The 94,298-nt window shown below is 66.9% G+C and carries 79 protein-coding genes, 7 tRNA genes and 2 pseudogenes; 45 read left to right on the top strand and 43 right to left on the bottom strand.

What is annotated here, in order from left to right:
• From AC5P67_RS17760 to AC5P67_RS17750, 3 genes are all read left to right on the top strand, one after another.
• On the top strand, positions 1 to 274 hold a 274-nt coding region (locus AC5P67_RS17760; RefSeq protein WP_495215027.1), incomplete at its 5' end, for an autotransporter outer membrane beta-barrel domain-containing protein.
• Between the two features lie 260 nt (positions 275 to 534).
• The gene (locus tag AC5P67_RS17755; protein ID WP_044570396.1) at positions 535 to 2,694 is read left to right on the top strand and encodes a TonB-dependent receptor plug domain-containing protein; all 2,160 of its coding nucleotides are present in this window, start codon (positions 535 to 537) and stop codon (positions 2,692 to 2,694) included.
• Positions 2,684 to 3,232, top strand: a complete 549-nt coding sequence (locus tag AC5P67_RS17750; protein ID WP_049396543.1) for a thioredoxin-like domain-containing protein — start codon at positions 2,684 to 2,686, stop codon at positions 3,230 to 3,232. Before AC5P67_RS17755 ends, AC5P67_RS17750 begins: the two co-directional genes overlap by 11 nt.
• Before the next feature lie 40 nt (positions 3,233 to 3,272).
• Here the strand turns inward: AC5P67_RS17750 and mntR are convergent, their stop codons facing one another.
• A complete protein-coding gene (gene mntR, locus AC5P67_RS17745) occupies positions 3,273 to 3,743 on the bottom strand; it encodes a manganese-binding transcriptional regulator MntR (RefSeq protein WP_005413716.1) in 471 nt (156 codons plus the stop codon).
• A 117-nt stretch (positions 3,744 to 3,860) separates the two neighbouring features.
• Here mntR and AC5P67_RS17740 point away from each other — a divergent pair, with 117 nt between their 5' ends.
• Entirely contained in the window at positions 3,861 to 5,192 is a 1,332-nt protein-coding gene (locus tag AC5P67_RS17740) for an Nramp family divalent metal transporter (protein WP_043035263.1), read from the top strand.
• Between the two features lie 113 nt (positions 5,193 to 5,305).
• On the opposite strand, the gene AC5P67_RS17735 is transcribed toward AC5P67_RS17740, so the two are convergent.
• The 4 genes from AC5P67_RS17735 to AC5P67_RS17720 form a co-directional block, all read right to left on the bottom strand.
• Positions 5,306 to 5,632, bottom strand: coding sequence for a thioredoxin family protein (locus tag AC5P67_RS17735; RefSeq protein ID WP_005409967.1), 327 nt, complete (start codon positions 5,630 to 5,632; stop codon positions 5,306 to 5,308).
• The gene (locus tag AC5P67_RS17730; protein ID WP_012480523.1) at positions 5,604 to 6,071 is read right to left on the bottom strand and encodes a flavodoxin; all 468 of its coding nucleotides are present in this window, start codon (positions 6,069 to 6,071) and stop codon (positions 5,604 to 5,606) included. The genes AC5P67_RS17735 and AC5P67_RS17730 overlap by 29 nt, the downstream gene beginning before the upstream one ends.
• Before the next feature lie 25 nt (positions 6,072 to 6,096).
• Positions 6,097 to 7,137 carry a ribonucleotide-diphosphate reductase subunit beta gene (locus AC5P67_RS17725; RefSeq protein WP_024957408.1) on the bottom strand — a complete coding sequence of 347 codons (1,041 nt, stop codon included), beginning with the start codon at positions 7,135 to 7,137 and terminating at the stop codon, positions 6,097 to 6,099.
• A gap of 147 nt (positions 7,138 to 7,284) precedes the next feature.
• Positions 7,285 to 9,648 (bottom strand): ribonucleoside-diphosphate reductase subunit alpha, encoded by a 2,364-nt coding sequence (locus AC5P67_RS17720; protein WP_099527633.1) that lies wholly within the window; start codon positions 9,646 to 9,648, stop codon positions 7,285 to 7,287.
• Between the two features lie 430 nt (positions 9,649 to 10,078).
• On the opposite strand from AC5P67_RS17720, the gene AC5P67_RS17715 reads away from it, so the two are divergent.
• Complete coding sequence (locus AC5P67_RS17715) at positions 10,079 to 11,056, top strand: zinc-binding dehydrogenase (protein ID WP_165710527.1); 978 nt, start codon at positions 10,079 to 10,081, stop codon at positions 11,054 to 11,056.
• A 316-nt stretch (positions 11,057 to 11,372) separates the two neighbouring features.
• Positions 11,373 to 14,000, top strand: coding sequence for a TonB-dependent receptor (locus tag AC5P67_RS17710; protein WP_060380292.1), 2,628 nt, complete (start codon positions 11,373 to 11,375; stop codon positions 13,998 to 14,000).
• A gap of 66 nt (positions 14,001 to 14,066) precedes the next feature.
• Here AC5P67_RS17710 and betT read toward each other — a convergent pair whose 3' ends face one another.
• Positions 14,067 to 16,046 (bottom strand): choline BCCT transporter BetT, encoded by a 1,980-nt coding sequence (gene betT, locus AC5P67_RS17705; protein WP_099561879.1) that lies wholly within the window; start codon positions 16,044 to 16,046, stop codon positions 14,067 to 14,069.
• Between the two features lie 195 nt (positions 16,047 to 16,241).
• Positions 16,242 to 16,631, bottom strand: a complete 390-nt coding sequence (locus AC5P67_RS17700) for a VOC family protein (RefSeq protein ID WP_005413725.1) — start codon at positions 16,629 to 16,631, stop codon at positions 16,242 to 16,244.
• Between the two features lie 150 nt (positions 16,632 to 16,781).
• On the opposite strand from AC5P67_RS17700, the gene AC5P67_RS17695 reads away from it, so the two are divergent.
• The 3 genes from AC5P67_RS17695 (at position 16,782) to AC5P67_RS17685 (ending at position 21,259) form a co-directional block, all read left to right on the top strand.
• Positions 16,782 to 17,300 (top strand): sigma-70 family RNA polymerase sigma factor, encoded by a 519-nt coding sequence (locus tag AC5P67_RS17695; protein WP_005409975.1) that lies wholly within the window; start codon positions 16,782 to 16,784, stop codon positions 17,298 to 17,300.
• Positions 17,297 to 18,241, top strand: coding sequence for a FecR family protein (locus AC5P67_RS17690; protein WP_065183530.1), 945 nt, complete (start codon positions 17,297 to 17,299; stop codon positions 18,239 to 18,241). Before AC5P67_RS17695 ends, AC5P67_RS17690 begins: the two co-directional genes overlap by 4 nt.
• Before the next feature lie 69 nt (positions 18,242 to 18,310).
• Positions 18,311 to 21,259 (top strand): TonB-dependent receptor, encoded by a 2,949-nt coding sequence (locus AC5P67_RS17685; protein ID WP_495215023.1) that lies wholly within the window; start codon positions 18,311 to 18,313, stop codon positions 21,257 to 21,259.
• A gap of 140 nt (positions 21,260 to 21,399) precedes the next feature.
• Here AC5P67_RS17685 and AC5P67_RS17680 read toward each other — a convergent pair whose 3' ends face one another.
• From AC5P67_RS17680 to AC5P67_RS17670, 3 genes and pseudogenes are all read right to left on the bottom strand, one after another.
• Positions 21,400 to 21,723 (bottom strand): DMT family transporter, encoded by a 324-nt coding sequence (locus AC5P67_RS17680; protein ID WP_005409978.1) that lies wholly within the window; start codon positions 21,721 to 21,723, stop codon positions 21,400 to 21,402.
• On the bottom strand, positions 21,723 to 22,076 hold the full coding sequence (locus AC5P67_RS17675; RefSeq protein WP_005409979.1) for an SMR family transporter: 354 nt from the start codon (positions 22,074 to 22,076) through the stop codon (positions 21,723 to 21,725). Before AC5P67_RS17675 ends, AC5P67_RS17680 begins: the two co-directional genes overlap by 1 nt.
• 287 nt (positions 22,077 to 22,363) lie before the next feature.
• Positions 22,364 to 23,485, bottom strand: a pseudogene (locus tag AC5P67_RS17670) (amidohydrolase family protein); the annotation flags it as partial.
• Positions 23,486 to 23,667: 182 nt separating this feature from the next.
• Here AC5P67_RS17670 and AC5P67_RS17665 point away from each other — a divergent pair.
• Positions 23,668 to 24,309: a hypothetical protein gene (locus tag AC5P67_RS17665; RefSeq protein ID WP_012480569.1), complete on the top strand. Its 642-nt coding sequence runs from the start codon at positions 23,668 to 23,670 to the stop codon at positions 24,307 to 24,309.
• A 29-nt stretch (positions 24,310 to 24,338) separates the two neighbouring features.
• On the opposite strand, the gene AC5P67_RS17660 is transcribed toward AC5P67_RS17665, so the two are convergent.
• Both AC5P67_RS17660 and AC5P67_RS17655 read right to left on the bottom strand, forming a co-directional pair.
• Positions 24,339 to 24,734 carry a hypothetical protein gene (locus tag AC5P67_RS17660; RefSeq protein ID WP_227860284.1) on the bottom strand — a complete coding sequence of 132 codons (396 nt, stop codon included), beginning with the start codon at positions 24,732 to 24,734 and terminating at the stop codon, positions 24,339 to 24,341.
• Positions 24,735 to 25,075: 341 nt separating this feature from the next.
• On the bottom strand, positions 25,076 to 27,802 hold the full coding sequence (locus tag AC5P67_RS17655; RefSeq protein WP_062606256.1) for a TonB-dependent receptor plug domain-containing protein: 2,727 nt from the start codon (positions 27,800 to 27,802) through the stop codon (positions 25,076 to 25,078).
• 217 nt (positions 27,803 to 28,019) lie between these two features.
• Here AC5P67_RS17655 and AC5P67_RS17650 point away from each other — a divergent pair, with 217 nt between their 5' ends.
• A complete protein-coding gene (locus AC5P67_RS17650) occupies positions 28,020 to 28,619 on the top strand; it encodes a GNAT family N-acetyltransferase (protein ID WP_049403499.1) in 600 nt (199 codons plus the stop codon).
• Here AC5P67_RS17650 and AC5P67_RS17645 read toward each other — a convergent pair.
• Positions 28,616 to 29,392 carry a CDP-diacylglycerol diphosphatase gene (locus AC5P67_RS17645; RefSeq protein ID WP_150359929.1) on the bottom strand — a complete coding sequence of 259 codons (777 nt, stop codon included), beginning with the start codon at positions 29,390 to 29,392 and terminating at the stop codon, positions 28,616 to 28,618. The two genes, AC5P67_RS17650 and AC5P67_RS17645, sit on opposite strands and share 4 nt — an antisense overlap.
• Before the next feature lie 68 nt (positions 29,393 to 29,460).
• Positions 29,461 to 30,135, bottom strand: a complete 675-nt coding sequence (locus tag AC5P67_RS17640; protein WP_111108302.1) for a decarboxylase — start codon at positions 30,133 to 30,135, stop codon at positions 29,461 to 29,463.
• Positions 30,136 to 30,313: 178 nt separating this feature from the next.
• Here AC5P67_RS17640 and AC5P67_RS17635 point away from each other — a divergent pair, with 178 nt between their 5' ends.
• Positions 30,314 to 30,610 (top strand): hypothetical protein, encoded by a 297-nt coding sequence (locus AC5P67_RS17635; protein ID WP_005410030.1) that lies wholly within the window; start codon positions 30,314 to 30,316, stop codon positions 30,608 to 30,610.
• Between the two features lie 94 nt (positions 30,611 to 30,704).
• Here AC5P67_RS17635 and AC5P67_RS17630 read toward each other — a convergent pair whose 3' ends face one another.
• The 7 genes from AC5P67_RS17630 to AC5P67_RS17600 all read right to left on the bottom strand — a co-directional run bounded on the left by AC5P67_RS17630 (position 30,705) and on the right by AC5P67_RS17600 (position 38,579).
• Positions 30,705 to 31,589 carry a hypothetical protein gene (locus AC5P67_RS17630; RefSeq protein WP_099529726.1) on the bottom strand — a complete coding sequence of 295 codons (885 nt, stop codon included), beginning with the start codon at positions 31,587 to 31,589 and terminating at the stop codon, positions 30,705 to 30,707.
• Between the two features lie 111 nt (positions 31,590 to 31,700).
• The gene (dld, locus tag AC5P67_RS17625) at positions 31,701 to 33,401 is read right to left on the bottom strand and encodes a D-lactate dehydrogenase (protein WP_150359930.1); all 1,701 of its coding nucleotides are present in this window, start codon (positions 33,399 to 33,401) and stop codon (positions 31,701 to 31,703) included.
• Positions 33,398 to 34,537, bottom strand: a complete 1,140-nt coding sequence (lldD, locus tag AC5P67_RS17620; protein WP_150359931.1) for an FMN-dependent L-lactate dehydrogenase LldD — start codon at positions 34,535 to 34,537, stop codon at positions 33,398 to 33,400. The genes dld and lldD overlap by 4 nt, the downstream gene beginning before the upstream one ends.
• Before the next feature lie 4 nt (positions 34,538 to 34,541).
• A complete protein-coding gene (gene lldR / locus AC5P67_RS17615) occupies positions 34,542 to 35,306 on the bottom strand; it encodes a transcriptional regulator LldR (protein ID WP_012480578.1) in 765 nt (254 codons plus the stop codon).
• 53 nt (positions 35,307 to 35,359) lie between these two features.
• Positions 35,360 to 37,018 (bottom strand): L-lactate permease, encoded by a 1,659-nt coding sequence (lldP, locus tag AC5P67_RS17610; protein WP_114619061.1) that lies wholly within the window; start codon positions 37,016 to 37,018, stop codon positions 35,360 to 35,362.
• A 223-nt stretch (positions 37,019 to 37,241) separates the two neighbouring features.
• The gene (locus tag AC5P67_RS17605) at positions 37,242 to 37,694 is read right to left on the bottom strand and encodes an MgtC/SapB family protein (RefSeq protein WP_005413774.1); all 453 of its coding nucleotides are present in this window, start codon (positions 37,692 to 37,694) and stop codon (positions 37,242 to 37,244) included.
• Positions 37,695 to 37,820: 126 nt separating this feature from the next.
• Positions 37,821 to 38,579, bottom strand: coding sequence for an SDR family NAD(P)-dependent oxidoreductase (locus AC5P67_RS17600; protein ID WP_012480580.1), 759 nt, complete (start codon positions 38,577 to 38,579; stop codon positions 37,821 to 37,823).
• A gap of 447 nt (positions 38,580 to 39,026) precedes the next feature.
• On the opposite strand from AC5P67_RS17600, the gene AC5P67_RS17595 reads away from it, so the two are divergent.
• Positions 39,027 to 39,980: a helix-turn-helix transcriptional regulator gene (locus AC5P67_RS17595; protein ID WP_005413776.1), complete on the top strand. Its 954-nt coding sequence runs from the start codon at positions 39,027 to 39,029 to the stop codon at positions 39,978 to 39,980.
• Between the two features lie 224 nt (positions 39,981 to 40,204).
• Here AC5P67_RS17595 and AC5P67_RS17590 read toward each other — a convergent pair whose 3' ends face one another.
• The 3 genes from AC5P67_RS17590 to AC5P67_RS17580 form a co-directional block, all read right to left on the bottom strand.
• A complete protein-coding gene (locus tag AC5P67_RS17590; protein WP_180874397.1) occupies positions 40,205 to 42,115 on the bottom strand; it encodes a CocE/NonD family hydrolase in 1,911 nt (636 codons plus the stop codon).
• Positions 42,116 to 42,336: 221 nt separating this feature from the next.
• Complete coding sequence (locus AC5P67_RS17585; protein WP_060380261.1) at positions 42,337 to 42,723, bottom strand: DUF4440 domain-containing protein; 387 nt, start codon at positions 42,721 to 42,723, stop codon at positions 42,337 to 42,339.
• Positions 42,723 to 44,081, bottom strand: coding sequence for an MFS transporter (locus AC5P67_RS17580; protein WP_099524390.1), 1,359 nt, complete (start codon positions 44,079 to 44,081; stop codon positions 42,723 to 42,725). Before AC5P67_RS17580 ends, AC5P67_RS17585 begins: the two co-directional genes overlap by 1 nt.
• Positions 44,082 to 44,186: 105 nt before the next feature.
• On the opposite strand from AC5P67_RS17580, the gene AC5P67_RS17575 reads away from it, so the two are divergent.
• Positions 44,187 to 45,083 carry a LysR family transcriptional regulator gene (locus AC5P67_RS17575; protein WP_005410042.1) on the top strand — a complete coding sequence of 299 codons (897 nt, stop codon included), beginning with the start codon at positions 44,187 to 44,189 and terminating at the stop codon, positions 45,081 to 45,083.
• 101 nt (positions 45,084 to 45,184) lie between these two features.
• On the opposite strand, the gene AC5P67_RS17570 is transcribed toward AC5P67_RS17575, so the two are convergent.
• The gene (locus tag AC5P67_RS17570; RefSeq protein WP_495215017.1) at positions 45,185 to 47,980 is read right to left on the bottom strand and encodes a beta-glucosidase; all 2,796 of its coding nucleotides are present in this window, start codon (positions 47,978 to 47,980) and stop codon (positions 45,185 to 45,187) included.
• A 337-nt stretch (positions 47,981 to 48,317) separates the two neighbouring features.
• Between AC5P67_RS17570 and AC5P67_RS17565 the strand changes: the two genes are divergently transcribed.
• Positions 48,318 to 48,752 (top strand): VOC family protein, encoded by a 435-nt coding sequence (locus tag AC5P67_RS17565; protein ID WP_005410044.1) that lies wholly within the window; start codon positions 48,318 to 48,320, stop codon positions 48,750 to 48,752.
• Between the two features lie 287 nt (positions 48,753 to 49,039).
• Positions 49,040 to 49,744 (top strand): helix-turn-helix domain-containing protein, encoded by a 705-nt coding sequence (locus AC5P67_RS17560; RefSeq protein ID WP_495215015.1) that lies wholly within the window; start codon positions 49,040 to 49,042, stop codon positions 49,742 to 49,744.
• Positions 49,745 to 49,753: 9 nt separating this feature from the next.
• Here the strand turns inward: AC5P67_RS17560 and AC5P67_RS17555 are convergent, their stop codons facing one another.
• Positions 49,754 to 50,632: a sterol desaturase family protein gene (locus AC5P67_RS17555; RefSeq protein ID WP_012480586.1), complete on the bottom strand. Its 879-nt coding sequence runs from the start codon at positions 50,630 to 50,632 to the stop codon at positions 49,754 to 49,756.
• 142 nt (positions 50,633 to 50,774) lie between these two features.
• Between AC5P67_RS17555 and AC5P67_RS17550 the strand changes: the two genes are divergently transcribed.
• From AC5P67_RS17550 to AC5P67_RS17520, 7 genes are all read left to right on the top strand, one after another.
• Positions 50,775 to 51,725, top strand: a complete 951-nt coding sequence (locus tag AC5P67_RS17550; protein ID WP_220084112.1) for a LysR family transcriptional regulator — start codon at positions 50,775 to 50,777, stop codon at positions 51,723 to 51,725.
• Between the two features lie 92 nt (positions 51,726 to 51,817).
• Positions 51,818 to 52,468 carry a DsbA family oxidoreductase gene (locus tag AC5P67_RS17545; protein WP_012480588.1) on the top strand — a complete coding sequence of 217 codons (651 nt, stop codon included), beginning with the start codon at positions 51,818 to 51,820 and terminating at the stop codon, positions 52,466 to 52,468.
• A 35-nt stretch (positions 52,469 to 52,503) separates the two neighbouring features.
• Entirely contained in the window at positions 52,504 to 53,511 is a 1,008-nt protein-coding gene (locus AC5P67_RS17540; protein ID WP_005410050.1) for a cyclase family protein, read from the top strand.
• A gap of 219 nt (positions 53,512 to 53,730) precedes the next feature.
• The gene (gene imuA / locus AC5P67_RS17535; RefSeq protein WP_005413787.1) at positions 53,731 to 54,345 is read left to right on the top strand and encodes a translesion DNA synthesis-associated protein ImuA; all 615 of its coding nucleotides are present in this window, start codon (positions 53,731 to 53,733) and stop codon (positions 54,343 to 54,345) included.
• 9 nt (positions 54,346 to 54,354) lie between these two features.
• Positions 54,355 to 55,764, top strand: a complete 1,410-nt coding sequence (locus AC5P67_RS17530) for a Y-family DNA polymerase (RefSeq protein ID WP_005413788.1) — start codon at positions 54,355 to 54,357, stop codon at positions 55,762 to 55,764.
• A gap of 6 nt (positions 55,765 to 55,770) precedes the next feature.
• On the top strand, positions 55,771 to 58,881 hold the full coding sequence (locus AC5P67_RS17525) for an error-prone DNA polymerase (protein ID WP_111117605.1): 3,111 nt from the start codon (positions 55,771 to 55,773) through the stop codon (positions 58,879 to 58,881).
• A gap of 191 nt (positions 58,882 to 59,072) precedes the next feature.
• The gene (locus AC5P67_RS17520; protein ID WP_005410054.1) at positions 59,073 to 59,579 is read left to right on the top strand and encodes a hypothetical protein; all 507 of its coding nucleotides are present in this window, start codon (positions 59,073 to 59,075) and stop codon (positions 59,577 to 59,579) included.
• A gap of 32 nt (positions 59,580 to 59,611) precedes the next feature.
• Here the strand turns inward: AC5P67_RS17520 and ptsJ are convergent, their stop codons facing one another.
• Positions 59,612 to 60,898, bottom strand: coding sequence for a MocR-like B6 salvage transcription factor PtsJ (ptsJ, locus tag AC5P67_RS17515; RefSeq protein ID WP_005413790.1), 1,287 nt, complete (start codon positions 60,896 to 60,898; stop codon positions 59,612 to 59,614).
• A 76-nt stretch (positions 60,899 to 60,974) separates the two neighbouring features.
• Here ptsJ and AC5P67_RS17510 point away from each other — a divergent pair, with 76 nt between their 5' ends.
• From AC5P67_RS17510 to AC5P67_RS17470, 9 genes are all read left to right on the top strand, one after another.
• On the top strand, positions 60,975 to 61,748 hold the full coding sequence (locus tag AC5P67_RS17510; protein WP_005413791.1) for a YggS family pyridoxal phosphate-dependent enzyme: 774 nt from the start codon (positions 60,975 to 60,977) through the stop codon (positions 61,746 to 61,748).
• Entirely contained in the window at positions 61,745 to 62,446 is a 702-nt protein-coding gene (locus AC5P67_RS17505; protein WP_111117606.1) for a glutamine amidotransferase, read from the top strand. Before AC5P67_RS17510 ends, AC5P67_RS17505 begins: the two co-directional genes overlap by 4 nt.
• Positions 62,443 to 62,667, top strand: coding sequence for a hypothetical protein (locus tag AC5P67_RS17500; RefSeq protein WP_005410058.1), 225 nt, complete (start codon positions 62,443 to 62,445; stop codon positions 62,665 to 62,667). Before AC5P67_RS17505 ends, AC5P67_RS17500 begins: the two co-directional genes overlap by 4 nt.
• 94 nt (positions 62,668 to 62,761) lie before the next feature.
• Entirely contained in the window at positions 62,762 to 63,268 is a 507-nt protein-coding gene (locus tag AC5P67_RS17495) for a hypothetical protein (protein ID WP_059034713.1), read from the top strand.
• 124 nt (positions 63,269 to 63,392) lie between these two features.
• Positions 63,393 to 63,902, top strand: coding sequence for an RNA polymerase sigma factor (locus AC5P67_RS17490; protein ID WP_005413794.1), 510 nt, complete (start codon positions 63,393 to 63,395; stop codon positions 63,900 to 63,902).
• The gene (locus tag AC5P67_RS17485; protein ID WP_043034680.1) at positions 63,899 to 64,825 is read left to right on the top strand and encodes a FecR family protein; all 927 of its coding nucleotides are present in this window, start codon (positions 63,899 to 63,901) and stop codon (positions 64,823 to 64,825) included. The genes AC5P67_RS17490 and AC5P67_RS17485 overlap by 4 nt, the downstream gene beginning before the upstream one ends.
• 64 nt (positions 64,826 to 64,889) lie before the next feature.
• The gene (locus AC5P67_RS17480) at positions 64,890 to 67,361 is read left to right on the top strand and encodes a TonB-dependent receptor (RefSeq protein ID WP_329754566.1); all 2,472 of its coding nucleotides are present in this window, start codon (positions 64,890 to 64,892) and stop codon (positions 67,359 to 67,361) included.
• Complete coding sequence (locus tag AC5P67_RS17475; protein ID WP_329754567.1) at positions 67,348 to 68,148, top strand: ChaN family lipoprotein; 801 nt, start codon at positions 67,348 to 67,350, stop codon at positions 68,146 to 68,148. Before AC5P67_RS17480 ends, AC5P67_RS17475 begins: the two co-directional genes overlap by 14 nt.
• Positions 68,141 to 68,854: an energy transducer TonB family protein gene (locus AC5P67_RS17470; protein WP_049395905.1), complete on the top strand. Its 714-nt coding sequence runs from the start codon at positions 68,141 to 68,143 to the stop codon at positions 68,852 to 68,854. The genes AC5P67_RS17475 and AC5P67_RS17470 overlap by 8 nt, the downstream gene beginning before the upstream one ends.
• Here the strand turns inward: AC5P67_RS17470 and AC5P67_RS17465 are convergent.
• The 8 genes from AC5P67_RS17465 to AC5P67_RS17430 form a co-directional block, all read right to left on the bottom strand.
• Complete coding sequence (locus AC5P67_RS17465; protein WP_005410065.1) at positions 68,851 to 69,285, bottom strand: RidA family protein; 435 nt, start codon at positions 69,283 to 69,285, stop codon at positions 68,851 to 68,853. The two genes, AC5P67_RS17470 and AC5P67_RS17465, sit on opposite strands and share 4 nt — an antisense overlap.
• Positions 69,286 to 69,465: 180 nt before the next feature.
• Positions 69,466 to 70,368 (bottom strand): cation diffusion facilitator family transporter, encoded by a 903-nt coding sequence (locus AC5P67_RS17460; protein WP_005410066.1) that lies wholly within the window; start codon positions 70,366 to 70,368, stop codon positions 69,466 to 69,468.
• Positions 70,369 to 70,396: 28 nt separating this feature from the next.
• The gene (locus AC5P67_RS17455; RefSeq protein ID WP_005410067.1) at positions 70,397 to 72,685 is read right to left on the bottom strand and encodes an Orn/Lys/Arg family decarboxylase; all 2,289 of its coding nucleotides are present in this window, start codon (positions 72,683 to 72,685) and stop codon (positions 70,397 to 70,399) included.
• A gap of 20 nt (positions 72,686 to 72,705) precedes the next feature.
• Positions 72,706 to 74,058 (bottom strand): arginine/agmatine antiporter, encoded by a 1,353-nt coding sequence (adiC, locus tag AC5P67_RS17450; RefSeq protein ID WP_005410068.1) that lies wholly within the window; start codon positions 74,056 to 74,058, stop codon positions 72,706 to 72,708.
• Positions 74,059 to 74,134: 76 nt separating this feature from the next.
• Positions 74,135 to 75,568: a DcaP family trimeric outer membrane transporter gene (locus AC5P67_RS17445; RefSeq protein ID WP_111193613.1), complete on the bottom strand. Its 1,434-nt coding sequence runs from the start codon at positions 75,566 to 75,568 to the stop codon at positions 74,135 to 74,137.
• 512 nt (positions 75,569 to 76,080) lie between these two features.
• Positions 76,081 to 76,923 carry a thiol:disulfide interchange protein DsbG gene (dsbG, locus tag AC5P67_RS17440; protein WP_005410070.1) on the bottom strand — a complete coding sequence of 281 codons (843 nt, stop codon included), beginning with the start codon at positions 76,921 to 76,923 and terminating at the stop codon, positions 76,081 to 76,083.
• A 30-nt stretch (positions 76,924 to 76,953) separates the two neighbouring features.
• On the bottom strand, positions 76,954 to 77,757 hold the full coding sequence (locus AC5P67_RS17435) for a TlpA disulfide reductase family protein (protein WP_043034672.1): 804 nt from the start codon (positions 77,755 to 77,757) through the stop codon (positions 76,954 to 76,956).
• A gap of 80 nt (positions 77,758 to 77,837) precedes the next feature.
• Positions 77,838 to 78,905 (bottom strand): GlxA family transcriptional regulator, encoded by a 1,068-nt coding sequence (locus AC5P67_RS17430; RefSeq protein WP_005410072.1) that lies wholly within the window; start codon positions 78,903 to 78,905, stop codon positions 77,838 to 77,840.
• Positions 78,906 to 79,092: 187 nt separating this feature from the next.
• On the opposite strand from AC5P67_RS17430, the gene AC5P67_RS17425 reads away from it, so the two are divergent.
• The 7 genes from AC5P67_RS17425 to AC5P67_RS17395 all read left to right on the top strand — a co-directional run bounded on the left by AC5P67_RS17425 (position 79,093) and on the right by AC5P67_RS17395 (position 80,427).
• Complete coding sequence (locus tag AC5P67_RS17425; protein ID WP_005410073.1) at positions 79,093 to 79,503, top strand: heavy metal-responsive transcriptional regulator; 411 nt, start codon at positions 79,093 to 79,095, stop codon at positions 79,501 to 79,503.
• A gap of 89 nt (positions 79,504 to 79,592) precedes the next feature.
• Positions 79,593 to 79,668, top strand: a tRNA-Ala gene (locus tag AC5P67_RS17420).
• 54 nt (positions 79,669 to 79,722) lie between these two features.
• Positions 79,723 to 79,798: transfer RNA gene (locus tag AC5P67_RS17415), tRNA-Glu, on the top strand.
• 184 nt (positions 79,799 to 79,982) lie between these two features.
• A tRNA-Ala gene (locus AC5P67_RS17410) sits at positions 79,983 to 80,058 on the top strand.
• Between the two features lie 49 nt (positions 80,059 to 80,107).
• Positions 80,108 to 80,183: transfer RNA gene (locus AC5P67_RS17405), tRNA-Glu, on the top strand.
• Positions 80,184 to 80,228: 45 nt separating this feature from the next.
• A tRNA-Ala gene (locus AC5P67_RS17400) sits at positions 80,229 to 80,304 on the top strand.
• A gap of 47 nt (positions 80,305 to 80,351) precedes the next feature.
• Positions 80,352 to 80,427 (top strand) — tRNA-Glu (locus AC5P67_RS17395).
• Positions 80,428 to 80,592: 165 nt separating this feature from the next.
• Here the strand turns inward: AC5P67_RS17395 and AC5P67_RS17390 are convergent.
• Positions 80,593 to 81,009: a GNAT family N-acetyltransferase gene (locus AC5P67_RS17390; protein ID WP_005410074.1), complete on the bottom strand. Its 417-nt coding sequence runs from the start codon at positions 81,007 to 81,009 to the stop codon at positions 80,593 to 80,595.
• A gap of 77 nt (positions 81,010 to 81,086) precedes the next feature.
• On the opposite strand from AC5P67_RS17390, the gene AC5P67_RS17385 reads away from it, so the two are divergent.
• Positions 81,087 to 82,043, top strand: coding sequence for an SOS response-associated peptidase family protein (locus AC5P67_RS17385; protein WP_329754568.1), 957 nt, complete (start codon positions 81,087 to 81,089; stop codon positions 82,041 to 82,043).
• Between the two features lie 10 nt (positions 82,044 to 82,053).
• Here the strand turns inward: AC5P67_RS17385 and AC5P67_RS17380 are convergent, their stop codons facing one another.
• A complete protein-coding gene (locus tag AC5P67_RS17380) occupies positions 82,054 to 82,434 on the bottom strand; it encodes a response regulator (RefSeq protein ID WP_005410076.1) in 381 nt (126 codons plus the stop codon).
• A 132-nt stretch (positions 82,435 to 82,566) separates the two neighbouring features.
• On the opposite strand from AC5P67_RS17380, the gene AC5P67_RS17375 reads away from it, so the two are divergent.
• Positions 82,567 to 82,652: transfer RNA gene (locus AC5P67_RS17375), tRNA-Leu, on the top strand.
• A gap of 199 nt (positions 82,653 to 82,851) precedes the next feature.
• Positions 82,852 to 84,293 (top strand): annotated as a pseudogene (locus AC5P67_RS17370) (GGDEF domain-containing protein).
• On the opposite strand, the gene AC5P67_RS17365 reads toward AC5P67_RS17370, so the two are convergent.
• The gene (locus AC5P67_RS17365) at positions 84,290 to 86,116 is read right to left on the bottom strand and encodes a methyl-accepting chemotaxis protein (protein ID WP_049397487.1); all 1,827 of its coding nucleotides are present in this window, start codon (positions 86,114 to 86,116) and stop codon (positions 84,290 to 84,292) included. The pseudogene AC5P67_RS17370 and the gene AC5P67_RS17365 sit on opposite strands and share 4 nt — an antisense overlap.
• 63 nt (positions 86,117 to 86,179) lie before the next feature.
• Complete coding sequence (locus AC5P67_RS17360; protein WP_495215029.1) at positions 86,180 to 86,620, bottom strand: GNAT family N-acetyltransferase; 441 nt, start codon at positions 86,618 to 86,620, stop codon at positions 86,180 to 86,182.
• Between the two features lie 273 nt (positions 86,621 to 86,893).
• Between AC5P67_RS17360 and AC5P67_RS17355 the strand changes: the two genes are divergently transcribed.
• Positions 86,894 to 87,982 (top strand): DUF5694 domain-containing protein, encoded by a 1,089-nt coding sequence (locus AC5P67_RS17355; protein WP_329754627.1) that lies wholly within the window; start codon positions 86,894 to 86,896, stop codon positions 87,980 to 87,982.
• 61 nt (positions 87,983 to 88,043) lie between these two features.
• Positions 88,044 to 88,334, top strand: coding sequence for a putative quinol monooxygenase (locus tag AC5P67_RS17350; RefSeq protein ID WP_012480608.1), 291 nt, complete (start codon positions 88,044 to 88,046; stop codon positions 88,332 to 88,334).
• Here the strand turns inward: AC5P67_RS17350 and AC5P67_RS17345 are convergent.
• The 4 genes from AC5P67_RS17345 to AC5P67_RS17330 form a co-directional block, all read right to left on the bottom strand.
• Positions 88,276 to 88,578, bottom strand: a complete 303-nt coding sequence (locus AC5P67_RS17345) for a hypothetical protein (RefSeq protein ID WP_012480609.1) — start codon at positions 88,576 to 88,578, stop codon at positions 88,276 to 88,278. The genes AC5P67_RS17350 and AC5P67_RS17345 overlap by 59 nt on opposite strands.
• A gap of 62 nt (positions 88,579 to 88,640) precedes the next feature.
• Positions 88,641 to 90,830 (bottom strand): PAS domain S-box protein, encoded by a 2,190-nt coding sequence (locus AC5P67_RS17340; protein ID WP_005410083.1) that lies wholly within the window; start codon positions 90,828 to 90,830, stop codon positions 88,641 to 88,643.
• Between the two features lie 208 nt (positions 90,831 to 91,038).
• Complete coding sequence (locus AC5P67_RS17335; protein ID WP_099490402.1) at positions 91,039 to 93,426, bottom strand: Tex family protein; 2,388 nt, start codon at positions 93,424 to 93,426, stop codon at positions 91,039 to 91,041.
• Positions 93,427 to 93,633: 207 nt separating this feature from the next.
• Positions 93,634 to 93,849: a hypothetical protein gene (locus AC5P67_RS17330; RefSeq protein ID WP_005410085.1), complete on the bottom strand. Its 216-nt coding sequence runs from the start codon at positions 93,847 to 93,849 to the stop codon at positions 93,634 to 93,636.
• A gap of 357 nt (positions 93,850 to 94,206) precedes the next feature.
• Here AC5P67_RS17330 and AC5P67_RS17325 point away from each other — a divergent pair.
• A partial coding sequence (locus AC5P67_RS17325) for a transposase (protein ID WP_305099592.1) occupies positions 94,207 to 94,298 on the top strand: 92 nt, incomplete at its 3' end.

Raw genomic sequence — 94,298 nt, 5'->3', positions numbered from 1 at the left:
CGGCCTGCGCCTGTTTGGCCAGAGCACGCTGCAGGGCAACCGCGTGCAGCCGTTCCTGGCAGCGAACTGGCTGCGTGGCCAGCGCGATGAGGCCATGCGCTTCAACAGCGAGTCGTTGAGCGCGAAGACGCCGGAGAACCGCTACGAAGTGCAGGCCGGTGCCCAGCTGCAGCTGGGCCAGCGTTGGAGCGCATGGGGTGACCTGCGTGTGCAGCGCGGCGACAGCGGCTACCGCAACCATGGAGCCCAGGTGGGTCTGCGCGCCGCCTGGTAAGGCCAACGCCGCCCCGGGCCCAGGCCCGGGGCGGCGTTCCTCAACTCCCCTCGCACCCTGCCGGGAATGACATCCGGCAGGGTTCTGGCGCTTATTTGTAATGTTATAACATCGTCGTCCGCGATGTTCTGATCCCGCTTTCGGCTTCGTGATTGCACGGACTTATTTATATAGCCGTTGCTATATTTATAACCCTCTGCTTTCATATGCGTCAGCCAGGTCGCCCTCGCCGCCTTTCCTCTCCCAAGGACGACGCCTTCATGCCCGTTGCCACACCCCTCTTCCATCGGCTGCCCCTGGCCGCCGCCATCGCCCTGACCCTGCCGCTGCCCGCACTGGCCGCCACACCGAAGCCGACCGAGCTGGACCGCGTGCAGGTGAAAGTCAGCACCGCCACCCGCAGCGAACGCCTGCTGTCCGATGTCCCGATCCGCACCGAAGTGCTGCGCAAGGAAGACATCGCGTTGCGCGCGGCCACCGACTTCTCCCGTGCCGCCGAGCTGATCAACGGCCTGCGCGTGGAAAGCAACTGCCAGAACTGCAACACCAGCGAAGTACAGCTGCTGGGCCTGCCCGGTGCCTACAACCAGCTGCTGTTCGATGGCATCCCGCTGCTGTCCACGCTGGGCAGCGTGTACGGCCTGGAACAGATCCCGGCCGGGTTCGTCGACCGCATCGAAGTGGTCAAGGGCGGTGGCTCGGCGCTGTACGGCCCGGGTGCGGTTGCCGGTGTGATCAACCTGATTCCGCCGCTGCCGGCGCGCAGCGGTGGCCATGTGCAGGCCGGCGTGGATGTCCTGAAAGGCACGCCGCAGAAGAACGCCGACGTGCGGCTGGACCTGGTGGCCAAGGAAGCAGACGCCGGCCTGTCGGTGATTGCCCAGCGCAACTGGAACAGCGGCATCGACTACAACGGTGACGGCTACACCGAAATCACCCGCAAGAACCTCAAGGTCGGCGGGCTGCAGGCCTGGTACGCACCGACGCCGGGAACGCGGCTGCGCCTGGACCTGCAGGTGACCGATGAAACCCGGCGTGGCGGCAACCGCCTGGACCAGCCGGAATACCTGGCCAACATCGCCGAATCGCTGGATACGAAATACCGCCGCGGCAGCGTGTCGTGGGACCAGGAAATCAATGCCGACGTCGATTTCCGCCTGGCCTACGCCTTCGCCGACATTGACCGCGACAGCTTCTATGGCGGTCTGGGCGACGTAGTCACCGATCCGTCCGCGCCGGGCTATGACCCGTCGCAGCTGGACCCGAACGTGGCCGGCAGCGCGGCCTCGCGTTCGTGGCGCCAGTACGGCCGCACCCACAACCCGCTGCACTACATCGACAGCCAGTTGAACTGGCGGTTGGGTGCGCACGCGCTGGCCTTCGGCGTGCAGTACAAGCACGAGGCGCTGCGCGACGACAACCGCACCGGTGACGGCCAGCGTCTTGCGGTACTGGAGGATGCGACCTTCCACAACCTGGGCGCCTTCATCCAGGACGAGTGGAGCCTGCGCGACAACGTCGACCTGGTGTTGGGTGCACGCGTGGACAAGAGCTCGGAACTGGACAGCGCGGTGTTCTCGCCGCGCATCGCGCTGGCCTGGCAGGCCACGCCCAACCTGAAGTGGCGTGCCGGCATCGCCACCGGCTTCCGTGCTCCCGAGATCTTCGTCGAGGACGTGCATGTCGACACGCTGGGTGGCGAACAGGTGCGCGTGCGCAACACCGATGGCCTGAAGGAAGAGCGCGCGTTGACCACCCTGTTCGGCTTCGACTGGCGCTCGGACCCGGCCAATCCGGTGTGGAGCTGGGATGCCACTGCCTCCTATGCACGCATCCGCGACACCTTCGCGCTGGGCGAGATCCAGCGTGGCGATGACGGACAGCTGAGCCAGCTGCGCTACAACGCCTCCGGCTCCAACGTGCTGGGCGCGGAAACCAACCTCGGCTGGCAGCCGTCGCCGCAGTGGCGCCTGACCGCCGGTGCCTCGTGGTACCGCTCACGCTTCCGCGAACCGCAGCGCATCTTCGACGACACCGGCGATGGCGGCGACACCGTGATCGAAAGCCGCGACTACCTGAAGACCCCGCGCTGGACCGGCCTGGCCCAGCTCAGCTGGATGCCCGCCGAGCCGTGGGAAACCTTCGTCGCGCTGCGCCACACCGGCCCGATGGCGGTGCTGAACAACCGGCTGGGCGAGCTGCACCGTACGCGCTCGTTCCTGGTCACCGATCTTGGTGCGCGCTGGCACCGGCATCTGGGCGCGCAGGCGCAGCAGGAAGTGTCGGTAGCCGCAGGCGTCAAGAACGTGTTCGATCAGCGCCAGAAGGATCTGGAGATGGGCGCGCTGCGTGACAGCGACTATGTCTACGGGCCGCGTTTCGCGCGCTCGTGGTACGTCAACCTGCGCTATGCGTTCTGAAGCACTGCGAGCGCTGTTGCTGGCCTGTGCCGCGCTGCTGGCCGCACCGGCGGTGGCTGCGGACCTGCACGCACAGGTTTCGGCCTCGCTGATGCGGCCGGAACAGCGCTCGCTGCGACCGATGCAGTGGACGCCGCCGCCGAAACTGGTGGCGCTGTACTTCGGCGCCGACTGGTGTGCACCGTGCCATGCCTTCGTACCCACGCTGCGCAGCGTGCGCGACGCGTTGCGCGAGGCCGGCGCCGATACCGAAGTGGTGTACGTCAGCCTGGATGAGAGCGAGAGCGCACTGCGCCGCTACATGCATGCACAGGACATGCCGTGGCCGGTATTGGACCCGCGCCGCGCCGCGCGCATGCCGGCACTGCAGGCGTTGGCTGGGCTGGCACCGCCGAATCTGGTGCTGATCGATGCCGACGGCGCGGTGTTGGCCAATGGCTGGCAAGGCCGGCGCTATGAAGGCCTGCAGCCGGTGTTGAAGGAATGGACGAAACGGGCGTGCGCGCAGGAACAGGCACGCTGCCCGCCTGGATTGTAGGGTCGCGCGAAATGCCGCCGGGCATGGCCCGGCGCCACCGCTACGGCGCCCCGCCCTCGGCCTTGCGCACGAACGCTTCGAACAAGGCCAGCGTCTGCTCGCTCACATGGTGCTCGATGCCCTCGGCATCGCGCCGCGCGGTATCCGCGTCCACGCCCAGCGCCAGCAGGAATCGCTCCACGGTCTGGTGGCGCTGGCGGCTGGCATGTGCCAGCGCCTCGCCTTCCGGGGTCAGGAACACACCGCGGTACGGCCGCTGCACCACCCAGCCATCACGGGCCAGGCGCCGCAGCATCTTCGCCACGGTGGGCTGGGCCACGCCCAGGCGGGTGGCGATGTCGACCTGGCGGGCCTCGCCGCCGTCGGCCAGCAGGTCCGAGATCAGCTCGACATAGTCCTCCACCAGCTCCATCCGGTGCGCCTCGCGCACTTGCCGGAAGCTCTCGACCTGGCGCTCGGCCTCGATCAAGGGGGTGCTTTTCAGCGATGTCGAATCGTCGGTCTTGCCCACGCCTGCGCCTGTCCTTCCGGGGTGATCCGGTGTTGAACCTGAATTCTGGACCAGTAACGCGATAAAGACGATTGTTTCACATTGCTAATGACTATAGCAGGAGCTATATTCGGACCCATGAACACCCTGGCGCCCCGCGACCCTTCGGCCTCCACTGCGGCCAGCCTGGGTGCGCTCAACGCCTCGGTGGCGGTGCCCGACAAGGGTCACTGGTGGTTCCGCCTGCTGGCCTTCCTCGGCCCGGGCTACATGATCTCGGTCGGCTACATGGACCCGGGCAACTGGGCCACCGACCTCGCCGGCGGTTCGCGCTTCGGCTACCTGTTGTTGTCGGTCATCCTCATTTCCAACCTGATGGCGGTGATCCTGCAGGCGCTGTCTGCGCGGCTCGGTATCGCCACCGGCATGGACCTGGCCCAGGCCTGCCGCGCGCGTTACCCGAAGCCGGTGAACCTGGCGCTGTGGGCGCTGTGCGAGGCGGCGATCATCGCCTGCGACCTGGCCGAAGTGATCGGCACCGCGATCGCATTGAAGCTGCTGTTCGACCTGCCGCTGCTGTGGGGCGCGGTGATCACCGCCCTGGACACGCTGCTGGTGCTGCTGCTGATGAACCGCGGCTTCCGGGCGCTGGAAGCCTTCGTGATCGCGCTGCTGATGGTGATCTTCGGCTGCTTCATGGTGCAGATCGCGCTGGCCGCACCGCCGGTGATGGACGTGCTGGGCGGCTTCATTCCGCGCGCGCAGGTAGTGACCGATCCGCACGCGCTGTACATCGCGATCGGCATCATTGGTGCCACGGTGATGCCGCACAACCTGTACCTGCATTCGTCGATCGTGCAGACCCGTGCCTACCCGCGCACCGATGAGGGCCGTCGCAGCGCGCTGCGCTGGGCGGTGACCGACAGCACCCTTGCGCTGACCCTGGCACTGTTCATCAACGCCAGCATCCTGATCCTGGCGGCGGCGGTGTTCCATGCCAATGGCCGATTTGATGTGGAAGACATCGAACAAGCCCACCAGCTGCTGGCGCCGATGCTGGGGGTGGGCGCGGCGGCGACGTTGTTCGCAGTGGCCCTGCTGGCGTCGGGCCTGAATTCGACAGTAACCGCCACGCTGGCCGGCCAGATCGTGATGGAAGGTTTCCTGCACCTGCGCCTGCCGCCGTGGCTGCGGCGGCTGATCACGCGCGCACTGGCAATCATTCCGGTGGTGGTGGTGATCATGCTGTTCGGCGACCAGGGCGCGGTAAAGCTGCTGGTGCTGAGCCAGGTGGTGCTGTCGATGCAGCTGCCGTTCGCGATCATCCCACTGGTGCGGATCGTAACCGACAAGATGACGATGGGCGCGTTGGTCGCACCGCGCTTGCTGGGTGCGATTGCCTGGGTGATCGCGCTGGTGATCGTGGTATTGAACGTGAAGCTGCTGGTGGATACCTTCAGCGGCGGGTGATGCCAGATCCAGGGGTTGGACCCAGTAGATCCACGCCATGCGTGGATGCCTTTACACGATGCGGGGTCAGAGCCCTTGCCTCTGGCAAGGGATCCGACCCCACCATCTCCACGCTACAGATGCAACGCGATCGCGGCCTCGATCTGTTGCGGCGACTGGAATCCGGCCAGGCGCGTACGTTCGTCACCGTCACGGAACAGCGACAGCGTCGGCGTCTGCCGCAGCCCCAGCTCCCTGAAGAACGCCTCACCCAGCACTTCCAGCTGCACGCGCAGCAGGGTCGTGCCCTGCCCCGCCACGCTGTTGGCCACCCGGTGCAACGACATCTCCAGCATCCGGCACCCCGGGCACTGGTCCTTGTGGAAATCCACCAGCACCCGCGGGTGTTCGGCCAGCAGCTGCTGGAACTGCTCAGGCGTGGTGGCGTCGATGATCTGCATCGGTGTTGCTCCAATAGTGGGCCAGGACCGCGTCGGTCCAGGCCTCGATGGCCCCGGCATGGCGTTGGCCATGCGGCATCTGTTCGATTTCCAGCGGCGGGTAGTCGCTGCGGAAGTAGCGGATCAGGCGGTGCACGGCGCCGCAGTAGTACTCCTGCCCCCACTGCGTTTCGCCGGTGCCGAACACCGCCAGCTGCCGCGGCCGCTCGCCGCGTTCGGCAATACCTGCCACCCACGCCTTCATCTCCGACGGCGTGCGGCCGGCGTTGTCAGTCCAGCAGCCCAGCAGCACCAGGTCGGCCTCGTCGGCCGCCAGTGGCGGCGCCTGGCGCAGGTCGTCCGCCTCCTGCCAGTGCACCGCATGGCCGGCGGCGCGGCAACGCTCGGCAATCTGCCGGCCGAGTTCGCGGGTGTTGCCGCTCAACGAGGCGACCACCACCAGGATGCTCAGCGCGGCGCTGGGCTCAGAGGTCGTCGAAGCCGTTGTCGACGTTGGTCTTCTTGTAACTTGCATTGCGCATCTCGAAGAAGTCGGTCTTGGTTTCGGTGAAGTTGTCGGCGTAGGCCTTGATCCACGGCATCACGTTGTCGGTGGTGTCGCTGTACAGGCGCTCGATGCCGAGCATGCCGGCCATCTTGTTGGCACGGTACTTCACGTAACGCACCATTTCGTCCACGTCGATGCCGTCGATGCCATCCAGCACCTCCGACGACCACTGCGTCTCCAGCTCGATGGCATGCTCGAACGACTGGTGCACATAGGCGGTCAACTCGTTGGTCTGCAGCTCCGGGTTCTCGCCGATGATGGCGCGGATCAACTCGCTGATGAACTTGGTGTGCGCCAGCTCGTCGCGGTTGATGAAGCTGATGATCTTGCCGGTGCCGTTCATGCGGTTCTGCCGCACCATGTTGTAGAAGTACGCAAAGCCGGAATAGAAGTTGATGCCTTCCAGGATCGAGGACTGGATCAGCGACTTCAGCAGGGTCTCGGCGGTCTTCTCGCGCATGAAGTCGTCATACGCGCCCATGATCGGTGCGTTGCGCTTGATGATGGTCGGGTGGGTGCGGGCGATCTCGAAGATGCGGTTCTGGTTCGGCAGGTCGGTGATCGAGGCCAGCACGTAGCTGTAGCTCTCGTTGTGGATCACTTCCTGCTGCCCGATGATCGCCGCATTGGCGTGCGCGGCCGGGTCGGTGATGTACTCGGCCACGTTGTAGATGAAGCGGGTCTGCGGTGAATCCAGCGTGGCGAGCAGACCGATGATCGAGTCGTAGGCGTTCTTCTCGCGCGCGTTGAGCTCGCCGTACTGGCGGGCATCCAGCTTCATGTCGACCTCGTCGGGAATCCAGAAGTTGGTCGACAGCTCCTTGTAGGCCCGATAGAACGACGGGTACGGGATGTCGTTCCAGTTGAGGATGCCGCTGGTGCGGCCGTTGATGATGCCGGTGCTGCGGTTGGGATGGCGCGGTTCGAGGATCTTGATGCGGTCGAGGGGGGTTGCCATGGTTTTCTGCCTTCGTTCTCTTTCTATCGTGTTGCCGGCCAGCGGCCGGCACTACCGAAGATCGCGGGGTTGCCGGCCAGCGGCCGGCACTACCGAAGATCGCGGGGTTGCCGGCCAGCGGCCGGCGCTACCGTGGGTCGCCGGTGATCAGCTGGAGCACCATTCGCATTCGCTGATGTCGATGTCGTTGGAGCGCACGTAGTAGGTGGTCTTCAGGCCTTCGCGCCAGGCGCTCAGGTGCAGCTCCAGCAGCGTGCTTGCACGGATGGTGCTGGGCACGTACAGGTTGAAGCTGATCGACTGGTCGACATGGCGCTGGCGGCGCGCGTTCTGGCGCACGCTGGCGAACTGGTCGACCTTGTAGGCACCCTTCTCGTAGTACGGCCAGGTTTCCAGCGACAGGCCCGGCGCCGCCACCGGCCGCCGGAAGTCCTTCTTTTCCTCGTAGTAGAACGCGCTGTAGATCGGGTCGATGGAGGCGGTGGAACCGGCAATCTGCGCCGTGCTCATGTTCGGCGCCACCGCCAGCAGCCAACCGTTGCGCAGGCCGTGCGTGGCCACTTCGCGGGCCAGGCTGTCCCACGCGGCGCCACTGTAGTCGCGATCACGGAAGTAACGCCCGTTGTGCCAGTCGCTGCCCGCGAACATCGGGTAGCTGCCCTTCTCCTTCGCCAGTTGCGCGCTGGCCTGGATGGTCAGGAAGTTGATGCGTTCGTAGAGGCGGTCGGCCAATTCTTCGGCATCCGGTGATTCCCACTGGATTGCCTGCTGCGCCAGCAGGTGGTGCCAACCGAACGTGCCCAGGCCGATGGCGCGGTACTTGCGGTTGGTGATCGTGGCCTGCGGCACCGGCAGCGCATTGAGATCGATCACGTTGTCGAGCATGCGCACCTGGATCGGGATCAGGCGCTCCAGCACGTCGGTGGCCAGCAGGTCATCCGGCGCACTGATCGCCCGGCCGAGGTTGATCGAGGACAGGTTGCAGACCACGAAGTCACCGGCGCGGCGTGTGGTGACGATCTGGTCGCCGCTGACGATCTCCTGGATCATCCGCGTCGGGCTCATGTTCTGCAGGATCTCGGTGCACAGGTTGCTGGAATAGATCATGCCCGCGTGCTTGTTCGGGTTCCGGCGGTTGACCTCGTCGCGGTAGAACAGGAACGGGTTGCCGGTCTCCAGCTGGCTGAGCATGATCCGCTTGAACAGATCGATGGCCTTCACCGTGCGGCGGCTGATGCGCTCGTCGGCCACCAGTTCGGCGTAGCGGTGGCGGAAGCTGCCCGCGCCGCGCTTCTCGTCGTAGAAGTCCTGCAGGTACCAGCCCTTGGCCTGCTTCACCTCGTGCGGGTCGAACAGGTACCAGTCGGCGCGGCGCTCCACCGCTTCCATGAACAGGTCGGGCACGCACACCGAGGTGAACACATCGTGCGCGCGCAGGCGCTGGTCGCCGTTGTTGAGGCGCAGGTCCATGAAGGCTTCGATATCGCGGTGCCAGATGTCCAGGTAAACCGCCACCGCGCCCTTGCGCTGGCCAAGCTGATCAACCGACACCGCGGTGTTGTTGAGCTGCTTGATCCACGGCACGACGCCGCCGGACGAATTGGCCACGCCGCGGATCGGTGCGCCGCTGCTGCGCACATAGCCCAGGTAGGCGCCAACGCCGCCGCCATGCTTGGACACGCGGGCGATATCGGTGTTGGAGTCATAGATGCCCTGCAGGCTGTCGTCCACCGTGTCGATGAAGCAGCTGGACAGTTGCCCCCCCACCTTGCCGGCATTGGCCAGGGTCGGTGTGGCCACGGTCATGTACAGGTTGGACAGCGCCCAGTACGCCTCGCCGACCAGCTGCATGCGCCGCTCACGCGGCTTTTCCTCCTGCATGAGGTACAGCGCGATGGTCAGCCAACGCTCCTGTGGCAGCTCGTAGACCTCGCGGCTGCGGTCGCTGGCCAGATAGCGCGTGGCCAGCAGGTACAGGCCGTTGTAGGCGAACAGGCGGTCGCGTTCCGGATCGATCATCTCGCCGGCCTGCTGCAGCTCTTCCTTCGAATAGCAGCGCAGGATGTCATTGCTGTAGATGCCGCGGTCAGCCAGGCTTTCCTGCAGACCCACGTAGGAGCCGTACTTCAGGCCGACGTCATAGAAACGGTTGCGGCTGGCGCGCTTGTACAGGCGGCGCAGGTAGATGCGCGCGGCAAACTGTTCCCACTCGGGTGCAACCAGGTCCACCCGCGACTCGGCCTCGCGGATCAGCAGATCGACCAGGTCATCGGCGCTGATGCTCGGTTTGCGTTCGACCATCGACTGCACCACGCGGCGATAGTCGCTCACGTCCAGCTGCGGGAACTCGGCATGCACGGCGTCGATGCTGCGCTGCAGGCGCTCGGCCTCGAACGGCAGGCGGCGGTTGCCGGCCTCCTTGGTGATCCAGGTCGGCACACGCTCGCCACCGGCGCGCAAGGCGTCGCCAGCGCCGGCCAGATCGGCCACGCGGAAAGTACTGTCGGTCATGGTGGTGAAACTCCAGGCTCGCGCGCGCGTTGGCGGTCGATGCCATGGCGGCCCTGAACGCGATACCGGCGCACGGGGCGAACGGGTGGATTGCCAGGGCACGGGAACGTAGGTCGTCGGCATCTGCCTGCGCCTGCGGCCGGTATCCGGGCCGTGGGGGCGACCTGCGTCCGCACGATGGCGGCCGCGTCGACACGGCAAGCCTCAGGGGCGGGCCGCGGGACGTTTGCTGCATGTCCGGCGGCGGCGGCTGACCGGGAGTGACGGCCACAACATAGTGGGGATATCCGAACTCGTCAACACAAGATGCGGTAATCAATACATGTCGCGACGATCAGTCGCAGGATGCCGTGTTGCACGTGCGGCGCCTTGTCGACAGCGCCTGCGTCCCCAGTTCGGTACAACATCAACTTTCCCCGGAACACCGCCCATGCGCGCTGCCCAGTACCCCTCCTTCGGCGATCCGGCCGACGTCCTTGCCATTGCCGATGCGCCGCTGCCCGAGCCCGGCCCCGGCGAGGTGCGCATCCGCACCGTGCTGGCCTCGATCCACAACCACGACCTGCTGACCGTGCGCGGCCTGTACGGCTACAAACCGACCCTGCCGGCGATCGGTGGCAGTGAAGCACTGGGCGTGATCGATGCACTCGGCGATGGCGTCGACGGCCTGCAGGTCGGCCAGCGGGTGGCCGCTGCCTCGGTGCACGGCACCTGGGCCGAAGCGTTCATTGCGCCGGCACGCATGGTGATTCCGATGCCGGAGGCGATCCCGGACGAAATGGCCGCGCAGCTGATTGCCATGCCGCTGAGCGCGCTGATGCTGCTGGAGTTCCTGCACGTCGAGCCGGGCCAGTGGATCGTGCAGAACACCGCCAACGGCGCGGTGGGCAAGTCGCTGGCGATGCTGGCGCGGGCGCGTGGCGTGCTTGTGGCCAACCTGGTGCGCAATGCCGATGCAGTCGCGCAGTTGCAGGCGCTGGGCATCGATCATGTATTCGACACCTCGGTGGACGGCTGGAAGGACCGCGTGCGTGAGGCGACCGGCGAAGCACAGGCCGCGGCCGCGGTGGATTCCATCGGCGGCGACGCCAGCGGTGACCTGGTCGACCTGCTCGGCCACCACGGCACGCTGGTGTCGTTCGGTGTGATGAGCGGCGAACCCATGCGCATTCCCGCCGGCGGCCTGATCTACAAGGAAGCCACGGTGAAGGGGTTCTGGGGCAGCAAGGTCAGCCAGGCGATGGCGGTTGAGGACAAGCGCCGGCTGGTTGGCGAGCTGCTGAAGCGTGCGGCGCAGGGGGAATTGACCCTGCCGGTGGAGCAGATCTTCGCGCTGGATGATATCGCCGAGGCAGTGAAGGCTGGCGCTGGGTCGGGACGCAATGGCAAGGTGCTGCTGCGGCCGTGATGCGGCAGCAGACGGCGCTGTCCCGGTAATGGCGCTGCCCCGGTAGAGTCGACTGTCAGTCGACTCTCGCGCGTAGCGCGGGGGGATGAGGCTTCTTTCCACAGGGAAAGGGCTGTGAACCTGCAGGGTGTGCGGACCAACGGTCCGCACCCACCAAAGATCGGTGCCGCACCCACCGAGTGGGTCTGCTCCAACGGAGGCACCGACTTTCGTTAAGAACCTGTGATGTATAACTGAATGCGCTTTCGTCATTGGAAGGCGCATGTGCCTGCGTGCGGTACTGACGGCTCCTCCCCCGTTCGGCGTTGTCGCTTCCATGTACCGCACCACCCTGAACCTGCTTGCCGGCGCGATCGCGCTGGGCCTCACCGCCGGCGCTGCCGGCGCCGCTGAATCCGCCGATACTGGCAAGGACAGCACCACCCTCGGCGCCGTGCTGGTGACCGGCTCCAACATCAAGCGCAGCGATACCGCCGGGCCGAATCCGGTGCAGATCGTCAGCCGCGAACAGATCGAGCAGACCGGCCGCTCCACCCTCACCGACGTGCTGCGCAACCTGTCGGCCAATGCCGGCAACAGCTTCGACGAGCAGTACACCGGCAGTTTCGCCGCCGGCTCGGCCTCGATCGGCCTGCGTGGCCTGTCGCCGAAGAACACACTGGTGCTGGTCAACGGCTATCGTGTGTCCAACTTCGGCTTTGCGCTCAACACCCAGGACACCTTCGTCGACCTCAACGCGCTGCCGATCAGCGCAGTGGAACGCATCGAAGTGTTGAAGGATGGCGCCTCGGCGGTGTACGGTTCCGATGCCATCGCCGGCGTCATCAACATCATCCTGCGAAAGAACTTCCAGGGCGTGGAAGTCGGCGGCGGCTTCGGTACCGCCACCCAAGGCGGCCTGAACGAGCGTAAGGTCAACCTGCTGGCTGGCTTCGGTGACCTCGAACAGCAGGGCTGGAACGTGCTGTTCGGGCTGGACCTGCTCAAGCGTGATCGCCTCGACGCCGACCAGCGTGCCTACACCCGCAGCGGCGATTTCCGCGACAAGCCCGGCGGTCGCCTGGCCGGTTGGTCCACCGCCGGTGGCAACTGGCTGTCCAACCCGCGCGCACCGCAACCGTTCGCCAACTGCCCGGATGGCAGCCAGCTGCGCCCGTACAGCGATTTCGGCAGCACCCTGCCCGGCCAGGCCTGCGCCTTCAACGCGCAGCCGTTCAAGACCCTGCAGCCCGGCGCCGAGCGCCTGCAGGCGTCGTTGAGCGCGACCTACCGCTTCAACGACAGCGTCGAGGCGTTCGCCGATGTCCTGTACAGCCACAACAAGGCCGACCAGATCTTCAGCGCGCCGCTGACCGTCGGCCCGGGCCTGCGCGCGTACAACCCGGCCACCGGCACCCTGATCGACGTGCCGGCGGTGCTGCCGGTCGGCCACCCGAACAATCCGGGCAGCACGCCACTGCCGTTCGAGTACACCTTCTTCGACCTCGGCCCGCGCCTGAAGGACAACACGCAGGTGTTCTACCGCGCCTTGGCCGGCGTGCGTGGCAGCGGCGAGCGATGGGACTGGGAAGTGGCGGCGCTGACCTCGCAAAGCTCGCAGCGCGAATACGTCGACAACTTCGTCAACCGCTACGCGTTCGAGCAGATCCTGCGCGATGGCAACTACAACTTCCTCAACCCGTCCAGCACGCCGGGGGCGCTGGATGCACTGCGCCTGCAGACCAAGCGTCCGGGCTGGTACAAGCTGCATTCGTTGAACGTGAAGGCCTCGACCTCGCTGTGGGAGCTACCGGCCGGTGCGGTCGGCTTCGCCTGGGGTGCCGAGTTCCGCAAGGAATCACTGGACGCGCGCACCAGTGCGCAGGTGCTGTCGGGCACCGAGCTGCGCCCGGCCATCAACGTGGTCAACGGCGAGCGCCAGGTCAGCGCCGCCTACGCCGAACTGAGCGTGCCGCTGCACCGCACGCTGGAGCTGCAGGTGGCCGGTCGTGGCGACCACTATGACGACTTCGGCAACGCGTTCTCGCCGAAGGTGGCGCTGCGCTGGCAGCCGCTGGACAGCTTGCTGCTGCGTGGTTCGTTCTCGCGTGGCTTCCGCGCGCCTTCGCTGCCGGAGATCGCGCCGGGCCAGACCGTCAGCTATGGCTCGGTGATCGATCCGCTGGATCCGTTGCAGCCCGGTGGCAGCCGTGGCGTGACCAACATCCGCACCGGCAATCCGGACCTGAAGGCCGAACGCTCGCGCAACTTCAACGTGGGCGCGGTGTGGTCGCCCGATGGCGATACCAGCATCGGCCTGGACTGGTACCGCATCGAGCAGGACAACCTGGTCAAGCCGGACAGCGCGCAGTTCATCGTCGACAACCCGACGCTGTTCCCCGGCCGCGTGCAGCGTGATGCACAGGGACGCATCCAGTTCATCACCAACCAGTATGCCAACCAGGGCGAACTGACCACCTCGGGCCTGGACCTGGAAGCCAACCGCACCTTCCGCACCGAAGGCTGGGGCAACTTCACCGTGGCCGGCAGCTGGACCCATCTGCTCAGCTTCAAGCAGCCGCTGGTGGCCGGTCAGGCACCGTATGAAGGGGCCGGCAACAACCGCCACGGCGCACTGCCGCGCACCCGCGGCACTACGTCGCTGAACTGGGCAGTGGGCGACTGGAGCAGCACGCTGAGCCTGCAGTACGTGAGCGGCTATGACCAGCGCGTGGCGACAGCGACCAGCAACCCCGGCCTGCGTGATCGCATCAAGCCGTATCACCAGCTGGACCTGTACGTGGCGTACGAAGGGATTCCCAACACCACGCTGTCGCTGTCGGTGCTGAACCTGACCGACAAGGACCCGCCGTTCGACCCGGCCGGTGGCTCCAATGGTTTCGACATCAGCCAGTACAACCTGCGCGGGCAGTTCGTTTCGCTGGGGGCGCGCTACCGGTTCTGATGCGCCAACGGGGCGGCGGTGATGGGCCGCCCCGTTCGCGTTGCCGGCCAGCGGCCGGCACTACCATCACCGGCTCAGGTGCAGGAACTGCAGGTGCCGTTCGTACTGGCTGATGATGTCGTTGATGATCTGCTTGCGGCTGTAGCCCACCAGGTCGTAGTCCTGGCTGCCTTCGAACAGATGCACTTCAGCGCGGTAGTAGCGCTGGTTGCGCAGCTGCTGGGCGGCGAACGACGGGGTCAGGTAGCCGCTCAGGATCACTCGGTACAGGAAGTCCTGCTGCTCGCCGTGATTGACCGTCAGCTCCATGTCGCCGGCCTCGAAGCGGGTGGATACATCCCAACCCTGCCCGCGCAGCTGTTCGGCCACCGCTTCCATCGCCGGCTTCACCGTATCGTCCATGAAGCGGTAGACCTGGTCGCGCACCGGGAAGTGCATGGCCTGGCTCAGGCGCTGACGCCAGCCCTGGTGATGGCGATCGTCGCCGATCAGCGGCGAGGGCCGGTACTGCAGCGCGCGCTTGCGGTGCGACTCGTCACTGAAGGCGCGGGTCAGCCCCCACATCATCAGCAGCAGCACCGCCGAGAACGGCAGCGACGCCAGCACCACCGCAGATTTGAGCGCATCGATGCTCCCAGCCAGCAGCAGCCCGGCGGTCAGTACGGCGATCACCGTGCCCCAGAACACACGCAGCCAACGCGGACCATCATCCTCCGGTGCACCGCCATGCGAGGACAGCGTGGACAACACCACCGCCCCCGAGTCGGCCGAGGTCACAAAGAAAATGAAGCTGACCAGCACCGTCACCGCGATCACCGTGCGGCTCCACGGGTAGCCATCCAACAACGCGTAGAGCACCGTCGGTGGATCATCCACCGCCAGCTGTGCCAACTGCTGCTGGCCGTGGTGCAGGACCTGGTCCAGCGCGCTGTTGCCGAAGATCGACAGCCAGGCCAGGGTGAAGCCCAGCGGGATCAGCAGCACGCCGAACACGAATTCGCGGATGGTGCGGCCACGTGAGATGCGCGCGATGAACAGGCCGACGAACGGCGCCCAGCCGATCCACCACGCCCAGTAGAACACCGTCCAGCCGCCCAGCCATTCGGGGCGGCCGCCGTAGGCATACACATCAAAACTCTTGCCGACCACGCTGCCCAGGTAGTCGCCCAGGTTCTGCATCAGCGTGCTGAACAGGTACTGCGTCGGCCCGGCAAACAGCATGAACAGCACCAGCGCGATCGCCAGCAGCATGTTGATGTTGGCCATCCAGCGCACGCCCTTCTCCACGCCGGAGACGGCCACGGCCACCGCCGCGCCCATCATGCTGACCACCAGGATGATCTGCACCAGGTTGGAATGCGGGATGTTGAACAGGTGCGCAAGACCGGCATTCAGGTGCAGCACCCCGAAGCCCATGTCGGCACCAATGCCGAACACGGTGGCGACGATGCCCAGCGCGTCTACGGTGTAGCCGATCGGCCCGTTGATACGCTTGCCGATCAGCGGGTACAGCGCCGAGCGCAGGGCCAGCGGCAGGTTGTGGCGGTAGGCGAAGTAGGCCATCGCCATCGCCGCCAGCGCGAACACACCCCAGCCGTGCAGGCCCCAGTGCAGGAACAGCAGCTGCATGGCCTGGCGCGCGCCGGCCTCGCCCGCGGCCGGATCGCCCTGCGGCGGCTGCAGGTAGTGGGTCAGCGGTTCGGAAACGCAGAAGAAGAACAGGGTGATGCTGATGCCGGCAGCGAACAGCATGCCGGCCCAGGAAAGGTAGCTGAACTCCGGCTCGTCATGGTCGGCGCCGAGCTTGATGCCACCGTACTTGGACAGCGCCACGCCGACCACGAACACCAGGTAGAGGGTCATCGCCAGCAGGTAATACCAGCCGACATTGAGTGCGGCCCAGTCCTGTGCCTTCAGCAGAAGGCGGCCCGCACCAAGCGGGAACAGGCTGACGAACAGCGCGAACGCCACGACAACGATCGCCGCGAAGGCGAACACAGGCCGAAGGGTGCGCACCGGGGATTGTTGCGGCTCCAGTACATCCATGGGGCGGCGTTCTCCGGTAGATCAAAGGGTTAGCCGGTCGATTCTGGCTGAACCGCAGTGGACAGAGCATGAAGTTGCGGCCTGTGGTCACAGGCCCGGCCCGCCATTCCGTGTTATCACGCGCGCGCCGAAGCGTACCTGCGAGCGCAGCCGCGCGCGGACCGCGTGCATCGCGGCCACGCGCGTACTGTCCAATCACGACATCACATGCACCACATGCACCGCGCACAGCTTGTTGCCGTCCGGGTCGCGCAGGTAGGCCAGGAACAGCTGGCGCCCGGCCATGCTGCGGATGCCAGCCGGGTCTTCGATGGCCGTACCGCCATGGGCCACGCCAGCATCCTGCCAACCGCGCACGGCCTCGGCACTGTCGAGGGTGAAACCAATGGTGCCGCCGTTGGCATGGCATGCAGGCTGCCCATCGATGGGCGCGGTGACGCCGAACATCCGCCCATCCTTGAAGTACAGCAGCCGACCCTTTTCGTCGAACACACCCGGACGTGCCCCCATCGCGGCGAACAGGGCATCGTAGAAGCGGCGCGCGGCATCCATGTCGTTCGTTCCTACGGTGATGTGGCTGAACATGCGGGCACTCCTTGTGGAAAGCCGCAGTGTCGGCGAGCACGCCGGGCATCGCAAATCCGGCGATCTCTCCTGCTGCGGCATGCGCAGGATTTGTCGTGCGCCGCCCGATCGCCCTATAATAGGAATCATTCTCATTAATGACCCGTGCCGATGGCCGTGCCCGCCGCCTCCAGCACCGCGCTGGCGGGGTTCTACCGCGAACACCATGGCTGGCTGCTGGGCTGGCTGCGCCGCCGCACCCACAACGCCGACTGCGCCGCCGACCTGACCCAGGACACCTTCCTGCGCCTGCTCAGCCGGCGCGTCGATCCGTCCGAACTGCGCCTGCCGCGCGCCTATCTCAGCACCATCGCGCACGCGCTGCTGGTCAACCACTGGCAGCGCGCGGACCTGGAGCGCGCCTATCTGACCGCGCTGGCCGCACAACCGGAGCCGGTGCATCCCTCTGCGGAGGAGCGTACGCAGGCGCTGCAGCTGCTGCATGCCATCGCTGACATGCTGTCCGGCCTGGCCGAGCGGCCACGGCGTGCCTTCCTGCTGGCCCGGCTGTCCGGACTGGGCTATGCGGAGATCGGCCAACAGCTGGGCGTGTCCGAGCGCATGGTCAAGAAGTACATGGCGCAGGCGATGCTGCATTGCCTGCGCCTGTCCGGCGACGCGGCGGCATGAGCGCGGCAGTGGCCGGCCCGGCGCTGGAGCAGGCGGCAGAGTGGTTCGCGCTGCGCCAACAGGGCTGGAGCGACGACGACCAGCAACACTGGCGTGCGTGGCTGCAGGCCGACGCCGGTCACGCCGACGCCTGGCGCCGGGTCGAGGCGGTCTGGCAGTCGTTCGCCCCGCTGTCGGCACCGGCGGCAGCAACGGCGCTCGATGCCGCCGGCCATCGCCGCCGCCGCGCGCTTCGCAGTCTCGGCGGCGCACTCGGCATCGGTGCGGTCTCGCTTCTCGGCCTGCACGGGCTGCAGGCGCAGCGCCACCTGCAGACGCAACGCACCGCTGCCGGGCGCACCGGTCATTGGACGCTGGCCGATGGCAGCCAGTTGTGGCTCAACGCCGGCAGCGAAGTGACCGTCGACATCGGCAACGGCAACCGCGCCCTGCATCTGCTGCGCGGCGAACTGCTGCTGCAGACCGGCCACCACCCCGCATTCGTCGGCCTGCCCCTGGCCGTGCATGTACCCGGCGCGCGCCTGCAGCCGATCGGAACCCGCTTCGCGGTCGGCCGCGAAGCGCAGCACAGCCGGTTGGACGTGTTCGAGGGCGTGGTGCGGTGCCTGCCGATGTTCGGCGCGGCGCTGGATGTGCCTGCGGGAAGTGCGCTGCAGATCGGACCGATGGGGGGGCTCACAACGGTCGCTGCCGATCCTCTGCGCGGCGACTGGCAGGACGGACGCCTGCAGGTGCAGGACACGCAACTGATCCGGGTGATCGACGAACTGGCCCGTCACCATCGGGGCTATCTGGGCTGCGATCCGGCACTGTCCGCATTGAATGTCACCGCGGTATTGCCGCGCCTGGACAGCCTGCAGGCCCTGAAACTGCTGGCGCGCGCCCTGCCGATCCGCATCGAGCAGCGCTGGCCATGGTGGACCGTTGTGCGTCCGCGTTGAAATCGCGGTTCCCTTTCTGCGCGCTCGGCGGGCACTACAAGGGAACCCATTGCGGATGTCGCCGCCCCCATGAAACTACCCTGCCCTTCCCCTCGCCCGCTTGCCATCGCGCTGTGCCTGGCCCTGGCCACGCCGTGCCTGTTGCCGGCCGCCGCCCACGCACAGGATGCTGCCGCCGCCGTTCGCTGGCAGATCCCGGCCGGTCCGCTCGACCAGGCCTTGACCGCGTTCGGTCAGCAGTCCGGCCTGTCCATCGCTGCCGATGCGCGCCTGACCCGCGGCCGGCACAGCGGTGGCGTGCAGGCCTCGCTCAACACCGAGGCCGCGCTGGCACAGCTGCTCACCGGCACCGGCCTTTCGTTCCAGCGTGATGCCAGCGGCGTGGTGCTGCAGGCCGCCCCGGCCACCGACGCCGGCGTACGCCAGATCGGCACGCTGCGTGTGACCGGCCAGGCCAGCGAAGGCGCTTCGCCGTGGGGGCTTGCCGATGCCGATGCTGTCTACCGTGACAGCGGCTCGCGCGTGCACCTGGACCACCAGCAGCTGGAACGCTTCCGCGGCCAGTCGATCGGCGATGTGCTGGCCGGTGCGGTGGGCGTGCACACCGCTGACGTTCGCAACGGCGGCGCGCTGGACGTCAACATCCGCGGCCTGCAGGGCCAGAACCGGGTGCCGGTGATCATCGACGGCGGCCAGCAGGCCATCGACGTGTACCGCGGCTATGCCGGCGTGCAGCAGCGCAGCTACCTGGACCCGGACCTGATCAGCGCGATCAGCATCGAAAAGGGACCGAGCCTGGCCGCCAATGCCGCCAGCGCGATCGGTGGCGTGGTCTACATGGAAACGCTGAAGGCCGAGGACATACTCGATGACGGCCAGGCCTGGGGACTGCGCGTGCGCGGCGGCGTGGCCGACAACAGCATCGACCGCACCCGCACCTTCAAGCAGATCGCGCGCGGCAGCGACAACCACAACAGCCTGCGCGACCCGCGCGACTGGAACGGCAGCGTGGCCTTCGCCCAGCGCGGCGAAGACTGGCAGCTTGTCGCAGCCTACGCACGGCGCCGCCAGGGCAACTACTTCGCCGGCAGCAACGGCGCCCACCGCTACGACGACCAGCACCTGTCCAGCGGCGGTACCGGCATGTCCAGCCAGGCCGTTTCCAAGCTGTACCACCCGGGCGATGAAGTCCTGAATACCCACACTGACAACGAATCGGCGTTGCTGAAGTTCACGTGGACGCCCAACCCGGACCAGCGCCTGGAGCTGAGCCACCGCTTCTTCAACTCCAGCTTCGGCGAAATCATGCCGTCGGCGATCGGCCGCGTGGGTGAGTCCAACGAATGGGTGACCTACGTGGACAAGGCCAACACCATGTACCAGTTCGAGCCCGGGAAGATGCGGGTCAACGCCACTTCGCTGCGCCATCGTTACCGCCCCGAGGCGCACCCGTGGCTGGACCTGAACAGCACGCTGTGGTTCACCACGGCCACCAGCCGCATGTTCAACAGCAATATCGCCAACACGCCGCTGTTCAAGGACGTGCCCAACGACCAGATGCCCGACACGCTGGGCGAGACCTACGGCCCTGGGCTGCAGTCGGACGTGAAGACCCGGCGTTGGGGCCTGGACAGCAGCAACACCACGCGTTTCAGCAATGATCTGGGCGACTGGACGCTGCGCTATGGCGCGTCCTTCCAGCATGAAGACACCGCACCCAACTCGCCGGTACTGCCGGTGGACTACAACAACAACCGTTACCTGCGATCGGGCACGCGCCGCGAGGCCAGCGTGGTGGCGTCGTTGCAATGGCAGCCGTGGGACTGGCTGTCGCTGACCGCAGGCGGCCGCTTCATCGACTACCGCACCCGCGACCGCAATCGCGTGGCCTTCGTCAGCGAATCGCGCGACCTGCGCTATACCTTCGCGCGCCTGAGCAAGGGGGGCCAGCTGCTGCCGGGCTGGTACAAGGAGTGGTACCCGGATGCACAGGGCAACTACACGTATGACTCGCTGCGCGCTACGCCCTACGGCGGCAGCACGCTGGGCCAGAGCTACGACTTCGATGGCTTCATTCCCGACCCGCGCGGCGCCAACGGTTTCTACATCAAGCAGATTCCCACCGCATGGGGCTACAAGCCGGCGATCCGCCGTTCCGGCCACGGCTTCGCGCCGTACGCAGAGGCCCGCTTCAGCCTCGATCAGGATATGTTCTTCTACGTGAAGTACGCGCAGGGCTGGAAGATGCCCAGTCTGTTCGAATCGACGCTGGGCAACAGCACCTCGGCACCGGTGGCCGACCTGAAGCCGGAGAAGAACCGTTCCTGGGACATCGGCTTCAGCCTGCTCAAGCAGGACCTGTGGCGCGATGGCGACCGCCTGGCGTTCAAGGTGGCCTGGTTCAAGAACGATATCGACAACGCGATCACCCGTCGCTTCGACTCCAGCAACTGGGCGTTCTATGTCGACAACGTGGACAACTACACGGTATCCGGCTACGAGCTGCAGTCCGGCTATGACGCCGGCATCGCCTACCTGGACCTGTCGGCCAGCTACTACCAGCGCGCGCGCACCTGCGACGCGGCCACCGCCAAGCGCCTGCGCGAAGACCCCTATGCGAAGTGGAGCAAGCTGGACACCACGCCGGATTGCGTGGATGGCGGCTTCGGTACCTCGTTTGTCAACGCACAGAATCCGCCGAAGTACTCGATCCACAGCACGCTGGGCTTCCGCCTGTTCGACAAGCGGCTGGATACCGGCATCCGCCGCACCTACAACAGCGGCCCCACCCACGAACTGGACAAGCCCTGGAATACCACCGGCTCGACCGGGTTGCAGAACATCTACCTGCCCACCGCGATCTACGACTTCTATGCGCGCTGGCAGTTCACCCCGAAGGCCGAAGTGGAACTGGTGGTCAGCAACCTGCGCAACACCTACTACATGGACACGCTGGCGATGAGCCTGATGCCGGGCCCGGGCCGCACCACGCGACTGAACTTCACCGCACGGTTCTAACTGCTGCAGAAACAGCGACGCGCCGGAGGGGTCCTCCGGGGCGCTTGCCTGCGGCGGCTCACGCTCTGGCAGGTGCCAACCTGGGTTGGCACAGCGCTTCCGCACCGGTAGATGCCAGCCTTGGTTGGCACGGCGACGCGTTACTTCGCGGTACTCAGCAGCAGTACCGCGACGGTCACCAATGCGATGCCGACCCAACCGATCGGACGCAGGCGATTGCCGAACAGCAGGCGGCCGCAGGTGGCGGTACCGATCACGCCGATTGCCCCCCACATCGCATAGGCGGTGGCCAGGTCCATGTAACGCACGGCCTGGCCCAGCAGGGCAAAGGCAATCCAGACCATGACGATGGCTCCAACGCCCCAGCGCCAGCGGCGGAAGCCCTCCGACTTGGCCACCATCATGTTGGCGGCGACGTCGATCAGCGCCGAACAGATCACGAAAAACAGGGCCAGGGTATTCATCAGTGCGCCTCCCCGAGAGTGACGCAGACGATGCCGACCACCGCCAGCACCAGGCCGGCCAGCTGCTGCAGCGACAGGCTTTCACCGAAGACGGTGAGGCCGACCACGGTCAGCAGGGTCAGGCCCAGTCCTTCCCATACCGCGTAGGCCACGCCCACCGCGATGCGGCGCACCGACTGCGCCAGGAAGAAGTAGGACAGCGCCAGCGCGCCGGCCATGACCAGATAGCCGGTCCAGCCGCCATCGCGGGCGGCGTGGGCCATGAACGAGGTGCCGACCACTTCGGCGACGATCGCCACGGTCAGGCAGGCCCAGGCGACCAGCGCGCCACGGGCGGGAACAGTACGGGACATGTGAAGCTCCTTGCAGGGCGGGGACCACGCCGCCTCATCAATGGATCCACGCCGAGCGTGGAGGGTCCGGAACGCCCCGCAGACAGGGGCGACGGCGGCCAGTATCATCGCCTTTTACGGTGGAATCAAAATGGATTCCATCGACAGGAGCGATGGATATATGCCCTACTCCCCTGAATCCCTGCAGGCCTTCGTGGAAGCCGCGGCGCGGCGGCATGTTCAGGGCGGAAATCCAGCAGCACAAGGCTCTGCGGCCCGCGTTGCAGGTCCAGAGCGGAGGCGGCCGCCGGCATCAGCGGCGCGCCGGCCGGGCCGTGGTCGGCACGCACGGCCACGAACGTCGCCGGCCGGCCTTCGGCAATACCATGCTGCGGCAGGCCGATCGCCTGCGCGGCGTGGGTGGTGACCATGTCCAGCGCCAGCATCAGGTCGGCATCGGTGTAGAAGCCGGACCGGTAGCCCAGCAACATCGCCCGCTGCAGCAGGTCGCCGTTACCGTACGGCCACCAGCAGTCGCGGATGTTGTCGTTGCCTGCGAACACGCGCACACCGGCATCATGCAGCGCGCGCAGCGGCGGGAAAGGATGATCGCCCGGCGCGTTGCTCATGATCGCCACACCCGCCGTGGCCAGTGCTTCGCCCACCTGCAGCGCGCGCGCCAGCGGCACGTCGCCCAGCGAATAGGCATGGCTGACCGCAACCCGCCCCTGCAGGCCGGCGGCCCGCGTCCGCGCCGCGATGCGCAGCAGCTGGGCCAGGCCGGTTTCGCCGGGCTCGTGCAGATGGATGTCCAGCTGCACGCCGTAACGCTCGGCCAGGCCGAACAGCAGCGCCAGCTGGCCTTCGGCATCACCATCGAGCGTGGTCGGGTCGATGCCGCCGAGCACCTCCACGCCCGCGGCAAGCGCCTGCTCCAGTACGGCGGCGGTGCCGGGACAGGACATCACCCCGGCCTGCGGAAACGCCACCAGCTGGATCCGCATGATGTCGGCGCAGCGCAGTGCCGCCTCGCGCACCGCTTCGAGATGGCCGAGACCGGTGCTGCCGTCGATATCGACATGGCAGCGCATCGCCACCGTACCGAAAGCACTGCATTGGCGGATCAGCGCCTCGGCACGGTCCACCATCGGTGCCGCACCCGCCACCGCCGCCTTCTCCACCGCCAGCCGCTCACGCAGGCTGTTCACCGGCTGGTGCGGGTGCCAACGGTCGCCGACGAAGCTCTTGTCGAGGTGAATGTGGCCGTCGACCAGCCCGGGCAGCACCGCGAAGCCCTGCAGGTCGACGCATTCCGCCGCGTCGGCCGGCGCCGCCTCGCCATTGAGCCCGCTGATGCGGCCATCACGGATATGGAAATGCAGTGGCGCACCGTCGCGGTCGACACCGCCATGGACGAACTGGAGGGTCATCGGGAACTCCCGGAATGCCAAGAATGGCGCCATCGTGCGCCTCGCCGCAGCCATCGGCCAACGAAATATCTGGATGGCACGCATTCACCAGAACGATGACTGCCCTGCGACAACCGGTCGCAGCCACGCCGTGCACACCCCTGAACGGGTAACATGGGCGCCTGTTTCCGCTGTGATGCCGCATGGGCCCGTCCGACCGCCACGATCGTCTCCGCCGCTGGCAGGCCGCGTCCCTGCTTGCCGCCGCCCCGATCGCCAGCCTGTCCGCCACTGATGCGGCGGCCGCTGCGCCGCTGCAGTCGCCGCCGGGCCAGCAGCGCATTGCCCCGGCTGCACTGGTCGAGCGCCTGCACCAGCGCGTGCTGTCCGGGCAGAGCGCCACTGCCACGCTGGAACACTGGTGCGCCGAGCACGGCCTGGCCGAACAGGCGCGGGTGCGTGCAGTGCGCGTACACGGCCAGGACAAGCCTGCCCCCGCCGACGTGCTGCAGGCGCTGGGTGTGAAGCCAGGTGCCGAGCTGCGCTATCGCCGCGTGCAGCTGGTCTGCGGCAGCCGCGTGCTGTCCGAGGCCGACAACTGGTACCTGCCCGGCCATCTCAGCCCGGCCATGAACCAGGTGCTGGACAGCACCGACGAACCGTTCGGTCGCGTGGTCGGCCCGCTCGGTTTCCAGCGCCAGACCTTGGCCGACCAGACGTTCTGGCCGCCGCGGGGCGAAGGCGACCGCGGCGTGATCCTTGAAGTGCGCGCCCTGCTGCGCGACCGCCAGCAGCAGCCTTTCAGCTACGTCATCGAGTCGTACCTGCAACAGGCGCTTCCGTAACGCGCCGTGGCGCCGGTCATCCGCCGGCGCTACGGGCCCGTGATGCCGTTGGCGGCCGGATCCACCGAGAACACGAAGCGCCCGCCATGCTGGTCCCTGCCCCATGTCATCGGCGCCGTGGCCAGGCTGTAGACCGGGGCCACCTTGTCCATGCCGATCGCCTCGGACCAGGCACTGAAATCCTCATCGGTACGGCTGCGGATCTCGCCAACGCACAGGCTGTAGCCGCAGGCAAAAGACACCAGCGTGCCGTCGTTGCCGATGAGCCGGGTCGCGGCCGCCCTGTAGAGCCGGGTCAGGTCCTGCACTTCCAGGTGACCGGCTGCATCGCGCTCGAACTGGCTGATCGCCTGCGCGAAGGCCTTGTCGGAACCCAGCACCGCCTCGCTCTTCTGTGCGGACACCGCACCCTCGTTCAGCAGCATGCGCTCGCCCTCGAGGAAGTGACCCTCCGGTTGCGCGAGCCCAGGGGCAGCCGTCGTGGTACTCGATGCCGTTGGCACGCGCGCTGATACAGCATCGGTCGCGGGGTTGGAAAGGGACGGCGCAGGCGCGGCATTGGCCACCTCCGCGGCATCCTCCACGCTGGCCGCCTGCCTGCCACTGCAACCTGCAATGGCCAGCACGGCAATCACACTCCACCCCCTGACATCCATGCGCATCCTCCTCCGTGTATCGCCCCAGCATGCCATGTGCGCGCCGGCAACACGGATGCACTGCACAAAGAAAAGCCCGGCAATGCCGGGCCTTTCGTTCGCCTGCCGGATCAGCGGAACCGGTAGTCCAGCTGCACCCAGTACTGGCGGCCATACGGATCGTAGTTGCCGACCGGATAGAACGGCCAGCCGCCACCGTTCTTGTCCGCCGGCGGGCGGCTGTCACGCAGGTTGTTGACGATCACGCCCACCGACAGGTTCTCGCCGAATTGGCGGAACACGCTGGCGTTGTAGGTCATGTACGGCGCGATGCGGCCACTGCCATCGGTCTTCGGCAGCGAGCCGAAGCGGTTGCCGTACAGCGTGGTGGTCCAGTCACCCTGGTTCCAGGTGATGCTGCCGTTGGCCTTGCTGCGCCACTGGTAGTCATCCAGCGAATTGCGGATGTCACGCTCCGGATCATCGGAGAACTGCCGGTATTTGTGCTCCAGCACCACGGTGTAGGCCAGGCGCGTGGTGAACCGGCCATAGCGACCGGCATCGAAACGCCAGTTGCCCTTCAGGTCCAGGCCGCGAACCGATTCAGAGGCGGCGTTGATCGGGTTGATCAGCACACGGGTCACCTGGTCCGGCTGCACGGTTGCATTGGACGGGTTGCGGATCACACGCGACAGCGCGTCCTGGCACAGCGGTGAGCCGATGTCACGCGCCTCGCCGCCCAGCGTCTTGCCCAACCGGCAATCGGCCTCGTCGCGCAGGATGCGGCTGGTATCGAGGCTGGTCACCTCGTTGTCGATGCGGATGTCGTAGTAATCGGCACTGAAATCCAGGCCAGCCAGCGGCGACCAGACCACGCCGAAGCCATACGACTTGGCCGACTCCGGCTGCAGCTGCGGGTTGGCACGGTTGCTGTAATCGATCGACAGGCCGTTGTAGTCGCAGTTGTCATACGACTGGCCTGCGGTGCGGCAGCGCCAGTAGTCGGTCATGCCCGGGTTGTAACCACGCGTCTCTGTCGCGAACACGTAGTTCATGTCCGGCGCCCGGAAGCTGGTGGCAGCGGTACCACGGATCAGCAGGCTCTCGATCGGGCGGAACTCGACGCCGAAGCTCCAGGTCGCCTTGCCGATATGCTCACCACCGGCTCGGTACTGGTCATAGCGCCCGGCCAGGGTGGTGGTGAGCGACTGCAGCAACGGCAGCTGCAGCTCCACGCCGGCAGCATAGCGGTCGCGCTCGCCACCGGCACCAATACCGGCGCTGGTGTTCCAGAATTCACCGGTGCCCAGTCGCGGGTCCGGTCGATTGCGATAGCCTTGGCTGCCAGCCTCGACCACCGCGGCCAGCGCAGCGTCGCCACCGGGCAGTGCGAACAGCCGGCCGTTGACGCTGGCGCTGAAGGTCTGCAGCCACGCCGCGTTGCGGCTCTCCTGGTAGCCGGACAGGTCCTGGTACTCATTCGGGCTCAGCGGCTGGAACAGGCGCGCCGGGTCCGGCGCATAGACCTCTACGCCATTTCGCACGCCCAGCTTCGGGCCAAGCAGGTATTCATTGATGCCGGCCAGCAGCACCGGGCGACGGGTGCGGTTCTCGTAGCGTGAGCGGCTGTAGACCGCTTCATAATCCCAGCCACTGTCACCGATCTGGCCGCGCGCGCCGACGTTGAACGACCAGGAATTTTCCAGGAAACGGTTGGCATTGCGCGGCAGGCCACCGATTTCCTCGGGTGCAAAGCGGCGGTACCAGCTTTCCAGGTTGCCGGTGGTCTGGTTGTAGAAGTAATTGCGGGCCGAGGTCCAGGTGGGCGCACGGGTGTTGTTGGTGATGCGTGCGCTGCCCACGGCCAGATCGGCGAACAGGTCGGTGGTCTCGTTGACGTGGAAGGTCAGCAGGCCGTAGCCGTTGAGATTGCGCTTCTCGGTCTGCACCGTCCAGTAGCTGGCGGCGGCCTCGTTGCTGCCGCAATACCAGCCCTGGCGCGGGTTGAAGGCGCGGAACACGCTGCCGCCATAGATGTCCGACGCCGCGTCGCAGCCATTGACGCCCGGATCGATGTTGCGACCGGTGGCAGCGTTGCGGCGATACGCGATCGCGGTCGCCTGCGGCGCCTTGCCAGCCGGGTCATCATCCAGCGAGTCCATGAAATCGCGCTGGCGCGCATGGATCGCCTTGCGCACATCGAACTCGAAGCCGAACAGCGCATCCCAGCGCTCGCCGGAACTGCCACCAACCACCTGCGCGCGCTGGTTGTCGCCACCGCCCTGCTGGGTGCCGCCGGCCCGCACGTTCACGTCCACACCCTCAAAGCGGTCCTTGAGGATGATGTTGACCACGCCGGCGATGGCGTCGGAGCCATACACCGCCGACGCACCGGCCGCCAAGACCTCGATGCGCTCAATCAGCGCACTGGGAATGTTGGCCAGGTTGACCACGTTCACCGAGCCCTCGTAGGCCAGCGGGTAGTCGGCCTGGCGGCGGCCGTTGACCAGCACCAGCGTGCGGTTCGGGCCCAGCCCGCGCAGGTTGATGGTGTTGGCGGCCGGGGTGAAGGTGTTGCCGAAGTCCTCCCCCTGCACGTTGCCGGTGTTTTCAGTCAGGGCGCTCAGCGCGTCGAACGCGTTGCGGTAGCCCTGCGCGTCGATCTGCTCGCGGCTGATCACGGTCACCGGCGACGGCCCTTCGACACTGGCGCGCGGAATGCGCGAGCCGGTGACCTTCACTTCCTGCAATGAGGTGGGTGCGCTTTCCTGCGCGAAGGCCGGCGACGACACCAGCATCAGGGACGACAGCGCGAGCACCAGCGGACGCGGGCGCAGCGCCTTGTGGGAGGCAGACATGGGCTTCCTGGGGGAGTTGGACGGGTGGTATGGGACCGGAGGCCTGCGCGGCGCATAACGATCCCGTAACGAAAGTGTCCTGAATGGATGGTTTCAACGGAAATGACCAGCCCTGATGGACTTATGCCTGAACCGAATCAGGCTCCGCCCGGTGATCGTCGCGTTTTTGCAATCTTTTGAATGGTCTGGCGAACCGGGCATTGCCATCGTTCCGGGGATGATGACCCCGTACCCCACATCCCCCCTCCCCCCGCTGCGCCCGGTGTTGCGCCGTCACCTGCTGCAGCTGCAGGCCGCACCGGTCACCCTGCGCCCGTTCCAGCGTACCGACCTGCCGCGCTGGCGCCTGTTCGATGACCGCCGCCGGCGCGGCCGCCGCCATCCGGCCGGTATCGACGAAGAAGCCCGCTTCCTTGCCCACATGCATCGCTCGCGGCTGGAGCAGGACAACGACCAGCTGCTGCTGGGTGTGTTCGATGACGAGCACGGCACTGTCCTGGACCAGCTGCATGTCCGCCTGCAGTCCCTGCATACGCGCTGCGCCGAGCTTCTGTCGCTGCAGCACTGGCACCCGCACGTGGATGCAGCGCTGCGCGCGCTGTGCCCGTTCCTGTTCGAGGATGTGGGCGTGCACCGCCTGTTCGTGATGCTGCCACCGGACTGCAGTGACCCGTTCGCCACTGCGCTGCACGCCTTCGGCTTCGAGCACGAAGGCCTGTTGCGCGACCATCATCTGGATCTGGATGGCTGGCAGGACCGCCAGCTGCTGGCGCTGACTGCACCGGTCTGGCGCAGCCGCCAGCAGCCACCGGGTTAGCGGACCCGCTCCAACGCGTCGCCTGCGCCGGTCAGCACCGAGCAGGCGTGGTCCTGCAGTTCTTCGGCGCTGGCCTCGTTGCCGGTGCCGGCGTCCACCCGGGTCGCCAGCAGGATGAAGCCCGGGACGCCCTGCACGGCGTCCCGGCCGGCCACGACCAGGCTCCACTGACCAACATCGTCCACGCCTGCGAGGTCGTAAGCCAGCAGATTGAGCGGATTGGCGGTCAGTTCCGCGCCCGCCAGCAGCCGTGCCTGGTATTGATGGCCGCGCAGCAGGACCGGCAGCGGTGCCCAGCGGCTGCCGAGAGCGGCAGCATGCGTGTCCAGCGCCTGCAGCACGTCGGCACGCAGGCAATCCACGTGGATATGCAGCTGGTGCTGCGAGCGGCCGTGCGGCGAGTTCAACGCCAGGCTGGCGACGTTGCGCGGCAGTGGTTGCCGCAGGGCCTGTTCGGTGTGGCTGCGCGCCTGCCAGGCGGCAGCGAAGTAGTTCGGTGCACCACGCTGGTACAGGCTGCGGCTCTCGATACCGCTGACCTTGTCCAGCGGCATCAGCAGGAACTGGTAGTCGCCGTGCGCATCCTTGACCAGCACATCGCGGCGGTCTGCGGCCGTCTCCACGCGCAGGCAGTCGCCGCGTGGACCTTCGGCGCCCCGGCAGTCACGTTCGATCAATCGCCACAATGCATCGGAATGGGCCGGCGGCGGCGGCGCACTGGCACAGGCGGACAACAGCAGCAGGGACGACAGCAGGAAGGGGCGCAGGGACACGGCAACGACTCACGGAGCAGGCACGGCAGACAGCGCCGCGCTGCATTCTAGCCAGTGCGAAGCTGCAATCAGTAGGTGCCGAACGGCACTTCAACCACGATCGGGGCGGCACCCTCGCCGGCCTGCAGGCTGTAGCGGTCCAGCGCCCCATCGTCATCGGCGTGCGGCTGGCGCTGGAAATGCAGCGGGTAGCGGGTGTCCCCCAGGCGCACGGCGCTGCCGTCGGCCTCCAGCGCGGCACCTTCCGGAATCAGCAGCCCGCCCAGGTCACTGTAGGCGCCAGGCACATCGGCGAAGCTGTAGTCGGCCAGCTCGTCCACCCGCTGCATCGCATAGACGTGCGGCACATAGGGACGTGCGGGGCTGCGGCCATTGCTCAGGTCGGTCACCCAGGCCTGCGGCAGGTGGTACTGCTCGCGCAGCGCGGCCACGCCCAGCGATGGGCTGGCCACCTGCAGGCAGCACACCGTGCGCTTGCCTTCGCGGTCAAGAATGGCGAAACGGTCACCGCGGGTGGCCGCCTGCGGCAGCATGGCGAAGGCCAGGTTACGCTGGGCCGGTGCGTAGCCGGATTCGGTCTGCAGGTTGCGCCAGGCACCGAATACCGGGGTTTCGACCGGCGCGGGTTCCGGATCGGCAGCGGAGGCGGAGGCGGAGGCGGAGGCGGCAAACGCTACGCCCAGCAACGACAACACCAGCGCCGTCATCGTCTTGTCCTTGCCGCGGAAACTGCCTGCCGTCATACCGTATCCCGTATCCAACACCTGCGCCGGAAAGGCCCGGCCTGCCCGCTGGCGTATTGCCAGCCATTGCTCCCACTATGCAATGACCACGCTGTGCCGGCAATGACCGGGGCGCTGACGCCTTTCGCACGCTCGGTGCTATCGTTCCCGCCATCTTCCCCTGCGCAGGAGCGCTCGCATGTCTGCATTCCGTCTGTCCCTGTTGCTGCCGGCCTCTGCCCTGCTGCTGTCGGCCTGCGTCAGCACCCCTGGCCCGGAAGTCAAAGGCAGCGGCCGCTGCGACGCCAGCCAGCTGGGCTGGGCGATCGGCCAGCCGGCCAATGAGCCCAACATCCGCCGCCTGTCCCGCGAGAGTGGTGCCGGCCTGGTCAACCCGATCGGCCCCAGCACTATCACCACCAAGGACATCCGCCAGGACCGCCTGCGCGTGTTCGTGGACAAGGACAACGTCATCACGTCCACGCGCTGCGAGTAAGCGCCACCACCGCTTTTGTAGAGTCGAGCCATGCTCGACTGGCTTTTCGCGCCGCCCGTCCGAAGACCCGTCGAGCATCGCTCGACTCTACAATTCAGGGTTCGGTATAGCCGGCACAGTCCGGCAGTGCCTGGTCCGGGTGGAACATCCCCGCCCCGAAGCGGAACAGCCGCGTGTAGGTACACGCCGGGTCCTGTTCGATGCGCAGATCCTGCTTCTTCAGCGGCCCCCTGGCCAGCGAATCCTCGAAGCGCGAAACACCGGCCGGGTACCGGGTCGCCACGGTCCGGTAGCGCAGCACTGGCATGCCCTCGGCAACCGTATCCAGCGCCAGCTTCGCCGAGAACCCGTATTCGTCGTGGCAGGCACCGGCGCGCTGCTTGATGTCCTGCTCGCTGAAACAGGCGCGGATCATCGCATTGCCCAGCCATGGCACGGTCAGCACGTCGTCGTCCACCTGGATGTCGTCCTGCAGGTGACGCACGCGTGCCAGCTGCAGCGTGGACGCGTCGGCACCTCCACCGGAGTACATGGTGCTGAACTTGACGATGCCACCCACCAGCACATTCTGGCGGGCGCGCTGCTGCGGGTCGGTCACCGGTTCATCGCTGCCCACGCCAGGGGCCAGCCGCACGATCCATGGCCACAGCGACAGCTCGCTTTCCTGCGGCACGTCGATGCTGACGTGGTAGGTGTGCGGCTTGCCCTGGCCCGGTGCCTTCTCAAGCACTTCCAGCACGGTCGGCCGGTTACCCTCCTCGGCAACCGGCTGCACGCGTACGCACCAGTTGCCGTCCCGCGTGCAGTCATAAAGCCCCGACGGTCCAGTCTCACTCGCGATCAGTACCTGTCCCAGCGGCTCCATCACGTTGCCGGCGGCATCGCGCTGCTGCGGCAGGATCGCGCTTTGGGCCAGCGCCAGCAGCGGGGTCGCCAGCAATGCAGTGCACAGGGTGGCGCGGACGGCGGCGGTGGGCATGGATGGCTCCTGCGGATGGGCCTCCGATGGTAACCGTTGCCCGGGCGGCGTCGAGCCATGCTCGTCTGCTGTATGTCGGCAGGAGCAGCCGAGCATAGGGTCGGCTCTACATCATCCGCAATCGCAGCCACCCCAGCCCTTGGCCTTCGAGGTCTGGCCGATACCGGGATTGAACGTGTTGCTCGGGTCCAGCTGCCTGTAGAACCCGGCCAATGCGGGCTTGGCCGGGTACAGGTGGCCGACGTTGTGCTCGGCCGGGTACTCGGCACCACGCTGGTCCAGCAGTGCCCACATCGCGTGCTCGATCGCCATCGGGTCCTCGCCCTTGCGCGCGATGTAGTCCTGGTGGAACACGTGGCACAGGAAGTGCCCGTAATACAGCTTGTGCAGCAGGCGGCCGTCGATATCGGCCGGCAACTGCTCGAACCAGTCGGCGTCATCTCGGCGCAGGGCAATGTCCAGCGCCACGATGTCCTGCACCTGCCCGCGATGCACTTCGCGGTAGCGCACCGCGGCACCGGCCACGGCGAAGCGATGCAGGAACGCCTTGCGCCCCTCCTCGGCCGTGCAGTGGAAAAAGCCGCCTTCGTGCCCGGCGAAGAAGCCGCGCAACCAGGCCTCGGTTTCTGCTGCGTCCTGCGCGGAGACCTTCAGCAACAGGTGATGCTCGTAGCGCTGGCGGAACTCGCCCATGCGCTTGGGCAGGTGCGAGGGCAGCAGGCCGGTCAGAACCTGCATCACCCGGTCAGTCACCCCACGCAGGCCCAGCCGTTCGAACCAGCCGTCGACGCGGCTCTTCAATGCGAACGCGGCAGGTACACGTGCGGTGCCGAGGCGATCGATCAGCAGGAAGCTGTCCTTGCCGTAGCGCTCGCCGATGTCATAGGCATCGCGGTGGATGTACTCACCGGCAATCGGCAGGCGCTCGAAGCCGGTCAGCAGCTGGCGACGGATCGCCGTGAGGCTGTCGGTGCGGTTGCTGCCGATGTAGAAGACTTCGGCGGTCTCCTTTTCGAAGGTATCCAGGCGCACCGCGAACACCGCCAGCTTGCCGGCCGAACCGGCAGCCTCGTAGTGGCGGCTGGGATCAGCATTGAAGCGCGCCGGGGTATCGGCGTCGACCTTGCGCACTTCGTCTGCGTAGCGCGGATCGGAGGCTGCGCGGCCGTCGCCGTCCCCCACATCCGACGCACTGTAGTCGCCGGCCTGCAGGCGCTGCAGGATCTGCTCGGGCGTATCGCCCAGCGCGATGCCGAGATGGTTGACCAGCTGTAGTTGGCCCTGCGCATCGACCCGCGCGTACAGCGCCAGCTCGGTGTAGGCCGGGCCACGGCGCACCAGCGCGCCGCCGGAGTTGTTGCAGATGCCGCCCAGCACCGAGGCGCCGATGCAGGACGAGCCGATCACCGAATGCGGTTCACGGCCCAGCGGTGCCAGCGTCTGCTCCAGGCGGTCGAGCGTGGCACCGGGCAGGCACAGCACCTGGCGGCCTTCGTTCAACAGCTGGATGCCGGTCAGGCGCAGCGTGCTGACCAGCACGATCGGCCGGCCGTAGTCATCGCCGTCCGGGGTCGAGCCACCGGTCAGCCCGGTATTGGCCGCCTGCAGGATGATCGCCGCCCCGCCCTGCACCGCTGCCTGCAGCACGTGCCACAGTTCCAGCAAGGTACCCGGACGCACCACCGCCAGTACCGGGCCATCGCCGAAGCGGTAGCCGCGACGGAAGCGGCGGGTAGCCTTGTCACCGGTCAGTACATGGCGGCTGCCGACCGCGTCGCGCAACTGTGCCAGCACGGCATCGTGGCCACTCATGGCAGGCTGACCAGCGAATCGCGGCCGATGTCAGCGATGCGACGCGCACCGGTCAGTGTCATCGCCACGCGCATCTCCTTGGCGATAAGGTCCAGCAGGTTGGCCACGCCGGCCTCGCCCTGCGCGGCCAGCGCATAGACGAAGGCACGCCCCAGCAGCACGGTATCGGCACCGAGCGCCAGCATGCGCACCACGTCCAGGCCGGTACGGATGCCCGAATCGGCGAGAATCTTCAGATCGCCCTGTACCGCGTCGGCAATCGCCGGCAGTGCGCGCGCGGTGGACAGCACGCCGTCCAGCTGGCGGCCACCGTGGTTGGAGACCACGATGCCATCGGCACCGAACCTGACCGCATCACGCGCGTCATCCGGGTCAAGGATGCCCTTGATCACCATCGGGCCCTTCCAGAATTCGCGGATCCACTCCAGGTCCTTCCAGGAAATGGAGGGATCGAAGTTGCTGCCCAGCCAACCGATGTAATCCTCCAGCCCGGTCGGGTTGCCACGGTAGGTGGAGATGTTGCCCAGATCATGCGGGCGGCCGAACAGTCCCACGTCCCACGCCCAGTGCGGATGGGTGATGGCCTGGCCGATGCGGCGCAGCGAGGCATTCGGGCCGCTCATGCCGGAGTGTGCATCGCGGTAGCGCGCACCCGGCACCGGCATGTCAACGGTGAACACCAGCGTGGTCACGCCAGCGGCCTGCGCCCGCTCCAGTGCGTTGCGCATGAAGCCACGGTCGCGCAGCACGTACAGCTGGAACCACATCGGCCGCTGGATGGCCGGTGCCACTTCCTCGATCGGGCACACCGATACGGTCGACAGCGTGAACGGGATGCCGCGCCTGTCGGCCGCGCGCGCCGCCTGCACTTCACCGCGCCGGGCATACATGCCGGTCAGGCCAACCGGCGCCAGCGCCACCGGCATCGCCAGCGTTTCGCCGAACAGCTCGGTTTCCAGGCTCAGGTCGGACATGTTGCGCAGGATGCGCTGGCGCAGCGCGATGTCGGACAGGTCGGAAACGTTGCGCTTCAGCGTGTGCTCGGCATACGCGCCGCCATCGATGTAGTGGAACAGGAACGGCGGCAGCCGGCGTTGCGCTGCAGCACGGTAATCGGTGGAGGCGGAGATGATCATGGGGTCAACCGTGTGGGGAAGGTAGACGCGAGGCCCGCGCACGCCGGGCTTCGTTGTCATCGAGCGTGCGCAGCGTGGTGTGCACGAACTCGAGGTGGGCATGCGCGGCGGCGCGCGCGCGTTCGGGGTCGCCGGCCAGCACCGCGTCCATCATCTCGCGGTGCTGGTCGGACAGCGGCGAGAAGGTCCTCGCCGAGGTGTAGAGCTTCTCGCGGCTCTGCGAGATGTTGGTCTGCAGCAGTTCGAACAGGCCGCGCATCACCTGCAGCAGCACCAGGTTGTGCGAGGCCTCGGCGATGGACAGGTGGAAGGCCGCGTCAGCCTCCGCTTCACCGGTGGGGTCGTCCTTGCCGTGCGCGTCCATCATGGTCTGGAAGGCCTGCGCGATGCGCGTGCGGTCCTCGTCGGTGGCACGCAGCGCCGCATGCCAGGCGGTGGCGCCTTCCAGCGCATGGCGGATCTCCAGCACGTCGAAGCGGTATTCCGGGTCGCCCTGGAACAGCGGCAGGTACGGCGCCAGCGGTTCATCCAGCGCCTGCCGCGCGCGCGCCGCCGGTTCGGCCACGTAGGTGCCGCCACCGACCCGTGCGGTCAGCAGGCCCTGGCTGGCCAGCTGCGCGATGGCCTCGCGCAACGCCGTTCGCGAGACCCCCAGCTGCACCGCCAGGGTGCGTTCGGCCGGCAGCCGGTCGCCCGGCTGCAGCCGCTGTTCCTGCACCAGGCCGCGCAGCTGTGCGGCCACCTTGTCCGAGATACGTTGCGTGCTCATGGCGCCATTGTGGCCCGAAGCGCGTAACAGGGGGTCAGGCCGCGCGGCATGGCTCAGGGAATCATCCATGTCAGCCAGTAGGCCTGGGCCAGGGTGATCAGGCCGACCATGGTGGTGAAGACCAGGCTGTGCTTGACCGTGAAACGGAACAGGTCCGATTCCTTGCCGGCCAGGCCAACCGCCGCGCAGGCAATGGCGATCGACTGCGGCGAGATCATCTTGCCGGTGACGCCGCCGGTGGTGTTGGCCGCCACCAGCAGCACGTCGGACACGCCGATCTGCTGTGCGGTGGTCGCCTGCAGCGCCGAGAACAGCGCATTGGACGAGGTGTCCGAGCCGGTCAGGAACACGCCCAGCCAGCCCAGGAACGGCGAGAAGAACGGAAAGGCGTCGCCGGTGTGCGCCAGTGCCAGCGCCAGCGTTGCCGACAGGCCCGAATAGTTGGCGATGAACGCGAAGGCCAGCACCATGCCGATCGAGTAGATCGGCATGCGCAGCTCACGCACGGTTTCGCCGAAGGTCTGCAGCGCCGACCGGGCCGGCATGCGCAGCGCGATGATCGCGATCACCGCCGCGAGGATGATCGAGGTGCCGGTGGCCGAGAACCAGTCGAACTTGTAGACCGCCTCATAGCTGAGCGGCGCGTCCACGATCGGCGGCATCTTCTGCACCCTCTGGTCCAGGCCCGGCACCGGGAGCTTCAGCACCCAGCTTTCCAGCGGGCCGCCTGCCGCGAACAGCGACTTGAACGGCTTGATGCTCCACAGCGTGACCATCGCGGTGAGGATCAGGAACGGCGACCACGCCTTGGCGATCTGGCCGACGCTGTAGCGCGGCGCCTCCAGTGCCTGTGCGGTCGCCTCGGCGCTGGTTTCGGTATCGAAGCGGAAGATCCGTACCGGCTTCCAGCGGCGCAGGAACAGGGTCAGGCAGACCAGCGACGCCAGCGAGGCGGTGATGTCCGGCAGTTCCGGACCGATGAAGTTGGAGGTCAGGTACTGCGCGATGGCGAAGGAGCCACCGGCCACCAGCACCGCCGGCCAGGTTTCCTTGATGCCACGCCAGCCATCCATGATCGCCATGATCCAGAACAGCACGATGACGGTCAGGAACGGCAGCTGGCGGCCGGCCATCTGGCCGATCTCGAAGGCATCCAGGCCGGTGACCTGCCCGGCCACGATGATCGGAATGCCCATTGCACCGAACGCCACCGGCGCGGTGTTGACGATCAGGCACAGGCCGGCGGCATACAGCGGCTTGAAGCCCAACCCGACCAGCAATGCCGCGGTGATCGCCACTGGCGCACCGAAACCGGCCGCGCCTTCCAGGAAGGCACCGAAGGCGAAGCCGACCATCAGCATCTGCAGGCGCTGGTCTTCGGTCACCGACAGGATCGAAGCGCGGATGATGTCGAACTGACCGGTCTTGACCGAGACCTTGTAGAGGAACACCGCGCCGATGATGATCCAGGCAATAGGCCAAAGGCCGTAGACGAAGCCGAAGCCGGCCGCACCCAGCGCCTGGCTCAGCGGCATGCGGTAGAACAGCAGGGCCACGCCAAGCGCGATGGCCACGGTGATCGTGCCGGCCAGCCAGCCCTTCATGCGCAGCACGGCCAGGGCAACGAAGAAGAACGCGATCGGCAGCAGCGCGATCAGGCTCGACAACCACAGGTTGCCGGCGGGGTCGTACAGGTGTTGCCAGGGCTGCATGAAGACTCTCGACTGGATGCGGAAGGTGCCCCACCGCAGGCGGTGGATCGCCGTGGCTGTCGATTATTGGTAGTACCAATAATGATTTCGATCAGACCACTTGCAGCGGATTTAACCGCCACTCCGGCGAGGAACCTATTAGACCATAGGGCTAGATGCCATATTGGTCCGACCATTCAGTCCGCATGGTAGTGCCGGCCGCTGGCCGGCAATTCGAGATTCCCTACGAGATCCTTTTCTCCAACCGCCGCATCACCGCCAGCACCAGCACGCACAGCACGCTCACGCCGATTGCAATCACGTACTTGCTGATCCCCACCGCAATCCCGATGGCCGCCGCCATGATCAACGAGCTGGCCGTGGTCAGGCCGCTGACCTGGTCCTCGCGTGACCCACGCAGGATGGTGCCAGCGGCAACGAAGCCGACACAGGCCACCACCGCTTCGATCAGGCGTACCGGATCAACCTGCAGCAGGTCGCGGTAGCGCTCCTGCTGGAAATGCTCGGCCACCGAGTCGCCAAGGCCGACGATCAACGCGGCGGCCCCTGCGATCAGCATGTGCGTACGCAGGCCAGCGGCGTGCTTGCCCATCTCGCGCTCGACGCCGAGCACGCCGCCGAACAGCATCGCTGCGGCAACGCGCAGCAGGATCGAGACATCCTGGGTAAGTTCCATGGGAAAGCTCCGGAGTTTTCCCGGAGCGTCGCGCGGCGATCGTGGGACGGCGGTGAAGGCGATGGCACGCCTTCTTCACCGCACGCTTTCATCCACGCATGGCGTGGATCTACTGACCGCATTCGCTCACTGCGCCAGGTAGCCACCATCGATGGCGTAGTACGCGCCGGTCGCGAACGAGGCATCGTCGCTGGCCAGCCAGGCCACCAGCGCCGCCACTTCCTCGGCCGTACCCAGCCGCTTCAAGGCGTGACGGCCTTCCAGCGTGGCGCGCACCTTCGGGTCCATCTTCTCCAGCAGCGGTGTGCTGATGAAGCCCGGGCCGACCGCGTTGACACGAATGCCGTCGGCGGCATGTTCCCACGCGGCGGTCTGGGTCAGCCCGACCACGCCGTGCTTTGCCGCCGCATAAGCGGTGGAACCGGCATACCCCACCTGGCCCAGGATCGAGGCCATGTTGATGATGCTGCCGCCGCTTCCAGCGGCTCGCATTGCCCGGATCTGCGCACGCTGGCACAGGAACACGCTGGTCAGGTTGACGTCGATGACCCGCTGCCAGCCATCAATCGGATAGTCACCGCTGCTGGCGGCCGGCCCGCCGATACCGGCGTTGTTGACCGCCACATGCAGGCCGTCGAGTTCCTTGATCGTGCGCTGCACCGCCGCCTCCACCGCTGCGTCGTCGGTGACGTCCAGCGCGATGCCAATCGCCTGTGCACCGGCATTGCGCAACTGCGCCACGGTGGCATCCACCGCATCCTGCTTCAGGTCCCAGACCGAGATCCGCGCGCCGGACGCCGCCAGGGTCTGCGCCACGGCCAGACCAATGCCGGACACGCCGCCGGTCACGATCGCGGTCTTGCCGGTGAGTTGGTAGTCAATCATCTGTGTTCTCCATCAGTGGGGGTATCGAAGTGGCCTGCAGCAGCCAACCGCCCCACCCTACGCGCGTGCATGTGATGGCCTGGCTGACACCGCGTCTACGGGCGATCGTTCCAGCCATGAAACCTCAACTCAAGTTGATGTATGGAATTGCGTACGGATATGCATGCAAAACGCCGGCGTATGCTCGGCGGCATTTTCACTTTGGCCGTAATCGTCAATCGTTTTGACCCTATTGGAATCAAAAGCGCGCGAATCGAGGCGACAATGGGAAACGTTTCCAGTTTCTTCGACACACTCCATTCAACCTGGCGTTTCCCCAGCCATCCAGAGTGCCCACGCCACTGCGTCCCAGCATGCCTGCGCGGGTAACGACCGGATCCGCATCTGCGTTGCAGAGCGCGTGGGCGAGGTCATGCCAGCGTCCACCTCCAAAGTACGTGCCGAGCGATGTCCCGATACTTCACTTTTGCCGATTACCGCCGCTTCGGCCACCGTCATGGCTTCGATTACCGCGCTGACCCGGAACACCTGCGCGACGACCAGTGGGCCGGCCATGGCGAGGTCAACGAGCAGTTCCTGCGCGGCGGCATGAGCCTGATCGCCTCCGACGTCCATAATCGCTTTCCTTATGTAGCGACCGCCCAGCAGAGTCCCGGCCTGGCCATCCGCGTGATGCTGCAGGGCCAGGTCGATGTGCGCATTCCGCGACGCGGTGGTTTCACCCTGCGCGCCGGCACGGCGATGACCGCGCACCACCGCGAGCAGGTCGAGATGACCGGTGCGCATCCCGGCGAAACGCGCATGCGCGGCGTCAGCGTCATGGTGCCCGGCCAGATCGATCCGGATCTGTTCCATCTGCCGCAGCTGGAGACCGCGCTCAACAGCCACCTGGAATGCCGCCACTGGGCCATTCCGCATACCCTGCTGCCGGTACTCGGCCAGTTGTTCGACAGCCCATGGGAAGATGGCATCGACGCCTTGTGGCGCGAGGGCGTTGCTCTGCAGCTGCTGGCCGTTGGCCTGAAGGCCGAGGATCTGCAGACCGACCCTGTACGAACGCTGCGGGCCGGCCAGCGCGAGCGCCTGGAGCGCGTGCGTGCCTACCTGCATGACGACCCCAGCCACGCCCACAGCCTGGTCGAGCTGGCCCAGCTGGCCTGCATGAGCCCCAGCTCGCTGCGCCGTCATTTCGCCCAGCAGTACGGCTGCTCGGTGTTCGACTACCTGCACGAGCAGCGCATGCGCCACGCCGAACAGGGCCTGCGCGAGGACGGCTGGACGGTCGAGCAGGCCGCCGCCGCCAGCGGCTACCGTCATCCCAGCAACTTCGCAGCGGCATTCCGCAAGCGTTTCGGCCTGGTCCCCAGCCGCTGGCGCACGGGCCCCTCGAAGGTGGGGTGAAGGCTGATGCTCTGGTAGGTGTCGACCTTGGTCGACACGCTCCCGCGCCATCACGGATGCCGGCCAGCGGCCGGCACTACCGCAGCCGCCTGAATCGACGTGCCATGGCTCCGCTCTGGTGGGTGTCGACCTTGGTCGACACGCTCCTGCCCCATCGCGGATGCCGGCCAGCGGCCGGCACTACCACGTGCTGCCGGGCTATGCCCGGCGTCATCCTCTCCGCCTCAATACACCGGCAGATCGATGTAGCTTGCCTGCGCCGCGCTGTGCCAGACCCGCTGCGTGGCCTTCTGGTAATCGCCTGGCTTGGCCAGGTAGATGTTCGGCACGTAGGTCTGCGGGTTGCGGTCGTACAGCGGGAACAGGCTGGACTGCACCTGCACCATCACCCGGTGGCCCTTCTGGAACGTGTGGTTGGCGTTGGGCAGGTCGAAACGGTACGGCAGCACCTGGTTGGCGGCCAGCGGCTTCGGATCGCTGAAGCTTTCGCGGTAGCGGCCACGGAAGATCGCCAGCGACACCGGCAGCTCGTAGCCACCCATCTCCGGCGTCGACGCTTCCTGGTCCGGATACACGTCGATCAGCTTCACCACCCAGTCACTGTCAGTGCCACTGGTCGAGGCCTGCAGGTGCACTACCGGCGCGCCGCCGATGCGCAGCGGCGCGGTCAGCGGTTCGGTGATGAAGGTCAGCACGTCCGGGCGACCATCGACAAAGCGCTGGTCCTTGACCAGCCAGGTGGTCCACATGTCGCGGTCACCGAAGCGGACCGGACGCGGCACGAACGGCACCGGCTTGGCCGGGTCGGACACGTACTCCTCGAAGTCGCCCTCGCCCGCCGCCGGCGCCTGGAATGCCAGCTTGCCGCCGGCCCGCAGGTACAACGGCTTGCTGCTGGCAGCACAGCCCTTGTCGCAGCTGCGCGGCCAACCCTCAAGGCGATCCCAGTGGTTTTCGCCGGTGTTGTAGACCAGCACCGGCGGCGTGTCGGCCTTCGGCGCGCCATCCACCAGGTACTGGTCGAAGAACGGCTTGAGTACATCACGGCGGAACTGCAGCGCGGTATCGCCGTCGAACTTCAGCGCGCCCAGTTCGCTGCCGCTGTAGTTCACCTGGCTGTGCCGCCACGGCCCCATCACCAGGTAATTGCGGTTGTTGCCACTGTCGCGCCCTTCCATCGCCTGGTAGGCGTGGTTGGCACCCCACATGTCCTCCTGGTCCCACAGGCCCTGCAGCCACATGGTCGGCACCTTCAGCGGTGTCTTTGCCATCACCGCATCCAGCGCCTGGCCCTGCCAGAAGGCGTCATAAGCCGGGTGCTCGACCAGCTTCTTCCACCAGGTCAGCTGGTCCACGCCGGTGAAGCGCGCGTAGTCGCCAGCCGACCCGATGCGCAGGAACGTGCTGTAGTCGTCGTAGCCGAGACTGGGCAGCGGCGTACCCTTGCCGCGCTTCTCGGTCTGCATCGCGAAATAGTTGAAGTTGACCTGGCGGAACGCCCCGTAGTTGAGCCAGTCGTCGCCCATCCAGCCATCGACCATCGGGCTCTGCGGTGCCGCCACCTTCAGCGCCGGATGCGGGTCGGTCAGTGCCATCACCACGGTGAAGCCCTCGTACGACGAACCGAGCATGCCGACCTTGCCATTGCTCTCCGGAACGTTCTTCACCAGCCAGTCGATGGTGTCCCAGGCGTCGGTAGAGTGATCCACCTTGGTGTTGTTCAATGGCCCGCGCAGCGGCCGGGTCATCACGTAATCGCCTTCGGAGCCGTACTTGCCACGGATATCCTGGAACACGCGGATGTAACCGCCGTCGACGAACACCTCATCGCCCTGCGGCAGCAGGTCGCGCATGCGCGGTGAATCACTGCGGCTGGCGCGGCCGGCGGCATCGTAAGGGGTGCGGGTCAGCAGGATCGGTGCGTTGCGGGCGCCCTTGGGCACCACGATCACCGTATACAGCTTGGTGCCATCACGCATCGGCACCATCACCACGCGCTTGTCGTAGTCACGACCGACGTCGGGGGCAACGAAGGGTTTGCCACTGATGTCCGGGGTCATCGGCGGGGTATCGGCGGCCAGCACGGTGCTGGACAGGCAAAGGGCGATGGCAACAGCAACGGCACGCACACGCATGGACAACCCCTCCCGGCAGGAAAGCTTCAAGCCTACTCCTGCCCCGAGCCGTGAAGTGTGTGCAGGCTTTGCATTCTGCGGTGGATGCAGGCAGGACTGATGGCACATGTGCCTGCGGTGCCGCCGCGCTCGCCAACGACCGGTAGTGCCGGCCGCTGGCCGGCAACTTCATGATCCTGGGGCGCGTTACGCGGTTGCCGGCCAGCGGCCGGCACTACCGGTCAGGCCATCGGCACTTCGTGCAGCGCCAACCAGCGCCAGCGACCCTGCTCCCGCCGCAGCACGGCCAACGATTCGCGCCATGTGAGCTGGCCGCTATCGAGCGAATGCCCTTCGCGATAACGCAGCACCGCCAGCGGTGATGGCGCTTCCACCGCCTGTACGGCGTCGATGGAAATCTGCAGTCCTGGACGCGCGCCATGACCGCCCGCGAACAGTGCCTGCACGGCTTGCCGATCCAATCGGCGACCAGCGATGCCGACCATGCTGAAGTCCGCGCTGAAGTGCGCCATCAGACCCTCCAGCGCATCGGCGCCGACATCGGCACGGAACCAGGCCTGCAGCTTGTCGTGCAGGTGGTGGATTTCATGCTCTGCGGTGGTATCCATCAGATGTTCTCCGGTTGCGAAAGGGTGAGCAACTGCGGCCGGCGCAGCAGCGCCATCGGCAGCAGGGTCAGTACCGCGGCCAGACCCAGCGCCATGCCGGTGGCGTGGGCCGGCAGCCATTGCATGGCCAATGCGAGCAACAGCGCAATGGCGGCAGTAGCAAGGCAGAAACTGAGCTGACGGTTGAGGTTCCAAAGGGCACTGGCATCGCCCAGCGCTTCACCCTCCACGCCGTGGAAAGCCAGCGTCTGCGCGGTGCTGCTGCACAGGCTGCCACCGGCGCCCATCAGCGCGAACAACAGCGCGGCCAACGCGAAGGCCGGCTGCGGCAGCAGCGCCATCAGCAGCAGGCCGCTGGCCTGCAGCAGCATACCGGCGCGCAGTACCGTGGCCGGGCCGAAGCGAGCCAGCAGGCGCTTGCTGGCCGTGATCGCAATGGCCGAGGCCAGCGCCCAGGGCAGCATCAACGCGCCGATGCGTGCCGCGCTGTAACCGGCCTGGTGCAGCTGCAGGGTACTGACCAGCTGACTGCCGATGAATACGCCCGGCACGGCCAGATACACCAGCATCGCCAGCCGCAGCCCACGGTGGGACAGCAGCGACCAGCGCAGCAGTGGCTGCACCTGCCGACGTGCATGCCGCAGGTGGGCCGCCGCCAGCAGCAGCGCGACCAGCAGCAACACGGCACCGGCACCGCGATGTCCGGACTCGCCCAGCCAGGTCAGCGCCAGCAGCAACGCGCCCAGCGCCAGCATCGCGGTAGACAGCGCATAGGCCTGCAGGCGCGGCGCACTGCGCGCGCCATCGGCCGGCATCCAGGCCAGCACTAGGCCAATTGCCATCACCGCCAACGGCAGGCTGGCCCAGAGCACGCCGCGCCAGGACAACCACTGCACCAACAGCCCGCCCAGCGCCGGCGCCAGTGCCGGCACCAGCAGGGCCACCAGCAGGATGCGGCGGGTCAGCGCGCCACGCTGGTCGGGCGTGCATTGTCGGTACGCTGCCGCCTGTGCCACCGGAATCAGCAGGCCACCGGCCAGCCCCTGCAGCAGGCGCCAGCCCAGCAGCCAGCCGATACCCGGTGCGGCGCCGGCCAGCACAGCGGCAACCGCGAACAACAGCAACGCCACCAGCAGCAGGCGACGCTCACCACAGCGCGCGGCCAACCAAGGCGCCAGCGGAATCACCACGCTCAGGCCCAGCATGTAGGCGGTGCCCACCCAGGCCAGGGTACCGACATCAGCGTGCAGTTCCGCTGCCAGTGCCGGATAGGCCACCGTGGCGATGAACATGTTGACCAGATCCAGGGCGAACGCCAGCAGGAAGATCGCCTCATGGCGCAGGCGGGGGGACGGCATCGGCGGCGCTCCAGCAGGGAAGCGGCCAGCATGCCGTGCGGGCCTTGTTGGAAAAACACGACAGCAACTGCAACACTGTCAAATCCACTTTGACAATGAATTGCCATGGTCAGCCTCGATCGCTTCGATATCTTCCGCGCCGTGGTCGAGGCCGGCAGCCTCACCGCAGCAGCTGATCGGCTCGGCCTCAGCCGCGCGGTGGTCAGCTTCAACCTGAAGCGGCTGGAGCAGGAGCTGGGCGTGACCCTGCTGTTGCGCAGTACCCGCCACTTGGCCCTGACCGAGGCCGGCGAACAGTTCCTGCAGCACTGCGTGCAGGCGTTGGACGCCGCACAGGCAGCGATCGATGCCGCGCGCCGCGACCAGCACCAGCTTCAGGGCGTGCTGCGCCTGACCACCACGCCGGAGTACGCCCAGCTACGCTTGATTCCTGCGCTGGAGGCGTTCCGTGCGCGGCACCCGGCGCTGCAGCTGCACCTGTCCACGTCTCCCGCGCCGGCGGACCTGATTCCCGAGCGCTTCGACCTGGCGATCCGTCTTGGCCGTCTGCCGGATTCGGGCCTGCACGCCAGCGAACTGGAACGCCATCCACTGTGCCCCGTGGCGGCTCCGTCCCTGCTGGCACGCCTGCCCTCTGCCGATGCTGCCGACGACCCCGTGCAGCTGGGCACCCTGCCCCGCCTCGGCTACCCGCGCCTGGCCGACGTGCCGGTGGTGGCGCCGGATGGCAGCGACGCCCTGTTTGCCACCAACCCGGGCAATGCGGTGGTGCGCGTAGATGGTGCCAGCAGCCTGCGTGCCTTCGCCGTGGCCGGCGCCGGGGTCACCGTGCTGCCACGCTGGCTGATCGAGGACGACTTGGCCCAGGACCGCCTGCGCCCGGTGCTGCGCCAGCACCGCTTCCCGCAGCAGAGCGTATACGCGGTCTACCCGCACAGCACGCAGCCCTCACCGAAGGTGCGGCAGCTGATCGATTTCCTGCGCGGGTGGTTTGGCAAATGAAAAAAGGGGACGGAGGGGATTAAGTCGTTTGTGCATAAACGACTTAATCCCCTCCGTCCCCTTTTTCAGACACGGCCCTGTGCGGGCCGTGTCTTCAGGCATCAGCGCAGCACCTGCTCCACCAGCTGCACGTCCACGCTCTGCAGCGGCTCGGCCGCATTGCGGGACAGCTGCACCTGGTAGGTGCCGCTGTCGATCTTCCACTGGCGCGCCTGTGCATCGTAGTGGGCCAGGGTCTTCGGCTCGGCTTCGATGCGGATGCGGCGCTGTTCGCCCGGCTGCAGGTTCACCTTGTCATAGCCGATCAGGCGGATCGGCGTGGTGCTGCCGGCCGGAAGCTTCAGGTACAGCTGGGCCACGTCGGCACCGGCACGCTTGCCGGTGTTGCGGATGTCGACGCTGGCGACCAGGCGCGAGCCCTCCACGCTCACCTTCAGGTTCTCATAGGCGAATGAGGTGTAGGACAGGCCATGGCCAAAGGAGAAGGTCGGGGTCAGACCCTTGGCCGCCATCCACTTGTAGCCGACGTTGGCGCCTTCGATATCGAAATCGAACACATCACCAAACGGCTTGGCCGGCTTGAAGCCGAGGCCGTCGATGTGCGGGCGTGGCAGCTGCGATTCGTCCGTCACCCAGGTCACCGGCAGGCGGCCGGACGGATTGACCTGGCCGGTCAGCAGCGCGGCAATGCCTTCGCCACCGCGGATGCCCGGATACCAGGCCTGCAGCATAGCCGGCACCTGCGCCAGCCACGGCGTGCGCACCGGGCCGTTGGTTTCCAGCACCAGCACGGTCTTCGGGTTGGCCTTGGCCACTGCCGAGATCAGGGCATCCTGGTTGTCCGGCAGCTGCATGTCCGGCAGGTCCACCGATTCGGCGGCCCACTGGGTGGCGAACACGATGGCCACGTCAGCCTGCGCGGCGGCCTTGGCCGCAGCGGCGGCATTGATCCCGTCCACATACTCGATGGTCGCGTCCGGGCGCGCCGCACGCAGCGATTCCAGCGGCGAGGACGGGTGGAAGATCACCGGGCCCGGCCAGGTGGTCGGCATCACGCCCGGCACCGCATTGGTGCCCTTTGCGGTCACGCCCACCATCGACGAACCACCGCCACCGATCACGCCCTTGTCGGCATGGCCACCGATGATGACGATGCGCTTCACGCTGTCGGCCAGCGGCAGCAGGTTGCCCTCATTGCGCAGCAGCACGCTGCCCTCTTCCACCGTGCGCTGGGCAACGGCGAAGCCGGCCTCGGCATCGACCTTCTGGTGCTGCGGCGGGTTGTCGAAGCTGCCATGCAGGAACATCGTGCGCAGGATGCGCGCCACCATGTCGTTCAGGCGCGCCTGCGGCACCACGCCACCGTGCACGGCCAGGCGCAGCGGTTCGTCGAAGAACACCGCCGCGTCGAACACTTCACCGGCCGACTGCTGATCGAGGCCGGCCAGCGCCGCCTTCGAGCCACTGTGCACGCCACCCCAGTCGGACATCACGAAACCGGGGAACTTCCATTCCTGCTTCAGCACCTGGTTCATCAGGTAGCCGTTCTCGCAGCCGTAGGTGCCGTTGATCTTGTTGTACGAGCACATCGCCACGCCCGGGCGACCGGCTTCCAGCGCGATCTCGAAGGCCAGCAGGTCCGACTCGTGCATGGCCTGTTCGCCGATGCGCACGTCGTGGAAGTTGCGGCGGGTCTCCATGTCGTTCAGCGCGAAGTGCTTCATCGAGGAGATCACGTGCTGGCTCTGCACGCCCTGGATCAGCGCGCCAACCATCGAGCCGGCCAGCAGCGGATCTTCACCGGCATATTCGAAGTTGCGGCCGTTGCGCGGGTCGCGCTGCAGGTTGACGCTGCCCGACAGCAGGATATTGAAGCGCTGCTGCCATGCCTCGCGACCCATCGTGGCGCCACCGGCGAAGGCGACTTCACGGTTCCAGCTCGATGCGGTGGACGGGCCCGACGGCATCGCCGTGGCGAAATCGCCCGGGCGGATGCCACCCGGATTGGTCACGCCGACGCCGGCATCGGCCGATTGCTGCGACGGAATGCCCAGCCGCGCCACGCCCGGCACGAAACCGGCCGAACCGACTGCGCCTTCCGGCAGCGGGCCACCGTCCTTGCCCAGCCCGAAGTAGCTGTGCAGCATCTGGAACTTCTCATCCTCGGTCATCGCCTTCAGCAGCAGCGCAGCGCGCGCGTCGGCGTTGAGGGTGGTGTCCATCCACGGCCTGTCGCCATGCGTGTCGTCGGCGTAGGCCAGGGTCAGCAGGGTGGCGCGCAGGGTACTGCCTTCCACCTTGAACGGCGCACTGCTGGCGGCCTGGAAGCCATCGCTGAAATAGCTGGCATCGGCTTCCAGCGCGACACGCGCCGGATCGAAGCCTGCGGCCTTGGCCGATTCACCGGCCACCGCGCCGAGCAGCACCGCCGGTGCACCCAGCCGCGAACGGGTGACCAGCGCCGGCAGTTGCGCCGCACCTGCACCGGCATCGGTATAGACCGCCACGGTGTGGCGGCCGTCGTCCAGGCGCAGGTAGTTCAGGCCCGGCTGGTCGGGGCCGGATTCAGCGGCGATCGGCAACCGGGTCAGCACGGCCTGGCCGCGCTGGGTCTGGCCATCATCCTTGCCGGCAGCAATGAAGCGGTACGCGTAGCCCAGGCCATCGGCCAGCACCTGCAGCGGATCGACCTGGCCGATGCCGCGCTGCACCTGGCGCACGCTCACCGCGTCCACCTGCAGGGTCTTCAGCTGGGCGGCCAGGGCCGGCATCGCCTCGGCGGTCGGGGCCTGTTCCAGGGTCAGCACAGTGAACGCGGCGGGGTCGGCCCAGGCCGGGGCGGCCAGTGCGGCAGACAGGGCCAAGGACAGTGCAAGCGGCTTTGTAAACGTTTTCATCGGCAGGCGTAATTCCGTTGCCAAGGCAATCGGTCCAGGGAAAGTGCCGCCGAAGGGTGCAGCGTTCATGCCGCGCAGGGGTTGCCAGGCAACGTCCCGCAGGCCGATGGACGGGCCGGTCTGCGCGCGGGACCCTCCTCCCGGCGTGACAACCTGCCTGCCCGGGCCGCGCAGGGCGACCCAATCCTGTGAAGATTGTGCGAGGGCGTTCACACCTGTCAACAGGACCTAAGTCACAGGGGCAACCCGGCCAGCGGTTATCAGGCCATCACCGGCGGTCATCAGCGCGCCGCGCGAGGCTGCCGATAATGAGGGTCCCTGGCCACGAACCGAGCCCATGACCGTCCATCGCGACTTCGACCATCTCTGGCGCGACCGCTGTGACACCTCCAGCCAGCGCGCGCCGCGCGTGTTGATCCGGGTGTTCGTGGCCCCGGGTGAGCTGGAGCGCAGCGTGGCGTTCTACGAGCAGCTGCAGGGTGTGGTGGCCGATGCGGGGTTCCCGTTTCCGGAGGCCGGGCTGCGTCTGGCGATGGTCGGTGCGTTCCTGTTGATCGAGGGCAGCGAGACGGCGCTGGCGCCGTTCACTTCGACCACGGGAACGCTGCTGGTCGACGATGTTCGGCCCTATCACGACAAACTGGTCGCGGCTGGCGCCGAGATCATCTTCCCGTTGCAGGTGGTACCCACCGGGGCGGCGTTCAATGCGGTACATCCCGATGGCACGGTGGTCGAGTACGTGCATCACCGGCCCGACCCGCACGGGCGGTGAGGGTGCGCACGGCCGGGCTGCGCCCGGCACCCGCAGAGGCAACGGCCAATGCAACAGCAGAAGCAAAAGCTGGGCTCCTGTGGGGTGGCGGGGTGGGTCCGGTTGCGGGGGACGGCGCAAGTACGTCCATGTAGCCTCGGTCGCGCCATCCATGGCGCTCACGCCCCCGCCAACGGACCCACCCCGCCTTCGACAATTTCTCGCAACCTGCAGTAGATCCGCGCCATGCGTGGATGCTCTTCGTTTCATTGTCGAATTACTCGATTTCGATGGAGATTCATCCACGCATGGCGTGGATCTACAATCCCTCCATGTCCTCCCCCGCCCTGGCCTGGAATGGCACGTTGCTGCTGGATGCTCACGTGGCCATGCTGCAGGGCCATGCCGGTGGCAGCGCCTCGCATGCGCACTACGCCCATCAACTGCTGTTGAGCGACGGTACGCCCTGGCAGGTCGAAGTCGATGGCGTACGGCAGCAGGGCCAACGGCTGTGGCTGCCGTCCTTCCAGCCGCACGCAATCCTGTCGGCACCGGAAGCGGGCTGTACGGTGTTCCTTGAGCCGGCGCATGCCGACCTCGAACAGATCCAGCAGCACCTGCACTCGCTGCCCGGCACTGCGATGGAACTGCACGACTGGCTGCCACGACTGAGCCGCCCGCAACCGCTGGACCGCCGCGTGCAGGCGGCATTGGCCAGGATCGCCCAGCACCTGCCCGGCCCGGTGCCGGCCGCCGATATCGCCGAGGCGGCGCACCTGTCGACCAGTCAGCTGCACCGGCGTTTCCAGTCCGAGCTGGCAGTGACCCTGCGCGGCTGGGTGCTGTGGCAACGGTTGCGCCGCGCGCTGATGCATCATCTGAGCGGTCACAACCTGACCGACAGTGCGCATGCCGCTGGATTCGCCGATCTGGCCCATCTCTCGCGCAGCCTGCGCCGCATGTTCGGCATCGGTGCAGCGCAGCTGCAGGGCCTGCAGCTGCACGCGGCCTGACATGTTCGATCATTCGCGCCTGCGCAGACCTTCCGGCAACTCCGGCACCTCGCCATGCGGCAGTTCGCGGAACGGCGCCAGCAGCTGCCCCGGATAATCGCGCGGATAGTCCGGCTGGCTGCCGATGCCAAGGTCGCGTTGCTGCAGCCGATAACCCGGCGCATCGAAGGCGGTCCCCAGCAGATGGTCCCAGGCGGTCAGGAACAGGCCGAAGTTGACGTCGCCCGCGGTGCCGTAACGCATGTGGTGGAAGCGGTGCAGCGGCGCCCAGGCCATCACCCGGCCGAGCACGCCGGGACGCATGTCCACGTTGGAGTGCTGCAGCAGCAGCTGGATGGCAATGGCGAAAGCCAGCACCGCAGCCACCGGCATCGGCAGGCCCAACAGCAGCAGCGGCAGCACGCCGCCCACCGCTTCGGCCGCCTGATGCAGCGGGTGTTTCATCAGCCCGTTGAAGCCGTACATGCGGGTGACGCTGTGGTGCACCGCATGCAGCCGCCACAACCAGCCGATGCGATGGCTGGCGTAGTGCACCAGGGTGATGCCCAGATCAGCGCAGACGATGGCCAGCAGCACCTGCAGCGCGAATGGCCACTGCACCGGCCACAACTGCCACGGAATGATTGCCGCCAGCAGCGGCACCGCCGCGATCGACAGCAGGTTCAGGCTTTCGTTGACCAGTGCATGCAGGCTGTCACGCAGGCTGTCGCCGTGGTCGTGGTTGAACGCGGGGTCGTACGGCCAGGCACGCTCGGCGGCGAACGAGACCGCGATGGCGGCCGCCAGCAAGGCCAGCAGCCACAACGGATCACCGTGGCAATGGCCGACCCAGACGACGGCAGTGGCAACGAAGCCCAGCAGGAACAGCGGGGCATACAGGCGGAGCATCCAGTGCTTCATGGGCAACCCGGAAAGTGAGGGGCCTGCATGCTGGCGCCGCGTATGGGGTGCTGGCTTGAACAAACAGCGCAACCCGCACGCACCGGGTAGACGCCGACCTTGGTCGGCGCCGCGTTTCCCACATCCACGCATGGCGCGGCTCTACAATGGCGCCCTCATCGCGCCCGGGGCCGGCATGGATTCCTTCAACCTGATGCGTGCCTTCCGCCGCATCGTCGAACGCGGCGGGCTGGCCCGCGCTGCCGAAGACCTCGGCATGTCGCCCGCCGGCCTGAGCAAACAGCTGCGCACGCTGGAAGCGCATCTGGGCGTGGTACTGCTGCAGCGGACCACGCGGCGCATGAGCCTGACCGAGACCGGCCACGCCTATTACCGCGAATGCTGCCGCCTGCTCGACGAACTGGAGGCGCTGGAACGCGGCATCGCCGAACAGCGCGGCGACGTGGCCGGGCGCCTGCGCGTGAACGCGCCGCAGTCGTTCGCACTGAGCACGCTGTCGCCGCTGCTGCCACGCTTCCTGCAGCAGCATCCGCAGCTGTCGTTGGATCTGGTGATGGAAGATCGCCTGCTCGATGCAGTCGGTGAGGGTTTCGATGTATCGCTGCGGCTGCGTGCCGAGCTGGATGATTCACGCCTGGTGGCGCGCCGGCTGGCGTCGCTGCAGCAGGTGCTGTGCGCGGCCCCGTCCTACCTGCGGCAGCATCCGGCACCGCAGGCGGTGGACGATCTGCAGGCGCACAGCGTGCTGGCCTACAGCCTGTCCGACTCGCCCGGCAGCTGGCCGCTGCTCGGCCCCGATGGCCAGGTGACGATCACCCTGCCGGCGCGCGTCACCGTCAACAACAGCCTGCTGCTGCGCGACCTGCTGGTGGCCGGCATGGGCATCGGCGCCCTGCCCTCGTTCCTGGCGGCACGGGCACTGGCCCGTGGCGAACTGCAGCAGGTGCTGCCCGACCACCGCTATCCGCCACGCTTCGTGCATGCGGTCTACCCCACCTCGCGCCACCTGCAGCCCAAGGTGCGTGCCTTCATCGATTTCCTGCACGCCGAGCTGCCCGGCTGCGCCGGCCTGGATTCGTAACCGCCAGCGAAAACTGAGCTGCCCGCAGCGTGCTGTTTCGGCCACGCCGCGCTGCCTACTCTGCCGCCTCCCCTCTCACCGATGGCAGGCAGATGTCTTCCGTTCCTTCCCCCGCCACCGCCGCGCCGGTGGTCGATTTCTTCCACGACGTGGTCTGCGGCTGGTGCTTCGTGCTGGCCCCGCGCCTGCAGCAGGTCTCGGCCGAACTCGGCATCCAGGTGCGCCACCGCAGCTTCGTGCTGCAGGACTCGCGCGCGCAGATGGTCGAGGTGTTCGGCTCGATGGAGCGCGCCAAGGCGATCATCCTGCGCCACTGGACCGATTGCGCCGCGCATGAAGACACTGCGCGCATCGATATCGAAGGCATGCGCGCACAGGACTTCGAGTATCCGTCCGGCTGGCTCGGCGCACTGGCCTGCCAGGCCGCCGGCATGCTCGGTGGCAACGACGCCCATGGCGCGATGTTTGATGCCGTGCAATGGGCGCACCTGCACCAGCACCGCAACATCGGCGACGCCGAAGTACTGCTGGATATCGCCGAATCGCTGGGCCATCCACGTGGCGCCTTCGCTGACCACATGCGCAGCGACGCAGTACGCCAGCGCGTGCAGGCCGATCGTGCCGAAGCCGCTGCCCTCGGCATCCGTTCCATACCCACCGTGATCGGCGGCAACGGCCTGCGCCTGCAGACCCTGCCGCTGCCACACCTGCGCCAGGCCCTGGCGCCTTTGGTCGCGGCCTGAGCCGCACCCTCCCCCACCCTGCAAGGAGATTCCCCATGACCCCACGTACCCTGGCCACCGCGCTGGCCCTGCTGCTGGCCGGCACCGCCGCGTCCACCACCGTGTCCGCACACGAACGCGTTCCCTCCGGCCAGCAGGTCGGCACCAGCCCCTGGGGGCCGAAGGACGAGATCGGCCGCCTCAACCTGATCACCGAAGCCTCGCGTGCGGCGATCCTGTCACGGGTCAGTGGCGGCAAGGCCTATGACCTGGCCACCGAATACTACGTCGGCATGCCCAGCTGGCAGGATGCCGGCGACCCGCACTACCAGTTCTGGATGACCCACACCCCGCGCGGCACGGTGATGGACGACCCGATGGGCGTGGGCGAAACCATGAACCTCACCCGCAGCTACACCGGCACCGCATTCTCGATGTACAGCCACACCGGCACCCACATCGATGCGCTGAACCACTTCGGCATCCACGGGAAGATCTGGAACGGCTTCGAGGCCGACAAGCACCTCGGCGATCGTGGCTGGAATGTCACCGGCATCGAGAAGTTCCCGCCGCTGATCGCGCGTGGCGTGCTGATCGACGTGGCCGCCGCCAAGGGCGTGGACATGCTGCCTGACAGCTACCGCGTCACCCGCCAGGACCTGAAGGATGCGCTGGCACGCCAGAAGGTGAAACTGCAGCAGGGCGACGTGGTGCTGATCCGCACCGGCCGCATGCGCCTGTTCGAACAGCCCAAGGCCTACATGGCCAACCCGCCGGGCATGGGTCTGGACGCGGCACGCTTCCTGGTCGAGGACAGCGGCGCGATGATCGTCGGTGCCGACAACCTCAGCTTCGAGACCTTCCCCTCGGAGGTGTCCGACGACTACGTGCCGCTGCACACCTACCTGCTGGCCCAGCAGGGCGCGCCGATCATCGAGCTGGTGGCGCTGGACGAACTGGCCCGCGACAAGGTCTACGAGTTCGCCTTCATCGGCGGCCCGCTGAAGATCCGCGGCGGCGATGCCGCGCCGCTGCGCCCGGTGGCGCTGCCGGTACGCCCGTAACCAGGGCCTGTGGGTGCCGACCTTGGTCGGCACTCCTTTACCCCTTCAGCAACCTGAAACCGGACCCTCCGATTTCATTAGTAATTCTACTCACAAGACGAGTAGCATGTCTGGTCTCAGCCCCTGATACCGGCCCGTCGATACTCGCGCCATGCCCGCTGTTTCCGCCCGTTCCTGCCGTTTCCAGCCCGCCCGGCGCCTCCCCTGGAGGGCCGGCTGATGGGTGCCGTCGTCGCCCTCGACCGGCTGCTGGACGGGCGCCAGCTGTGGCGCGGCCCGGCCCGCCAGGGGCCGGCCAGCGACCACCTGGCCAGCGGCCACCCGGCACTGGACGCACGCCTGCCCGGCGGTGGCTGGCCCACCAGCGGGCTGTGCGAGGTACTGCAGGCGGCGCCCGGGGTGGGTGAGCTGGCGCTGGTCTGGCCGGCGCTGGCCAAGCTGAGCCTGCGCGACCGCCCGATCGTGCTGGTCGCCCCGCCCTATCGCCCGCATGCCCCGGCCTGGGCGGCAGCCGGGCTGGACCTGGCCCAGCTGCAGATCATCCACGCAGCGCCGAAACAGGCGCTCTGGGCCACCGAGCAGTGCCTGCGCTCTGCCGCCTGCGCGGCGGTGCTGTGCTGGCCGCACCAGGCCGACGACCGCGCCCTGCGCCGCCTGCAGGTGGCCGCCGACAGCGGCCAGTGCCTGGGCTTCGTGTTCCGCGAGGCGCAGGCGGCGCGCAATCCCTCTCCGGCCAGCCTGCGCCTGCAGCTCGACCACGGCCAGGTGCGGGTGCTGAAGTGCCGAGGCGGCCTGCCGCCGGCGCAGCCGTTGCCGCTGGCCATCGCCCACTGAGGCCGCGCCATGCACTGGGCCTGCCTGTTGTTGCCGCAGCTGGCGCTGGACAGCGTGCTGCGCCTGCAGCCGGATCCGCAGCGCCCACTGGTGCTGCTGCAGGGGCCGGCACAGCGTCGCGTACTGCGTGCGGTCAGCCCGTCGGCACGCGCAGCGGGGCTGCGCCCGGGCATGCTGCTGTCGGCTGCGCAGGTGCTGGTGCAGGACATGCACCTGCACGATTACGATCCCAACGCCGAACAGCACACCCGGCAGCTGCTGGCCAGCTGGGCCTACGCCTACAGCTCGCAGGTCAGCCTCGATTTCCCGCATGCACTGGTGCTGGAGATCGGCGCCAGCCGCGCCCTGTTCGGTGACTGGCTGACGATCCAGCAGCGGCTGCGCAACGAACTGCACGAACTCGGCTTCCGTCACCGTCTGGTGGCCGCACCTACCCCACATGCCGCGCGCGTGCTGGCCAACGTCCACGATGGCCTCGGCATCGATGCACAGCAACTGCCGGCGGCGCTGGCGCAGTTGCCCCTGCCGCGCTGCGGCCTGCCCAACGAAGCGGTGACGGTGCTCGGCCGCTCCGGCCTGCGCACGCTGGGCGCAGTGCTCGAGCTGCCGCGCGACAGCCTGGCCCGGCGCTTTGCCCCCGAGGTCCTGCAGCAGCTGGATGCACTGCGTGGGCTACCCACCGCGCCACTGCGCTACTACCAGCCACCGGACCGTTTCGATGCACGCATCGAATTTGAGTACGAAATCGAATCCAGCCAGGCCCTGTTGTTTCCGCTGCGTCGCCTGCTGCTGGACCTGGCCGCGTTCCTGTGTTCGCGCGATGGCGGCGTGCAGCGCTTCGACCTGCATTTCGAGCACGACCTGCTGCCGGCCAGCGTGCTGACCATCGGCCTGCTGGCACCGGAACGCGATCCCGCGTTGCTGTTCGAGATCGCGCGCAACCGCATGGAAGCGTTCGCCCTGCCGGCCGGCAGCCGCGCACTGCGCCTGCAGGCCGAACAGCTGCCACCGTTCGTGCCCGCCGCGCGCGACCTGTTCGATACCCGGCCGGCACAGGCGATGCCCTGGAACCAGCTGCGCGAGCGCCTGCGCGCGCGGCTGGGCGATGACGCCGTGCAGCCGCTGGCGGTGCAGGCCGACCATCGCCCCGAACGCGCCAGTGGCAGCCAGCCCGCGGCCAAGCCTCCGTCGTACTGGCCGCTGCGCCCTGGCTGGTTGCTGGACACCCCGCAACCGCTGCGTGATCCGCGGCTGCGCATCGTCACCGGGCCGGAGCGGATCGAATCGGGCTGGTGGGACCAGGCCGACGCACGCCGCGACTACTACGTGGTGGAAACCGCACACGGCCAGCGCGGCTGGGCTTTCCGTGAGCGCAACGATCCGCATGCGCCGTGGATGCTGCACGGCTGGTTCGGCTGAGCCGCCATGCACAGCGAACTGCCCGGCTACGCCGAACTGCACTGCCTGTCGGCCTTCAGTTTCCAGCGTGGTGCTTCGATCGCCGAAGAGCTGTTCGCGCGCGCCGCCGGCCAGGGCTACCGCGCGTTGGCGATCACCGACGAATGCTCGCTGGCCGGCATCGTGCGTGCCTGGCAGGCGGCGAAGGCGCATGGCGTGGCGCTGATCGTCGGCGCCGAATTCCAGGTCGAGGACGGACCCAAGCTGGCCCTGCTGTGCACCGACCAGGCCGCCTATGCCGGGCTGTGCCAGTTGATCACTACCTGCCGGCGGCGCGCGGCCAAGGGCGAGTACCGTTGCCTGCGCGAGGACCTGCTCGGCCTGCCCGACGGCCTGCTGTGCCTGTGGCTGGACCGGCAACCGGCCGCCACCGACCTGGAACTGCTGCGCGCCGGCTTCAATGATCGGCTGTGGCTGGCGGTGGAACTGCACCACGAACACGACGACGCACGCCGCCTGCAGCAGCTGCAGGCCTTCGGCGAACGCCACCGCCTGCCGCTGGTCGCCAGTGGCGATGTGCACATGCACGTGCGACGCCGCCGCGCCCTGCAGGACACGCTGACCGCGATCCGCCATCGTTGCAGCGTGGCCGAAGCCGGCTGGCGCCTGTTTCCCAACGGCGAGCGCCACCTGCGCCCGCGCACCGCGCTGGCCCAGCTGTATCCCGCCGAACTGCTGGCCGAGACCCTGCGCATCGCCGAACGCTGCCACTTCACGCTGGAGCAGCTGCAGTACACCTATCCGCGCGAGCTGGTGCCGGAGGGGCATGACCCGGACAGCTGGCTGCGCGAGCTGGTCGAAGAAAAGATTCCCTGGCGTTGGCCAGAAGGCATCAAGGACGCACAGCGCAAGCAGATCGAACATGAGCTGGCGTTGATCCGGGAGAAAAACTACGCCTCCTACTTCCTTACCGTGCATGACATCGTGCGCTTCGCCCGCAGCCAGGACATCCTCTGCCAAGGGCGTGGCTCGGCGGCCAATTCGACGGTGTGCTTTGTGCTGGGCGTGACCGAGATCGATCCTGCGCGCAGCAATCTGTTGTTCGAGCGCTTCATCTCCGCCGAGCGCAATGAGCCGCCGGACATCGACATCGACTTCGAGCACGAGCGCCGCGAGGAAGTGCTGCAGTACGTGTTCAAGCGCTATGGCCGAGAGCGCGCCGCACTGACCGCAGTAGCAATCAGCTACCGTGGCCGCAGCGCGATCCGCGACGTCGCCCGTGCGCTCGGCCTGCCGATGGACCAGGTCAACGAACTGGGCGCGGCAATGGATCATTGGGGCGGCAACATCCCATTGCCGGAAACCCTCCGCGAGCGCGGTTTCGATCCGGACACACCCTTGATGCGGCGGCTGCTGGCATTGACCGCCGAGCTGATCGACTTCCCACGCCACCTGTCTCAGCATCCGGGCGGTTTCGTCATCTCCGAGCATCCGCTGTCGACCCTGGTGCCGGTAGAAAACGCGGCGATGGCCGACCGCACCGTCATCCAGTGGGACAAGGACGATCTGGATGCCACCGGCCTGATGAAGGTCGACTGCCTGGCGCTGGGCATGCTCACCGCCATCCGCAAATGCCTGGCGATGTTGAAGCAGCACGGCCTGCATGAAGGACGCATGGATGCGATCCCCGATGAAGACGGCCCGACCTACGACATGATCTGCGCCGCCGACACCATCGGCGTGTTCCAGATCGAGTCGCGCGCGCAGATGGCGATGCTGCCACGCATGCAGCCACGCGAGTTCTATGACCTGGTGATCGAGGTGGCGATCGTGCGACCCGGCCCGATCCAGGGTGACATGGTCCATCCCTACCTTGAGCGGCGGCGGATCCTGCGCGAACAGGGACCGGACGCGTTGAACGACCCGGACAATCCGCTCTACCCACCACAGCTGGAACGCGTGTTCGCACGCACGCTGGGCGTGCCGCTGTTCCAGGAACAGGTGATGCAGCTGGCAGTGGAAGCAGCTGGTTATGAACCCGGCGAAGCCGATGCATTGCGCCGCTCGATGGCCGCCTGGAAGCGTCGTGGCGGCTTGGAACCGCATCGCGAAAAGCTGCTGACGGGCATGTTGAAAAACGGCTTCAGCCTGGAATATGGCGAGCACCTGTTCGAGCAGATCAAGGGGTTCGGTGATTACGGTTTCCCGGAAAGCCACGCGGCCAGCTTCGCCCTGCTCACCTATGCCAGCTGCTGGCTGAAGTGCCATCACCCCGCCGCGTTCACCGCCAGCCTGATCAACAGCCAGCCGCTGGGCTTCTACAGCCCCGACCAGCTGCTGCAGGACGCGCGCCGGCACGGCATCCGCGTGCTGCCGGTGGACGTGCGCCACAGCGACTGGGACTGCACCCTGGATTTCAGCAGGGGCGCGGCCGCGATCCGGCTCGGCCTGCGCCTGGTCGATGGCTGCAACGAGCCCGCCGTGCAGGCCATCATGCGCGAACGTGCGCGGCGCCCGTTCGACGATGTGGGCGACCTGTGCCAGCGCACCGGCCTGGACCGCCGCCAGCAGGGCCTGCTGGCCGATGCTGGCGCACTGCGCGGGCTCAGTGGCCATCGCCATCGTGCACGCTGGGATATCTCCGGCGTGGAAAACCGGCTGCCGCTGTTCGACCAGGCCCGCGCCACCGCCGAAGCCCGCGTGCCATTGCCGCTGCCCAGCGCATGGGAGGACATGCAGGCCGATTACCGCAGCACCGGCACCACCCTTGGCCGCCACCCGATCTCGTTCCTGCGTGCGCAGCTGCGCAGCCGTGGCTGTCTGGATGCCGCACAGCTGGTGGACCACGGTCATGGCCGTCGCGTGCGTATCGCCGGCCTGGTACGCATGCGCCAGCGCCCGCAGACCGCCAGCGGCGTCACCTTCCTCACGCTCGAAGATGAGACTGGCATGGTCAACGCCGTGGTCTGGCGGCACCTGGCCGATCGCCAGCACCGGGTGCTGGTCGATACCCAGCTGATGCAGATCGATGGCCGCCTGGAACGCGTCGATGGTGTGCAGCATGTCATCGTGCAGCGCATGCACTGCCTGGATGAGCTGCTGCAGGGACTGCGCAGCCACAGCCGCGATTTCCACTGACGCCGGGAATCACCGCGTAACGGCCACTGGGTGATGTCGAGCAGGTAGAGGTAGAGTCGACTGTCAGTCGACTTGCGCGCGCCAGCGCGGGAATCTCCGTGATCTGATCGAACAGCAGTCGACTGACAGTCGACTCTACCCATCCCCTTTTGCATCCGCTATCGTCGGCACATCCAAGGAAGGACCACCCGATGCCCCGTGCGCTGCTGCTGACCACACTGGTGGTCTCCACCCTCGCCCTGCTTGTTTCCGGCTGGACCGCCTGGAACCTGCATCGCAGCCAATCGCCACAGCGCATCATCGAAGCACGCGGCCTGGTCATCCACGATGCAAGCGGCCAGCCGCGGGTGATCCTCGGCGCACCGGTCCCCGACCCGCTCAGCCAGGGCCGCACCCAGGGGCCGCGCGCCACCGCCCTGTCTGGCCTGATCCTGCTTGGCCCCGACGGTTCCGAGCGTGGTGGTTATGGCACCAGCGACCGCGGCGGCGAAGCCCTGCTCACCCTCGACGATGCCACCGGCACTACCGAAGTATTCAAGGTCGTCGCCAACCCGGATCGCGGCGCCAGCCTGATGGTCAAGCACCAGAACAACACCGGCGCCATGCTCACCTCCTGGCAGGGCAAGCCGGAGCTGATGTTCGTCGATGACAGCGGCCAGTCCTACTACGTGCGCCCTGGCGCCAACGCCGCGCCCTGATCGGCTTCTGTAGCGTCGAGCCATGCTCGACGCTACACCCCGCACACGGCCGCCAGGTCATCGGCCAGCTGCCGCAGCTGCGTCGTCCCCAGCGCCGCACAGGTGATGCGCAGGCCATGTCCCGGCGCCGCCACCGCGAACACTTCGCCCGCCCGCACATGCCATCCGCGCGAAGCCAGTGCCAGCACCTGAGGATGGCTGTCAGCCGACAACGGCAGCCACAGGTTCAATCCCTCCATTGGCAGCGGCGTCGGCATGCCACGCGCGCGCAGCAACTCCTGCAGCGACTGCAGGCGCTGCTGGTAACGCTCACCTGCCGAGGCGATCTTCGCCCGCTGCGTTGCCGACGCCAGCACCGACGTCGCCGCATCCTGCAGCAGATGACTGACCCAGCCGGTGCCGGACGCCAATCGCAGCCGCAACCGCATCGCGGTTTCTTCATCGCAGGCCAACCAGGCCAGGCGCAGGTCGGGGCCGAGCGGTTTGGACAACGAACGCAACAGCGCCCAGCGCCGGCCATCCAGCGGCAGTACCGAGTGGTAGGCCTGCTGCGAAAGCAGCGCGTAATGATCGTCGACCAGCACCGCCACCTGCGGGTAAGCCGCCAGCAGCTGGCGCAACGCCCGTGCCCGCTTCGCATCCAGGCTGGCCCCGGTCGGGTTGTGCGCACGCGGGGTCAGCAGCACCGCGCGTGCACCGGCCTCCAGCGCCTGCCGAAGTGATTCGACCTGCATGCCATGCGCGTCCACCGCCACCGGCAACGGCGCGTGGCCCACGGCATTGAGCACATTGAGGCTGCCGAGGAAGCACGGATCCTCCACCGCGATGCGATCCCCCGGCAGCAGCCAGGCCGCCAGCAGGCGTTCAATGCCATCGACCGCGCCATGGGTCAGCTCCAGCGCATAACCCGCCGGGCAGTCCGCATCCAGCGAGGCGCGCGCCAGCGCCTGCAACCTCGGGTCGACCGTGCCCACGCCATACAGCCGCGGTGCGGCCGGGGCCAGGCGCAGGTTCGGCAGCAGGCGCGGATCCGGATTGCCACCGGCCAGGTCCTGCAGCGCCAGCCCGGGCGTACTGCCCTCGCGCGCCAGCGGCGGCGGCAGGCCACGCACCACCGTGCCGCGGCGGCCCGCCGTGCTGGCCAGGCCCGCCGCATCCAGGCGCTTGTAGGCAGCGGCCACGGTGTTGCGGTTCACGCCCAGCTGCTCGGCCAGTTCACGCACCGGCGGCAGCACGCTGCCGGCCGGCAAGCGGCCCTCGCCGATGCCCTCACGGATGCTGTCGAAGATCGACTCGGCACTGTGCCCGGTGATTTTCATTTTGTCCTATGCCAAAATATCTCTTGTCCTGTGCCAGTGTATCCCACCCTGGCCGCCCTGCATTGGAGGTGCCCGCATGCCCCTTGCCGCCGCCGACTGGCCCGTCGCCCAGTCCGTTGAACAGATCGCCGCCAACCTGGTCACGGTGCGCCAACGCATCGCCGATGCCTGCGCCCGCGTCGGCCGGGACCCGGCCAGCGTGCGCCTGCTGCCGGTCAGCAAGACCGTCGATGAAGCCCGCATCCGCATGGCGGTGGCCGCAGGCTGCCACGAACTTGGCGAGAACAAGGTGCAGGAGGCACAACGCAAGGCCGAAGCGATGGCCGACCTGGGCGTGCACTGGTCGGTGATCGGCCATCTGCAGACCAACAAGGCGCGCTACGTGGCACGCTTTGCCAGCGAGTTCCAGGCGCTGGACAGCCTGCGCGTAGCCGAGGCCCTGCAGCAGCGCCTGCAACTGGAAGAGCGCACCCTGGATGTGTTCGTGCAGGTCAACACCTCGGCCGAACCCAGCAAGTACGGACTGGAACCCGACGCGGTCGAGGCCTTCGTGCAACAGCTGCCAGCCTTCGATCGCCTGCGCGTGCGCGGCCTGATGACCCTGGCCATCTTCACCCCCGACGTCGAGCGCGTGCGCGCCTGCTTCGTGCGCCTGCGCGAACTGCGCGACCAGCTGCAACGCACCGCCCCGCCCGACCTGGACCTGTCGCAGCTGTCGATGGGCATGTCCGGTGATTTCGAAGTGGCCATCGAGGAAGGTGCCACCGTGGTCCGCGTCGGACAGGCCATTTTCGGCGCCCGCGCCACCCCGGACAGCTTCTACTGGCCGAACAGCGGAGCCCCGGCATGAAGCACGCGGTTGTCCTGCAGCACGTTGGCTTTGAAGACCTCGGCACCCTGCAGCCACTGCTGTTGGGGCAAGGCTGGCAGCTGCAGCTGCTGCAGGCCGGCGTCGATGCGCTCGATGACGCCGAAACCGCCGACCTGCTGGTCGTGCTGGGCGGTCCCATCAGTGCCAATGACACAGGGACCTACCCCTTCGTCAACGACAGCATTGCCCTGCTGCAGCGCCGGCTGCAACGGCAGCGGCCCACCCTCGGCATCTGCCTGGGTGCACAGCTGATGGCGCGCGCACTCGGTGCCAGTGTCGCTCCCAGTGGTGGCAAGGAAATCGGCTTTGCGCCACTGCTGCTGACCGATGAAGGCCAGCGTTCTCCGCTGCAGTCCCTGCAGGGCATTCCGGTACTGCATTGGCATGGTGAGGCGTTCGAACTTCCGGCCGGTGCACGCCGCCTGGCCAGTACGCCGGCCTGCCGTCACCAGGCCTTCGCCATCGGCAGCCACGCACTGGCCCTGCAATGCCACCCGGAACTGGACGCCCGCCAGTTCGAGCGCTGGCTGATCGGCCACACGCTGGAGCTGGCCCAGGCCGGCATCGATCCCAACGACCTGCGTGCGCAGGCGCGTCGCTATGGCGCACCGCTGGCTGCGGCCGCCACCGCGATGTTCGACCATTGGCTGCAGGACCTGCCGGAGACACCGCAATGAACTACCGATTGCAGATCCACCGCGATGGCGCCCACTGGGGCCACTTCGACTGCAGCGGCCCCGATGCCCTGCAACGCATGGACGCCATTGCCGCACAGCTGCCTGCCGATCAGGGCTTCCAGCTGAAACGGCAGAAAGGTGTCGGCGAAGAGCGCATCCTGTCCAGCAATGCCGATGGCCTGCGGGTACTGGCTTCGCAGATCCAGTACCGCGACATCTGACCCGATGGTAGTGCCGGCCGCTGGCCGGCATCCGGATCTTCCGGCCAGCGGCCGGCACTACCGCGGCTGTTCGCCCGCGTGCGAAGCTTCACGCATGTTGACCCTGCATCGCGGCAACCACCACGGACTGCTCATCGCCCCGCGCTGGCCCTCCACCCGCATCCAACTGGAAGAAGAGGTACTGCAACGCCTGCTCGACGCGCAGGCGATGCTGCCTGCCGGGTTGCGCCTGCTGCTCACCCGTGGCTTCGAACCCGGCCACAGCCGTCTCGGCGGCTTCCGCCGCGCGGTACGACGGCTCGGCATCGCAGCATTCCGCACCTGCTACCCGCAACGCCGCGATGAGATCGATGCCATCTTCGGTGCCAACGGGCACGACATCGATGGCCGTCATGTCGATGTCTCACTGGTACTGCACGGCAAGCGGCTGCGGCTGCTGCCCCTGGGCGTGTTCACCCCACTGCGCTGGCAGGATCGTCGCGTTGCCCGTCATTCCGAAGCCGTCGTGCAGGTGAAGCGCAGCCTGCAGCAGTGCGGCTTCGAGCTGCATCACAACGCCACCGAAGCCCTGCAGATCCACTGCGACTATCGTCCGCGCTGACGCCGCGGTGACCCATGCGTGCCGTGCCTCGCGCCATGGATGCAAATGATTCTCTTTTGCTGTAAGGTGCAGCCGCTGCCCTTGCCGCCGCGGGCTGTTCCCTTTCCCAGTTGTCGCCCGCCCCGTGTCCACGCCTGTCGAACCGACGGATGTCGCGCAGCTGTGCGCGGCCCATTACCGGCCGCTGCACGCCCATGTCCGCCGCAAACTCCCGCAACGCAGCGACGCCGATGACGTCGTCCAGGAAACCTGGCTGCGTGTCGTCAAAGTCGCCGCCAGCGGCCTGCTGAGCAATGGCCGCGCGTACCTGTACCGCGTTGCCCACAACCTGATCGCGGATCACTTCCGGCAACGTCAGCGCCGTCGTGAGGAAGCGCTGGATGAAGCGCAGCTGCACGCCCTCGTCGATCCTGCACCACTGCCCGAGCAGCGACTGCTCGACGCCGAACAGCTGCGTCATCTCGATGCGATCATCGCCGCGCTGCCACCGCGCTCGCGCCAGGTGTTCCTGCTGGCGCGTGTGGAACAGATGGCCCTGGCCGAGATCGGCCGTCAGCTGGGCATCAGCCGGCAGACCGCGCACGGCCATCTGCTGCGCGCCCTCGTCGCTCTGCAGCAGGTGCCCGGCGCATGAGCCAGGACGCGATCGCGCGCGAAGCCGCACGCTGGTGGCTGGACGGGCACGACGGTGACCGCGACGAGAACGCGTTCGACCAGTGGTACCAGGCCGACCCCCGACATGCCGCGCAGTACCAGTATCTGCAGCACCTGTGGCAGGCAGGCGCGACGCTGCCCAGCCTGCAGCGGCAGCAGCAGCGCAGGCAACGCCGTCGCCTGCGCGAAGCCGGCATTGCGGTTCTGTTGCTGTGTGCGCTGGGTCTCTACAGCCGCCATGCCTCGCCGCCGGTGGCGCAGGTACTGCGTACGGCCGCTGGCGAGATCCACGAGGAGACCCTTCCGGATGGTTCGCATGTCCTGCTGTCACCCGGCAGCGAAGTGAAGGTGCGCATCGATGGGCAGCGCCGCCAGCTCCAGCTGCAGCGTGGCCAGGCCTGGTTCCAGGTCGCCGCCGATGCCGACCGGCCCTTCCAGGTACACACTCCGCAGGGCACCGTCACTGCACTGGGGACCGCATTCGATCTTGCCGTGCAGGGCAACAGCAGCGTGGTCACCGTTACCGAGCATCGCGTGCGCGTGGACAGCGGCAACGCCAGCATGCTGGCCAACGACGGCGAGCAGCTGCGCTTCGATGGGCAGTCAACAGCCCATGCAACAACCAGCGCCCCGGGAACACTGGCCTGGCGCGAGCGGCGCCTGCACTGGGTCTCGGCCCCGCTGGCCGACGTCACGCAGGGCCTGGACCGCTGGCACGGCGGGCACACGTGGGTCGTCGGCGAGCAGCTGCGCCAGCAGCCGGTCACCCTGCTTGGCAGTGCCGACGGTGCAGCCAGCAACCGCGACCAGTTGGCCACTCAGTTGCAGGTGCGCGTGCTGCGCCTCGGCGACGGCATACAGGTGTGGCTGCCGCCACGCAGGGAACAGCGTGATGGACCCTGACATCCGGCCTGCGGCTGCGTCTACCCAGGATGACGACGCTCTGCGTCAGCCCCTGGAGCCCCCGATGCTGTGCCCCCGCCCCCTTGTCCTCGCCCTGTCGCTGGCCTGCGCCAGCACCGTTCCACTGCTGCCAAACAGCGCCCACGCGCAGGCCGCCACTCGAAGCTACGATCTGCCCGCCCAGCCACTGGCGGCCGCGCTGGACGCCTACAGCCGGCTGACCGGTGTCGATCTGGTGATCGGCGCGGCGCTTCCCGCTGGCCATGCCGCGCCGGCCCTTCGCGGTGACTTCGACGATGCGCAGGCCCTGACGCGCCTGCTGGCGGGCAGCGGCCTGCGCCCGCGCTTCATCGATGCGCGCCGCGCCACTCTGGAGCCGGCGCCGGCCGAGCGCGGCGATGGCAGCCGCCGCACCGGGCCCCTGCGGGTGCAGGGCGATACCGCGCACGGCCATTCCCCCGGTGCAGGTGCCAGCCAGTATGTACCAGCCACCCGCGATGGCTTTGCGCCTTCGATCGGCAGCGAGCGCGTGGCGATGGCCGAACGCCAGGAAGGCAACAGCCTGCTGCGCTCGATGCCTGGCACCCACAGCTTCCATTCGCGCAGCCAGCCGGGCCTGCAGGTCAACATCCGCGGCATGACCGGTGCCGGCCGGGTCAACACCATGATCGACGGTGTCACCCAGACCTTCCGCAACAATGCCGGGCATGGTTCGGGCGGTCCGTTCGCCTATGTCGATCCCTTCCTGCTGGCCGGTGTGGACGTGCAGCGCGGTGCGGTCGCTGGCGGTGACGGCGCTGGTACGCTGGCCGGCAGTGCCAACTTCCGCACCCTGGATATCGACGATCTGCTGGGTGAGGGCCGTGACTGGGGCCTGCGCGCCGGCTATCGCCATGGCAACAACGGCTATGGCAGCGGCCGCACCTTCGCCGGTGCATGGCGCCACAGCGAAGAAGGTGGCGACCGTCAGTTCGGCCTGCTGGCCGCCGCCAGCAGCAGCCGCAGCAGCGAATACGCGACCGCGCGTGGGCAGAAGAACAACGCCGACCCCGGCAGCCAGCAGCCCAGCAGCTGGCTGCTGAAAGCACGCCTGCAGCCCAGCGACCAGCATCGGCTGGACCTGAGCCACATGCGTTACGAAAACGACTTCTACCACAACTACCCGTGGCAGATTTCCGCGCGCAACCAGCGCGCCAGCTACCACTACACGCCCTATTCGCCGTGGATCGACCTGCGTGCAACCTTCGCCGGCAACAAGACCCGGCTGTTCTATCCGCCAGTGGAGGATTCCAGCTACATCGGTCGCCGCACCCACAGCAGCCTGAGCAGCTGGACCGTGGACAACACCAGCCGCTTCGACATCGGAGCACTGCAGGCACGATGGAACACCGGCATCAAGCACCAGTCGGACATCTATGTGGCCGACACCCCCGTCCTGCGCGGTGCCAACCCGCAAGGTCGCAGCCAGCTGGACAGCGTGTTCAGCACGCTGGAGCTGCAGTATGACATCTACGCGCTGACCGCCGGCCTGCGCCAGGACCGCTTCGGCATCCGTGGCCACATCCCGGTGTGCTCGGATGTGCCCGGCCAGTGCGCGGAGATCAATGGCGGCGGCATCGACGTGCGTCGCACCGAGCGCGCACTCAGCCCCAGCCTGGCGGTATCCTGGCAGGCCACCGACTGGCTGCAACTGTTCGCAGAAGCCTCGCGTACTTCCCGCCCGCCGCGGGTGCAGGAGATGTTCTTCGAGAAGATCCCGCTGGAAGGCATGAGCGATGCCGATGGCGTGGGCGCCAACCCGTTCCTGCGCCGCGAGCGCTCGCGCAACCTGCAGTTTGGTGCCAACCTCAGCACCGACTCGCTGCTGGTCGACGGTGACCTGGCACAGCTGCGGATCACCCGCTTCGACAACCGCATCCGCGACTACATCAAGCCGCAGTATCTGCTGATCGTGCATCCGCCGGAAGTGGAACCGTTCGTGGTGCCGATCGACAGCGATCCGCAGCTCACTGCCTGGACCGATGCGCTGGACGTGGACGACTTCAGCACCACCACGCGCTGGATGAACCACCCCGGCGTGGTGCGCATGCGCGGTATCGAACTGGAAGCGCATTACGCCAGCGAGCACTACCACGCCACGCTGAGCTGGACCCGCTCGCACACCAGTGCGCCGGCCATCGAGTTCGTCAACCTGGAAGACATCACCGCCCTGCCCGACCGCTACTGGACGCTGGACGTGGGCGGCCGCTGGTGGCAGCAGCGCGTGCAGGCCGGCCTGCGCGCCGAGTACTCCGGGCCGACCGAGGAAGGCTACGACTTCTTCCAGACCCGCAAGACCGGCGGCACCGGCGTGCTGCTCGACTTCTACGCCAGCTTCAAGCCCCAGGCCAACACCACGCTGTGGCTGAACATCGAAAACCTGCAGAACAAGGCCTATGACAACAATGCCTCGATCGACAGCATCTTCAGCCCGATCCTGGACCGCGGCAACGGTCGCGGCCGCACCGTCTCGATGGGCGTCAATGTGGCGTTCTAGCCGTCGCTGGCTGTCCGTATGCCTGCTCGCGCTGGCGACCGTGGCCAGCGCGCAGCCGATGCCTGGCTCAGTGATCGACCTGGCCAACGGCCAGCACCTGGACGAAGCCGCGTTCGTGGCGCGTGCGGCGGACGCCCGGAGGCTGCTGCTGGGTGAGCGCCATGACCTCGCCGGAGACCACGCCGCCCAGCGCTGGCTGCTGCAGGCGCTGCAGCGGCGGCGCCCGCAGGGTTCGCTGGTGCTGGAAATGATCGCCAGCGAGCGCCAGCCACGCCTGCAGCGGGTGCAGCGCTGGCTGGCCAAGGGCAACCAGGCCGAAGGTGCACGCCTGCAGGAACTGCTGGAATGGGATACACGTTGGCCGTGGGCCGCGTATGGCGGGCTGGTACAGGATGCTGCCGATGCAGGCACGCCGCTGTTCGGCGGCAACCTGTCGCGTGCCGAGGTCAACGCGCTGCTCGCGTCCACCGAGGGCGTACGGTTCCCGGTGGCCGCTGCCCACCAGCGCCTGTCGGCGGTGGTGCTGGCCCAGCACGCAGACGCAGCACCGATGCTGGAAGGGATGCTGGCCGTGCAACAGGCCCGCGACACACGCATGGCACAGGTGCTGCTCGATGCGCCCGCGCCGGCGCTGCTGGTAGCGGGGCGCTGGCATGTACTGCGCGGTACCGGGGTACCGGGCTACCTGTCACCGGCTACGCCTGCGCTGGTGATCGCATTGGCTTCGCCGGGTGAAACCGTGGATGCGGCGGATGCCGATCTGCTGTGGGTGCTGGACGATGAGTGAGCGCGGCCAACACTGGCAGGCGATCGCGATCACCGCCGTCCTGCACCTGCTGCCCTTGCTGCTGTTGGTGCACTGGGTGGCAGCGCCGCCGATGCTGCCGCCGCCGGAGCAGGACGTGCGCATCAGCCTGCGCCTGCTGGCGCCGGCCACGCCGCCACAGCCCGTAGAGGAGCGCCAGGCCGACACCCCCAGCCAGGCGCAGCAGGCGCGCGCATCGCAACCGGCAAAGTCGCCCTCGCCACCGAAACCCACCGCCGCGCGCGAGGGCGAGTTGGCCGCCAGCGAAACGGGCGGGACGGGTCGAACGCCGCTGCCGGTCGCCCCGCCGGCGGCCGCGACCGATGCCAGTCCCGCACCGGCATCGATCACGGCCGCTCCGCCCGCTCCAGACGCGCCACCGGCGGACTTCCAGGCCGGCGCCGCCAGCGACCAGTGGGAAGCCCGCCTGATGGCGCGGCTGGAGCGTTACCGCTATTACCCTGCCGCCGCACGCTCGCGCCGGCAGCAGGGCACTGCCTGGGTCAGGGCCAGCATCGACCGCGAAGGCCGCCTGCTGGCTCTGCGGCTGGAACAGTCCAGTGGCCAGCCGATGCTCGATGACGCTGCGCTGCAGACCTTCCGTCGCGCGCAGCCGCTACCGCCCATTCCCGATGAACTGAAGGCACCACAGGAACTGGTGGTGCCGGTGGAGTACTACCTGCGCTAGGCGGCGTAGGCCTCCGCCTCGATCTCGAACAGCATGCCGTCCAGCGCCAGTCGCGGCACCGGGATCAGCGTGCAGGTGGGCGCCGCACGGTTCGGCCAGCGTCGCCGCACCTGGTGGGCAATGATGCCCAGCCGGTCCTCATCGTGGCCGACCACCAGGATGCGCAACCGCGCCACATCAACCAGGCTTGCCTGCGCCGAGCGCAGCGCGGTCTGCAGGTTGTCCAGCGCCTGCCCGACCTGGTCTTCGAAGCTGGGCGAGAGACGGCCCTGCGCATCTTCACCGCCCTGCCCGGCCACGTGGATCACCCGTGCCGGCAGGCGCACCACCGCCACGTGTGAGTAGCCGTTGGCCGAAGGATCGTAGAGGCCCGGTGGATTGAACAGCTCCAGCAGGCCATGGCTGAAGTCCGGTGTGGTCAGCAGGTTCATGCCGCGCGCCTCGTGGGGGTTGCCGGCAGTCTGTGACCTCAACCCCGGTTGAGGTCAAACGGATCCGGTGCAACAGACCGGTCTGCCACGCGCAACGATCACGCGATCCCGTGGAATCGAGCCTGCTCGACTTCCGCTGACGAAAAGCAGTCGAGCTATCTCGACTCTACAGAAGCGTGGTCACGTCCACGCCGGATCTGCGGTGAAATCGATGGTCAGCCAGAACGTGCTGCCCCGAGCATCCAGCCTGACCGCGATCTCATCACGCATCGCATCGACCTCGCCCACCGAGCCCAAGGGCGTAGCCGGATCGGCCAGCACATGGATCTCGATGAAGCGCATCCGCCCCATCTTCGCCACGTGGCTGGTGAAACCGGCATAGCCACGCTCGGCCACGAATGCCTGCATGACCTGCTGCACGCGCCGGTCCAGATCATCCGGCGCCACCTGGAGTACTTCGCGCATGGCCTTCCACGCACTGCGCGCCGGTACCGGCAGTACCGCCAGGCTGATCAATGCCAGCACGATCGAATCCAGGTACGGCACCCAGTGGTGCCACTCACCGCCATGCAGGACCAGGGCCAGTACGAAGGCCAGCACTACCGCCAGGCTCATCAAGCCACCCAGCAGCCAGCCCCGTACATCCAGCCACAACAGCGCCGAGCGCAGGCGCCGCGCCCGCTGGGCGACGAACGCCGCCATCGCCAGGTTGCTGGCACTCAGCAGCGCCGCCCACCACAGCGCGGGCCCGAATTTCACCTCGTGTCCGCCCGTGGTCAAACCGATCACCGCGTTGGCCAGCGCATACACGCAGGCCAGCGACAGGATCACACCGCCCAGCGCCTCGACCATCGGCTCCAGGTGCCAGTAGCCGTACTGGAAGCGCGGGCTCTGTTCCCGCGCCACCAGCCGCAGCACCGACAACGACACCAGGGTCAGGGCAACGTCGACCAGGCTGTACACTCCGTCGAACAGGATGGCCTGCGATCCCACCAGCAGGCCACCGCTGAAGCCGACCACGCTGACCGCGATGGTGAACCCGATCGAGAACTTCAGGATGCGTTGCTCGCGCGCGGTATCCATCGTTCGCCGAAGGGCCGACCGTCGCCGGTCAGGCCTTCAGTACCTCCACCTTGTACGAGGTCACATCGCCGTCGTTCTCGATGATGAGCCCGTGCACGTCCGACTCGAAGCCCGGGAAGCGGGCATTCTGCTCACGGGCGATGCGCAGCGACTGGATGATCGGCTCATCGCTGTCGCCAAAGCGCTCGCCCGGCATGATGGTCGGAATGCCCGGCGGGTACGGCACCAGCATGGTCGCGGCGATGCGACCACTGACCTGCTCGATGTCGACCCGCTCGATCTCGCCCTTCACCAGGTGGTTGTAGGCATCGGCCGGGGTCATCACCGGGGTTGGCAGATCCACGTACATCTCGCGCATCACCTTGGCCACCGCGAACTCCTGGTTGAACGCATGCAGCGCGTCGCACAGGTCACGCAGGCCCCAACCGGCGTAGGCATTCGGATAGTCGGCGGCCAGCGTCGGCAGTGCCTGGCTGAGCGGCGCATTGCGGTCGTACAGTTCCTTGAACGCCATCAGTTCAGTGACAAGGGTGCTCCACTTGCCCTTGGTGATGCCCATCGAGAACAGGAACAGCACCGAGTACAGGTTGGTCTTCTCCACGGTGATGCCGCGGCCCCACAGGAACTTGCTCAGCACCGCCGCCGGAATGCCCAGCTTGCCCATGCTGCCGTCCATCGCCAGGCCCGGGGTCAGCAGAGTCACCTTGATCGGGTCGATCAGAACATAGTCATCCACCAGGTTCTCGAAGCCGTGCCAGTGCGCATCCGGCTGCAGGTACCACTCCTCGCGCTTGGCCACCATCGGTGCCGGCGTATCGCCCTTGTCCAGGCTGCGCTCGACCTGGGTCGGCTGCCACACGCTGAACCACCAGTCGTCGCGCCCCAGGTCATCGCGGACGTGCAGCATCGCGCGGCGGAAGGCGATCGCCTCGTCGTGCATTTCCTGTACCAGCGAACGGCCGGCATCGCCTTCCATCATCTTCGAGGCCACATCACAGGCCGCGATCACTCCGTAATGCGGGCTGGTCGAGGTGTGCATCATGAACGACTCGTTGAAGCGCTCGGCATCCAGGTTGCGCTGCGCCGAGTTGCGCACGTGGATCATCGAGGCCTGCGAGAACGCGGCCAGCAGCTTGTGCGTGGAATGCGTGGTGAAGATGATCGCATCCTGCTCGCGCGGCTTGCCCTTGGCCATGCCGTAGTGGTTCTCGTAGAACGGATGGAACGCAGCGTAGGCGTACCAGGCTTCGTCGAAATGCAGGAAGTCCACCGCGCTGCCGATCTCGTCGGCGATCTTCTCGGCGTTGTAGCACAGGCCATCGTAGGTGGAGTTGGTCACCACTGCGATGCGCGGCTTGGAGCCGGCCTTGTAGGCCTTGCTGGCCAGCGGGTTGGCGGCGATACGCTGCTGCAGCGACTCGGGCGTGAACTGGTCCAGGCTGATCGGGCCGATGATGCCATGCGCGTTGCGGCTGGGGGTGAAGTACACCGGCACCGCGCCGGTCATGATCAGCGCGTGCAGCAGCGACTTGTGGCAGTTGCGGTCGACGAATACCACGTCGCCGCGGGCCACTGTGCCGTGCCAGACGATCTTGTTGGCGGTGGAGGTGCCGTTGGTGACGAAGAAAGTATGGTCGGCACCGAAGTTGCGTGCGGCCTCGTTCTCGGCGTCTTTGATCGGACCAGTATGGTCAAGCAGCGAACCCAGTTCCGGCACCGAGATCGACAGATCGCTTCGCAGCGTGTTCTCGCCATAGAACTGATGGAACGCGCGGCCGACCGGCGATTTGGTGAACGCCACGCCGCCGGCATGGCCAGGCGTATGCCAGGAATAGTTCGACTCGGCCGCGTGATGGATCAGCGCCTTGAAGAACGGCGGCAGCAGGTTCTTCATGTAGTCTTCGGCCGCGCGCATCACCTGCCGCGAGATGAAGCTCTTGGTGTCTTCGAACAGGAAGATGAAGCCGTGAATGTACTTGAGCAGCTTGCTCGGCACCTTCTCGATGGTGCGGCGCTCGCCGTACAGGAACACCGGCAGGTTGGCGCGGCGCGCGCTCTGCTCGCGCAGGAAGGCGGTCAGGCGCTGGAACTCGCCATCCACCTCTTCGCTGCCATCGATCGAGATCAGCACCGCCGACGCCGCCACGTAGGTGCGGGCACCGGCACGGGCATCATCCAGGTTCAGGCCGCACAGCACGCGCTGGTCGTTGCTGCGCAGCTCTTCCACCAGGGCGCGGATCAGGATGCCGCCGATGCGTGGCGACTCGTAGTCGTTGTCGATGACAATGACCGGGTAGTCCAGGGACTTGAAGTACACGTTGATTCTCCTTGTCTAACTCAGGAACGCTGGGCGCCGGCGCTGATCGCCGAGGCCTCGCGGGCGCGCTGCCGCTGCTGGCGGCGCTCCTCGCTGAAGAAGGGATAGAACACGGTGATGAACAGCACGAACAGGAACGCGTACTGCACGATGGTTCCCGACGAGCCGTAGATCGCCCACAGGCAGTAAACGACGGTCAGGCTGGTCAGGGTCCAGAAGGCACCGGTGTGGACCAGGGTGTGCGAGCGCTCGACCACGAAGTAGCAGGCCACGCACGAGTAGATGTAGGGCAGCAGGGTCAGCACCACCGCCGCCGATGTGATCACGTCGAACTGTGCCGACGCGGTTTCCGAGGTGGAAGTGACCAGCACCGCCAGGGTCATCAGCACGGCCACGATCAGCACGCCCTTGACCGGTACGTCGTCCTTGTTGGTCTTGCTGAAGATGCTCGGGAACAGGCCGTCATCGGAGGCCGCCTTGGCGCTCTGCGCGGTCAGCAGGATCCAGCCGCCCAGCGAACCGGCGGCACCGATGAAGGCACACAGGCTGACCAGCGCACCACCCCAGCCACCGACGGCCTTGGCCGCAGCCAGTGCGAACGGCGCATCGGAAGTCTGCAGTTCGCCATTGGGCACCATGCCCATGATCACCGAGGAACTGGCGATGTAGGCGATGGCGGCCAGGAACACACCCGCCAGGGTGGCGCGGGCCACGTTCTTTTCCGGGTTCTCGACCACACCAGCGGTGACCGAGGCCGACTCGACGCCAATGAAGGCCCACAGCGTCAGCGCCGCGGCGCTGGAGATCGCGCCGAAGTTCGATTCGCCGGACACGTTGTAGGCCCCCTTGAAAATGTCGGCATCGAAGAAGAACCAGCCGAAGATGGCGATGCCCAGGATCGGCACCAGCGCAAAACTGGTGGTGACGGTCTGCACCCGGCTGACGAACGCCGGACCGATCACGTTGGCGAAACTCAGCGCCCACACCAGGATCAGCACCGCGATGCAGCGCACCAGCGGCTCGGACAGGATCGGGAAGAAGTAGCTGAAATAGCCCACTGCGGCGATCGGAATGGCGACGTTGCCGATCCAGTTGGCGAACCAGTAGATGGTGTTGGTCTGGAAGCCCATGTACGGCCCGAACCAGTCGCGCGCATAGGCGTACGGGCCGCCCGCCTTGGGTGCCAGCTTGCCCAGCTTGGCGAACACGAAGGCCAGCAGCAGCGCACCGGCGGTGGTGATCAGCCAGCCCCAGATCGAGGCGGTACCGATCTTGGCCAGACTGGACGGCAACAGGAACACGCCTGAGCCCATCATGTTGCCGGCGACGAGGAAGGTGGCTCCGACCACCCCGATTTTCTTTGCTTCTGCCATGACAATCTCCTGTACTGGCATGAGCCCGGTACAACCGGGCGTGGGGACGGTTACGCTGGCGTACGACCGCTGGCGCTTATTTGATGAAGTTGTATTGCAGGCTGCCCTGCACCCGGACCGTGTCGCCGCGTGCGCCGCCCTGCTGTTCCAGGCGGCCGTACAACAGCTCCATGCCCATCGTCCAGGACGGCGCGGGGCTCCAGATCAGGTTGAATACGCCGTACCGGCTCTGTCGGAAGGCATCGGCCGCCAGTGCGGCGTTCCGCTCCAGGGTCAGCTGGCCGAAGATCAGGTTCGATCGCCACAACTCGGACCAGTAGTGGGTATAGCCGACGAAGCCGCCGTGCAGGTCCAACGCGTCGAGGCGGCCATCGGCACCGACCACCGCGTCCAGCCCGGAGCCGGTCAGGTCGGCGGTATAGCGGCTGAGGCCGCGTCCTCCCAGCGCACCGAACAGCAGCAGGTCGCGCTCGCCCACCGAGGCCGAGCCACTCAGCTGCAGGCCGCCGGCCATTCGCCGGTCGCGCTCGCCATCGCCGTCATAGGCCAGGCTGCGCGCCACCGCGCCCACCTGCAGGTGGCCCCAGTCGCGCTCCATGCGCGCGGTCACGGTTACGTCCGGCAGACGGTTCACCGCAGCCCGCTCATCATTGGCACCGGCAAGTTCAGTCTTCGGGTCTTCGGCCGCCACGGTCAGCGTGCTGCCCTTGCCCATCGTGAAGCTGTGGTGGATGCCGGCCACCAGCAGATAGCCGGCGCCACCCGGCCCGGCGAAGTCCAGCGTGTCGGGCAGGCTGTCCGGGTCCATGAAGCTGGAGTAGCCATAGCCGGCATAGGTATTGCCGAGCTGTCCATACGCATGCCGCAGGCGGAACTCGTAGCCATCGCTGCTGCCGAAGAAGTCGTTCTCCAGATAGAAGCGCAGGTTGCCGTGCGTGGTTGGACGCCGCGCCTCGAAGCTGAAGCGGGTCTGCTTGGCGTGGATGTTGAAGTTGGAGACATCGCGGTGGCTGCCGCCCACCGGCATCGACGAGGGAATGAACTGATCCTCGTCGCCGGCCGCGCGCGAATCGGCGATGGCATCCAGCTTGGCGTAACCGCCGATGCGGATCACCGTATCAGTGCCGGGTATGGCAAAGAACCCCTTCAGATCCGGGTCGGTCGGGCCCGCCGCACTGTCCGGTCGCGATGCCGCAGTGGACGGATCAGCGACCGAATCGCGCTGCGGCAGTACCGGCTGCGCCACACCCGGCACCTGGGTGCGATGGATCACGTCGGAAGGGGCGGCAGAGGCCATCGGCGCCATTGCAGGCGCGGCTGTTGCCTGCGCAGGCGCAGCATCGCGCTGCTCAAGCCGGTCCAGCCGTTGCTGCATGCCTTCCAGCGCCTGGCGCATGGCGGCCATCTCGCGCCGCAATGCCTGCGCATCCTCTGCATCACCCTGTTGAGCGTACGCCGGCGTGATCGCCAGTGCCCCCAGGCATGCCAGACTCAGTACGGCCAAACGCATTGCATCCTCCCCTGACGAACACTCGCATCACGGTTCCGGAGCGCATGCATGCGCCGCCCTGGCTTCGCGTTGCCGTTGCTGGAAATGCGGGTACTGCGTCGACGACATCGGCCAGCCTGCGCACGGCAGGCAACAGGACGATGACACTGCCCCGCCTGCACCCATGTCGACTCCATCAAGGCCGCGCTGCCAGAGAGGTGGCGACCGCAGCGGTCTGGGTAACAAGCACAGAGTGAGAGTGTCGTGAATGGCTGTGCCGGCCGACCCTGATCAGGGCGTGGCGAGCGCGGCATCCATCGCGCATTGACGCTGTATTCCATGCGTCAAAGGCTAGTCCGTTTGTCGCTTTTGGCCTTGATTGGAATCAAGGCACGATGCTTGATCTCAGTCACGATTCAGACGTGACGACGAACAGACAATGCGCAAGCGGTTGTGTTCGCCTGGGGCAGGAACGCAACAGGCCCGCATGTCACCATGCGGGCCTGTGGTCTACATCATCATGCAGGCGTGGATCAGCGCGGACCAAGCACCGTCTGCAGGTCGTCGCCCTGCGGCAATCCGGCCCGGCGCTGCACCTGGCCCTGTGCATCCTGGAACAGGATGCCCGGGGTGCCCTGGAACCCCATCTCCAGCATCAACACCTGGTTGGCGTCAAGCTTGCCGGCGATCTCGCGGCTGATGTTCGGCAGCGCTTTGATGCCGCCACGGTCGAACTGGTGTTCGTTCTCCAGCAGCGCCGCGCTCGGATCACGTGCGGAGAGGATGGCTGCGGCCTTGGCCGGACTGTCCTCGCGGATCACACCCACCATGATGTGGCGCAGCTGTACCTTGCCGGCGTCGACCCACGGACGGGCCGCCTCCCAGAACTTGTGGCAATACGGGCAGTTGGCATCGCTGAAGGTATAGACCACGCGGGGCGCGTCGGCCTTGCCATCACGCACCCAGGCGCTGGCTTCGAGCTTGGTCCACATTTTGGCCGACATCGGTGCGGCAACCAGCTTCTCGACCGCTTCGGCAGCCACATCATTACCTTCGGCATCGAACAGGCTGCCCACCAGTACGTGCTTGCCATCGGCCGTGACATAGGCCGCTGCAGGCTGCTGCCCTCCCACCACGCCAGCAAAACCGCGCAGGCCGTCCGGCGCATCGAATTCGGCAACGACCTCGAAGCCGTGCTTCTCGATGCCCTTCAGCACGGCTGGACGGTCGCCCTTGGCGGCAGATGCCGGAGCAGTCGTCGCCGAAGCCGTAGCGGCCTTGCCCGGCGGCGTCTGTGCCTGGCTGCAGGCGGCCAATGCCAGCATGACCGGCAGCAGGAGCACCGCCGGGGCGGTGCGCAGGGAAATCGACAACATGGGAACTCCGTAGTGAGATGCCCGCGCAGGCTACCGCAGCCGGCGCAGTTTGTGTTCAAGGCCGGCCGCAGTCAGTTCGCCCAGGTGCAGTTCACGCAGGCGCCCATCGGCGTCGAAAAAGAGCGTGGAAGGATATGCCTGAACGCCGAGCACGGTGGAAGCAGCAGCGTCATCATCCAGCAGCACGTTGCCCAGCATCAGTCGTTCGCCGGCCAGGAAACCCTGGACCTCATCCAGGGTTTCAGCCTGGTTGAGGAATACGAACTGCACGTCATCATGTGCCTGTTGTGCCGTCGCCAGCACCGGCATCTCACGCCGGCAGGGCCCGCACCATGTGGCCCACAGATTCAGCACCAGCGGCTTGCCGCGGAACTGCTGCAGATCGATACGATCGCCTTGAAGGTCCGCCACCTGCAGCGCCGGCAACGGCATCTGCCGCTCCTGCCATGCCGACAGCAACTGGCCACCAGCGACCCAGAACAACACGCCTACCAGTGCGCTCGTCAGCACCGGTGCACGCAACTGACGCCACGGCCGCAGACGCCATAATCCCCACGACAGCCCGGCCACCAGCACCACCATCAGGTGATAGCCACCATCGGTGACCTGCAGAATGCTCCAGGGCTCCGAACGATAGAGCGCGAAATTCAGCACAACAAAACTGACACGACCACACAGCAGGCCGATCAGCAGCATGTCCAGCACGATGCCTGCTGCCGACGGCAGCGGCATTCCCACTGCCCTGCGCGGCCAAAGACGGGCAACGGTCATGGCCAGCAACGTGCACATCAGGATCAACACCACCGGCATCGGTACCGGTCCAACACTCGACATCAGCCCACCTGTTCAAGTTCCACTGCCTGCATGGTCAAAGCGTCACGCCCAGGTTGCAAGCGCTCGCCCGCCCCCCATGGTCAGGCCGCACTGCGCCCCAACTGCATTCCGGGGGACGCCTGCAGGCCGCGCAGACTTCCGGCCACCGACGGCATCAACGGTCGCTCCCGCCGCTTGCAGTTGACGTGGCGGCGATAGTTGGCCGGTGTCATGCCCACGATGCGGAGGAACAGTCGTCGGAACGCGCTCTGATCAGCGTAGCCCACCCCCCAGGCCACCTCCTCGATGCCTGCGCCCTGCTGCAGCAGGGTCTGCGCCTTGGCAATGCGCAGCCGTTGGCAGTATTCGATCGGCCGCAGACCGGTCGCTCGGAGGAAGCGCCGCTGCAGGGTGCGCGGTTCCAATCCGGAAACCTCGCAGATTGCGGCCAGAGTGGCTCCTCGTGCGGCAGTGGTATGCAGCCAGCGCTGGGCCTTCAGTACATCGCGGTCACCGTGGGCGAAGTTGGCACTGAAACGCTCAAGATCCTGCTGGATTCCTGCGGGCACGACGATCCCGAGCTGTTGCGCGACCGCGCTCGCCACGCCCTGCCCGTGCAGCCGGTACAGCAAACGCAGCCCGAGGAAACGCCATGCCTGCGATCCGCCAACCGTCAGCAGATCGCCATCGTCGACCAGCGCCCGCTCACTGGGCACCCAGCTCACCGCCTGCGCCTGCAACCCTGGATGTCGCCCCAGATCGGGGCCGCTGACCGTTCTTCCGGCCAGCAGTCCCGCACGGGCCAGTACACCGACCCCGTCGCTGGCAGCAGCCAGCAGGCTGCCCCCGTCATAATGGGCCCGCAACCAGTCCAGCAGGACCTCTTCGGCGCGCAGACAGGCTCCGGGGCTGATCTGGCCGGGAACCGCGATCACCGCGGGAATGGCGGCGTCGAGCATTTCAGCACCCGCGATGCGGTGTACACCGGTCTGGCTGGCGGGAACGATCCAGCGGGTGACAAGCACACGCTTGAAGGGTCGGCGCTGCTGTTGGGCCAGGCGGTTGGCGACGTGGGCCATTTCGGCCAGCACAGAGGCGGCGGAGGGGTCCCCTCCCGGATATTCGACCACCGCAACCTCTACGAATGCTTCGTTCCTGACTCCCTCCACAGACCACCTCCTCGGTTCGTTGCAGGCCATCGAACGGCCGGTTCAGGCGAAGGGTAGGAACAGGCCCATCTGCGGGGCTATGAAGAAAGTTGCAAAGTGGGCTGAATGCGCGCACCGAGCTGAAGCCTTGACTCTCGACCAGACTCCAGGCTTCACAATGGCCGGCAGGATCCGCAGGAAAGCTGCCATGAACATTGGACAACTGGCCCGTCAGGCGGGCGTGCCGATCGATACGGTCCGCTATTACGAACGGCAGCAGCTGCTGCCGACGGCGGCGCGCTCGGCCGGGGGTTACCGCATCTTCGGCGAGCCGGATCTGCGCCGGCTGCGCTTCATCCGCCGCGCCAAGGCACTGGGCTTCAGCCTGGAGGAAATCGGAGAACTGCTCGCGCTCAGTGATCACCACCAGCAGGACATGGGCAGCGTGCGTGACACCGCGCAGGCCCGCCTGCAGGACATCGCACAACGGATGGCCGAACTGCAGCGCATGCACATCGCGCTGTCGCAGCTGGTCGACGCCTGCCCCGGCCATGGCGCGCTGGACCAGTGCCCGATCCTGGCCGCTCTGACCGACGACACCACCGCCGCAGGCGACTGACATCGGCTTCGCAACACGCGTGAAGAAAAGTGCAACAAATGCTTGCCAACCCCCTGGGGCAAGGCTATTATTTCGCTCCTCAGCGACGTGGGGCCATAGCTCAGCTGGGAGAGCGCCTGCATGGCATGCAGGAGGTCAGCGGTTCGATCCCGCTTGGCTCCACCAATCTTTCGGCATTAGGCCGTCGAAAGGTCGCTAAAGAACATTGATGAGAATTGCGTCCCCATCGTCTAGAGGCCTAGGACATCACCCTTTCACGGTGGCGACCGGGGTTCGAATCCCCGTGGGGACGCCACTCATCACGAACAACGAGGACCCGGCCGATAACCGGGTCTTTTTTGTTCACCGCCTACCGGTATTCAGGGTGTGGCGTTGCGGTTCCCCTGCCCTCGTGGCTGCGGTTGAACCGGAACGAAAAAAGTTCAAAAAAGACTTCCACAAACGTGAACACGCAGGTATGATAGGCGGCTCGGTAACACGGGGCCATAGCTCAGCTGGGAGAGCGCCTGCATGGCATGCAGGAGGTCAGCGGTTCGATCCCGCTTGGCTCCACCACTTTCGACATTAGGCCGTCGAAGGTTCTACAACTTGAAGTTTTTCGTGCGTCCCCATCGTCTAGAGGCCTAGGACATCACCCTTTCACGGTGGCGACCGGGGTTCGAATCCCCGTGGGGACGCCAGTTTCAAAACGGACTCTGCTCCCGGCAGATCATCCGGAGTTTCATGGGGCCATAGCTCAGCTGGGAGAGCGCCTGCATGGCATGCAGGAGGTCAGCGGTTCGATCCCGCTTGGCTCCACCACTTCGACATTAGGCCGTCGAAGGATCTACAACTTGAAGTTTTCGTGCGTCCCCATCGTCTAGAGGCCTAGGACATCACCCTTTCACGGTGGCGACCGGGGTTCGAATCCCCGTGGGGACGCCAATTCTTGAAAACCCTGGCTTCGGCCGGGGTTTTTCTTTGCCTGAGATTCCCGGGAAAGCCCTGTCCACGCATGGCGTGGATCTACTGCAGGGCCGGGATGGATCCGGCGGCCGGTTGGCCCAGTAGATCCATGCCACGCATGGATGGCCTCAGCCTGAACACACCTCAGAACCGGCGATACATCCCGATCGATGCAGGTGCGGTGGGTGCGAAACCAAACTGCGCGTACAACCGGTGCGCTTCACCATCGGCCAGAAGGCTGACGTATGCAGACGGCGGCAGGTTCGCCTGCATCCAGCCATCCAGCCGACGCATCACTTCCTTGCCCAGGCCCTGCCCCTGCAGGCGCGGCAGCACGGCGATATCACAGACCTGCAGGTGGCACCCACCATCGCCGACGATGCGGCCCATCGCTACCAGCTCATTGCCCTGGTAGGCGCACACGCCATACAGGGTATTGGGCAGCGCGCGTGCCGCCGCCTCCTGGCTCTTGGCACTGAGGCCCGCCAGCACACGCAGCTGGCAATAGTCTTCGACCGTGGGGACAGCCTCGCGGAACTGGCAGCTGACGGAATCATTCATGCGGTATCTCCCTGTAGGTCGGGCTATCCTGCCGCATCCACGTCGCAACGACTGCGACCCAGGCCTGCAGAGTTCCCATGTGCTATTCCGCCCTGATCCGCGCTGACTACGCCAAGCTGGTCCGCGAGTTCGGTGCCATCCTGTCGCTGGAGGAGTTCGCCGAACTGTACGCGCACGATCCCGGCAAGAAGCGGCCGAAAACCCCCAAGGCCATGGACGACGGCTTTGCCGGCGCGCGCACCGAACAGGGTCGCGACATCGTTGCGAAGATCCAGCAGTGGCATGCGCAGGAACGCCAGAATCTCGAGGCGGAGCTGGCCCGCCAACGCGAGCGCCGCGATATCGCCCACGCGACGCTCGCCACCCGCCCCACCCAGAAGGCACGCAACGACCTGCGCGTGGCCGGCAACCGCATCGAGCGCGCCCAGGCCCGGCTTGAGGACCTGCACCGGGTACAACTACTGCCGCGCGACAACCGCATTTTTCCCGGCACCTACGCGCCGGTGATGGTCAGCGAGAGCGGCCGACGGGTGATCAAGCCGATGCGCTACCAATGCCGGCTGCCGGACAAGCCGGCACGCAACGACGTGCTCTACCCCGGCACCTACAACGCACGACGCGACAGCCTGGAAGGCTATTGGCGCGGCGCGTTCGGCCTTCGCCACGGCGTTGTCGTGGTGCAGGCGTTCTATGAGCACGTACCACGCCACGCGATCGCAGGGCGCGCGCTTGGCGCCAGTGAAAAGGAACAGGATGTGGTGCTGGAGTTTCGCCCCGACCCGCCCCGCGACCTGCTTCTGGCCTGCCTCTGGGCGGAATGGGAGGGACCGGAAGGACGCCTGCTCTCATTCGCCACGATCACCGACACCCCGCCACGCGATGTCGCCGCGGCAGGTCACGATCGCGGCGTGATACCGATCCGCAGGGAGTATCTCGATGCGTGGCTCAACCCCGATCCGGACAACCTGGCCGGGCAGTACAGCATCCTCGACGACCGCGAGGACATCCGTTACCTGTACGAGGAGGCGGGCTGAAGCGCCGTTCTCACGCCGTTGCGCTGGAACGGCCCACCGCACGGCTCAGCGCCCGGGTCAGGTCCGCCGACAGATACGGCTTGACCAGCAGTACTCCGGACAGCATAGACTCGGGCAGCTGCTCAGCCAGCATTCCGGTGGCAAGCACGAACGGTACGCCTCGCGCCGACAATGCTGCCGCCACCGGCTCGCTGGTCTCGTTGCGGGCCAGGCGATAGTCCAGCAGGGCCACATCGGGGACCGAGTCTTCCAGCACGCGCAATGCTTCAGCCACGCTCGCCGCCAACCCGACCACGGTCGCGCCGGCATGCACCAGCTGCATCTGCAGCAAGGCCGCGCTCATCTCGTCGTTCTCGACCACCAGCACCCTCAGGTCCTGCAACACTGTCATCGGCTATGGCTCCTGGAGGCATTCAAGCCGGCGCAGTATAGCCATCGCAGAGCCGATGCCGACAGGAAACGCCTCGATCTGCCTTGCCCCTATGAAAGCCCTGCCCTCCTCGGTTACACTCACACGCTGCCTGCCGGTGTGGCGGAATGGTATACGCAGCTGACTCAAAATCAGCCGGGGGTGACCCCATGAAGGTTCGAGTCCTTTCACCGGCACCACAGCATCAAAGGCCAGGTCCATGACCTGGCCTTTTGCTTTTCAGGCGATGCAGGCGCATGTAGCCGCTCCGGTGTCACTGTGCTGACGCAAAACTGCGACCGCTGACAGGGTTGCCGCTAGACGTAGTGCACACTTTTCTTGCCAGCCTCACGTGCATCTGCCTATCGTGATCCCGCCGGATCCGGGGTGGGGGACTGCATGACGTTGCGTGCTGCACTGTTTTTTCTCGTCACGCACGCGCTCGTCATTGCCTTTGTCGGCCCGCAGGACCCGGTCGGCTCCTACCTGATGCTGATCACCGCCCCGCTGCTGGCTGCACTGGTCTGCGTACGGCGTGCACGCGTCAGCCAGGCGGCCTGCCAGTGGCGACTGCTCGGCGCGGCCGTCGGCCTGTTCTCTCTCGCGCTGCTGGCCCTGCTGTACCGCAAAGTGGCCGGCCTCGCCCCTGCGCAGATGACCGCCTCAACACTGATCCTGTACGTGTTCTACCGGATCCCCCTGACCTACGTCGCTGCAAGCCCGGGCGGCGGGAACCGCTACATCCGTGCGGTGGACCTCGGGATCATTGCCCTGCTTTGGCTGCTGTACTACCTGCATGCGCGGGCGATGGCGCCGCTGAACACCGCCTTGTGGACGCAGTGCCTGAACACCATGAGCGGCGTGCAGAACAGCCTGGTGTTCTGCTTCGCACTGATCCGTTTCCTGGCCGAGGACGATCCGGACCGCCGCGATTTTTTCCGGACGCTGACGATCTACGCGCTGGGCTACTTCCTGCTGGCCTTCTACATCAATACCTATCAACCTATCAGCCGCAGGTGCCCGACGGCAATTGGGGCGACCTGCTGATCAGTGGACTGTTCGTGCTGCTGGCCATCCTGGCGGGCAGCCATCGTCGCTGCCCGGCAGTGGAGGCATCCCGCAGCCTGCGGCGCATCGTCGATGCCGGCGTACCACTGATGCTGCCCTTGCTGCTGATGCTGGTGGCGCTTCTGGTCGCGCGCCTGCAGCCGACCCTGGCCACGGTCGGCTTCATCGGCTCCCTGCTCGGCTATGCGCTGCGCAGCGTGCTGAGCCAGGTCGAGATCCAGCGCCAGCGCGATGAACTGGAAACGCTGGCGCGGCGCGATCCGCTGACCGGACTGGGCAACCGGCGCAGCTTCGATGAGTCGCTGGATCGGGCCCACCGCCGCGCGCGCCGCCAGGGCCAGGGCCTGGCGGTACTGATGATCGACATCGACCACTTCAAACGGCTGAACGACACCTACGGCCATCCGGAAGGTGATCGGCGCCTGCGTGCCGTCGCCGGCATCCTCGATGGCTGCCTGCAACGGGGCGACGATCTGCTGGCCCGCTACGGCGGCGAAGAGTTCATCGCCGCCCTGCCCTCGCCCGATGCCACCCACGCCCTGGGCCTGGGCGAACGGCTGCGCGCTTCGGTCGAAGCCGCAGCCCTGCCCGCCCCCGTGGCCACCGTCACCATCAGCATCGGCGTGGCCTGGCAGGCACCCGGCGAAGACGGCGATCCGCGCGGCCTGGTCGAACGCGCCGACCAGGCCCTGTATCGCGCCAAGCATGCCGGTCGCAACTGCGTACGCGGCGACACCGAAACCAAGGAAGAACAGTCCGGTCGCCGCGCCTAGACCGCATGCAGCGCCGCCGCTCCGTGCCGGTGCCCGGCGCCGCCCTGCAAGCGGAAGCTGGCCACCGTCTGCAGCAGCTGCGCCGACTGCTCTTCCATGCTGCGTGCCGCCGCCGACGCCTCCTCGACCAGGGCCGCGTTCTGCTGGGTGCCCTGGTCGATCAGATCGACGGCATGGTTCATCTGCTGGATGTCGTCGCTCTGCTGCTGCGAGGCAGTGCTGATTTCGGTCATCAGGTCGCTCACCCGGCGCACGTTGGTCACGATCTCGTCCATGGTGCGGCCCGCGCTCTCAACCTGCGCCGTACCGGCACCCACATTGGCAACCGACTCATCGATCAGGTGCTTGATCTCCTTCGCTGCGCTGGCCGAACGCTGCGACAGCTCGCGGATCTCGGTGGCAACCACGGCAAATCCACGGCCGTGTTCACCGGCACGCGCCGCCTCCACCGCTGCGTTCAGCGCGAGAATGTTGGTCTGGAAGGCGATGCCGTCGATCACCCCGATGATGTCGACGATGCGCCGCGACGAGGCATTGATCACCGCCATCGTTTCGACCACCTCATGCACCACACTGCCGCCGCGCGCAGCGACATCGGCGGCTCCACCGGCCAGCTGGCTCGCCTGGCGCGCGTTGGTGGCGGTGCGCTGCACGGTCTCGGCCAGGCCCTTCATCGACACCGCGGTTTCCTCGAGCGAAGCCGCCTGCTGCTCGGTGCGCTGCGAGAGGTCGCTGTTGCCCTGTGCGATCTCAGTCGCGCCGACTGCGATGGTGTCCGCGGCGAACTTGATCTGGCCGATGATCGCGGCCATCGCCTCGACCAGCGAATTCACGCCTTCGCACAGTTCGGCGATCGAGCCATTCTTGTCGGCGGTGGCCACGCGCTGGGTCAGATCGCCCTGCTTGGCCGCGGCCACCACCTCGCGGGTCTGCGCCACCGCGCGCTGCATGGTCTGGTTTTCATGCACCTGCGCGGTGATGTCGGTGGCGTACTTGACGACCTTGAACGGCTTGCCATTGAGGTCCAGGATCGGGTTGTAGGACGCCTGGATCCAGACCTCACGCCCGCCTTTGCCAAGACGCCGATACTGGCCGGCGTCATATTCGCCGCGCCCCAGTTTCTCCCAGAACTGGCGATATTCGATGCTGCTGCGATGCTCGGGCTCGACAAACAACGAATGGTGCTGCCCGCGCACTTCGTCCAGGCTGTAGCCGGTGGCGGCCAGGAAATTGTCATTGGCCGACAGGATGCGGCCATCCATGCTGAACTCGATCACCGCCTGCGACTTGGTGATCGCGGCCAGTTGCCCCGCCGAGTCGGCCGCCTGCAGCTTCTGCGCGGTGATGTCGGTCGCGAACTTGACCACCTTGTACGGCCGCCCCTGGCGGTCCAGTACCGGGTTGTACGAGGCCTGGATCCAGATCTCGCGCTGGCCCTTGCCGAAGCGGCGGTACTGTCCGGCGTCGTATTCGCCGCGCCCCAAGCGCGCCCAGAAGTCGCGGTATTCGGCGCTGCGCGCCAGCTCGGGGTCGACGAACAGGGAATGATGCTTGCCCTGGATCTCCTCCAGCCGGTAGCCCATCGCCTGCAGGAAATTGTCATTGGCCTGCAGGATGGTGCCGTCGAGCGCGAACTCGATGACGGCCTGCACGCGATGCAGCGCGGCCACCTGCGCTTCCAGCTCGGTGCGGTCGGTCATCGCCTTCTCTGTGCCGGTGCGTTGCTGCGGCGCCAGTACGCCAAGCAGCGCACGCCACGGCGACCAACGGGTGTGCAGCTCGGCCGGCGCCTGCGCGCCTGCCGTGAAGCCTGGAATGAGCATTGTCTGATCCTCGGTGTCCGGTAATCGGTTGTGACCCGACGGGCGGGATGCCCGGCGGCAACATCAGTTGCCAGGGACTACAGGTGCCAACGGCACCTCTCGAGCGACTGCCAAGAACGTCTGCTGCGGGTGCGATCGGCATCTGGGAGCGGCGGAACACACTGCGCGGACCGCCCATCGGGGGCAGCCTGGGGTCCTGCGGCGGGTGACTGGAGCGGGATCCAGAGGGAGTATCGGCGATGCCGTCGGCCGCTTTAGCGGGATTCCGCGACGTCCGTCGCAACTCCGTGCATTGCGGTAGACGATTGCCGTGTACTTCACGCCCTGCTCACGTGCTACAGGCAGTCCGCCGAGGGACTCAGCGAGGGAACGGCTGGACCGGTTCTGCTCGGCCACCGGATAGCGGAACGCAGCACAACGCAGGCGCCCTGAGGCGGCCGACCACACCGCCGCCACGGCTTCGCGACCATAGCCGTGCCCATGCATCATTTCTGCGATCCAGATGCCCAGTTCGGGTTCTGCGTCACGGGCTCGATGCAGGCCTGCCAGGCCAAGGAATACACCGGGGCGTGAACGGCCGGAGGTGCAGCCGCGGACTGTCGATGGTCCAGTCGTCGGACGTCATGTTCTGCATTGCCTGAGCGCTGGGTACAGCATCGCTCAGCAGAAGGATGCAGCTCAAGGCAAAAAGGTTTACATGACCAATGCGGGATTCCGCGGCAGGAGAATATGACCAGCATGAAGGTCCCGCAGGATGCTCATCGACATGGAGATCGCATGTTCCCTCGCTTTGCCAGCCTTCTCTTCCTGGCCGTGTGCAGCAGCAGCGCGCTGGCCAACGACACCGCCTATCGACCCGCCTTCCACCCGGACCAGCTGAAGGGACCGCCCGCAGGGCGCCCGAACGAAGTGCTGGTGCTGGGCAGCCCGCACCTGTCCAGCCTGCCGGAGACCTTCATGCCGGCGATGCTGGAACCTCTGCTGCAGCGCCTGGAAGCCTGGCGGCCCACCGCGATCGCGGTAGAGAACCTGTCCGGCCTGCAGTGTGACTTCATGCGCCGCAATCCGGCCCGATACGCCGAGAGCGTAGCGGACTACTGCGTCGATCCGGCACCGGCGCAGGCCGCCACCGGCCTGGACGTGCCCAGCGCCAACGTGGAGATGGAACGCCTGCTTGCGGATTGGCCGAAGGCGCCAACCGCTGCCCAGCGACGCCAATTGGCCGCAGTGTTCCTGGCTGCGGGCGAGAGCAGCTCGGCAGTCGTCCAATGGCTGCGGCTGCCCAGGGAAGAGCGACGTGCCTCGGACAGCCTGACACCGGAGCTGGTGCAGTTCCTCGACACGCGCATGGCACGCCGCAACGAGGCCGGCCTGGTGGCCGGCGTCCTCGCCGCGCGCCTGGGGCTGGAGCGGCTGTGGGCGGTCGACGACCACACTGCGGATTCGCCTACACCGGAATCGCAGCAGAAGGCCTACGCTGCCGCCATACGCGGTGCCTGGGACAATTCCTTCGCCAAAGCGCGCAGGGCGGCCGATGAACGACTGGAAGCCAATCTTGCTCAACCGGATGGGTTGCTCGCGATGTATCGCGCCTACAACGCACCCGAGGCCGCGATGCTGGCCTTCAACAGCGATTTCGGCGCGACGCTCGTCGAACCCTCGCCGGAAGGCTTCGGCCGCAACTACGTGGGCTACTGGGAAACCCGCAACCTGCGCATGGTCGCCAACATGCGCGACGTGCTCGGCCAGCACCCGGGCACCCGCATGCTGACCATCGTCGGTGCCTCGCACAAGGGCTACTACGAGGCCTACCTCAACCAGATGCACGATGTGCAGCTGGTCAGTGCGGACGCAGTATTGCGTTGACGGGATGGGTGCCGGCCACCCGCCGGCACTATCCTGCAGGGCCCCATCCAGAGGTACCTGCATGCTCAAGGTCATCGCCGAAGACTTCATCCATCCCGATGCCGTGGACACCGTGCTTCCGCTGTACCGGGAACTGGTCGCCTGCACGCAGCGCGAGCCGCTCTGCCTCGGCTATGAACTGTTCGTGGACCAGAAGGATCCCGGGCACTTCATCTTCATCGAGCAATGGCCTGACCGCGTCGCCCTGGACATCCACTGCGCCAGCGAACATTTCCAGCGGCTGGTGCCGCAGATCAATGCCTTCCAGCGCGCGCCATGCCGGTTCCTGCTGATGGATGCTGCGCCTCTGTAGTGCCGGCATCAACGCGACGGTGATCCCGGCGCCTGTGCCGCCACAGCACCAGGCTGGCCGCCACCGTGCACGCCAGGGTGAGGGCCAGCAGCGCCACCACGCTCGCCTGCAGCACCGGCAACATTGCCTGGGCGAGACGGTCCTCACGCACCTCCTCCAGCCGGAGCCCGGCCGCCAGGGCCAGGCACCAGCCGACCAGGGCCGGGGCGAAGGCACGCACCGCCATCGGGTTGCAGACATTCATGGGATCACCTGTAAGAGAGGAGGTGCGCGGAGTATTTGCGCCCGCCCTCTCACAGGCTGAGATCAGCCCTCGACGACCTCGGAATCATCGCCCGGCAGCTCACTGGCCTCGCCCTGCACCTGCACGTTGTTGCGGCCCATCGCCTTGGCCCGGTAACACTGGGCATCGGCCGCGGCCACCGCCTGGTCCACGCTCATCCCTCCGGCCAGCGGCGCGATGCCGATGCTGGCCCCTACCCGCAACCGGTCCTGGTCCCACGGAATCGACAGCGACGCCAGGGTATGCAGCAGCTCGCCGCCAATGCGCGCTGCACGACGCGGCGTGCAACCGGACAGGATCACAGCGAACTCATCGCCGCCCAGCCGCGCCACCACATCCGAATCGCGCACCCCGTGACGCAGAACACTGGCCACTGCCCAGAGCACCGCATCGCCAGCCAGATGGCCCCAGGTATCGTTGATAGGCTTGAACCGGTCCAGATCGATGTACATCAGCGACGCGGCCTGGCCGGTACGTTCGACACGGGTGATCGCCTGCTGCAGATGCACCTCGAAGCCACGGCGGTTGCTCAGTTCGGTCAGCGGGTCGATCTCGGCCAGATGACGCGCCTCGCGCTGGCGGGCACGCTGCTGGGTATCGTCGCGCAGCACCCAGACCGCGCCTCGCACGTGGCCCTCGTCATCGCGCAACCAGGCGCGGGTCAGGTCCACCGGCACCGTGGCGGCACCCAGGCGCAGCAGCAGGTCGGCATGCAGGTCGACCGCATTGCTGTCCGGATCCAGCAGTACCGACACGTCCAGCACCGAACCCGGCGCGTATTCGGTGGTCAGCGCCAGCACATCCTGCACCTTGTGTCCGGCCAGCGACAACGCGCCATCGCCGGCCAACATGCGTACTGCAGCGGCATTGGCGTAATCGATACGGCCATCGAGGCTGACGCTCAGCACCAGGTCGGCCACGGCATCCAGGGTGATGCGGCTGCGCTGTTCGCTCTCGAACAGCCGCTGCTCGCTGCTGCGCTGGGCGGTGATGTCCTGGATCTGCGACACGAAATGCAACGGCTCGCCATGCTCGTTGCGCACCAGCGACACCGACAATCGGGCCCAGATGACCTTGCCATCGCGATCGAGATAACGCTTTTCCAGGTGGTAGTGGCTGCGACGACCGGCCAGCAGGTCCTGCACCAGGGCCAGGTCGGTCTGCAGGTCATCAGGATGGGTGAGACGCTGGAAATCCACCTGCAGCAGCTCTTCCCGCGGATAGCCGAGGATCCGGCACAGCGCATCGTTGACGTCCAGCCATCGCCCTTCCAGTGACACCAGCGCCATGCCCAGCGCAGCCGAGGTGAACGCACCGGCGAACTTCTCCGCGGACAAGCGCGCTTCGGCCCTCGCCTGCAGGATCTCGGTGATGTCGATGGCCATCCCGACATAGCCGATGCGTACACCGTCGGCACCGTCCATGCGGCTGATCGAGAGGCGTACCTGGCGTGGCTGGCCGTCCTTGCGCAGCAGCGTCCATTGCCGCGAATAGGTCTGGCCATCGGCACGCGCACTGAGTGCCTCGAACACATCTGGCAGTTGGCCATCGGCATCGGCCAGCGGTCGCAGCCAGGCATTCAGTTCCTGCGGATCGTGGAAGGCATCCAGCCGACGCTGGCCGACCACATCCGCCGCGCTGTAGCCCAGCAGGCGTTGCGCGCCCGTGTTGAACAGGGTGATGGTGCCATCGATATCGGTGGCGATCACCGCCACCTCGTCGGAGGCATCGACCACGGCCTGCAGGCGTTGCCGTGTTTCGGCCGCATCCTGTCGGGCCTGCTGCAGCTCGGTCACGTCGGCATGCGCACCGGCCATCCACAATGGTTTGCCCTGCGCGTCCCATTCGAAGACGCGGCCACGGTCCTGGATCCATATCCACTGGCCATTCTTGTGGCGCATCCGCAGCAGGCACGCGTAGTTGTCGGTGCGCCCCTCGAAATGCTCGTCCAGTGCCGCGTCCGACAGCGCTATGTCATCGGGATGGACCAGCTTCAGGAAGGTCTTCTGGCAGACCGGCTCCAGCTCTTCCAGGCGGTAACCGACAATCTCGGCCCAGCGCGCGTTGACCCGCATCTCGCCGTTCTGCACGTTCCATTCCCAGGTGCCCGCGGCGGTGCCATCGATGATCATCGCCAGCCGCCGACGCTCTTCGGCCAGCGCCTGCAGGCGGCGCTCCAGCAACCCGTTGCCGTTGGTGCCCTGGCCCGCCATCACCGCTGCCCCCGGCCCGCGCAGGCAGGCAGCGGCCGCAGCGCGACGCTGCAGACCTCAACGAAGACGACGGGTCCTGCTGGCGTCATGGCCCTCCCCAGCGACAGCGGGGTGGCCGGACGCCTCCCCTCAAGCGCAAGTGTGCGCAATCACGGGGAAAATCGACAAGTCCCCCGCCACGAATCAAGCGTGACGGGGAACACGGTCCTCAACTACGCTTGGCGCGGGCGAAGGCCTCGGCCAGGGCGTTGTTGGCCGGGGGCGCGGACGCGGCGGGACGGCCGCCATTGCCCTGGCCCCGGATCGGCCCGCGGTTCTGGCCGCCTGCATCCCGGCGCGGACCCTGCCCATGGCCGCGCTCATCACGCTGGCCCGGGCGGCTGGTGGCCTGCCCGGGGGTATCGTCCAGACGCCGGGTCAGGGCAATGCGCTTGCGCGCCACGTCCACCTCCAGCACCTTCACCTTGACGATATCGCCAGCCTTGACCACGTCACGCGGGTCCTTCACGAAGGTGTCGGACAGCGCCGAAATGTGGATCAGGCCGTCCTGGTGCACGCCGATATCGACGAAGGCACCGAAGGCCGCCACGTTGCTCACCACGCCTTCCAGCACCATGCCTTCGCGCAGGTCCTTGATGTCCTCCACGCCTTCGGCGAAGCGCGCAGCCTTGAACTCCGGACGCGGGTCGCGGCCCGGCTTCTCCAGTTCCTTCAGGATGTCGCGCACGGTCGGCAAGCCGAAGGTGTCATCGGTGAACTGCTCGGCCTTCAGGCCACGCAGGAAGCTGCCATCACCGATCAGCGCCTTGATCGGGCGTGCGGTGCTGGCCACGATGCGCTCGACCACCGGATAGGCTTCGGGGTGCACCGCCGAAGCATCCAGCGGCTGGTCGCCGTCGGCGATGCGCAGGAAGCCGGCGCACTGTTCGAAGGTCTTCTCGCCCAGGCGCGCGACCTTCAGCAGATCCTTGCGGCGCTTGAACGGGCCGTTCTCGTCACGATGGCGCACGATGTTCTCGGCCACCGTGGCCGACAGGCCGGACACCCGCGACAGCAGCGCGGCCGATGCGGTGTTCACGTACACGCCCACAGCGTTCACGCAGTCCTCCACGCGCGCATCCAGCGCCCGCGCCAGCCGGTACTGGTCCACATCGTGCTGGTACTGGCCGACACCGATCGCCTTGGGTTCGATCTTGACCAGTTCGGCCAGCGGGTCCTGCAGGCGACGCGCGATCGACACCGCGCCACGCAGCGACACGTCCAGCCCCGGAAACTCCTTGGCCGCGAACTCGGAGGCCGAGTACACCGAGGCGCCCGCCTCGCTGACCACGACCTTCTGCAGCTTCGGATTGGCGGCAGCCTTGATCGCTTCGCCGGCCAGCTTGTCGGTTTCGCGGCTGGCGGTGCCGTTGCCGATCGCGATCAGTTCAACGTTGTGCTTGGCGCACAGTTGCTTGATCGTCTGCACCGACTGGTCCCACTGGCGACGTGGCTCATGCGGGTAGATGGTGTCGGTGGCCACCAGCTTGCCTGTGGCATCGACCACGGCGATCTTGCAGCCGGTGCGGATGCCCGGGTCCAGCCCAAGCACGGTCTTCGGGCCCGCCGGTGCGGCCAGCAGCAGATCCTTCAGGTTGTCGCCAAACACCGCGATGGCCTCGGCCTCGGCCTTCTCGCGGGCCTGGTTGAACAGGTCCAGCAGCAGATGGGTGTGCAGCTTGGCGCGCCAGGTCAGGCGGCAGCCGTCCAGCAGCCAGCGATCGGCGGCGCGGCCCCGGTCGGCGATCCCGGCCCTGCGCGCCACGCGGCCTTCGGCGTACTGGTGGCCGGCCTCGGCATCGCTGCCCGGGTCCAGTTCCAGGAACAGGATCTCTTCGCGGCGCGCGCGGAACAGCGCCAGCAACCGGTGCGAAGGAATCTTCGCCAGAGATTCGGCATGTTCGAAATAGTCGCGGTACTTGGCGCCTTCGGTTTCCTTGCCCTCGGCCACGCGGGCACGGATCACGCCGTTCTCTCCCAGCCAGGTGCGCAGCTCGCCCACCAGCGCGGCGTCCTCGCCCCAGCGCTCCATCAGGATCGCGCGCGCACCTTCCAGCGCGGCCTTGGTGTCGGCCACGCCCTTGTCGGTGTTGACGAAGGCGGCCGCGAAGGCCTGCGGGTCCTGCGTGGGATCGGCTAGAAGGCCATCGGCCAGCGGCTCCAGACCGGCCTCGCGGGCGATCTGGGCGCGGGTACGGCGCTTGGGCTTGTACGGCAGGTACAGGTCTTCCAGCCGGCTCTTGGTGTCGGCGGCCAGGATGTCGTTGCGCAGCTCGTCGCTGAGCTTGCCCTGCTCGCCGATGCTGGCCAGCACCGCCGCACGGCGCTCCTCCAGCTCGCGCAGGTAGGTCAGCCGGGTTTCCAGATTGCGCAGCTGGGTGTCGTCCAGGCCCCCGGTCACTTCCTTGCGGTAGCGCGCGATGAACGGAACGCTGGCGCCCTCGTCGAGCAGGCCGACGGCGGCGCGCACCTGGGCGGACTGGGCACCGATCTCGTCGGCGATGGTCTGGGCGATCTGCTGGGCGAGCGCGCTCTGGGCGTTCTTGGCGTCGTGCATTGCTTCAGGTCTGTGCCGCGGTACGGGAAGATCCCATTCTGGCAATCCACGACGGAGCCGGACAAGGCATTGACAGGGGGCGAGGTTCAGCGGCGGGGCCGGAGTGGACGCCGGCATCCTGGCGGAGAGAGGGCTCGGACTGGCCCTGGGCTGGGATGCCGGCGCGGGCGCGCGATGGTGGGCGCGCCCTGCCGCGTGTTGCGAAGGTCAGCGGTAGTGGCGGGCGGCGCGCTGCATGACGATCTCGTCACGCATGCCTTCCAGGGCCATCAGGCGGACCTTGCCGACACCCTGCAGTTCCATGAACCGCTCCGTGTAGAACTCCGGCCCCAGCGCGGTGTCGGCGCGGGATTTGCTGAAGCCGTAGGGCACCACGCCCTTCTCGCCATCCTTGCTACCACCGACATAAAGAACGATTGCCATGTGATGTATTCCTCCAAATTGCTACTGCGTACTGCACTCGATGAACGATGCTGCGAGCTCATCGAGGGAGAGCTTACCGCGTCGGACCTGACTGGAACGTCAAAAAGGCTAATGACGATCGGTTGCATGCAGATGACTGCGGGATCGCAGCAGAATGCTTACGGATCTTTAACTTCCGGCTAACGAATCCGTGGGGGATTCCCGCCAACGGCGCAGCCCCTCGTGGGTGGTTTGGTTGTTCGCGGAAAGCTGGTTTCCCGGGGGCTGGCCGGGAGGGTGGGTAGTGCGGGGACGCCGTGAACCCGTCCTTGAAGTGACCCCCGGGAGTTGGACGTCAGATCCAACCCCGAGGGATACATGAACAGATATGACGCACGTTTCAAACTGCAGGTCGCCAAAGAGGCCTGCAAGACCTCCACATCGGTCAAAGCCATTGCCCGTCGCCACGG

It is taken from the genome of Stenotrophomonas sp. YJH_SMC_21 (assembly GCF_059369555.1).
Note: the sequence above shows the minus strand (reverse complement) of the source record. Positions and strands in the feature narration are given on the sequence as shown.

Excerpts from the sequence above, each read along its gene's own strand:
- AC5P67_RS17755 (WP_044570396.1), top strand. The coding sequence starts at position 535 with ATGCCCGTTGCCACACCCCTCTTCCATCGGCTGCCCCTGGCCGCCGCC.
- AC5P67_RS17750 (WP_049396543.1), top strand. The coding sequence starts at position 2,684 with ATGCGTTCTGAAGCACTGCGAGCGCTGTTGCTGGCCTGTGCCGCGCTG.
- AC5P67_RS17740 (WP_043035263.1), top strand. The coding sequence starts at position 3,861 with ATGAACACCCTGGCGCCCCGCGACCCTTCGGCCTCCACTGCGGCCAGC.
- AC5P67_RS17735 (WP_005409967.1), bottom strand. The coding sequence starts at position 5,632 with ATGCAGATCATCGACGCCACCACGCCTGAGCAGTTCCAGCAGCTGCTG.
- AC5P67_RS17725 (WP_024957408.1), bottom strand. The coding sequence starts at position 7,137 with ATGGCAACCCCCCTCGACCGCATCAAGATCCTCGAACCGCGCCATCCC.
- AC5P67_RS17720 (WP_099527633.1), bottom strand. The coding sequence starts at position 9,648 with ATGACCGACAGTACTTTCCGCGTGGCCGATCTGGCCGGCGCTGGCGAC.
- AC5P67_RS17715 (WP_165710527.1), top strand. The coding sequence starts at position 10,079 with ATGCGCGCTGCCCAGTACCCCTCCTTCGGCGATCCGGCCGACGTCCTT.
- AC5P67_RS17710 (WP_060380292.1), top strand. The coding sequence starts at position 11,373 with ATGTACCGCACCACCCTGAACCTGCTTGCCGGCGCGATCGCGCTGGGC.
- betT (WP_099561879.1), bottom strand. The coding sequence starts at position 16,046 with ATGGATGTACTGGAGCCGCAACAATCCCCGGTGCGCACCCTTCGGCCT.
- AC5P67_RS17700 (WP_005413725.1), bottom strand. The coding sequence starts at position 16,631 with ATGTTCAGCCACATCACCGTAGGAACGAACGACATGGATGCCGCGCGC.
- AC5P67_RS17695 (WP_005409975.1), top strand. The coding sequence starts at position 16,782 with ATGGCCGTGCCCGCCGCCTCCAGCACCGCGCTGGCGGGGTTCTACCGC.
- AC5P67_RS17690 (WP_065183530.1), top strand. The coding sequence starts at position 17,297 with ATGAGCGCGGCAGTGGCCGGCCCGGCGCTGGAGCAGGCGGCAGAGTGG.
- AC5P67_RS17685 (WP_495215023.1), top strand. The coding sequence starts at position 18,311 with ATGAAACTACCCTGCCCTTCCCCTCGCCCGCTTGCCATCGCGCTGTGC.
- AC5P67_RS17680 (WP_005409978.1), bottom strand. The coding sequence starts at position 21,723 with ATGAATACCCTGGCCCTGTTTTTCGTGATCTGTTCGGCGCTGATCGAC.
- AC5P67_RS17675 (WP_005409979.1), bottom strand. The coding sequence starts at position 22,076 with ATGTCCCGTACTGTTCCCGCCCGTGGCGCGCTGGTCGCCTGGGCCTGC.
- AC5P67_RS17665 (WP_012480569.1), top strand. The coding sequence starts at position 23,668 with ATGGGCCCGTCCGACCGCCACGATCGTCTCCGCCGCTGGCAGGCCGCG.
- AC5P67_RS17660 (WP_227860284.1), bottom strand. The coding sequence starts at position 24,734 with ATGCTGCTGAACGAGGGTGCGGTGTCCGCACAGAAGAGCGAGGCGGTG.
- AC5P67_RS17655 (WP_062606256.1), bottom strand. The coding sequence starts at position 27,802 with ATGTCTGCCTCCCACAAGGCGCTGCGCCCGCGTCCGCTGGTGCTCGCG.
- AC5P67_RS17650 (WP_049403499.1), top strand. The coding sequence starts at position 28,020 with ATGATGACCCCGTACCCCACATCCCCCCTCCCCCCGCTGCGCCCGGTG.
- AC5P67_RS17640 (WP_111108302.1), bottom strand. The coding sequence starts at position 30,135 with ATGACGGCAGGCAGTTTCCGCGGCAAGGACAAGACGATGACGGCGCTG.
- AC5P67_RS17635 (WP_005410030.1), top strand. The coding sequence starts at position 30,314 with ATGTCTGCATTCCGTCTGTCCCTGTTGCTGCCGGCCTCTGCCCTGCTG.
- AC5P67_RS17630 (WP_099529726.1), bottom strand. The coding sequence starts at position 31,589 with ATGCCCACCGCCGCCGTCCGCGCCACCCTGTGCACTGCATTGCTGGCG.
- dld (WP_150359930.1), bottom strand. The coding sequence starts at position 33,401 with ATGAGTGGCCACGATGCCGTGCTGGCACAGTTGCGCGACGCGGTCGGC.
- lldD (WP_150359931.1), bottom strand. The coding sequence starts at position 34,537 with ATGATCATCTCCGCCTCCACCGATTACCGTGCTGCAGCGCAACGCCGG.
- lldR (WP_012480578.1), bottom strand. The coding sequence starts at position 35,306 with ATGAGCACGCAACGTATCTCGGACAAGGTGGCCGCACAGCTGCGCGGC.
- lldP (WP_114619061.1), bottom strand. The coding sequence starts at position 37,018 with ATGCAGCCCTGGCAACACCTGTACGACCCCGCCGGCAACCTGTGGTTG.
- AC5P67_RS17605 (WP_005413774.1), bottom strand. The coding sequence starts at position 37,694 with ATGGAACTTACCCAGGATGTCTCGATCCTGCTGCGCGTTGCCGCAGCG.
- AC5P67_RS17600 (WP_012480580.1), bottom strand. The coding sequence starts at position 38,579 with ATGATTGACTACCAACTCACCGGCAAGACCGCGATCGTGACCGGCGGC.
- AC5P67_RS17595 (WP_005413776.1), top strand. The coding sequence starts at position 39,027 with ATGTCCCGATACTTCACTTTTGCCGATTACCGCCGCTTCGGCCACCGT.
- AC5P67_RS17590 (WP_180874397.1), bottom strand. The coding sequence starts at position 42,115 with ATGCGTGTGCGTGCCGTTGCTGTTGCCATCGCCCTTTGCCTGTCCAGC.
- AC5P67_RS17585 (WP_060380261.1), bottom strand. The coding sequence starts at position 42,723 with ATGGATACCACCGCAGAGCATGAAATCCACCACCTGCACGACAAGCTG.
- AC5P67_RS17580 (WP_099524390.1), bottom strand. The coding sequence starts at position 44,081 with ATGCCGTCCCCCCGCCTGCGCCATGAGGCGATCTTCCTGCTGGCGTTC.
- AC5P67_RS17575 (WP_005410042.1), top strand. The coding sequence starts at position 44,187 with ATGGTCAGCCTCGATCGCTTCGATATCTTCCGCGCCGTGGTCGAGGCC.
- AC5P67_RS17570 (WP_495215017.1), bottom strand. The coding sequence starts at position 47,980 with ATGAAAACGTTTACAAAGCCGCTTGCACTGTCCTTGGCCCTGTCTGCC.
- AC5P67_RS17565 (WP_005410044.1), top strand. The coding sequence starts at position 48,318 with ATGACCGTCCATCGCGACTTCGACCATCTCTGGCGCGACCGCTGTGAC.
- AC5P67_RS17560 (WP_495215015.1), top strand. The coding sequence starts at position 49,040 with ATGGCGTGGATCTACAATCCCTCCATGTCCTCCCCCGCCCTGGCCTGG.
- AC5P67_RS17555 (WP_012480586.1), bottom strand. The coding sequence starts at position 50,632 with ATGCTCCGCCTGTATGCCCCGCTGTTCCTGCTGGGCTTCGTTGCCACT.
- AC5P67_RS17550 (WP_220084112.1), top strand. The coding sequence starts at position 50,775 with ATGGCGCGGCTCTACAATGGCGCCCTCATCGCGCCCGGGGCCGGCATG.
- AC5P67_RS17545 (WP_012480588.1), top strand. The coding sequence starts at position 51,818 with ATGTCTTCCGTTCCTTCCCCCGCCACCGCCGCGCCGGTGGTCGATTTC.
- AC5P67_RS17540 (WP_005410050.1), top strand. The coding sequence starts at position 52,504 with ATGACCCCACGTACCCTGGCCACCGCGCTGGCCCTGCTGCTGGCCGGC.
- imuA (WP_005413787.1), top strand. The coding sequence starts at position 53,731 with ATGGGTGCCGTCGTCGCCCTCGACCGGCTGCTGGACGGGCGCCAGCTG.
- AC5P67_RS17530 (WP_005413788.1), top strand. The coding sequence starts at position 54,355 with ATGCACTGGGCCTGCCTGTTGTTGCCGCAGCTGGCGCTGGACAGCGTG.
- AC5P67_RS17525 (WP_111117605.1), top strand. The coding sequence starts at position 55,771 with ATGCACAGCGAACTGCCCGGCTACGCCGAACTGCACTGCCTGTCGGCC.
- AC5P67_RS17520 (WP_005410054.1), top strand. The coding sequence starts at position 59,073 with ATGCCCCGTGCGCTGCTGCTGACCACACTGGTGGTCTCCACCCTCGCC.
- ptsJ (WP_005413790.1), bottom strand. The coding sequence starts at position 60,898 with ATGAAAATCACCGGGCACAGTGCCGAGTCGATCTTCGACAGCATCCGT.
- AC5P67_RS17510 (WP_005413791.1), top strand. The coding sequence starts at position 60,975 with ATGCCCCTTGCCGCCGCCGACTGGCCCGTCGCCCAGTCCGTTGAACAG.
- AC5P67_RS17505 (WP_111117606.1), top strand. The coding sequence starts at position 61,745 with ATGAAGCACGCGGTTGTCCTGCAGCACGTTGGCTTTGAAGACCTCGGC.
- AC5P67_RS17500 (WP_005410058.1), top strand. The coding sequence starts at position 62,443 with ATGAACTACCGATTGCAGATCCACCGCGATGGCGCCCACTGGGGCCAC.
- AC5P67_RS17495 (WP_059034713.1), top strand. The coding sequence starts at position 62,762 with ATGTTGACCCTGCATCGCGGCAACCACCACGGACTGCTCATCGCCCCG.
- AC5P67_RS17485 (WP_043034680.1), top strand. The coding sequence starts at position 63,899 with ATGAGCCAGGACGCGATCGCGCGCGAAGCCGCACGCTGGTGGCTGGAC.
- AC5P67_RS17480 (WP_329754566.1), top strand. The coding sequence starts at position 64,890 with ATGCTGTGCCCCCGCCCCCTTGTCCTCGCCCTGTCGCTGGCCTGCGCC.
- AC5P67_RS17475 (WP_329754567.1), top strand. The coding sequence starts at position 67,348 with ATGTGGCGTTCTAGCCGTCGCTGGCTGTCCGTATGCCTGCTCGCGCTG.
- AC5P67_RS17470 (WP_049395905.1), top strand. The coding sequence starts at position 68,141 with ATGAGTGAGCGCGGCCAACACTGGCAGGCGATCGCGATCACCGCCGTC.
- AC5P67_RS17465 (WP_005410065.1), bottom strand. The coding sequence starts at position 69,285 with ATGAACCTGCTGACCACACCGGACTTCAGCCATGGCCTGCTGGAGCTG.
- AC5P67_RS17460 (WP_005410066.1), bottom strand. The coding sequence starts at position 70,368 with ATGGATACCGCGCGCGAGCAACGCATCCTGAAGTTCTCGATCGGGTTC.
- adiC (WP_005410068.1), bottom strand. The coding sequence starts at position 74,058 with ATGGCAGAAGCAAAGAAAATCGGGGTGGTCGGAGCCACCTTCCTCGTC.
- AC5P67_RS17445 (WP_111193613.1), bottom strand. The coding sequence starts at position 75,568 with ATGCGTTTGGCCGTACTGAGTCTGGCATGCCTGGGGGCACTGGCGATC.
- dsbG (WP_005410070.1), bottom strand. The coding sequence starts at position 76,923 with ATGTTGTCGATTTCCCTGCGCACCGCCCCGGCGGTGCTCCTGCTGCCG.
- AC5P67_RS17435 (WP_043034672.1), bottom strand. The coding sequence starts at position 77,757 with ATGTCGAGTGTTGGACCGGTACCGATGCCGGTGGTGTTGATCCTGATG.
- AC5P67_RS17425 (WP_005410073.1), top strand. The coding sequence starts at position 79,093 with ATGAACATTGGACAACTGGCCCGTCAGGCGGGCGTGCCGATCGATACG.
- AC5P67_RS17390 (WP_005410074.1), bottom strand. The coding sequence starts at position 81,009 with ATGAATGATTCCGTCAGCTGCCAGTTCCGCGAGGCTGTCCCCACGGTC.
- AC5P67_RS17385 (WP_329754568.1), top strand. The coding sequence starts at position 81,087 with ATGTGCTATTCCGCCCTGATCCGCGCTGACTACGCCAAGCTGGTCCGC.
- AC5P67_RS17380 (WP_005410076.1), bottom strand. The coding sequence starts at position 82,434 with ATGACAGTGTTGCAGGACCTGAGGGTGCTGGTGGTCGAGAACGACGAG.
- AC5P67_RS17365 (WP_049397487.1), bottom strand. The coding sequence starts at position 86,116 with ATGCTCATTCCAGGCTTCACGGCAGGCGCGCAGGCGCCGGCCGAGCTG.
- AC5P67_RS17355 (WP_329754627.1), top strand. The coding sequence starts at position 86,894 with ATGTTCCCTCGCTTTGCCAGCCTTCTCTTCCTGGCCGTGTGCAGCAGC.
- AC5P67_RS17350 (WP_012480608.1), top strand. The coding sequence starts at position 88,044 with ATGCTCAAGGTCATCGCCGAAGACTTCATCCATCCCGATGCCGTGGAC.
- AC5P67_RS17345 (WP_012480609.1), bottom strand. The coding sequence starts at position 88,578 with ATGAATGTCTGCAACCCGATGGCGGTGCGTGCCTTCGCCCCGGCCCTG.
- AC5P67_RS17340 (WP_005410083.1), bottom strand. The coding sequence starts at position 90,830 with ATGGCGGGCCAGGGCACCAACGGCAACGGGTTGCTGGAGCGCCGCCTG.
- AC5P67_RS17335 (WP_099490402.1), bottom strand. The coding sequence starts at position 93,426 with ATGCACGACGCCAAGAACGCCCAGAGCGCGCTCGCCCAGCAGATCGCC.
- AC5P67_RS17330 (WP_005410085.1), bottom strand. The coding sequence starts at position 93,849 with ATGGCAATCGTTCTTTATGTCGGTGGTAGCAAGGATGGCGAGAAGGGC.